The following is a 113,153-nucleotide window of genomic DNA, read 5'->3' on the forward strand; positions in this document are numbered from 1 at the left end:
CCAACTTCATGGGATTCGTCAAACTCGCAGCCATCGCCATCTGGCTCAAATAGCTAAATCGTCACTACCGCCTAGAGTGGTAACGACATGCGATGAAACAAAGAGTTTAAGCGTCTGGAGCGAATCTGAAAAATCGCGATACGCTTGAGCAGACTTTGCGGGGCCGCCTGCTCCGGCCCCGCAAAGTCTTCCGGCTGGTACAGGAAACCGGCCGGGGGGTCTTAAGCCGGATCTGATCCGGGAAAGATTGAACAAGAGTTATGGGCATCAAAATTGAGGAATTCAACTGTTATGGAAAGCGTCAAACGCGCTTTGACTGTTTGATTTTTCCGATAACCTTAATTGGAAATCATGTTATGTATTCCATAGCTTATTCAAATCTACTAAATTTGTGTACGAGACGGTATCGTGATCAGATCACAGTCGGATCACTGCTGCATGATTTTTCAACCAGATCCTGTTTCATTGCCGCCGGGATCACTTGGATGTGTCCCGTGCATCTCGCATGAATGCGACACAATTCTGCATGATCGTCTCTCCACCATGAAGCTGACACCTGCCTGAAATGTGCTTCTGTTTCAATATCGCCGCGGTCGGCGTTCAAATGCCGGGTTTCGAAAGCTGAAGTAGCTGATCGGCATCCGGCTCGCCCAGAACGATCTCACCCATCTTTTCATCAACGATACGCATCGAAGCGATCTTGCCCTGCGGCGTGAACAGGATGCGCAGGTGGCTCTGCGGACAGAGCTTCACCAGGCAGGCGCCAAAGAGTTCAAAAGGTTTTTCGGCAATCGTAACGGCTGTGGACGCACCAGACACATAGAGCGGGTTCGTGATCATATTGCGCACCCAGGGCGGGAGCCGCTGGGTCTTGCGCAGCAGTTGCTGAAGGCTTTCCCGATGGGCTTGAGAAGCAGCAACGACCTCGTGCAAGAAACGGCCTGACTTTGCCTCTTCGGCTGCCGAGGGCTGCGAGACGGCAAGGACCAGCAGACAAAAGACAATACCGAAGCGCTTCATCAAACAGCCTCCCGAAGACGCTCCGCCGTCTGCAAATCGACCGAAACGAGTTGCGAAACGCCCTGCTCCGCCATGGTGACGCCGAAAAGCCGGTTCATGCGCGCCATGGTGATGGGGTTATGGGTAATGATGACGAAGCGCGTTTGCGTCGATGCGGCCATTTCGTCCATCAGGTTGCAATAGCGCTCGACATTGTGGTCATCGAGCGGTGCATCCACCTCGTCCAGCACGCAAATGGGCGCCGGATTGGTGAGGAAGACCGCGAAGATCAGCGCCATAGCGGTCAGCGCCTGCTCGCCGCCCGACAGAAGCGTCATTGTCTGCGGCTTCTTGCCCGGCGGACGGGCCAGGATTTCGAGGCCCGCCTCCAGCGGATCGTCGCTTTCGATGAGCTGAAGTTCCGCAGTACCGCCGTTGAAAAGATGCGTGAAAAGGCGCTGGAACTGGCCGTTGACCACATCGAAAGCGGCAATCAGTCGTTCGCGTCCCTCGCGGTTCAGGCTCTGAATGGCAGATCGCAGCTTGCGGATGGCATCGATGATGTCGTCACGCTCCTTGACGAGCGCGGAAAGCTTGTCCGAGAGTTCCCGTTGCTCCTCCTCAGCCCGAAGATTGACGGCACCAAGCCGTTCACGCTCCATCTTCAGGCGGTCCACCTCGCGTTCCACGGCGCTCATGTCCGGCAGGGTGGAACCCGGCTGGACGCCTGCAAGACGGAATGCCTCATGCGGCTCCACGGACAGGGCCTGGCGAATTGCATTTTCCGCATCGTGACGGCGCTCTGCGGCGGATACCAGACGCTCCTCCGCGCGGCCGCGCTTTTCACGAACCTCGGCCAGGGCCGCAAGCGCGGTGGCAGCACGCTGGTCCGCCTCGCGCTGGCGGGTTTCGGCCTCGGCCAGAGCGTCTCCGGCGGCGCGACGCGCCTCTTCCGCCTTCTGCAACTCGTTTATAAGGGCGCGGCGCTTGTCCTCGAACTCCTCCGGCGCAAGATCCAGCTCGGCCATTTCCTCACGGGCTTCGTCCTCACGCTCCCGCAACGTCGCAACATGACCTTCGGCACTGGCGACGCGGCCCCGCCAGTTCGTGCGCTCGGCGGAAATGGCCGACAGACGGCGGCGACGCGCATCCGCATCGCGCGACAGACCCTCATAGCGCGCTCGCGCTTCCGCAAGCTCTGCCCGATGCTGCGCCACGGTCAACTGATGTTGCGCCAGCCGGAGGTCGAGATCGGCGAGATCCGGCGCATCCTGTCTTTCGGCACGGGCGGCCTCGTCCTGCGCGGCCAGTTCATCGATCTGTTCGCTCAGCTGGGCAAGGGCATTTTCGGCAACGGCACGGCGACGCATCAGGTCGCCCGCAGCACGCTCAGCCTGCGCAAGCGCTTCACGCGCTTCCGAAACACTGCGTTGAAGAAGCCGCAGGCGTTCGCGCGCCTCGCCAAGACGTGCCTCTTCTGTCTTGATGGCCTCGCCTGCCTGAAGGCTCAGGCTTTCCGCCTCCGACAGTTCGATACGCGCATCATCGATTTCGGTTTCCAGTTCGGAGAGCCGGTTTTTCTGCGCAAGCCGAAGAGCTGCAGCACTCGGTGCTTCCGAGCCAGTGACATGCCCATCCCAGCGATAAACGGCCCCTTGCTTCGTCACGAGGCGCTGGCCAGGCTTAAGGCTCGCCTGCAAATTCTTCGCATTCGACTGGTCTACGACGCCGATCTGGGCTAGACGGCGCGCCAGTTCCGGCGGCGCTGTCACGTGGCGGGCAATGGGTTCTACGCCCTCCGGCAGCGCCGGTCCCTCGACGGTGTTTGTCAGGCGCAGCCAGTGGGACGGGGCGGCCTCATCCAAGGCGCTATCGAGATCATCGCCGAGTGCCGCGCCCAGAGCGACCTCGAAGCCGCGATCGACGCGGATCATTTCCGCCACCGAAGTGAACGTACCGCTTGCCTCACCGGCGCTCAGCATGCGGCGGATGGTACGGGCTTCCGTTTCCAACCCATTCAGGTGCGCGCGCGCCTGCTCGACCGGCTGCCGGGCCTCCATTTCCCGCTGGCGGGCCTGAGACAGCGCCTCTTCGATCTCCTCGATCAAAGTTGCCGCCTCCTCCAGCGCATATTCCGCCGCCTCTACCGCTTCGCGGCGCTCTGCCGGGTCGCTGAGTTCGGATAGCTTGTCATCGAGTTGTTCAAGCTCGCCTGCCGCTTCACTGCGCTGGCGGTCGAGCCGAAGGCGACGATCGGCGATCTCGCGGATAACCCTTTCCAGCTGCGCAACTTGAGCGGCCACCTGCGCACGCTCGGCGGTGACTGCGGCGAATTCGCCTTCGCTTTCGGCCAGACGCGCGCTGGCATTCTCATAGGCAAGCCGAAGTTCTTCCGCCTCCTCGCCAGATTGCGCCAGAAGCTCGGTCAGTTCCTGCTCTTCCGCATCCAGACGGTCGATCACCGCGGCATTTTCCGCCATCAACTGCTCTTCGCGGCGAATATCCTCGGCAAGCTGCGCGAGGCGGCGCATGAGATCGTCCTTGCGGCGCAGAAGGCGACCCGCTTCTTCTTCCAACTGGCTGCGCGCGATCTGCAGACGTTGAAGCGCGGCACCGGCCTTGGCTTCCACCTCACGCAGTTCGGGCAGCTTCAGTGCGGCAATCGCCTGTTCCTTGGCGGCTTCCATCTGGCTCTGGGCGCGTTCCGCGACCACAGAGGTCGCGGCATTCAGCGCCTGCGTTGCCTCGTTTTCCGCATCGCGCGCCTGGACGAAGCGGATGTAGAGGAGCTTTGCCTCCCGCTCGCGGATATCGGCAGAGAGCATCTTGAAGCGACTGGCCTGCCGAGCCTGACGCTTGAGGCTTTCGATCTGGCTGCTGAACTGGGTTGTGACATCCTCCAGCCGCTCGAGATTCGTTTCCGCAGCACGCAGCCGAAGCTCCGCCTCATGGCGCCTGGAATGCAGACCGGAAATGCCGGCCGCTTCTTCCAGCAATTGCCGGCGCGCCTGCGGCTTTGCCTGAATGAGCTCGCCAATCCGGCCCTGCCCGACCATGGAGGGCGAGCGGGCGCCCGTGGAGGCATCGGCAAACAGAAGCTGCACGTCCTTGGCGCGGGCTTCCTTGCCGTTGATGCGGTAGACGGAGCCGTTCTCGCGTTCGATCCGCCGCGAGACCTGTATCTCATCGGCATCGTTGAAGGCGGCTGGCGCGGTACGATCGCTATTGTCGAGGTAGAGGCCGACTTCCGCGGAATTGCGCGCCGGGCGATTTCCCGATCCGGAAAAGATCACGTCATCCATGCCGGAGGCACGCATGTTCTTGTAGGAATTTTCACCCATTACCCAGCGGAGCGCTTCCACAAGGTTGGACTTTCCGCAGCCATTGGGGCCGACGACGCCGGTGAGGCCCGGTTCGATGATGAATTCGGTCGGCTCGACGAAGGATTTGAAGCCGACAAGGCGCAGTTTGGTGAACTTCATGCACCACCTGCGGACAAACAGACAAAAGCGGACACGGATGCGCGATCCGTGTCCGCTTTCAAAAATGCGTTCGGATCAGAGCAGGCTATCGATGAGCGCCGACATGGCTTCAACCGACATGTCTCCGGAGTAACGGTTGCCGTTGATCAGGAAGGTTGGCGTTGAATTCACGCCGAATTCTTCTGCACCGCGCTTCATGGTGGCGTTCACTTGATCGAGAAGCTTCTGGTTCGTCAAGCAGGCCTCGAAGCCTTCCTGTGAATAACCGGCCATCTTGGACATTTGCAGCAGGGCATTGCGAACATTGCCGTCTGCCGGGGCTGCCCAGGCGCGCTGCTGCTTGAACAGCATGGAAACCATGGCGTAATAGCTCTTGGCATCCGCCATTTCCTGTGGCTTGGCCGGGTTGCACCGGGCCAGCATGAAGGCCGCGGTCGCGACCGGATCAAACGGGAACTCGCGCAGGATGAAGCGCGCCTTGCCGGTATCGATATACTTCTGCTTGATCGGCTCGAAGGTGGTGGTGTGGAAATGCGCGCAGTGCGGGCAGGTCATCGACATGTATTCGACGATGGTGACCTTGGCCTTCTCATCGCCCAGCGCCATTTCCGGCAATGCGCCAGGCTGCAGCACCTTTGCCATGTCCACCTTGCCGGAGGATTCCGGCAGATCGACCGCAAATGCGGCGGACGCGCCCAGAAGCGGCACACCGATTGCGGTTGCGGCAGCGCCGCCCATAAGCTGGCGACGGGTGGTTTGCGGTAGGCTGAACGGCATCATGGCACCTATTGAAGATAAACAGACTTTGTTGCTTCACGTATCGCGCCCTTGCTGCAAGAACAAGGCGGCGCGCAGACGGAATGTTCTTTTCTCAACCAAACGTGACAGAGAAAAGATGAACCGAAGCTGAGTGTTAGATCTGCAGGCAAAACCCTATCGCCGTGTCGCCTTTTTTGGCTGCAGGACGGCGGTGCCAAGCCTCTCCACCGCCTTGCGCAATGCCTCGTTCTCGATCCCGTCCATCATTTCGTTCAGGCGTCGAGCAGCCTCGCCGCGCAATGGCTGCGGTTTGCGGCGGGAACGCGTGGCAACCGAGACCGGCTTCTGCACGATCCGGATCTGGCGGATGGCGGGAAATCCGAAAAAACCGTTGATGCGGTCGATGAGTTCGCCCTGCGCATGGCTGAGAAACAGCGCGCGCGCGCCTTCGCAGGCAATGGTCAGGACGCCGGCCTTGTGGCCGCCCTCACCTTCCGAGCCATCGCGGCGCGGCCAGGCGATCTTTTCCGGCCGCGTGCATTCGGCAAACTCCTCGCCGGCAATCTCGTCCCATGAGCCGAGAAGCGCGGTGGAAATACCGGCGCGGCGGGCCAGCACCGGGTCCATCAGTCCGTTGGCGATTTCTGCAATCTGCAGCGGGACGGGTTTGCGCGCCATGGCTCAGATGGCTCTTCGTGCAGCGGGCGTCAGCAGGTTCCAGCGACGGAACTGCACGATGAGGACCGCGAGGAACAGCATGGACGTTGCCAGGCACTGCTCGTGGTAGAAGGGATCATGCAACATGCCGAAAGCAAGCACGGTTCCGTAGAAATAGACGACGCAGCGCTTCAGGGGATAATGATCCGGCTGACGCCAGACCATCCAGAGGACACTTGCAAAGATCGCCAGAAGAAGCCCCAGACCCAGAAACCCGTTGGCCAGCAATTCCTGTAGCAGGAAATTATGCACATGCTTGCCGCCGACGATGTAGTGCAGATCCGGTCCGGCAACGCGCTCCAGATTGGCGAATGTATCTCTGAGGCCCACACCTGCGATGGGGTGCTCCTTGATCACGATTGTGGATGCCTTCCAGAGCGCCAGCCGGATGTTGCCGGAATCCATATTGTGTGCCTGGTCACCATCCACATAGTATTCATAGACGGTGGCAAAACGATCAATCAGCATGCTGTGCACGGGTGGCGCCATGAAGAGCGCGGCCAGGCCAAGCGCCGCCGCCGCATAGGCTCTGTTGCGCCAGCGAGGCCGCCATTTGAGAGAACAGATCGCAAATTCGACGAGAAATAACACAGGCAGGATGAGAACGACGGCGCGCGTTTGCGACAGGAAGACGGGAACGATGGCGATCAGCAGATAGAAGGGTCCGTTGGGCAGGTATCGCCAGGGTTTTTCCACCGGAATGGTGGCGACAATGCCCGCCAGCGCCACGAGCAGTGCCACGATGGCCGCGTTACCGCCGCCATCATAGCGATCCGCCTCCGTCTGGAAAGAAAGGCTTGCAAAGAGAGCTGCAGCCAGCGCGATCCAGGTTCCAACGCGCCCGCCCAGTACCAGCCAGCGCAGCGGCTGACGCACAAGACAGAGACCAGAGGCGATGAAGCTGAAGCCGAGCAGAAGCCCCATGAAACCGAGCTGGCGGTTTTGCCATTGCCACTCGCCGCGCACGCCCAGGAGCAGGACGACCCAGAAGATGTAAAGAAAGATGACACCAAGAGGGGAATCGAGATTGGCACGAATTCGCCGCCGATTGGACAGGGCAACATATATGCCTATCGCTCCGAACACAGCGCACATGGCAACCGCTGTCGGCAGATAGAGAGCCACGGAAAACATCGCAAAGGCTAGGATCCAGGGATCGATGCGACGGCGCGCCAGTAATATGCGTTTAAACGTCATTCGAGCCGATCGATCCTCATATCTGCTGTGCTCTTCGGCTTTGAACCGTTTTTACCCTATTGCCAACGCATCCATTAGAAAAGTGTCTGGAATGCGCGAAGAAGTGTCTCCTTAACACGAAAGACATGCGTTGGTAGCTTTGCCAGCCCTGTTAACTTCTGCTGCCTGTAGTCTGCGCGGCTGGCAATGAAGGTCTGCAAACGCAGGTCGCCAAACCCGAGGAGCGATTCTTCTGCCGTATAAACCGGCACCCGATGGTGCCATACCCGCTCCAGGGCCATATCGAATGGCAGTGATTGCACGCGCAACGGCTCCAGAAGTTTTCGCGCCGCTCCTCCGGTCAACAGATAGCAGGCGGCAGACCCTTGAGGTCCAAACCGGGACAGGCCGATACGATCACCCATTGGCGTGGTGAAAAGGTGGCGAAAGGCGAGTGTGCGATGATTGACGAGTTTCACGACACAGCCATCCTTGACCGTCGCTGCGACGGACTGAGCGCGCAGCATGAGGTCTTCGCTGAGAGCCACATCATCCTCGATGATCAGAGCAGCAGGCGCGCCGCTATCGACCAATTGCTGGAAAGCCTTGAGATGGCTTTTGTAGCAGCCATATTCCCCGGTCATCAGCGGGCGACCGTTGCGCTTCAGAAATAGATCGCGGTCGGCATCCACCCATTGGTCCGGCGGAACCTTGGCGCCATCAATGCCTGCCACACGCTCCAGCCTGATGCCGAGCTTTTCCGCCTGACCTTCGATCAATTGCCTGCGCTCGATCGCACGATCGATATTGATGAGGAGGACCGGTAAATCCATCTGCTCCGCCATTGGCTTCAAACTCGATGCACCTTATCTCTAAGGTCGAACAGGATGGATAGTCCCGCCGATATGCACTCCACAGCCGACACGTCTCTCTCCAACAAACTGCTTTCCTGGTATGATCGCCATCATCGCGAACTGCCCTGGCGCATCACCCCCCGCGAAAGCCTGGCAGGCAAGCGCGCAGACCCTTACCACATCTGGCTGTCGGAAGTGATGCTCCAACAGACAACCGTGCAGGCGGTCAAGCCTTATTTCCTGAAGTTCCTGGCAAAATGGCCAACTGTGGGTGATCTGGCCGCCGCCCCCAACGAGGATGTCATGGCTGCCTGGGCAGGCCTTGGCTATTACGCGCGGGCCAGAAACCTCAAGAAATGCGCGGAAACCGTCGCCAAAGAGCATGACGGCACGTTTCCGGATACCGAAGAGGGACTTCGTGGGCTTCCGGGAATTGGCGATTATACATCCGCTGCCGTTGCCGCCATTGCCTTCAACCGTCCGGCGGCCGTGATGGACGGCAATGTGGAACGCGTGATCTCCCGCCTCTACGCCATTTCCGATCCGCTGCCCGGCTCGAAGCCACTGATGAAGGCGAGAGTGAAAGAGCTTACGCCACTTGGCCGGCCGGGGGATTTCGCCCAGGCCATGATGGATCTCGGCGCCACGATCTGTACGCCAAAGCGTCCGGCCTGTGCGCTCTGTCCGTTCAATGCGGACTGTCTTGCCTTGAAGGCGCATGATCCGGAGCACTTTCCGGTGAAGGCCGCCAAGAAGGAAAAGCCGATCCGCCAGGGTGCCGCCTTCGTGGCCGTAACCTCCGATGGCGAAATCCTGCTGAGACGGCGCGTGGAAAGCGGCCTGCTCGGCGGCATGACCGAGGTTCCAACCACCGCGTGGACCGCACGGCTGGATGGTGGAACGACTGAGGAGCATGCGCCCTTCCCCGGCGAATGGCATCAGGCCGGTGTGGTGACCCACGTCTTCACCCATTTCGAACTGCGGCTGACCGTGTATCGGACGAAGACGCAAAAGCAGCCGGACGCAGACGGATGGTGGGAGAAGGCCGATAACCTTGAAGCGCAAGCGCTTCCCACGGTCATGAAGAAGGTCATCGCAACAGCCCTTCCGAACGCATTCAAATCGATCTAAATAGAAGGAACTGGTTCCAGCAGGAGGCATTCATGACCGCGCTCATCGAGCACATCGTTTTCGACATCGGCAAGGTGCTGATCCACTGGGATCCCACGATCCCCTACCAGAGGATCATTCCCGATGCGGACGAGCGGCGCTGGTTTTTCGGGAATGTCTGCACCCATGACTGGAACATGGAGCAGGACCGTGGGCGTGAATGGCCCGAGGCCGAGGCGGAGCTGATCGAGAAGTTTCCGGACCACGCGGACAATATCCGCGCCTTTCGTCAGAACTGGCATGAGATGGTGGTCCCCGCCTATCTCGACAGCGTGGCCGTCATGGAACGCCTGATCGAGCAGGGTCACGACGTGACGATGCTGACCAATTTCGCCGCCGACACCTTCCGCCACGCGCGCGAAATGTATCCGTTTCTCAACAAACCGCGGGGCGTGACCGTGTCGGGCGAAGTGCGGCTCATCAAGCCGGACATTGAAATCTACCAGCGACATACGCAGGAATTCGGGCTTGATCCGGCAAAGACGCTGTTCATTGACGATGCAGCGATCAATGTGGAGGGTGCGAAAAAGGCCGGATGGAAGGCGGTGCAATTTACCGGTATCGACACGCTCAGGGCCGATCTGCACCGGTACGGGTTTAGTGTCTGAGGGGCGTCAGCGCCGCAAAATCATCATCACGAGTAATTGCTAAAATAAACGCCCGGTCCTTGAGGGAAAAGGACCGGGCGTTTGGTTCCTTCCGCCGACTGGAGGTCAATCCCCGGGGGAAGGGCTCATCGACGAGGCGGTGGATCGGTCGTCGTCAATGAGTTCATTTGAACTAAAAACGACAATACGGCGAAATTGGTTCCCGAACTCTTTTCAAAAGGCAGGGGAGCCATGCCATTTTCTCAATCCAGACGCGCCATATTGCTGCGAATGACGGTGCGCAGGGCATCGATCGGCTTCAGCGCGCCTTCTTCCTCATAGTGCCAAAAGGTCCAGCCATTGCAGGTATCGAAGCCCTGCACCTTGGCGCCAAGACGATGAATGGAGCCCGCCTCCCCACCGGACACCAGAGTGCCATCGGCGCGGACGATGGCGCTGACTCGACGCTTGGCATCGGTGAGAACCTGACCCGGCTTGATGAGGCCGCTTTCCACCAGCGTGTTGAAGGCCACGCGCGGTTCGGCCTTCTTGCCGGTCATGACGGTCAGTTCCACCTTGCCCAGCGGCTCCACCTCGGCAATGCGGGCGGAGGCTGCATCGATGTAATCCTGCTCGCGCTCGATGCCGACGAAATTGCGGCCCAAGCGCTTGGCTACGGCACCGGTCGTTCCCGAACCGAAGAAGGGATCGAGAATGATATCGCCCGGCTTGGTGGAGGCGAGGATGACGCGGGCGAGCAGTGCTTCCGGCTTCTGGGTCGGATGGATCTTCTTGCCATCATCGCCCTTCAGGCGCTCACCACCGCTGCAGATGGGGAAGAGCCAGTCAGAGCGCATCTGCACATCGTCGTTCGAGGCCTTCAGCGCGTCATAGTTGAAGGTATAGGCCTTGGCCTTTGCATCGCGGCTGGCCCAGATCATGGTTTCATGCGCGTTCTGGAACCGGCGACCCTTGAAGTTCGGCATAGGGTTCGTCTTACGCCAGACGATATCGTTCAACAGCCAGAAGTTCAGGTCCTGCAGCATGGAGCCAACGCGAAAGATGTTGTGATACGAGCCGATGACCCAGATCGTGCCGTTCGGCTTTAGCACGCGACGGCAGGCGAGAAGCCAGGCGCGGGTGAAAGCGTCATAGGCTCCGAAGCTTTCGAACTGATCCCATTCGTCATCGACGGCATCGACCAGCGACTGGTCGGGACGATGCAACATGCCGCCAAGCTGCAGATTGTACGGTGGGTCGGCAAAAATTACATCGACCGAATGGTCCGGCAGAGCTTCGAGTGCGGCAACGCAATCGCCCTTGATGATGCTGTTGATCCAGGAATCGGGACGAACCTGCTGCTTCAGGTCCACAAGCGGAAGAACGGATGCCATCTGATACTCGCTAACGCTTACTCGGATACATTTACTGACTGTTATGGTTACCCAGTTTGGTTACCAAACACTGAAGAAGATCCGAAAATTGCGAGAAATGCGTCTGCCTGCGGACGTTACATGGTAAATGGCAGCGGCCAACTGGGCCTGACATTCGTCAAGCAAGCGTGATTGGCAGCTATGCGCTCAGCCGGATTGTTATCCTCAAGGGGCTCGTGTAGGAGGACGGCACCCCCGGAAATTTTGAGCAAAGACTAACATGAGTGGATTTGACCTTATCATCTTCGACTGCGACGGCGTTCTGGTCGATTCGGAAATCATCGCGGCACAGGTCGAGTCTCGCCTGCTGACGGAAGCGGGCTACCCAATCTCCGTCGAGGAAATGGGCGAACGCTTCGCGGGCATGACCTGGAAGAACATTCTTCTGGCCATCGAGAAGGAAGTCGACATTCCCCTCTCCGCCTCCCTGCTCGACAAATCGGAAAAGCTGCTCGACCAGCGGCTGGAGCGGGATGTGAAGGTGATCGAGGGCGTGAAGCTGGCGCTGTCGCGGATTTCGACGCAGGCCTGCATCTGCTCCAACTCCTCCAGCCACCGGCTGGATATGATGCTGACCAAGGTTGGCCTGAAGCCCTATTTCGCCCCGCATATCTTTTCCGCCAAGGATCTTGGGCCGGACAAGGTGAAGCCGCGCCCGGACATTTTCCTGCACGCGCTGGAGACGTTCAAGGTCTCCCCTTCCCGCGCCGTGGTAGTGGAAGATTCCGTGCACGGCATTCACGGCGCCGTCGCCGCTGGCTGCCGGGTGATCGGTTTTACCGGCGCATCGCATACCTATCCGAGCCATGCCGACCGGCTGACGGATGCCGGTGCTGAAACGGTTATCTCGCGCATGAGCGATTTACCGGCAACGATTGCGGCGCTGGGCGAATGGGTGGGTGCGGTGTGAGGCCTGTAATACTATAGTGGAGTGACATGAGAATCGAAAAGATTCTGCCTCGCAAACAAGAAGTTAGAGCGCCTATCTGATACCGTCAGAGCATTGTGCTCTAAAACACAAATGGCTGGGATCTGAAATGGACCCGGGTCTTCCGGGTCTGATTTACATCATTTCTTATCTTTATTTGTCGCACACTTTTTGCGTGCGTACTACCCGATCTCTGAATAGAGTCTGCTCTTGCGACGACATAGAGTATCCAGTGAAAACGGGATCACCTGCAGTGCTCTATCTCTTAGTTTTTTGCTCAGTCGGAACGTAAACCGCTGACGCACTTTGACTGGACGTGCTCTATATTGTCCAAAGTCAAAGAACAACCAGAAGACACATAGAAAAATCCGCAAAACTAGAGATATATAAATTTCGTCATGCCTCGTATGAAACATTGCATGTGAGCAACATATCCGAGAAAAACTCGCCTTTTCGTTTAACAATATTGAGTTTTACAAATTATCTATCATCATATTGCTTCAGGAATAAGCTCATCAAACCCATTGTCGGCCTGGCACCAAATGTCGACTCATGAACCCTACCTCTCCGACTACTCAATCCTTGCGTTACTAATGCTTTGGGCGCGTAGAGAGATACATTTTCTATAGTTTGGAACGCGGCTTGTTGAATTTAAAATTGATCGACCAAATTTACGAAGCGGCTTTCGTGAGCGAGACTTGGGAAACGGTTTGCTGCGAAATAAGCTTGGAGATCGAAGCGTACTCAGCTTCTCTTATCACGATCGATGGGCAGCAATCATTCAACTGGGTATCCAGTCCCAACATTCGGTCAGATATGGAGCGTTTTTCGTCGAGCCCCCTCCGCTTCCAAAATATCCGCCCAGCACGACATGAAGCGCTGTCCCCCTATTCGTTCATGCGCGACGTGGACCTGATGACTGAGGAAGAGATTGCGGTGGACCCCATCTACACGCAGTTTCTTCACCCTCTCGGCCTTGGATGGACGGTCGGAGACATGATCAAAGAGCCCTCAGGCCATACAATTATTTTTGACATCATCCGGGAACGAACAGCCGGTCCATTCGAACAAAAACATGTTGCACTATTAAACACGTTGCGTCCGCACCTCGCCCGCGCAGCAACAACCTCAAGTCGTATTCATTTTGAAAAGATAAATGCGGCGGTTCGAGCTTTGGAACTTGTCGACCTACCTGCAGCCATCATTACACACCAGGCAACTGTACTTGCGGCGAATAGCCTGATGGAGGATTTCTCCCCTCAGATAGTCGTTTCCGCTTACGACAGGTTGATTTTCGGCTCATCAACCACGAATGCAAAATTCCAGGAGGCAATCACGCGGCCAAACTCCAGTTCTTCAAGCTGTTCGCTTCCTCTGCCCCGCACTGAAGTCCTTCCTCCGGCAGTTGTCCATCTCGTGCCCATCCGTGGCAACGCGAAAGATATATTTACCAACGCGGCCTATTTCGTGATTGCCACCTCCGCGGACCGTTCAAAAGTCATCGATAGCGAAACGCTGCAAGGATTGTTCGATCTATCACCGGCTGAAGCACGTGTGGCCCGTTCACTGGCAATGGGCAATGATGTAGCGACCACCGCCCGCGAATTTGGCATCAGTATCGAAACGGCACGTTCGCACGTGAAGTCAGCGCTCAGCAAATGCGGAATGACGCGTCAGGTTGACCTCATAGCCAACATCATCACCCATCGCCCGCTGAGCCGCAACGACGAAAGTCAGGGCTGAGGAGCCGGTCGCAAATCATCAGCTTTTTAAGAAAGGAAGCACACAATGCAGGGGCAAGGAAGCGCTTTCAACGCAAGCAGGGGGCTACCGGCGTGCCCCGACCAATCGATTGTCGACTCCATCTACGAGGCGGCCTTCGTCCCTGAAATCTGGCCACAAATCCTCGACCATATGGCGGCCGCCGTCACCGGGCACGGTACCGCCTTGTTCAATCCCAATGAGAAGACACCACGCGCCATCTCATCTGCCTCGCTTGCCGAACTCGATACGAAGATGGTGACAGAAGGTTGGCTGCAGCGAAACACCCGTGCTGATCGGCTGCTAACCATCCAGCATCAAGGCTTCGTCGATGAGGCCAAATATGTTTCGCCTGCCGATTACCAGGCAGAACCAATTTTTACAGAAGTTTTGGATCCACTGGGATACGGCTTTGGTGCCTCGACATTCATAACCGGCCCGAGCGGCGACAAGATTATCTTTGCCGTAGAGAAGAAGAAATCGACAGGACCAATCACGGCCGAAGCAATCCGGTACCTGGATCAATTGCGCCCGCATTTGGCGAGAGCGACCCTTATGTCGAGCCGATTGGCTTTCGAGCGAATCAATACAGCCATGGCTGCTTTGCAACTGAGCGGCCTTCCGGCAGCGATGCTAAGCGCGTCCGGAACGGTGCTTGGCACCAATCCTCTTCTGGAAGCGCTGGAGCCACAACTCATGATAGCAGCGCATAATAGCATCCGATTCCAACATGTTGCCGCAAACGACATTTTGCTACAGGCGCTTCAGGCCTTCAAACTGCACGGAGGCCTGGCAGGCCGATCATTTCCGTTGCCACACTATGAAGAATGTTCTCCAGCAGTGGTCCATCTGGTGGCGATTGAAGGCCATGCACGCGACATTTTTAGTCAGGCAGCATTCCTCATGGTGGTCACGCCGATTGATCGCAGTAAGGTTCCCTCGGCCGAAACCATTCAGGGACTATTCGATCTGACGGCGGCAGAAGCAAAAGTCGCCCGTGAACTTGCGTCTGGCAGTAATGTGGCCAATGCGGCGCAGGATCTTTCCGTCAGTCAGGATACGGTACGCACCCACATCAAGGCGATCCTCGCCAAATCCGGAATGTCCAGGCAGACGGACTTTGTGGCCGCCATTGCCAGTATCCGTACGATTACCGGATGAGCCGGATTTCACATTTCGACACCTGTGTCTAATCTCTGAATAAGCAAACGAATACAAAGATATAATACGAGAACGACACTGACTGAGAATGCTGTATTTAATGATTTATTAACCATGATTCGTGAAAATGGTGAAAACGGAGAGATTCGCCTTGACACGAAATATGTTGTTTCTGACCCTCGCCTTTTCGTGTGGCCTTGCATCATGCACGACAGTGCAGAAGCCGGACGATGCTCCCGCGCCAAAAGCAGTCGTACAAGTCATTTATCCCTACAAGTACAAGGGAGAAAAGTGCTTTACCCGCTTTATCGAAGATGTTCCAGCTGACGAAGTCTGCGTAAAGAAAGATATCGTCTCCTATAATCCTGCACCGGTGGCTTATTACTCACACGCTGAAGATTTTCCCGACTACGTTCGAGCATTGTTTGCAGCAGCGAAGGTGGAACAGGTCTTGGCCGATCGCAAAGAAGGGCCGCCAATGCCAGAGAACATGAAAGCGGATACCTCTACACCGGCCGCAACAACGCAGCATACGCTCTGAACCAACCTTGCAACAGCTATCTTGCTTTAACGCCCATTGGTAAAGAGAATAAAGGGCTCATGCAACCGGTTACAGGTATACGGCATCAAGGCCTGTTAAAGCAGTCGGCACGCAAGACATACCTCGCCTTCTGCGTGCCGACAAATCTAACCGCAAGCACTCTGATGAGCACGAAGACGCGGCGGCGTTCCGGCTGGAGGTGCGGACCCCTGCATCACCCTTCGCTTTCAGCTTGACACTTGCGATTTACGCGGCGCGCAACCCGTGAAATCCATGCTTTGCGCAGCAAGCCCCCATTTCAAAGCATTTTTCTGCAGCGAAACGGAACCTTGGCTCCAACGCCACAGTGAGGTACCGGAACTCTCGGCCCCGGCACCCTTTTCACACAATCCTCTGAGGTAATCAGAGGCTCGCAGCCCTGACAATTCCAAACACCGAAATGCTCATTCCGGCTGGAACTGCTCGAGGGGGCAAACTCAGATCAGCACTTTATCTTGAACAGGGTCGTGTGCTGGGGCTCTTCTTCACGCGGTACTGCAATATAGACGTCGTCAAGTTTGCGCATCTCGACGCGCGACTTGCCTTCGAATTCGTCATCCTTCCACTCCCAACCGCCGGGACGCACGAGTTGGCCGCGCGTTTCGATGACGATCTTGGCCGGAACCTTCTGAACCCGGTAGCACTCGCGAGTGTCCTTGTATTCGTAACGCTCGATTTCGCGAGCGTTCACAGCGGATGCGCTGATGGCTGGAAGCGCGACAACTGCGGCAAGTACAACAGCAGACATAAGTTTCATTCTTTGATCCTTCCTTGACACATTACACAGACACCAGAAGACAAAATGATCTTTTTCCAAGTCATCATCTCTTTTGCCGGAGTCCAGTTTTACATTTAAACTATTACCATCGAGTTAAATTTCGTTCTACTGATTCTTTTTGACTCAATAAAAATCCGCATTAATATTAAATTAACCATTAACATATAAAATTTTACGGAAAGGAGAACAGTTATGCAAAATTTATTATTTTCCCTGCTGCTGATGCTGCCATTGGCCGGAAACATTGCAGCTGCCGACGACCAGTCAGTCCCCGCCGTGTTTGTTGAAGGCAAAGGTGATGAGGGCTTCTCGGTACTGCTGCTGAAGGAGTATGGCGAGGTAAGGCGGGAAATTGTGCAGCATCTCAGCTGCAAGGATTTCTCGTCGTATCCAGACCCGCTTCGAAAGGTGAAAGTGTTCACCTGCGACGAGCGTGAGTTCTTTTTTGACAAGGCCGCAAACACGTATGTGTTCCATGAACTCGTCGACAGAACATCGGTCTCATCCAGCATCGCGCCATAGCACGCGCGATGCACCTGCAATGACGCCCTCAACGTTGGAATGAGAAGCATGATGGTAGACACAATAGACTCCGAAATTGGAGCAATTGGCCTAACATGTGACAGAGTGAGACAAATCACCCATATTGGGTAGAAGCTACAAAAAAGTACTCGAGCGCCTGTCGAGCTAAGATCACTCGATGGGCATTAAGTTCTCAAGGCAAGGCGGTGCATTTGCCTACGCTGAAGCGGTTATCTCGCGCATGTGCGACCTGCCAGATGGGGTGGAGCGTTGTGAACTGACAAACAAAATGGGGCCGGATCGCGCGCGCATCCGAACCCCTTTTGCTGATACCGCGATATTTTACCGCCTCGGTTTTACCGCTTATTGCGGCCGCTCTTTTTGACCGTGGCATCATCGAAGCCGATGCGAACGCGGGTAAAGGTGGAAACGCCGCCCATCTGGTTGGGGATCGAGACATCCGCCTTGTCGAACAGGAACTGCGCGACACCTTCCGCAGGAACATCCACGGCAGTGCTCTGCGTCTGCGAGTAAATAACCTTGTCGCCTTCGCCAATGACTTCGACATTGATCGGCAGGGAAATTCGGCCAGGCTTGCCAGCAGGGCCGATGACCACGCGGCCTTGCGCCTGTACGCGGATGGTCAGCGTTGTGTCATTGGCGGTGCAGGCGCGCGTGGCCTCAGACAGCGAAGCGCGATAGATGAGCTTTGCCGGATCATCCTTGGCATTGCCCGCATACGCGTTCTTTATTGCCGATTGCTCCAGCATCACGACCTGCGGACAATAGGCCTGCACGACGGGCGTTACGGCCTGTGCGGCAGCAGGCTGCGCAGAAGAGCCGAGCGAAAGACCCGATACCGGTGAAGACGAATTGCAGCCTGCGAGGATTGCGAGAAGCGCGAGCGGTAGGAACTTGAGCGATTGCTTGCCAGACACGTGACTGCGACCCTTTTCTTCTGAACGGTCCCGAATAGGCGTCATGAATACGCATTCCGGGCTTTCACGTCAAATTTTGATGGTCTATACCAGCGCCCAACGGAAAAATCGATTGGCATTGCAGCTGAATTTTACCTGTCGCAGAAGAGTTTGATGCGAACCAGGCAAGGTGGCGGCAGTGAAAGCGGCGTTTCCCCACCATGCCGGTCTCTCCGGCGTCTCTTGGATTGTGCTCAGGAATACGGTCTTGCAATATATCTCTACACGTGGTGATGCGCCCGCTCTTGGTTTTCGCGATGCACTGCTGGCAGGTCTTGCCCGCGACGGCGGCCTTTATCTGCCGGAAACCTGGCCACAGCTTTCCAAAAAGGAAATCCGCCACCTGCGGGGCAAAAGCTATCAGGATGTAGCCTTCGCGGTTCTTTCGCATTTCACCGGCGATGAAATTCCAGCTGACGCCCTGAAATCCATGATCGACGAGGCCTATGCCACCTTCCGGCATCCGGCCATCGCGCCCCTCGTGCAGGTTGGCCCCAACGATTATGTGCTGGAACTCTTCCACGGCACCACGCTGGCCTTCAAGGACGTGGCCATGCAGCTGCTGGCCCGCCTGATGGATTATGTTCTGGCCGAACGAGGCGAGCGCGCGACAATCGTCGGTGCAACATCCGGCGATACGGGCGGTGCGGCCATCGACGCCTTTGCCGGACGCGAGCGCACGGACGTGTTCATTCTGTTCCCGCATGGCAAGGTTTCGCCGGTACAGCAGCGGCAGATGACGACCTCGGGACACGCCAATGTGCATGCGGTTGCCGTTCATGGCAATTTCGACGATTGCCAAGATCTGGTGAAGGCGATGTTCAACGACGTGGCTTTCCGCGAAAGCGTGAAGCTGTCGGGCGTCAACTCCATCAACTGGGCGCGCATCATGGCGCAGGTTGTCTATTACTTCACATCCGCCATTTCGCTCGGCGCGCCGGATCGGAAGGTCTCGTTTACGGTGCCAACCGGCAATTTCGGCGACATTTTCGCCGGTTATGTGGCCAAGCGCATGGGCCTGCCGATCGACCGGCTGGTGATCGCCACCAATGACAACGACATTCTGGCGCGTACGCTGAAGACCGGCCGCTACGAGATGAAGCCGGTGGTGGCAACCACCTCGCCCTCCATGGACATCCAGATCTCGTCGAACTTCGAGCGGCTTCTGTTTGAATCCTACGGTCGCGATTCGGCAGCGGTTCGTTCCGCCATGTCGGGCCTTCGTCAATCAGGAGCCTTCGAGATCCAGCCGGAGGCGCTCAAAGCCATCCGCCGCGAGTTCAAGGCCGGTCGGGCCACGCAGAAACAGGTGGCCGAGACCATTCGCGCTACCCTTGCAGAGACCGGCTACCTGCTTGATCCGCACACGGCGACGGGCATTTTCGTGGCCTCCAAGAACGCAAAGGGCACCAGCCCCATGGTGACACTTGCAACCGCGCACCCGGCCAAGTTCCAGGCAGCCGTAGAATCTGCTTGCGGAATTCATCCGGCGCTCCCATCATGGATGGGAGATCTGATGAGTAGGGAGGAGCACTTCGACCTGTTGGAACCCGAGCTGAAGGCGGTGGAAGCATTCATCAGCCAGCACGCGCGGGCCAAGGCTTGAACCATTGCTCTTGGGTAGACAGGTCAGAGTGCCGGAAAGACCAACGATGAATGTGGAAATCACCCGGCTTGCCTCCGGGTTGACCGTAGTGACGCAGAACATGCCGCATCTGGAAAGCGTGGCACTCGGCGTCTGGATCAAATCGGGCTCGCGCAATGAAACCGTGGACGAACACGGCATTGCGCATCTCCTGGAGCACATGGCGTTCAAGGGCACCGCACGGCGCAGCGCCCGTGACATTGCCGAGGAGATCGAGAATGTGGGCGGCGAACTCAACGCCGCCACGTCTACCGAAACCACCTCTTATTATGCACGCGTCCTGAAGGACCATGTGCCGCTGGCAATCGACATTCTGGCGGACATCCTGACGGAATCCTCTTTCGACGAGGAAGAGCTGGAGCGCGAAAAGCACGTCATCCTGCAGGAAATCGGCGCTGCCAACGATACGCCAGATGATGTGGTGTTCGACCGCTTCTCGGAGGTTGCCTATCGCGGGCAGACGATCGGTCGCCCGATCCTCGGCACGCCGGAGACGGTGAAAGGCTTCCAGCCGGACCAGATCCGCGCCTATCTTTCGCGCAACTATACCACCGACCGCATGTTTATCGTCGCCGCCGGCGCCGTGGACCACGAGACGCTGGTGAAGCAGGTGGAAGACCGCTTCTCCCTGTTGCCGACCACGCCTTCCGCTCCGCCGGTGTTCGAGCCTGCCCGCTATCTGGGTGGCGAAGTGCGCGAGATGCGTGACCTGATGGACACGCAATTGCTGCTCGGCTTTGAGGGCAAGGCCTACCACGCGCGCGACTTCTACTGCTCGCAAATCCTGGCAAACATTCTGGGCGGCGGCATGTCCTCACGTCTGTTCCAGGAGATCCGCGAACATCGGGGCCTCTGCTATTCGGTCTACGCCTTCCACTGGGGCTTCTCCGATACGGGCGTCTTCGGCGTTCATGCGGCAACCGGTGGCGAAGATCTGCCGGAACTGGTGCCGGTGATCCTGCAGGAGCTTCGCAAGTCCTCGGAATTCATCGACAACCAGGAAATTGATCGCGCCCGCGCCCAGATCCGCGCTCAGCTTCTGATGGGGCAGGAAAGCCCGGCTGCCCGCGCGGGGCAGATTGCCCGGCAGATGATCCTGCATGGCCGCATCATTCCGAACAATGAAATGATGGAGCGTCTTGCAGGGATCACGACTTCGCGATTGACGGATCTTGCCGGACGCCTGTTTTTCGATACAGTCCCCACATTGTCCGCCATCGGCCCGGTCGAGAAACTGGCGCCGCTATCGGACATCACGGCGGCACTTTCTTCGCCGCAGATCAAGTCTCAGATCGCAGCCGGTTGATGGCGGTGGCTTCTCCTGCGCCCGTTGCAAGGAAAACGGGCGCGGCGAGGCAGAATGGGGTGGTTATTGGTGTTTCGGTTTCTGTCGCGCCAGCCGGAGTCCCCAGAGCTCTACGGAGATCATATTCTCTTGCGCCTGCCGCGCTATCAGGACTACGCCGCCTGGTATGCACTGCGCTCAGAGAGCCGCGCCTTCCTGCAGCCCTGGGAGCCAAGCTGGCGGCATGACGAGTTGACGGAATCGGCGTTTCGGGCACGGGTCATCCGTAATTCACAGGAATTCTCGTCGGGGCTCGCGGTGCCACTCTTCATGTTCCGGCGGGAAGACAAGGCCCTCCTGGGCGGCATTACAATCGGTTACATCCGCAGAGGAGCGGCGCAAAGCTGCATGGTTGGGTACTGGATGGGTGAACGACATGCCGCCAAGGGTCATATGTTTGCCGCAGTCCAGCTGGTAGTACCCTACATCTTCTCCGGGCTTCAGTTGCACCGTATCGAGGCAGCCTGTATTCCGGAGAACTGGAAGAGCATACGGCTTCTGGAAAAAGCCGGTTTCGAACGGGAAGGCGTGTTGCGGAAATATCTGAAAATCAACGGCGAGTGGCGCGATCACATCCTCTATTCGCTGATCGAGGGCGATACGGCCGAGCGCGGGAAGCAGCTGACCCTATGAGATGCGATCGCCTCATAGCAGCGGCAGTGTCGCGCGTGCTCGGACTGGTTCTGGCGATCATCATCTCGCTGTCGTCCGTCACGCAATCCTTCGCCTTCGAGCCAGTCAAGATCTCGCGCGACGACCGCGCGCTGAACCTGACGGCAACCACGGATATCTATGCCAACCAGGGTGAAGCCTTCCAGGTATCGACCGCGCCCGGAAGCGACGGCATTCGTCGCCGTATCGAGGTTCAGGCCAGCACACCCAACCATCAGGGCGACTGGGCGGTCTTTGCTCTCGCCAATGTATCCGAGGAGCAGCTGGAGCGCGTGATCGTTGCGCCGCATTTCCGGCTGGTCAATTCCAAGGTCATCTGGCCGGATCTCGGCTCGCAGCGCATCGCCGCCATCACGCCATCGGAAGGTTTTGCGCTGGACCGGGTGCCGAGCGCGGATGCCGATGTCTTCCGCATCACGCTGAACCCTGGCTCCGTCGTCACTTTCGTCGCCGAGCTTGCGACCCCCTCCCTGCCGCAGATCTATCTGTGGGAGCCGGATGCCTACAAGGATACGATCAACTCCTTCACGCTCTATCGCGGCATCGTGCTGGGCATTGCGGGCCTGCTGGCCGTGTTCCTCACCATTCTCTTCGTGGTGAAGGGCACATCCATGCTGCCTGCTGCCGCAGCGCTCGCCTGGGCGGTTCTTGCCTATATCTGCGTGGACTTCGGGTTCCTGGAGAAGCTGATCAGCATCACCTCCAGCGACGTGCGAATATGGCGAGCCTGCGCGGAAGTGGCGCTCGCATCCTCGCTTGTCATCTTCCTCTTCACCTATCTTAACCTCAATCGCTGGCACGTGCATCTGGGACATGCCACCTTCGCCTGGGTGGTCGGCCTGGTGCTTCTCTATGGGGTTGCGATCTACGACCCCTCGATTGCGTCGGGTATTTCACGCATTTCGCTATTTCTCACAGCAACGGCCGGTATTCTTCTGATCGTCTATCTTGGCCTCAACCGCTACGACCGGGCCATCCTGCTGGTGCCGACATGGGCTCTGTTCATGGTCTGGCTTTTCGGCGGCTGGCTGACGGTATCCGGCCAGCTGGACAATGATATCATCCAGCCGGCGCTCGGCGGTGGCCTGGTTCTCATCGTCCTCCTGATCGGCTTCACGGTCATGCAACATGCCTTTGCGGGTGGCGCCTATCAACAGGGTCTGTTTTCCGATCTGGAACGGCAGTCGCTGGCTCTCATGGGCAGTGGTGATACGGTGTGGGACTGGGATGTGGCGCGCGACCGTCTGGTGACGACGCCGGATGTGGCCGTGCGCCTTGGCATGCAGCTTGGCAGCATGCACGGGCCGGTTCGCAACTGGATACCCCGCCTGCATCCGGATGATCGCGACCGGTTCAAGGCAACACTCGATGTTCTGCTGGAACAGCGCAAAGGGCGGCTTCACCACGAATTTCGCGTTCGCGCCGAGGACGGCCATTACCATTGGCTGCAGATCCGGGCACGGCCTGTGCTGGGCTCGAATGGCGAGATCATTCGATGCGTCGGCACCATCGTGGACGTGACGGAACCGAAGAATTCCGTCGAACGCCTGCTCTCCGATGCGCTGCACGACAATCTGACCGGCCTGCCGAACCGCCAGCTTTTCCTCGACCGGTTGCAATCGATCCTGTCCATTGCGTCGGGAAGCGACAGCGTCAGACCGACGGTGATGGCGATCGATATCGACCGCTACAAGCAGGTGAACGATGCACTGGGCATTGCAGCCGGTGACAATATTCTCATCGCGCTGACACGGCGGTTGCGTCGCCTGCTGAAGCCGCAGGATACGCTGGCGCGCATTTCCGGCGACCAGTTCGGCATCATTCTCGTATCGGAGCGCGACCCGGCGAAGGTGGCGGATTTCGCCGATGCCGTTGCCCAGGCCATCATGGTGCCGATCAATTTTGCCCAGCGTGAGGTTATTCTCACCGCCTCCGTCGGCCTGTCTTCCTGGGTGGACCAGCAGGAAAATGCCGTCAGCATGCTGGGCGATGCGGAGCTTGCCATGTACCGGGCCAAGCGCGGCGGCGGCAACAAGGTGGAACCCTTCCGACCCGCATTCCGTGGCAATGATACGCCAGACCGGCTGCAGGTGGAGACGGACCTGCGCCGCGCGCTGGAACGCCGCGAACTGTCCATGTCTTACCAGCCGATCATCCAGCTTTCGGATGGTGAGATTGTCGGTTTCGAGGCCCTCATGCGCTGGGAACACCCCAAGCGCGGCCTCATTCCTCCCAGCGAGTTCATTCCGATTGCGGAGACCTGCGATCTCATCCAGCCGCTCGGCATCTTCGCGCTTGAATGCGCGACCTCGGATCTCGGTGTCTGGGAAAAGGTGACAGGCGAACTGCCGATCTTCATGTCTGTAAATCTGTCGAGCGCCCATCTTCTGAATGCCGATCTCTACAACGAGATCCGCGCGCTTCTGAACCGAACGGGCTGCGATCCGCATCGGCTAAAGCTGGAGCTGACGGAATCCATGATGATGGATAATCCTGAGCAGGCCCGGCTGATCCTCGACAAGCTGAAGGATCTTGGCATCAGCCTCGCGTTGGACGATTTTGGAACGGGCTATTCCTCCCTCGGCTATCTGACCCAGTTCCCGTTCGACACGATCAAGATCGACAAATCACTGGTTCTCGATCATTCCGAGCGTGGCGAAGTGCTGCTGCGCTCCATCATCAACATGGTACGCTCCATGGATATGGCAGTCGTTGCGGAAGGTATCGGTACTGACGAGGATGCGGCGGAGCTGGCGCGTCTGGGATGCCCCTATGGTCAGAGCTATCTGTTCGGCGCCCCGATGCCCGCCGATGCGGTGCAAAGGTTGCTGCGTGAACGCTTCCCCCTCACCCGCCGGGCATGATGGCAAAGGTTCAGACGATCATCGTCGTCGGAAAAATCCTCTTCACAATCCTGCCTTGATTGAGGTGATATGAGGCCCGTGCGATGATCGCTCGCCTGCCTTTCTTATCACCTCCATCACAATGAGGCTGCCTATGGCCGAAACGGATGCTTCCATGACCTCCTACGACGAGGACATGCCGACTGCCGCCACCATGGAAACCGACCCCGATACGGGCGTGGTGACGATAAAGCGCAAGCTGATCCGCGATGCCGTCACCGGCCAGCAGCTGAAACGTCGCGATGCGGTCAACATCGAGAACATGCGCCCGGCTCTGGTGGATTTCATCCGGCAGGATCATCCGGACATTCCCAATCGCGGTTTCTTGAGCCGCAAGCTGATCGAAAAATATCGCAGCCGCTTCATCTCGGAACTGCTGCGGGAGGAGCGCGGTGAACTTTCCGTCCTGGAGAACGAGGTTATCGAAAGTCTCGAAAGTCACGATACGCTGGCTGAAAACATTGAGGACGACTATGAGGAAAAGCGCTCGCTGGGTGACCGCGTTGCCGATGGCGTGGCAAGTTTTGGCGGAAGCTGGACCTTCATCATCTCCTTCTGCGCCTTTCTGGCCGTCTGGATGATGATCAACCTCATTCTCGGTGCGAACGATGCCTTCGACGCCTATCCGTTCATTTTGCTCAATCTGGTGCTCTCCACCATCGCAGCACTTCAGGCGCCGGTGATCATGATGAGCCAGCGGCGGCAGGAGCAGAAGGACCGGTTGCGGGCGCTGAACGATTACAAGGTGAACCTGAAGGCCGAACTGGAAATTCGCCACCTGCATGAAAAGGTGGATCATCTCCTCAACCGGCAATGGGAACGCCTGACCGAGATCCAGCAGATCCAGATCGAGATGATGCGCGATCAGGCCAAGAAGACAGAGCGCGCGCTGAAGGCGGTAAAAAGTGCCAAGCCTATCCAGAAAAAGACAAAGGCTCCGGTCGCCATACCGGAGCCTTCAGATGGATCGCAATAGGGATCAGTGTTTTCCGTGTACCAGGCCGTGGATGAATTCCAGCTTGGCCACGACCGTGGGCGTCAGGATGAAGGGATAGAGATCCGGCACGCCCATGGAACGGTGAATGCTGTTAAGCGCCACGGAAAAGGGAATCCACACTTCGACCAGCTGTGCCGCATCGCGCGCCTTGTAGGGATTGAACGCAATCTCTGAGGCAAGATCCTCATGGCCGTGCGGTTCGATGGCAATGCCGAAGGACCGTGCCGTTTCCAGCGTATCCACGATGTGGAGATAATGCGCGAAGCTTTCGGCAAAATCCTCCCAGGGGTGCGTGCTGGCATAGGTGCTGATGAAGCTCTCCTGCCAGTTTGGCGGCGGGCCTTGTTCGTAGTTGCGGCGCAGGGCTTCGCTGTAGTCCTCGGTCTCATCGCCGAAGGCAAGACGGAAAGGCCCTATTCGGTCGCGATCGCGCACGAGTTTGTCCCAGATGTAATGGCCAGTCTCGTGGCGGAAGTGACCGAGCATGGTGCGATAGGGCTCGTTCATGGAAACACGAACCAGCTCACGCGTAGCATCATCGGCTTCCGCAGCACGAATTGCAATCAAGCCATCCTCATGACCTGTCATGGCCGGAACGACTGTGCCGTCCGGCTGCACTTCATCGACCAGAAAATCGAAGACCAGGCCGCCTTCCGGGTCTTCCTCACGGGTCGTGCGGGGAAGGTCCCACTTCAACATCGAATAGAACAAATGCCGTTGTGCCTGGCTGATCGTGCGCCATTGCCGCAAGCCCTCCTCGGTCGAGGCATCCGGCACCAGACGATTGTGGCGGCACGCGACGCAGAATGTTTCTGTACCCTCTGCGGGCATCGTCCAGTTGCAGATGTCATTCACTTCGTTCGTGCAGAGGCGCACCTTGTGGTCAGGCCGCGCAATCAGGCGCCAGACACCATCGCCCTCATCTTCCAAAGCATGCATGGCCATGCGCTCCGGCACGAATGCGAGCCGGTGGCCGCAGTTTACACAAACCCTGTTGTCGAAATGGATCGACTGACCGCAATGATCGCACTCGAAAAGGCGCATCTTTGTTTTTCCAATGAGGTGATGAGGTAGTCTCATAGTAAAAACCTGCTCCGAGGGGACGCGGAACAGGCTTTTACATATTTAATTCAGAAAAGTATCAGGCGCGGTCTACGACGTTCTTGACCGCATCCTTTGCTTCACCCTTGGCAACCTGGGTCTTGCCCTTGGCTTCCTGGGCAGCGCCCTTGGCTTCAAGCGAGCGGTTATCGGTCATGTCGCCGACAGCCTGCTTTGTCTTGCCAGCCATTTCGTTAGCCTTGCCGGAAATCTTGTCGCTCATGCTACCCATGGTGCTTTCTCCTTGATTGGCCTGATCTTTTTCTTCATCAGGCTTCGGTCGGATAACTTACCTTGGTCAAGTTTGTTCCGGATTATTTTAAAATCGTTGTTCTATACTTCAGGCGTGTCCGGCGTTGGGAGACAGAAGCTCGGGGCTGACACCCATCGTCGCAAGCGCCCGCTCATATTTGGCATCAAGAGAGCGGTCGAAGATGAGGCTGTCGGTCGCCGGGCAATTGAGCCAGACATTATTGCCGATCTCCGCTTCCAATTGACCTGGACCCCAGCCGGCATAGCCAAGCAGCATCGTCGCCTTCTGCGGGCCGCGGCCATCATAGATGGCGCGCACGATATCCAGCGTCGCGGTGAGCGAGATATCCTCGCTGACAGGAATGGTGCTTTCACTGACATAGTCATCGGAATGAAGCACGAAGCCCCGCCCGGATTCCACCGGACCGCCACTCAGCACCGGAAAGTCCCGTGTGGATGTGGGAAGCATGATTGCATCACTGGCTTCGATGATCTTGACATGCTGCAAAAGCTCCGTGAAGGACACCGCCTGCGCGCGGTTGATAATGAAGCCCATGGCACCCGCCGAGGAATGGGCGCAGATGTAGACCACCGTGCGGGTGAAATTTCCATCTGCCAGGCACGGCATGGCAATCAGGAACTGACCGTCCAGAAAGCCGCGCTCCCGCTTGTCCTTGATGTGCGAAATCATTGCCATGATGCCTCCAGTGTTCGGTTAAACCGGCCCTCGGGGCGGGCGGCGGATGTTTTATTAACACCCTCTCCACCAAGATGGGGCAGGCTGCGCTATCAATCAACCGAAAATGAAGAGCCTTGTGACGTTGTGACTGGCAAGGCATCAAGTGCTCGACTAAATCTCCGATCATGGCTTCAATACTGAAAACCGGTCTGCGGTTCCAAACTCTCTGTCTCGGCCTGCTTGCCACGCTCGCAAGCTTGCTTACGCCTGCCCATGCCGAGATGTCGGACTGGGCGGTGAACGATGGCGGGCGCATGCGCATTGTGGCCTTGCCACCGGAGCCCGACGGGACGGTGCGCGGCGCCTTGCAGATCGAACCGCGTCACGGCTGGATTACCTACTGGAAGCAACCGGGACAGGCGGGCATTCCACCCCAGCTTTCGCTGGCGCCGGACAGCGGCCTGACCCTGACCGACATGAAGTTTCCGGTGCCCAAGCAGTTCGTGGACGGCGACATCCGCGATCTTGGTTACGACCATCCCGTGACACTGCCGTTTACGGTCAAGATCACCGATGCGAGCCGTCCGGCGGTCTTCAAGGCTTCCGCGTTCATCGGTCTCTGCCGCAATATCTGCGTTCCGTTCCAGGCGGAGTTTCAGGTCAACCTGCTCTCCAAGAAACTTCCGCTCGAAGAAAACCTGATCCTTGATGAAGCCACACGCCATCTGCCGGAAGTACCCTCACCCGATTTTGCGGTGGCAGAATCAAAACTGGGTTCCGATCACAAGAAGCTCAAGCTTTCACTGAAGCTGCCCGAGGGATCGCCCCGCCCTGATATCGTGGTGGTGGGACCGGACGGCCACGTACTGCTCGATCAGGAACATGCCAAAACCTCCGGCGGCATCTATTCTGTGGATATGCCGCTTGGCAAACTGGCCAACAAGCCAATGCAAACCGGACAGGACTGGAGCCTTCTGGTGATTGCAGGCAACAGAGCCATGGAGACCCCGCTTGCCATCGAATAGGCGGGCTCTATAGTGCGGCGCATTCCTATCAACCGCACGAAGGACAAAAGCTATGACGATTGCTGAAGGCGATACCCTGCCGCAGGCCAAGTTCAAGGAAAAGACCGCTGACGGCCCGATCGAGGTCACGACAGACGAGTTGTTCAAGGGCAAGAAGGTCGTCCTTTTCGCGGTTCCGGGCGCCTTTACCCCCACCTGCTCGCTCAACCATCTGCCGGGCTATCTTGAAAATCGCGATGCGCTGCTGGAGCGTGGCGTGGATGAGATCGCGGTCGTTGCCGTCAACGATTTCTTCGTGATGGGTGCCTGGGCTGAAAAGACCGGCGGCACCGGCAAGATCCGCTTCCTGTCGGATTGGGATGCCAGCTTTACCAAGGCCATCGGCCTTGAGCTGGATGCATCCGGCGCCGGCCTCGGCATTCGTTCCAAGCGCTATTCCATGCTGGTGGAAGACGGCGTTGTGAAGTCGCTCAACATCGAGGAATCACCCGGTCAGGCAACCGTGTCTGGCGCTGCGGCGATGCTGGAACGCCTGTAATCTCACTATTCTGCGCTGAGGAGCGGCCTCCACCCGGAGGCCGCTTTTTTTATTGCGATCACGTCACCCATTTCGCCATGCACACCTTGCCCTTATTCTGCCATTTTTGTTATAACATAACCGTAATGTCATAACATTCATGAGGCGCGGATGCGCAACTCCCTGTTTTTCATCGATCTCCTCCAGCGCTCCGCGCTTGTTCGTCTACTCGGCGTCGGTGTCGTGCTGGCCCTCCTGTGGCTGGCAATCCACTGGGCGATTTCGCTGCCATGAGGACGCCCGCCGTTTCGCTTTCGAACCTTACGGTCACCTACGACCGGCATCCGGCGGTTCATCATGTGAACGGTCAGATTGCTGAAGGCAGCCTGACTGCCATTGCGGGGCCGAATGGAGCGGGCAAATCCACGCTTCTGAAGGCGATCATTGGCGAGTTACGGCCCGCCGAGGGACGGATTGAGCATGGTTTGCGTCGTACGGAAATCGGCTATCTGCCGCAGGCCGCAGAGATAAACCGTCGTTTTCCCATTTCTGTTCTGGATACGGTTCTGCTGGGTACCTGGAAGAATACCGGCGCCTTTGGCGGCGTGAGCGGCAAGGATCGAGCGGATGCGATGCACGCCTTGCAGGCCGTCGGTCTTCAGGGTTTTGAGCGCCGCTCCATTGGCTCGCTTTCAGCGGGGCAGTTTCAGCGCGTGCTGTTTGCCCGCCTGCTGGTGCAGGATGCAAAGGTCATTCTGCTGGATGAGCCGTTCACCGCCATTGATGCACGCACCACCCGCGATCTTCTGGAGATCGTGCGGAACTGGCATGGCGAGGGCCGCACAGTGGTGGCCGTGCTTCATGATTTCGAGCAGGTGCGGCAGCATTTTCCTGAAACGCTGCTGATTGCCCGTGAACTGATCGCCTGGGGGCCGACGATCGAGGTGATGTCTGTCGCCAATCTTTCCCGCGCACGTGCCATGGCCGAACGTTGGGATGAGAACGCCGCCGTCTGCGAGGACGCCGCATGACCGCCTATGACATCTTCATCGCGCCGATGATGGATTACGGCTTCATGCGCAGGGCCTTGGTGGCATGCCTGTGTCTGGCGCTGGGATCCGGCCCGATCGGCGTCTTCCTCATGATGCGCCGCATGAGCCTGATGGGCGATGCCTTAAGCCACGCCGTGCTGCCGGGAGCAGCCATCGGCTATCTCGTCGCCGGCTCCCTATCGCTGACGGCCATGGGGCTCGGCGGATTGATTGCCGGGCTTTCCGTCGCTGTTCTTGCGGGCATCGTCAGCCGTTTCACAAACCTCGCGGAAGATGCGAGCTTTGCCAGTTTCTACCTCACGTCACTGGCGCTGGGCGTGCTGATCGTTTCCTTGCGCGGCTCCAACATCGATCTTCTGCATGTGCTGTTCGGCACCATTCTCGCGATCGACGAAGAGGCTCTGATCCAGATCGGCCTGATCACCTCGCTGACACTGCTCGTGATCGCAGCGATCTATCGCCCGCTGGTCGCTGAATGCTTCGACCCCGGCTTTCTGAAAGCGGTCGGTGGGCGCGGCCCACTCTATCACTACATCTTCCTGTTGATGGTGGTGCTGAACCTCGTCGCCAGCTTCCAGGCGCTCGGCACGCTGATGGCGGTGGGCCTGATGATGTTGCCCGCCGCAACGGCCCAACTCTGGGCGCGCACCCTGTCCACCATGCTTCTCATCGCCTTCGGCTCGGCGCTGGTTTCAGGATATGTGGGCCTGATCGCCTCCTATCATCTGGAACTGGCATCCGGCCCGACCATCATCATGACGGCGGCCTGTCTTTACGGCTGCTCCATTCTCGTTGCGCCCTCCGGCATCATGCGGCGCTTCTTTCCCCTCCCTCACCTCAAAGGCTAACCCAGGAGCATTGTCCATGTCTTCCCGCCTGCTGTTTCTCTCCGCTGCCATACCCGCCATCATGGCCTTCACCGCACCTGTCTCCGCTGCCGAACTAAAGGCCGTTGCCAGTTTCACGGTTCTTGCCGACATCGTTCATCAGGTTGGCGGCGACAAGGTACAGGTTTCCACGCTTGTGGGTCCGGATGGCGACCCCCATGAATTCGAGCCGACACCTGCCAATGCCAAGGCGCTGAAGGCGGCGGATGTGGTGTTCGTCAGTGGCGAAGGGCTGGAAGGCTGGATGGACCGCCTGATTTCCGCATCGGGTTTCAAGGGCAAGCCGGTGGTCGCTTCGGAAGGCGTGAACACGCGCACCATGGACGAGGATGGCAAGACGGTGACCGATCCGCATGTCTGGAACAGCCCGGTCAATGTGAAAGTCTGGGTCGCCAATATCGAAAAGGCACTTTCCGCAGCCGATCCGGCAGATGCTGCAACCTTCAAGGCCAATGCGGAGGCCTACAGCAAGAAGCTGGACGAGTTGAACGCCTACGCCCATTCCAAGCTGGACAAGATCCCGCAGGAGCAGCGCAAGGTGCTGACCAGCCATGATGCGTTTGGCTATTTCGGACGTGAGTACAAGGTCAGTTTCCTGGCGCCGCTGGGTGTTTCCACCGAAACGGAAGCCTCTGCCGCTGACGTGGCCAAGCTGATCGAGCAGATCAAGGCCGAAAAGGTGAAGACCTACTTCTTCGAAAACTCCAACGATCCGCGGCTGGTCAAGCAGGTGGCCAAGGCGACGGGCGCAAAGCCCGGCGGCGAGCTCTATGTCGAGTCTCTTTCCAAGCCGAAGGGGCCCGCCTCCACCTATGAGAAGATGTTCCGCTTTAATGTGGACCAGATGGCCGCTGCCATGGAGAAGGCAAGCTGACCGTCACACAGATCCGGCGGAACCTGCCTCCCCCTCACTTGGCAGGTCACCGGTTGAATGAGGGGGCTTGCCCAGTTCCCTCATTCTCTTATTTTTTCAAGTCTCGAAATCGAAAACCATCAGTCCGGCGAGACCGCCATCGCAAGCCGCCACAAGGCGATCACCGACCGCAACATGCTCCGGATGAACCAGATAGGCGTCACGTGCATCGGCGTTTTCAAACGTGACAACAAAGCCATCACGAAAACCGCCGTTCAGGCCTTCCGGCGAGACGTTCGGTCCATGCTGGATCTCAAGGATGCCCGGGATGCGTTCTTTCAAGGCCGCAAGCGCCTCGAAAAGCGCCGCCTTTTCCTCTGTTGGCAACGAGGCTTTGAGACGCAGAAATACACAGTGCAGGATCATGCCGTCCCCTCCCATTTATGGCTTTCTTGCGTTGATCCAGGCCGGTTCATCGCTTCTTGAAAGGCTCCATGCCGAGCCTTGCCAGTTCGTCCGCCCGTTCGTTTTCCGGGTGACCGGCATGGCCCTTCACCCAGTGCCATTTCACCTTGTGCCGCTGGTTGGCGACATCGAGTTCCTGCCAAAGCTCACCATTCTTGACCGGCTTCTTGTCCGCCGTCTTCCAGCCGTTCTTCTTCCAGCCGAAGATCCACTTGGAAATACCGTCCATCACATATTTGCTATCGGTATGAAGATCGACCTCGCATGGGGTCTTCAGCGCATTCAGCGCGCTGATCGCCGCCAGCAATTCCATGCGGTTATTGGTGGTTTCCGGCTCACCGCCGTAGAGTTCCTTTTCATTCTCCCCGTAGCGGAGAATGGCACCCCACCCCCCCGGCCCCGGATTTCCCGAACAGGCCCCATCGGTAAAGATCTGCACCTGTTTCATGCTGCAGGCTCCAGCCCATATTCGGATGCAGCATCGATCTTCCTGTGAAAACGAGATTTTCGTAAATATTCGATCGGATCTTTCTTGACCACCAAAGCGCCCTCCGGTGTCGTCAGCCAGTCGTAAAGCCGCGTCAGGAAGAAGCGTAGCGCCGAGCCCCGGCACAGAATTGGCAGAGCCGCAATTTCTTCCTGGCTCAGCGGACGAACGGACTGATAACCGGCGAGAAGCGCGCTGCCTTTGGCGAAATTATAGGCTCCATCCGGCTGGAAGCACCAGGCATTGAGGCAAATAGAGACGTCATAGGCCAAAAGATCATTGCAGGCGAAATAGAAATCAATCAGTCCCGACAGCCGATCGGACAGGAAGAAGACATTGTCCTGAAACAGATCAGCATGGATCACGCCCTGCGGTAGATCCTGCGGCCAGTGGCTGACCAGATAGTCCAACTCACCGCCGATTTCCTGCTGGAGGCCTGGAAGAACCTCATCGGCGCGTGGGGCGGCCTTGGCCCAGAGGTCCCGCCAGCCATTCACCGAAAGCGCATTGCGACGGGGAACCGAAAAATCGGCTGCTGCCAGATGCATCTGCGCAAGTGCTACGCCGACAGCATGACAATGATGGGCTTCCGGCTTACGCAGCCACATGCCTTCTAGGAAGGAAATGAGCGCCGCCGGGCGACCCGACAGTTGACCACAAATTTTGCCATCATGACGCGGCAGCGGCAGCGGGCAATTCAGGCCCTTCTGAGCAAGATGCTGCATCAGCCCGAGAAAGAACGGCAGATCGCCTGCATCAACACGCTTTTCGTACAGCGTCAGGATCAGTGGATCCTTGGTGGTATGCAGCAAGAAGTTGGAGTTCTCGACGCCCTCTGCAATCCCCTTGTAGGAGGTCAGTTCGCCCACATCGTATTCGCTGAGGAAGTTGCGAAGGTCGTTTTCGGTAATGTCAGTATAGACAGCCAAGAGCTCTGGTCCTGCTTTCGATCATGTGTTGAACATCAGATACACAGCAGGATGGCCCAATGGCTAGTGCCGCGGGCGCGTCAGGCACAGGAATTCTATCGGGCCTACTTCGGCCTTGATGGGCGATAGCGGTTGATCAGCCATCCGACAACCAGGCCAAGGGCCGCACCCGCTGCCTTGATAAGAGCGTCATGCACTTCCGGATGACGTGTCGGCTGCAGATATTGAAGCAGTTCAATGGCAAAGGCGGAGGCAATGATGCAGGCCGTCGAAATCAGGAAATAGCGCGGATAGGCCACGACGAAAAGGGAAGAGAGTAACGTAAATGCCAGCGCACGGTCTACATTCACCGGCAGAAAATCATGCGGACGCAGACCGATCGGCGAAACAGTTGCAAAAATAATGAAGGCAAGGGTCGACCACGCCAATATCTTGAAGAGCTTTTCCAACATGGTTCCGTGCTGGCTGATGTTGTATGAGCGTTTAGTGACGGAAACCTGTGGCCAAGTAAAGGCGGAAGATGCGACAACGTTAATCGCAAGACTTGCGCCAGATCGCAGCTCACCCATTCACCCAGGCCATATCCTCGCGGGTCAGCTCGATATCGCGAAGCTCGCGGTTGACCAGGAAATGTTCGTTTTCTTCCGTTGTGATCGCCAATTCGACACTGGCATCGAAACGCTCCCGGAAGGCTTCGATAATTTCGTCGACAATGACTTCCGGAGCCGAGGCACCGGCGGAAATGCCGAGCGTGCCTATCGTGCCGATGCTATCCCAATCAATTTCGGAGGCCCGCTGAACCAGCAGGGACCGCGTGGCCCCTGCCCGCAGAGCAACTTCCACCAGCCGCTTCGAATTGGATGAATTCGGAGCACCGACCACGATGAAAAGATCGCAACCGGGTGCGGCCTGCTTCACGGCTTCCTGCCGGTTGGTGGTGGCATAGCAGATGCTGTCTGCGGAGGGTGCCGTCAGATTTGGAAAACGCTCCTGCAGTTTCGCGATAACGCCCGCCGTATCATCCACCGACAGCGTTGTCTGCGTCACATAGCCCAGATTATCCGGGTCCGATGGCTGGTAAAGTTCGGCATCCTCCACGGTCTCGATAAGTGACACTGTGCCTTCCGGCAGTTGCCCCATCGTGCCGATGACTTCAGGATGACCCGCATGGCCGATCAGTACGACGTGACGGCCAAGCCTCTGGTGGCGCATGGCCTGCTTGTGCACCTTAGACACCAGCGGACAGGTGGCATCCAGATAAAAGAGACTGCGCGATTGCGCATCTTCCGGCACGGATTTCGGCACGCCATGGGCGGAAAAGACCACGGGCTGATCCCGATGTTCCGCCGGGATCTCGTTCAGTTCCTCGACGAAAATCGCGCCCTTTGCCTCAAGCCCTTCGACCACATAGCGATTATGGACGATTTCATGGCGCACATAGACCGGGGCGCCATACCGCTTGAGGGCCAGAACCACGATCTGGATTGCCCGATCCACCCCGGCGCAGAAGCCGCGCGGGCCGCACAGGCGGATCGTTAGCGGGGGACGGGAAACCTGCATGTTCATCGATAAACCTAGCCAGCAACCAGCACAAAAATCAGGGCAATGGCCGCCGGAAGCGCCTGAATGACGAAGATCTTCCGGGAGGCCGTTGCCCCACCATATAGGCCAGCGACCAGCACACAGCCAATGAAAAATAGCTTGAGCTGATAGGCAACGCCAGCATCGGGATGGACAAGCGCCCAGATGAGCCCTGCGGCCAGGAAGCCGTTATAGAGACCCTGGTTAGCCGCCATGACCTTTGTTGCTTCTGCCCGCTCGGGCGTCAGGCCAAAGGCCTTTCGTCCCCTGGGCTTGGTCCAGAGAAACATTTCGAGCACAAGAATGTAGATGTGCTCAAGCGCAACCAGCGCAACCAGAATACTTGCAATAACAGACATTCAAAAATCCCCCTCTTAAAACAATGATATGCAACACCGCGATTGCCATTCACCGGCCAGTCGGCTCATCCTTTCAACGACGGAACACCATGGCAAGCGAGACCCCGACAAGCGCCGCGGCAAGGCCGTACCAGGTAACCGCATATTGCAGATGGTTGTTCGGCAACTCGAACTGCGTGACGCCCGCTTTCGGCCAGCCGCCCGGGGGCTGCACGGCATCATCCGCATCGACGAAGAAGGGCACCACGTTTACCGGATCAAGGTTCGTGGACCGCACCATGGCCGTCCAGTCCTTCCAGTAGAAGATGTTCTTCTGCAGATCGTTATCCGGCACAAGCGAGGATGGCTTCCCCTCCAATCGGTTGCGGAGGTAACCGGTCAATGCGACCGTCCCATTCACCTCTCCCGCCTGCCGCTTGTCCGCCTGCTTCAGATCATAGGGCACGAACCCCCGGTTGACGAAGAGCTCCCGCCCGTCGGCCAGTCGCAGCGGCGTGTAGACATAAAAGCCCGTGCGGCCAGCATCCGTGGCAAAGAAATGCCGCTCCTTGGTGTGATCGAAGACACCTTCGACACGCACGCGCAGATATTCCTGATCCCGCCCGGTTTTCAGCGCCGTCTCGGCGTCGACCAGTTCGACCGGCGCCGCCTGACGGCGGGCCTCCATTTGCGCCAGCAACTGCTCTTTCCAGTGAAGGCGCTGGACCTGCCAGGTGCCGAGCGACAACAGGATGGTGAGCGCGGCCAGAACCAGCGCGACCGAGACGAGCTTGCGAAAAGGCGACATGCGGTGCGGCGGCGAAGGGGACTGATCAGCCACGGTCTATGCTGCCTTCATGAGCACTGTGCTTGTATTGCAGGGCGATCAACAGGCCTTTCAGCAGCCTGAGCGACCCGAGGCAGATGACGATGGAGAACGGTGCCGTCACGATTAAATGCAGCCAGATGGACGGGTGAAAGGTGAATTCGAACCAAAGCGCAAAGCCGACCACCACGAATCCGACGAGCAGCATCACGAAAACCGCCGGACCATCGCCAGCATCCGCAAAAGAATAATCGAGGTCGCAATTGCCGCAGGCAGGCCGCACCTTCAACAGGCCATCGAACAGCTTGCCTTGACCACAGCGCGGGCAGGAACCGGACAAGCCAGCGCGGATAGCATCCTGCTGCGGGTAATGGGCTTCATCCTGCATGGTCGAATCTATCCGGTCCTAGTGTCCTTGCTGGTATCGACGTTACCCGCAGCCAAGGTATCTGTCCAAATGGAAAAGGGCGACCATGGCCGCCCTTCAGATTTTTAGTATCGTCGATCGCTCAATGAGCCAGCGGCGCGCCCCAACCACCCCAGATATAGATGGTGAAGAAGAGGAACAACCAGACCACGTCAACGAAATGCCAATACCAGGCAGCGGCTTCGAATCCGAAATGCTTCTGCGGCGTAAAGCCACCGTTGACGGCGCGCAGCAGGCAAACGATGAGGAAGATCGTGCCGATCAGGACGTGGAAGCCGTGGAAGCCCGTCGCCATGAAGAAGGTTGCGCCGTAGATCGAGTTCTTGAAGGCGAACGGAGCTTCAGCATATTCGTAGGCCTGCACGAAGGAGAACAGAACGCCTAGCACCACGGTCAGCAGCAAGCCGTTGATCAGGCCCTTGCGGTCATTGTGAAGCAGGGCATGGTGTGCCCAGGTAACGCAGGTGCCGGACAGAAGCAGGATGACCGTGTTGTAGAGCGGCAGATGCCAGGGGTCCAGCACTTCGATGCCCTTCGGAGGCCACTGGCCGCCGGTTGCGAGAACGCGGCTCGCCTGGATCGCTTCGTTGGCATAGAGGCTGGCATCGAAGAAGGCCCAGAACCACGCCACGAAGAACATGACTTCCGAGGCGATGAACATGATCATGCCATAGCGCAAATGCAGCGAAACAACACGCGTATGGTGGCCTTCGCGGCCTTCCTTGATCGTATCAGCCCACCAGCCGATCATCGTGTAGATGACGATGGCCAGACCGATGAAGAATAGCCACGGCGTGGCAAGGTTCAGGCCGAACATCTTGAATTCGCTACCATGCAGGTAGCGCATGAAGCCCACACCGCCGAAGGTGAGAACGAAAGCACCGATGGAGGCAAGCAACGGCCACGGGCTTGGATCAATGATGTGGTAATCGTGCTTTTTCTGATGTGCGTCTGCCATGTCGAAGTCCCCGGTCTTTCTCCTCAAGCCCCCGCGCCAGGCGGAGGAGCCCTCTCTTACAGTTTACGGCCCGTCTCGCCCGTCTTATCCTGCAAACCTGCAACCGGCTTGGCCCCCTGGCTTGGATAGAACGTGTAGGACAGCGTAATAGTTCTGATATTCTTGGTTTCTTCTGCCTTGGTGATCTCGGGATCAACGAAAAACACCACCGGCATTTCCAGCGTTTCGCCCGGCTTCAGGGTTGTTTCCGTGAAGCAGAAGCACTGGACCTTGTTGAAATAGGCACCTGCCTCCATAGGCGTGACATTGAACACAGCCGTCCCGGTTACCGGTGTCGGCGATTTGTTCGTTGCCTTGTAGGTGATATGCACCGTTTCGCCGATCTTCGGCTCAACGGAATTCTGGACGGGCTTGAACTCCCAGTTCAGCCCGGACGACGTATTCGCGTCGAAGGTAACCTTGACCGTCTGATCGAGAACAGTATCGGAAAACTGCTCGACCCGCTGGGTGGTGCCGTTATAGCCGGTCACCTGACAGAACAGGCGGTACAGGGGGACTGAGGCGTAGGCAGCGCCCACCATGCCGGCGACAAACACGACGCAGCCGACGAGGATCGAACTGTTGTTCACCCGGCGCTGCGCTGGCTTTGCGGCTTCAGTCATGTCGTATCCTCCTCCCTGCATTCGTCTCAGCCCATATGGCCGATCTTGATCAGCGTCACGATATAGAAGATGACTACGAGCGCACCGAGCACCACGCCCAGCGCGATGTTGCGACCACGCCGGGATTTCTGCTGCTTTTCATTGAGCTTGATCGTATCCATCAGAGCAATCCTCCCATGGGACCGAAGATCGCGGCTGCAAAATGCGAAGCCAGCAGACCGCAGAAGATGACGAAGAGATAGAGCACCGAATAGGCAAACATCCGCTTTGCCTGCACCATCTTTTCATCGCCATCCGGCATCTGCCACACAGAGATGGAACAGAAAACAAAGATGGCTCCAAGCACAGCGGCGAACACGCCATAGGCCCATCCGACCAGCCCGGTCAACGTCGGTGCGACGCCCACCAGAGCAGTCAGGACCGCATAGACGATCATCTGCAGCTTGGTGGACCGTTCGCCCGCAACATTCGGCATCATTGGGACGCCAACGGAGCCGTAATCGCGCATCTTGAACAGAGCGAGTGCCCAGAAGTGCGCGGGCGTCCAGAGGAAAATGATGAGGAACAGCAGGACGCTGTCGAGCGAAACGCCGCCGGTGACGCAGGCCCAGCCGATCATGGGCGGGAACGCACCGGATGCACCGCCGATGACGATGTTCTGCGGTGTCGAGCGCTTGAGCCACATCGTATAGACGACGGCATAGAAGAAAATGGTGAAGGCCAGCAGGCCTGCGGCGAACCAGTTGACCACAAGTCCAAGGATCGCGACCGAGAATGTGGACAGTGTCAGGCCAAAGGCGAGCGCTTCCTGCGGCAGGATGCGGCCATCGGGGATCGGACGGCGCGCCGTGCGGCTCATGACCGCATCGATATCGGCATCATACCACATGTTGAGAGCGCCAGATGCGCCCGCGCCAACGGCGATACACAGAATGGCAATGGCACCAATGAAGGGATTGATATGACCCGGAGCCAGCATAAGACCGGCAAAGGCCGTGAACACCACAAGCGACATCACGCGCGGCTTCAAGAGCTCGAAGAAATCGCGAGCGCCAGCTTCCGAAAGACGAACCTGATCGTCTCCTCCAAGGCCCGCGTGATGATCGACTGTGGTCATGTTCAAATCCTAACTCTACCGGAAGCGGCGCAGGGTTGCCGCGCCGCCTCTTGTTCATCGCGCTTACTTGATGCGCGGCAGTTCTTCCCACTGGTGGAACGGCGGCGGCGAAGACAGCTGCCATTCCAGCGTAGTTGCACCTTCGCCCCAAGGGTTGTCACCAGCGACACGCTTGCGGGCAAAGGCTTCCCAGATGCCGTAGAGGAACACCAGAACACCGACGAACGAGATATAGGAGCCGATGGACGATACGTAGTTCCAGCCAGCGAAAGCATCCGGATAGTCGATGTAGCGGCGCGGCATGCCCGCAAGACCCAGGAAGTGCTGCGGGAAGAACACGAGGTTCACGCCGACGAAAATGACCCAGAAATGCAGGTTGCCGATCGCTTCGGAATACATATAGCCGGTCATCTTCGGGAACCAGTAGTACCAGGCAGCGAAGATGGCGAAGACTGCGCCGAGCGACAGAACGTAGTGGAAGTGCGCGACCACGTAATAGGTGTCATGCAGAGAGCGGTCGAGACCGGCATTGGCCAGCTGAACGCCCGTGACACCACCGACCGTGAACAGGAAGATGAAGCCGATCGCCCAGATCATCGGTGTGCGGAAGGTCAGCGAACCGCCCCACATCGTTGCGATCCAGGAGAAGATCTTCACGCCCGTCGGAACGGCGATGACCATGGTTGCGAACACGAAGTAGCGCTGCGCATCGAGCGACAGGCCTACCGTGTACATGTGGTGCGCCCAGACGATGAAGCCGACGGCGCCGATGGCCACCATGGCATAGGCCATTCCGAGATAGCCGAAAACCGGCTTTCTGGAGAAGGTGGACACGATATGGCTGATGATGCCGAAGCCGGGCAGGATCAGGATGTAGACTTCCGGATGACCGAAGAACCAGAACAGGTGCTGGTAGAGGATCGGGTCACCGCCACCTTCCGGCGCGAAGAAGGTCGTGCCGAAATTGCGGTCCGTCAGAAGCATGGTGATGCCGCCCGCCAGAACCGGCAGGGAGAGAAGCAGCAGGAATGCCGTGACCAGAACGGACCAGGCAAACAGCGGCATCTTGTGCAGGGACATGCCCGGCGCACGCATGTTCAGGATCGTGGTGATGAAGTTGATGGCACCGAGGATCGACGAGGCACCCGAAACGTGGAGTGCGAAGATCGCAAGATCGACCGCCGGACCGGGCTGACCGGATGTCGCGAGCGGCGGATACATGGTCCAGCCACCGCCGACGCCGAACGCGCCTGCCGGACCTTCCACGAACATGGACAGGACGAGCAGCAGGAAGGCCGGAACGATGAGCCAGAAGGAGATGTTGTTTAGACGCGGAAACGCCATGTCCGGAGCGCCGATCATGATCGGGATCATCCAATTGGCAAAGCCGCCAATGAGAGCGGGCATAACCATGAAGAAGATCATGATGAGCGCATGTGCGGTGGTGAACACATTGTACATGTGCTTGCCGCCGTCGATGGCAGCATCACCCTGGAAACCGTAGACCATGGATGCCAGACCGTGGAAGATCTGGATGCCAGGCTCCTGCAACTCCATGCGCATGGCGACCGACATGAGGCCACCGACGATGCCTGCCATGATCGCGAAGATCAGGTAGAGCGTGCCGATATCCTTGTGGTTGGTCGAGAAGAACCAGCGGGTAAAAAAGCCCGGCTTGTGATCGTGATGGTGATCATCATGGGCATGGGCGCCGTGCGCGGCATGCTGATGATCATGTGCGGAATGTCCAGCCATTCTCCCCACTCCCTTACTTGATTTCCGCGGAGGCCAGCTTCACGCCGGTCTTGGCATCGGTTGCAGCCATGAGCGCCTTGTTGGCGCCCTGCAGATCGCTGCCAGCTTTGGCCATCCAGGCCTTGTACTGCTCGTCCGAGACAACGCGGATGGCGATCGGCATGAAGGCGTGGTCCTTGCCGCAAAGCTCGGAGCACTGGCCGTAATACAGGCCTTCCTTCTCGGCGCGGAACCAGGTTTCGTTCAGACGGCCCGGGACGGCATCGATCTTGACGCCGAAGGCTGGCATAGCGAAGGCGTGGATAACGTCCGTCGGAGCAGCCGTCACCAGCATGCGCACGGTCTTGTTGACCGGCAGAACCAGCTCGTTATCGACAGCCAGAAGGCGCGGATAGACCTTCGGATCAACCTTACCCATTGCGGCGCGATCGGTTTCCTTCAGCATGTAGCTGTCAAACCCGACCGGATTTTCAGATCCCTGGTACTCATAGGACCAAAGCCACTGCGTTGCCGTTGCCTTTACCGTCACGTCCGGATTTTCGGGAATGGTGAGCTGCGCGTTCAAAAGGTTGAACGATGGAATGGCAAGGAAAAGGAGAATGACGACCGGACCGAGCGTCCAGGCCACTTCGATTGCGGTATTGTGGCTCGTCTTGGATGGCACCGGATTGACGCTGGCGCGGAACTTCATCACGACCCAGACGAGAAGCGCCAGCACGAACAGGGTGATCGGCACGATGAACCAGAGGCTGTAGTGCGAAAACCACCGGATTTCATGCATGATCGGCGATGCTGCCTGCTGAAGATCAAGCTGCCACGGCACAGGTTGATCCGCCCCTGCCCCCGAGGCAAAGAGCAGACAGATCGTCGCAGCCAAGGCTGCATAGGCTCTGTTCATCGATTTCTCTCCCCTTGCGTTTGATCTAGATCAGACCACAACGCAAATTCCCTAGCTATAGACCTCCGGTTCAACCACAGAATCACGCCTGCCGCAATATCCGTAAAGGGGGTTGCGGGCGCTTGTTCGTGCGGCATTTTTGCCCAGAATCAATTTTAACCACAAAAGAGCCCGGAATTGCTGGCTTCCGGTTCGCTCCCCATTTTCGCCGCAGTCGCTTGAAATTACGAGAGGGCTTTTCATTCCCGCTCCCCGGCGACAAGAATAGCGCGACTGATTCGTTTGAGAGGTTTTCATGAAATTCCCGACCCTGCGCGCCGCCACAATGGCCGCACTGTTGCCCTTGGCGCTTGCGGCGCAGCTCGTGGCAGAGCCCGTCCAGGCCCAGACGTCATCGGGAGACAAGCAACCTCGTCCCACGCAGTCGCAGTCTCCAGCGCCCGCGCAACCGGCGCCAGCTTCCCCATCTGCCGGTTCCGCGCCGAGAACCTCCCCTCCTCAGACCGGCTCGCCCGCAGCACCCGGCACCGTGCGCGAGAGTCATGGGGCCTGGTCGATCCTGTGCGACAAGCCCGCAGGTTCTTCCGTCGAACAATGTGCGATGATGCAGAACGTCATCGCCGATGATCGCCCGGAAGTCGGCCTGTCCGTCGTCGTGCTGAAGACCGTGGACCGCAAGGCCCGCATCCTGCGCATCCTCGCGCCGCTTGGCGTTCTTCTGAAGGACGGCATGGATCTCTTCGTCGATGGCAACAATATCGGTCGCGCCTATTTCACGCGCTGCTTCTCTGAAGGGTGCTACGTGGAAGTGGAAATCGACGACGAGTTGATGAAGATCCTCAGGGCTGGCAAGAACGCAGTCTTCGCGCTTCGGGAATCAGTTGATCAAGATCGCGTCGGCATTCCGATCGAGTTGTCCGGCTTTGCCCAGGGCTACGACGCCCTGCCTTGAACCATACTCGTTCCACTGACTTTTTCTTGCGCGTTCGCGAGTGTGCTCCTACATCGAAGTCCAGGCCGACCGTCTGGATCGGCGAAGGAGTGATTCATGACCACCGACCTTATCAATCTGTTCGATTGCGATGAAACGCGTCTGCGCGCCATGCTTTCCGAAGCCTTGAGTGGCGCGGATGATGGCGAGCTTTTCATCGAGCATGCGCAGGCAGAAGCGCTGACCTTCGATAACGGGCGGCTTAAGGGCGGTTCCTTCAATACGGATCAGGGTTTCGGCCTTCGGGCCGTGGCAGGCGAAGCAGTGGGTTACGCCCATGCTGGCGAACTCTCGGCCTCGGCATTGACGCGTGCCGCCGATGCGGTGAAGGCAGTGACGCGCGGCTATGCAGGTACCTATTCCGCGGCACCGCAACGTACCAACAAAAAGCTTTACGGCGACGAAAACCCGATCGGCTCTCCCACCTTCGAAGAGAAGGTGAAGCTTCTGACAGAGATCGACGCTTATCTGCGCAACAAGGATCCGAAGGTCCGGCAGGTGACCGCCTCGGTTGCGGCAAGCTGGCAGGTCGTCAATATTCTGCGCGCCGATGGTCATCTGGTCACGGATGTTCGCCCGATGACGCGCGTCAACATTTCGGTGGTTGTCGGCGAAGGCGATCGCCAGGAAAGCGGATCGTCCGGCAAAGGCGGTCGCATCGGTCTCACGGATTTTCTGCTGAACGGCAACTGGCAGCAGGGCGCCGATGAGGCGCTGCGGCAGGCCTTGACCAATCTGGAAGCGATCGACGCACCGGCTGGCACCATGGATGTCGTCCTGAGTTCCGGCTGGCCGGGTGTGATGCTGCACGAAGCTGTCGGCCACGGTCTGGAAGGCGATTTCAATCGCAAGAAGACCTCCGCTTTTGCCGGGCTTCTGGGCCAGATGGTAGCCGCACCCGGCGTGACCGTCGTGGACGATGGGACGATCGACAACCGTCGCGGTTCGATCACCGTCGACGACGAAGGCACGCCATCGGCCTACAATGTGCTGATCGAAAAGGGCAAGCTCGTCGGCTATATGCAGGACCGGCAGAATGCCCGGCTGATGGGCATGAACCCCACTGGCAATGGCCGCCGCCAGGGCTACGCCTACCAGCCCATGCCGCGCATGACCAACACCTACATGCTGGGTGGAGACAAGACGCCGGAAGAAATCATCGCCTCCGTCAAGAAGGGCATTTATGCCGTTTCCTTTGGCGGCGGACAGGTGGACATCACTTCCGGCAAGTTCGTGTTCGATTGCACGGAAGCCTATCTCATCGAGAACGGCAAGGTTGGTCCCGCCATCAAGGGCGCGATGCTGATCGGCAACGGACCGGATGCCATGCAGCGCGTTTCCATGGTCGGAAACGACACCAAATTGGATACCGGTATCGGCAATTGCGGCAAGGCAGGTCAATGGGTGCCAGTCGGCGTGGGCCAGCCGCATCTGCGCATGGATCAGGTCACTGTCGGCGGCACCAAGGCGTGAGAGAGTGATGAGCGAAAGCGCGCTGGTACCTGAACTGGCGGTTTTCGACTGGTCCGTCAGCCGCGACTTCTACGTTGAACTCATTGGCTTTGATGTTCTCTACGAACGGCCGGAGGAAGGTTTCAGCTTTCTGACATTCGGGACGGCACAACTGATGATCGACCAGATCGGTTTTGGTCGGACTTTTGGAAATGAAGGCGCGCCGCTCGAACGGCCTCTGGGACGCGGCATGAACCTGCAGATCCGGGTCAGCGCAATTCAGCCCATCCTAAATCGTCTGGCCAAATCGGACTATTCGTTGTATCTGGCCCCGGAAGAAAAATGGTATCGCCGCAACGATCAAGAGCTTGGACAGAAGCAATTCATCGTTGCCGATCCCGATGGCTATCTGCTTCGCCTGTTCGAAGAATCAGGAACAAGGCCGATCTCGCTCTGAACCAGACACACGCGACCAGGCAAAGTTGATCTTATGCATCTACCCCTCCCCCGCCCTCCGAAAGCCGTCATCTTTGATATGGACGGCCTGCTGCTCGATACCGAAGTGCTGTATCGCCAGTCGATCATTTCGGCTGCGGCCCATCACGACCTGCCGATTGGTCCCTCGATCTACGAAGGCATGCTGGGGCGACCGTGGATCAGTATCGCCGATCTGCTGCGCGAGCATTACGGCACGGACTTCGATGCAGATGGCTTCCGTCAAGTCTGGCTTGCCCATTTCGACCTCCTGACGGAAACCGAACTGCGCCTGAAGGCAGGCGTGAGCGAGCTTCTGGATGTGCTTGACGCGCTTGAACTTCCGCGCGCGGTTTGTACCTCGTCGGCGCATTTCCAGGTCGAACATCATCTGGGGACGCTGGGTATTTTGGATCGCTTCCATCATGTCATCGCACAGGGCGATTATCCGCGTGGGAAGCCGCATCCCGAACCCTATCTGGCGGCTGCCGCGCGCATCGGGGTCGATCCTGCCGACTGCCTGGCGCTTGAGGATTCCTACAATGGCATCCGAAGCGCGGCCAGTGCCGGGATGATGGCTGTCATGGTGCCTGATCTTTTGCAGCCGACCGATGATATCCGTGCGATCTGCACGCAGGTAGCGGAAAGCCTTGTGCATTGCTGTGCGTTCTTCGATCAGCATCCAGCGCGCCAGACTGTCCGGACGGCTTAACGCTGACTTTCTTCATGCGGGCTTTTGTGGCTTGAAGCGCCATTTGCGCTCTATGGCTGCTGACAGATCAAGCCCGTGGCGGTGAACCAGCAGGTAAACATGGCCAAGCACATCTGCTGCTTCATCCGCCAGATCAAGCCGGATTTCTTCAGGCGTGCGCCCTTTTGCTCGTCCGCGTCCGGTTGCCCTGTTATAAGCCTGCGTGAGCTCTCCAACCTCCTCATGCAGTTTCAGCATGAACCAATCATCATCCCGATGAAGACCATTGGCCTCAGCATAGGCGGCGGAAGCACGCTCAAACCGGGCGGCTAAATCATCCAGCATGTCGTTCCTCTTCTGTTCAGAAGAACATGTTGGCAGCATTTCGATTCTGCAAGTTGATTTTCTTTGATTGACAAAGGTTTGGCACCGTCTCAAGGGTCAAAATTCAATCAGGTTTCTGGCGTGGCGCCGATCGGTGCGGCAAATGTCATCAGCCTGCCGGTTCTCGACAGCATCCTCCGGTAGAAACCCCGCAATTCGTTTCAGTTTCAGACGGTGATTTTTAGAAGTACTTAACGGTTGACGCGCTAGCGTATCCGCGACAAAGGCGAGAACCGGATCAACAATCAGATGAGCGTATTGTTACAGGCCATTTGGCGCCGTAGCCTCAAGCGCGCAATGATTGCCGGCGGCCTGGAGGCGGCTTACGTGCTGGCAAACCTCGGTGTCCTTCGCAATGCGCGTGGGCATGGCGCCATCTTTACGCTGCATCATGTGCGGCCTCATGCACCGCGCATCGTAGAACCCAATGCCCATCTGGAGGTCACACCGGAATTTCTGGATCAGGCGCTGGGCCGATTGAAGGCGGAAAGCTACGACTTCATCCCGCTTTCAGAGGTTCCGGCCCGCCTTGCAAACCCGAGTGAGAGGCCCTTCGCCTGTTTCACGCTGGATGATGGCTATTGCAACAATGCCGACCATGCCCTGCCCGTCTTCGAGCGCCATGGTGCGCCGTTCACGATCTTCATCAACGAGGGGTTCGCGGATCGGACCCATACGATCTGGTGGGAAACAGTTGCTGCGCTGATCAACCAACAAGACGTCATCCAATTCGATTTCGGCGATGGCATGGAGGAGATCAAGCTCTCCTGCCCCAAGAGCAAGCTAAACTTATTCGATCGTTTTGTGCGTTTCGTACAGCACGACTGCGAGGCTCAGGCGGTCAAGCGTCTGGATGACGCGGCGCGCACCTACGGGATCGAGCCTCTGGCGATCACGGAAGCCCTCACCATGGACCAGGCGCGGTTACGCGAACTGGCCCGGAACCCATTAGCCGCGCTTGGTGCGCATACGGTCAGCCACCGCGCCTTGATGCGGCTTTCGGCGGAGGATGCAGCCCATGAAATGCGGCGCTCAGCCGACTGGCTTGAAGAGGTGACCGGCACGAGGCCCACAAGCTTGGCCTATCCCTATGGCACGAAAGCCGCGGTTTCAGACCGCGATCAGCATCTTGCCTGGGAGCTTGGTTTTTCGGTCGCGGTCACGACACAGCCAGGCACGCTGAACCGTGCCAGTCTTGAGCGGCTGACGGGGCTGCCACGTATTTCGCTCAACGGCTTCTATCAGGAGCCTCGTTATGTCGCGGCTCTCGCCTCTGGTATTCCCTTCGCAATTTCGCGCGCTGCCTGACGATCTTCAGGGATACATTCGTACCTTTTCCCAGCCATCATCCGCACGCCTGAACTCTACGCGATCATGCAGCCGGAACTGGCGATCATGCCAGAATTCGATAGAGGTCGGCTCTATACGGAAGCCCGACCAGTAGGGTGGGCGCGGTATTTCGCCGATTGCGAACTTGGCCGTATATTCCGCGACGGCCTTCTCCAGCGCAAACCGGCCCTCCAGCGGCCGTGACTGCTTCGACGCCCAGGCACCGATGCGACTGCCACGTGCGCGAGAGGCATAATAGGCATCCGCTTCTTCATCGGAAACGACCGTTACCGGACCGCGGACGCGCACCTGACGGCGCAGCGATTTCCAGTGAAAGCACATCGCGGCCTTTTTCTGACCCAGAATTTCCTGTCCCTTCTGGCTCTCGAAATTCGTATAGAAAACGAAACCTCTTTCATCCAGACCTTTCAGGAGGACCATGCGAACGTTTGGCAAACCATCCTGATCAACAGTGGCCAGGGCCACTGCGTTCGGATCATTGATCTCCGAGGCCTCGGCATCCTTCAGCCATTTGGCAAACAGTTCAAAGGGCTCGCTTTCCTGGGTGAAGTCACCGCTTGTTAACCGTTCTTCCGACATATTGACTAAAATGCTCCCGATCTGATCGAATGCAGCCCTAGAATCTTTTCGTGATTGGACGCAAGGTGGCAGTGACGCACAAGACAATCAACCGCACCCCCGGCACTTCGTTGCGTTCGGCCCAGACTGCAATTCTTGTTGTTATGGCATGCGTTTTGGCAAGTTGCACTACAGGTGCCATGGATCTTTTCGGATCCACCCCAAAGGTGGATCGAAGCCTTTCTACGGCCACGGTCCCCACCCGGACCACCGAATCAGTATCGGATGAAAAAACGGTCCTGAACGCCGTTTCCTCTGCCGATCTGGCCAAGCTCGGCTCCTCGCCTCTGCCCTGGGCGAACACATCGACAGGAAGCGCCGGTGTCGTTTCGGAGATTCACGAGGTCAATCTCAACAGCCAGGTCTGCCGCCAGTTTCTGACCACCCGCCATTCCTTTGAAGGAATTGCGCGTATGCGCGGCAATGCGTGCCTTGTCGGCACGGAATGGACCATGACCTCGTTCGCTCCGCAGACGAACTGAGCTTTCGACCAATAGAGCCAGACGCTTACCTCGGGTTAAGCTTAATGCGGTTTTCACTTTTCGTTTAAAAGCATCTTTAGAAACTCAGCCTCTATCGTCGCCGTCAGAATCGCATATTGCCAGTTTCGGCAAAACGGAACCCAAGGGCAAAACGCGAGTTGAATAGACGAGCGCTCGTGCTGACGCACGGGCCTTTGCAGCGAACCGGTGGCGAAAGATGCGTGACCCTTATTCCCTTCTCGGCGTCAAGAGAGACGCAGGAGCCGACGAAATCAAGGCAGCATGGCGATCCAAAGCGAAATCGCTGCATCCCGACCATAACCAGGACGATCCCACGGCAGCCAAGCGATTCACGGAAGTCGGCCAGGCCTATGATCTTCTGAAGGATCCCGAGCGCAGACGCCGCTTCGACCAGAGCTTCGACACTCAACAGACGATCATGCAGCAGCGCGAAGCCGCACGGCAGGCGGAAGAACGTGCAAAGGCGGCTCGAGCACGCGCTGAAGCGGTGATGGAAGAGCTTGCCCGCGCCAATGCCCAACGGGCGCAGGCACAGGCCCAGCAACAAACGCAACAGCAGGCCGGCGCAGCATCCGAACCGGCCGAAGACATGGTCGAACGCATTTTCGGCAGCGGCGCCCAGCGCGCGGCAGCAGGCGGCGGCGGCTCCTATCGCGCCCAGCAGCAATCCACCGCGCAAGGCAGCCAGCATCCGGGTCAGCAGTCGGCAGGCCAGCAGTCATCTGGGCAAAAACCCAATGCGCAGCAGCAGGCCCAGGCTTCTTCCGGAACCAGGGCTGCTGACCCCGCACAGGAACAGACCAGCAAAGCCGAACCGGATGAGAAGCCCGAAGCACCGAAGCCTGCAACCCCTCTTCCGCTTCAGGCCATTGAACTGATTTCGACCCTGGTTCGCCGCATTCGCGGCGAAGTACCGCCACCGGAAAAGGCGCCCGATCTCACAGTGACGGCGACCGTCTCGCTTGAGGACCTGCTTGAACTGAAACCATCGCAGGTAACTCTGTCTGACGAGCGCGAGGTGCGGTTTGCTCTTGAACCCGGTATGAGCGACGGGCATGTATTGCGTCTCAAGGGTCAGGGGCTACGTCTTCCAAACATGCAACGCGGCGATCTGGTGATCACCCTTCAGGTCCGCAAGGACAGCCGGTTCCGTATTGAGGACTTTGACATCCATACGGTTTTACCCATCAAGCTTGAAGATGCCGTGCTCGGCGGAGAGGCGGATGTCGAGACCCCGGATGGCAAAGTTCCCGTATCCATTCCGGCCTGGACCGGATCTGACCAGACCGCAAGGCTGGAAGGATTTGGACTGCAGAAGGAAGACGGCAGCCGCGGTGATCTGGTGGTGGAGTTTCGCGTGCTTCTCTGGGAGAAGCCAGACGACAAGGTCATCGATCTGATGCGGCACATGCGCTACGGATTGTTTGTGTAACAGAGATATGAGGTTATCCACTGCGCTCCCTGTCACGAAAGATCTTCATGATCGCAAAGGCGGCGGTCAAGTTTGATGAACATGGCTAAATGCACGTCGTGTTACGGAAGCTTACAGGAGATGATCCGCCTTGTGCTTGAACGTGTGCGCAGCCTATGCCATAGGCAAACTCCAAATTAGCTTAGGGGATACCGTATGGCTCAGGCAACCGGCCTCATGGCAGGCAAACGTGGCGTTATCATGGGTGTTGCGAACAATCGTTCCATCGCCTGGGGTATCGCGAAGGCCATTCATGCGCAGGGCGGAGAAATCGCACTTACCTATCAGGGCGATGCATTGAAGAAGCGCGTCGAGCCTCTGGCTGACGAAATCGGGGCAATCCTCGTCGGTCACTGTGATGTCTCCGACGAATCGACGATCGATGCAGTTTTCGACCACATCGAAAAGGTCTGGGGCAAGATCGACTTCATCGTCCACGCAATCGGATTTTCTGACAAGGATGAACTGACCGGCCGTTATGTCGATACGACGCCGGAAAATTTCGCCAAGACGATGCAGATCTCCGTCTACTCGTTCACCTCTGTTGCCCGTCGCGCCGAAAAGCTGATGACAGATGGTGGCTCAATGTTGACGCTCACCTATTACGGCGCCGAAAAGGTCATGCCGAACTACAACGTCATGGGCGTTGCCAAGGCGGCACTTGAGGCGAGCGTGAAGTATCTGGCGGTCGACCTCGGACCGAAGAACATCCGCGTCAATGCCATTTCGGCAGGTCCGATCAAGACACTGGCGGCTTCGGGCATCGGCGATTTCCGCTATATCCTGAAGTGGAACGAATACAACGCGCCGCTGCGGCGGACCGTGACCATTGAGGAAGTGGGCGATGTAGGCCTCTACATGCTGTCCGACCTGTCGCGCTCGGTCACGGGTGAAGTTCACCATGCCGATAGCGGCTATCATGTCATTGGCATGAAGGCCGTCGACGCACCGGATATCTCGGTCGTCAAGGATTGAGCTGTCTTCCCCGGCAACCGACGGAGCACGTGCTTTGCTGATCTATATGATCCGCCATGGTCAGACCGACTGGAATGCCGAGGGACGACTGCAGGGCCAGAAGGATATTGGCCTGAACGACTACGGGCGGGCTCAGGCCCGCCTGAACGGGCGCACCCTGCGCGACCTTCTGGGTCCAGAGGCGCCGCATTTCGACTACGTGTCATCCCCGCTCGACCGCGCCCGCGAGACGATGCAGTTGGCACGAACGGAAATGGGCCTCGACCCCATGGCTTATCGCACCGATGAGCGGTTGGTGGAGCTTTCCTTCGGAGACTGGGAGGGCCATACGCTGGATGATATCCGTGCTGTGGCGCCGGATCGTCTCAAGGCACGCTCCCGCCAGAAGTGGTCTTTCATTCCACCAGGCATTGACGCTGAAAGCTATGAGATCCTGTCATGGCGCGTCGGTGCTTGGCTGCAAACCGTAACGCGGCCTACAGTCTGTGTTGCCCATGGCGGCGTGGTTCGCTCAATCCTGAAGCTTGTCGGGGGATGGGACGAGATGGAGGCCGCGAAATGCGACATTCCCCAGGACAAAGTGCTGATCATAGATCGCGACGCGAGCAAGGCTCAGTGGCACGCGCAATGAGCGGCAAGAGGAAAGGCCGTCAGGGCCTGACTTGTAGATCGTCGATCATCCGGTTTCCGTCGACCACTGTGTAAAATACCACCACCCTCACACCCGATTTCAACCCGTCGAAATTGAATTCTTCTGGCACTTTGTAAGTCTTGCCGTCATCGAGTGTGATGGAAAGCTTCTTGGTATCCACTGCTTTGATCGTGGCTTCCACATCCATGCTTTGAGCGGAACTAGCCAGGGGCGACAGGATGCTGGCGGTGGCGAGGAGAGCCGCAATCAGGAGACGCATGGAGGCACTGCTTTCATTACCGGATCGAATGTCTTGTTTCGACACATAATTTGCTAACAGATTGTGGCGAAATTCGCCCCCGATAATGACGATTTCAGGCTTCCTCCACAGATCGTAAAAATGCAGACCCGGTTTAGCAGGTGGCAGTATGATGCCTCACTCCAAAATAGTCCTCAAATTTGTGGTGAGGCGGTGATATTCTGACAGTTTAACACAGTTGAAAACAAGAAATCACAGGACAGTTAATGCTGGTCATCTAAAGCAGAAAATTAACTCGCACCCCTTAGCTTTGATCCCGATGGCTGTAAAACAGGATGACATGGCTGGTGCGGTTCCTCTCTTCACTCAATTTTTTCAAGCGGGAGAACCCTCAATTTCTGACGCAGCGGACGCCGATTGCCATGGCTTTTGTCATGGTTATCGGGATCATAGCGCTTGGCCTGATCATCGATATCGAGCGTACATCGCGACATCAGGCTGAGCTACGCGAATCGGCTGAACATTCTCTGGCTGACCTCGTGCAAAAAATCGACGAGCACTTGCGCAGGGATCTCATGATTGCCGATAACCTGGCAAATGTCTTACGATACAAATCGCGTTTTTCACCTGAACAACTGAATGAAGAAGCGCGATCCGCCCTCCAGATTAACCGGCACATTCGCGCAATCGCGGTTGCGCCGGATAACAAACTCAGTCACATCCTGACGCGCGACGGCATCATCGATCTGTCGAGTAGCCAGGCGCGCGCGGACCAGCAGAATCTGCACCTGAAAATCCTGGCTCGACAATTGAGCGGGCTTTCACCCTCGCAGGAGCCGATCCTCCTGCCGGATTCGGATCAGGGCATCTTCAACCTTGCAGTTCCCGTGTCGGGCGCAGACGACCAATCGTGGGGATCGCTGATTCTCCTGATCGACCGTAATGCATTTCTGGGGGACGTGGGTCTCGATGCCACATCCTCCAGTATTTCCCTGCAGCACGCCGCAAGCACTCACTTGCTCCATGTTTCCATCGAGCAAAGCGGACCGAATGGAACATCGCCCATCACGGGCAAACCGGATGCTGGAAACATCCTTTCGCTGTCGGGTCAAGTGGACCTGTTCGGAACAGGCCAGTGGCATATCCGGGCCATACCGCAGGCAGGCTGGAATGCTACTCCCGAAGATCTGGTTCGTTTTCGGATCTTTCTGACGTTAACAGGACTGGCAGTCATCATTCCGATCATCGTTGCTGCCTTCCTGCTTGGCGAGCGTAACCGCAATATCCAGATGCTAAAGGCGCGCGAGGCCAATCTTCTGGAACTTTCGAAGCGCTTCAACCTCGCCATGGAAACCTCGAATATCGGCATATGGGAAGTGAAGGCAGACAATCATCTGATCTGGGACGAACGGGCGGCGACCCTGCACGGAAAGCCAGCCGATGCGGAAGCGAACAGGCTTGAGGAATGGTTGAAGCTCATAGTGCCGGAGGATCTTGCGGCGGCAGAGGCCCATTTCTTCACAACGATCTGCTCTTCGGAACCCAGCACGAACATCTACCGCATCCGTACCGCGCAGGGCGAAATCCGTTATCTGCGATCGGCCGGCGCAAGCTATCGCAAGAGCGACCTGACGACCCACACGACGGGTATCGTCTGGGATGTGACATCCGACATGATGGTCAACAAGACACTCCTCGAGGCCAAGGCCGACAGCGACATCAAGAATGCCGAACTTGAACTGGCGCTCGATGAGCTTTCCAATCGCGAGCAGGAACTGGAAGAGCTGTCGACACGCCTCAGCCTCGCGCTCGCTTCCTATAACTGCGGCATCTGGGAATCCATACCGAACGGCGGCGCCGAGATCTGGGATGAGCGCATGTGCCAGCTCTACGGTATCGTGGCGCAAAGCCGCAGAGTGGAACATACGACCTGGATCAGCATGATCCACCCTGAAGACCAGTTCATGGCGCGTGCCCTTGTCAGGAATAGCCCAAACGATCTTTCCGCAAACCCTTTGACTGTGCGGGTTCCGCAACCCGACGGAAGCATTCGCTATGTGCGCTCGATCGGAAAGATGCATGCGCTACGTGACGGCTCCACCAAACTGGTCGGCATCGCTTTCGACGTCACCGGCGACATGCTGATGACCCAGCAGTTACAGGCTGCCAAGCGGGAAGCCGAAGCCAAGAATGTCGAACTGGAGCTGGCAAAACATCGTATCGAGCACAATGCCCTGCATGATCCGCTGACCGGTCTTGCCAATCGCCGAAAGCTCGATATCGAGCTTGATGCACTGACACAGCAAAGCCACGCCGAGCGCATGCAGGTCTCGATTCTGCATCTCGATCTCGACCGGTTCAAACAGATCAACGATACCCTGGGCCATGCGGCGGGAGATGCCATGCTGGTCTATGCGGCGCAGATTCTGACGCGCAACGTTAGGGAGAATGATCTTGTCGCGCGCATCGGAGGCGATGAATTCGTGATTTTGATCAAGGGCAGCTGCGATGCCGACGCCATGGCCGAGCTTTCGAACCGGATCATTGCGGGAATTCGTCAACCGCTTGATTTCGAGGGTTTTTCCTGCCGCTGCGGTGTTTCCATCGGCATTGCCCAAGCCAGCGGAACGCGGATCGATGGACGCAAGATGCTTGTCAATGCGGATATTGCGCTCTACCGGGCGAAGAATCTCGGCCGAAACCGCTACGAATTCTTTACGCAGAACCTGCAGTCCGAAATCATAACCCAAAAGCGGACCGCCGACGAGCTTTTGACTGCCATCGAAGAGCAGCAGTTCGTGACCTGGTACCAGCCGCAATTCTGTGCAAATACAATGAGGTTGACTGGCGTCGAAGCACTCGTGCGCTGGCGTCATCCCCATCGTGGCATTCTGGCGCCCGATTCTTTCCTTAGGATTGCCGAAGACCTGAACGTGGCCGCGACGCTGGACCAGATCGTTCTTGAAACCGTGCTGAAGGACCAGATGCGGTGGTCCGCCGCCGGGATCGACGTGCCGAAGGTCTCGGTCAATGTTTCTTCAAAGCGCCTGAAGGACGAAGGCCTCATTGAAACCCTGAAGACACTGCAGATCTCGCCCGGGCGCATCTCTTTCGAACTGATTGAATCGATCTTTCTCGATGAAAGCGAAGATAGCGTGACGGATAATCTTGATCGTATCAAAGCACTTGGAATCGATATCGAAATCGACGATTTCGGCACCGGCCATACCTCAATTGTCAGCTTGCTGAAGCTCAGACCAAAGCGGTTGAAGATCGACCGCCAACTCGTAATGCCTATCCTGGAGTCCCGTCAGGAACTGACCCTCGTTCGCGCAATCATTGATATCGCCAAATCGCTCGGGGTTGAGACCGTGGCTGAAGGGGTCGAGACCATGCAGCACGCCAAGGTGCTGAAGGAGATGGGTTGCGACTTACTACAGGGCTACGCATTCTCGCGCCCCCTTCCCTATGAAAACTTCAGTACCATGGCGATAGCAGGCTTTCGCCAGGCAAGCTGACCCTGACAGGTCCATGACGGGTAAACGGTTTGCCCGATAAAAGGGCTTTCCTCGGGCCGGTCTTTTCCACTATGACAAACCCGATTTCAAAGGGAGCGGCTCAATGCCGCCGAACGGTCGGGTCTCATGTCGCACAACACATTTGGTCATCTCTTCCGCGTTACAACCTGGGGCGAAAGCCATGGTCTCGCGCTTGGCTGTGTAGTGGACGGCTGCCCTCCCGGCATCAGCTTCACCCATGAAGACCTTCAGGTGTTCCTCGACAAGCGCAAACCTGGCCAATCTCGTTTCGTGACGCAACGCCGCGAGGACGATATCGTCAAGGTTCTGTCGGGCGTCATGCTCTCCGACGATGGCGTGACGATGACCACGACCGGCACGCCGATCTCGATGCTGATCGATAACACCGACCAGCGTTCCAAGGATTACGGCGACATCGCGCGCAGTTACCGTCCCGGCCATGCCGACTTTGCCTATGACCTGAAATATGGAATTCGCGACTATCGCGGTGGCGGACGTTCTTCGGCTCGCGAAACAGCGGCACGCGTGGCGGCCGGGGCGCTGGCCCGCAAGGTTATTCCCGGTGTGACCATTCGCGGTGTCCTGACCCAGATCGGCAAGCACAAGATCGACCGCAACAACTGGGATTGGGCGCAGGTCGACCAGAACCCCTTCTTCTGCCCGGATGCCGCCATGGTGCCGGTCTGGGAAGAGTATCTGGATGGCATTCGCAAATCCGGCTCGTCTATCGGCGCGGTGATTGAAGTCGTGGCGGAAAATGTGCCCGCCGGTCTCGGTGCGCCGATCTATTCCAAACTCGATCAGGATATTGCCTCGCTGCTGATGTCGATCAATGCGGTGAAGGGCGTCGAGATCGGTGAAGGCTTTGCCTCGGCGGAACTGAGCGGTGAAGAAAATGCCGACGAAATGCGCATGGGCAATGACGGCAAGCCGCTGTTTCTCTCCAACCATGCAGGCGGCATTCTGGGCGGCATTTCCACGGGTCAGCCCATCGTCGCCCGCTTCGCCGTGAAGCCCACCTCCTCGATCCTCACCGAGCGCCAGTCGATCGATGCGGACGGCAACAATGTGGATGTACGCACCAAGGGTCGTCATGACCCCTGCGTCGGCATCCGCGCTGCGCCGATTGGTGAAGCCATGGTCGCCTGCGCCATCGCCGATCACTATCTGCGCGACCGTGGCCAGGTGGGAAAGGTGCGGGAATAGGCTAAGGGCATGATCAGGGTAGGATCATGCCGCCATGGTAATCCAAGCGGTATGCTTGCGCACCATTGCAGAAGATACTCTCCACGCCGTTGAAGCTACGCAGATCGCCGTGGCTTTCATCGTAATATTCATAGCCTTCAAGGCTATTTCTGAAGCCTCCCAAAAAGCGCTTCTCGCGATACATTAACGTCAGGGAAGCTTTGATGACCCTGCCCGCGCGTTCGCCATCGATCAACTGCCCATCCAGAACCCGACCGTAATAATTCATAGCCCAGACCGGCCTGTCCTCGAACCAGACAACCTCCTGCCCCAGAAAGTCCGTGCCACCGTAGTAGCTGTCAAGATAGCGCCAGGAACCGCTGGAATATGAAACATCATGTGACGCGGCACGACTTGACGCTCCCGCTGCTCTGCCTCCTACATATGAGGCGGCCTTTGCTTCTACGATAAAGGCTTCGAGTTGCTGCATGCACATGTCCTCCCTATGAATAATTGTTCAGATAAGCTTCACTGTCCTCGTCCTCGCAGAAAGCCCCTTCAAGCACCCCCCGGGTTTGTATTCGTTGCCAGCCAGCCATCGGCATAGTTCACCCCTTCCACACCGGTGAAGCGCGCAAGCCGCAGAAGCTCTGCGTTCAGGCGCTCCAGCCGTCCGGTGGATGGCTTGATGCCCGGCTCCAGCCACAACCGCTTGATGCCAAGAACGCTTGTCTTGCGGTCGGCCTTCATATCGATGCGCCCAATCATCCGGTCGCCTTCCAGCAGCGGGAAAACGTAATAGCCATATTGCCGCTTGGGTTCGGGCACGAAAATCTCGATGCGATAGAAGAAACCAAACAGGCGTTCGGCACGGTTCCTGTCCCGCAGCAGTGGATCGAACGGTGACAGGACGCGGATCCGCTGCGGCGGCACAGGGGGTTCCAGAATTGCGGGCAGTTGCTCCTTCAGCGCAAAGGAAGGACGTGACGTGCCATCGACACAGGCAATGGAGACCGGCTGCAATTCCTCTCGGTGGCTATCCACCCAGGTTTTCGCCTCCTGCGGGGACACCAGCGCCCAGAAGGCAGCGATTTCTCCATGCGTTGCGAACCCAAGCCGGAAGAGCGCCGAGCGACAGGCCCAGTCCACGAATTCATCGTGGCTTACCTCCGGCTCATAGTGATGCGGCGGAATGACCCGCTCCGCCAGATCATAGACTTTCTGGAAGTTTTCCCGCCGCGCGATGGCGAGCTTGCCCGTATGCCATAGAAATTCGAGCGCGGTCTTCGATGGATGCCAGTTCCACCAGCCGCCGCCTTTGTGATCCTCGGCTTTCACATCGCGCGACATGGTGGCCCCCAGCGTGCGGATGCGCTGATAGGTTTCCTCGAAGGCGCGGTCGAACCCCTCCCCCTGCCACTTGGCCCAGTTTTCCATGATCTTTGCCTCGCGGCGGACAAAGCGATGCTTCCAATAGGGAAAGAAGGCGGACGGAATGACCGAGGCATCATGCGTCCAGTGTTCAAACAGGCTTCTCTCTTTCTCCAGCAGCCGGACGAGATCCTCCCTCCGATAGGTCTGGTTGCGGGAGAACAGGATCTGGTGATGGGCGCGCTCCACGGTCTGGACGCTATCGACCTGAACAAAGCCGAGATCCTCGATCAGCCGCTGCAGCCCTTGCAAACCAAGCGCGCGATTTGGCGCAGCGGCAAGGCCTTGCCGCTCCAGAAACATTCGCCGTGCACGCTCGTTTTCAATGAGAATCGTCATAATTCTCACGCTAGCGATTGTTCTTGTTTTGTTCAATGCGGCACGTCGATTTTTCCGTGTTCAGACAGGCATTCCCCTGATCGAAGCGGAGCGTTATAGAGACTGCGGAAACGGACAGAGGCCTTCACGGTTGCGCATTCAACTTGAAAACGCGGGTTTGAGCTTTGGAGAACGGGTGGCGCTTCATCCGCTTTCTCTCGAATTGACTGAACACCGGATCGGCGTGATTGGCCTGAACGGTTCCGGCAAGACCAGTTTTGCCCGGTTGATTGCCGGCCTTGCCAAATCCACAAGCGGCAAGATTCTCATCGATGGTCTGGATTGGGCCGAGGACAGTGATGCCTTGCGCGGGCGTATTGGCTTCATTTTCCAGAACCCGGGACACCAGATCATTCTTCCAGTGATCGAGGATGACGTGGCGCTTGGCCTGAAGAGCCGAGGCGTCAAGGGACCGGAGGTGAGCCGGCGCGTTGGCGCAGTGCTCCAGCGGTTCGGGATCGAGGATCTTGCAAGGCGGCGTCCGCATGAACTATCCGGCGGCCAGTTGCAACTGGCGGCACTGGCGGCGGTGACGGTGACGGAGCCGGATCTGCTGCTCTTCGACGAGCCGACCAATCAACTGGACCTCCGCAATCGGGCCATCGTCAAGGACACGATTGCCGACTTGGCCGAGCAGGCCATCGTGGTGAGCCATGATCTGGACCTGGTCGCAGGCTTCGAGCGAGTGCTGGTGTTTCACGAAGGCCGGATCGTTTTCGATGGCTGGGGTCACGAAGCGATCCGTTTCTATTGCGAGCTGGCCGGATGCTGAACAGCCTCCACATCGAGGGGGAAGGCTGGCTTCACCGGATGGGAACCGGCTGGAAGCTTTTCGCGCTGCTGGTGATCAGCCTCGTGCTCACGCTGATCAGCAACCTGCCGCTGCTTGCAGCCGCGCTCGTAGCATCGCTCATGGTTTCGCGCAGTATCGGCATGACGGAGAGGATGCTCTGGGAAAGAACGAAGCCGGTGCTCCTGACCATTGCCTTTCTTGCGCTTGTCAACATGTTGCTCTTGTCACCGCGGGAAGGTCTGGTCATTCTCCTACGCCTGCCTGCCATCCTGTTTTTTGCCAGTGCCGTGACGGCAAGCACATCCCTCTCTGCGTTCATCGATACACTGACGCGGGCCGCCATGCCGCTGGAAAGGCTTGGCCTCATCAGGGCGGCGGATCTGGGTCTGGCGCTTGGCCTTGTCCTGCGCTTTGTTCCTGAGATTCATGCGCGCTACGGGGCCTTGAAGGATGCGCACAAGGCACGAGGTATTCCGGTGAAGCTGCATCGCCTGCTGGGTCCGCTGATCATTTCAACCCTCAAGGATGCGGATAGCATTGCCGACGCGATTGACGCACGCGGCATTCGAGGCCAGAAAAGCCGCCATTGATCTTTTTTAAAAGAGGCGCTCAGCCTCGACAGGAGTTTTCATGTCCACCAGAGATCTCGTGCTTGCGGCGCTGTTTACCGCCATCATCGTTGTTCTGGGCCTGATTCCGCCAGTTCCGCTGGCGTTTCTGCCGGTGCCGATCACCGCGCAATCCATGGGTGTCATGCTGGCAGGCTGCATCATCGGCGCCAGGCGCGGCGCGCTGGCCTATGTTCTGCTCGTCGTGCTGGTGGCGGTCGGCCTGCCGGTCCTGTCCGGCGGTCGCGGCGGCCTTGCCGTCCTCATGGGACCGACAGCAGGCTACATCTTCGGCTGGATTGTCGGCACCTTCGTCACTGGCCTTCTCGCCCAGCGGCTCGTCAGCGAGAGCCAGCCCGCGCTGCGCCAGATGGCGGGTTTCCTGATTGCGGGCGTCGTGGGCGGCATTGTCGTCGTCTATGCCATCGGCATGCCCTGGCTGAGCTTCATTACCGGCACGCCTTTCGACAAGGTCGTCACCGGCTCGGTCGTTTTCCTGCCCGGCGACATCCTGAAGGCTGTGATCGCATCGCTCGCTGCACGCGCCGTCATGGTAGGCTATCCGCTGCTTCCACAGCGCGCCTGATCAATCCAGGAAGCGATACAGCCAGTCACGCAGGTCTTCGGGGAGCGGTGCCGGGGCGCCGCTTTGCCGGTCGCAGGCGCTCCAGATGATTTCGGCTTCCGCCACCTGTTCCGCACCCCGGTGCATGAGAATGGAAAAGCCGGCGGAGCGCCCTCCGATCTTGCTGACCCGCACGGTGGTTTCGATCCGATCGCCAAAGCGCACGGCTCGCAGAAGATTGCAGCTGACCTTCGAGACATAGAAGGCCGGATCAGTGTCCAGCGGTTCACGCTGGTCCCAGAAGCGCGCGAGCGCCTCTTCCGCGTGAACGATATAGGCCGCGCTGAACATTTCGCCGCGCATGCCGACATCTCGAAACGGCACCTCGAACACATGCCGGTTGTTGATCTGTTTCGCCGTCATTCTGCCCCTCAACCGGTCTCCCGGCTTTCCACCCGTTGAAGATATTAAAGAGGACAGACGCGCCCCTCACAAGCAGGAAGCGGTGGGTGGCGGGTACGCACGTCTTGAAATCTCATCACATATAAGCCATTTCGGTGACGCCCGCCTTTTTGGTTGAAGCGGCAGGAGGCCGAGTGCATGACGACCCGCCTGTACGAAAACAAGATTTTCCTCGAACACAATACGCCTGAAGGCCATCCTGAACGCGCCGACCGGCTGCGTTCGCTGGCGCTGGCGCTGGAGCACCCGAACTTCGAGCGTCTGGAGCGTGTGCAGGCACCCCAGGCCAACGAGGATGCCGTTCTGCTGGCGCATCCGGAAGAGCACCTGTTTTCCGTGATGCGAGAAATTCCCGAAGAGGAAAACCGCATCCGCCAGATCGAAGCGGATACGCATGTCAGCCAGAAGAGCCTGCAGGCGGCGCTGACCGGCATTGGCGGGGCCATTGCCGCCGTGGATGATGTGTTCAACGGCAAGGCTGACAATGTGTTCGTGGCCTCCCGCCCGCCCGGCCATCATGCCGAAAAGTCGAAGGCCATGGGCTTTTGCCTGTTCAACAATGTGGCGATTGCCGCCCGCCATGCGCAGAAGACCTATGGTGTCGAGCGCGTCGCCATTGTCGACTGGGATGTGCATCACGGCAATGGAACGCAGGATATTTTCTGGGACGATTCGAACGTGCTGTTCTGTTCCACGCACCAGATGCCGCTCTACCCGTGGAGCGGCGAGCTTGGCGAAACGGGTGCGCACAACAACATTATCAACGCACCGCTGGAGCCGCATGCGGCGGGCGATCATTTCCGCGAGTCATTCTCCACCCGCGTTCTGCCCGCTCTTCACAACTTTCGGCCGGATTTCCTGCTGATCTCGGCGGGCTTCGACGCGCATCACCGCGATCCGCTGGCGCAGATCAATCTGGTTGGCGATGATTTCGACTGGGCGACCGGGCGTTTGATGGAAATTGCCGGACGCTATGCGGGCAACCGCCTCGTGAGCCTTCTCGAAGGGGGCTATGATCTTGAAGCGCTGGCGGAATCCGCCGGACTTCACATTTGCAGACTGATGAAGGGTTGATGATGAGCGACAGTGCAGCAAACCAGGATGTGGGCAGCCTGAGCTTCGAAAAGGCGGTGGCCGAGCTGGAAGGTATCGTGACACGGCTCGAACGAGGCGATGTGGCGCTGGACGAATCCATCGCCATCTACGAGCGGGGCGAAGCGCTCAAGAAACATTGCGAAACGCTTCTCAATGCAGCGGAAAACCGTATCGAGAAAATTCGTCTCGACCGGGCAGGCAAGCCGCAGGGTGTGGAGCCGCTTGACGGGGAATAATCGCAGACCGGTTGGGAACCTGAACGGGGCTCCCGCCGTTTCTGGGCCATGGCAAGAGATACCGGACCCCGCGCCCGCAAGGGCATGATCAGCTTCGTTGTTACCATTTTCGTCGTGGCCCTCATATTGGCCGCGATATACATGATCGGCTTCACGCCTGGCGAGACGAACTGATCGGCGTCACCGCACTTGCGTGACACGATGATCGATGGCGTTCAGGGATCGATCAACATGCCCTTCGAACACCAGTGCCTGTTCGTCCTGCACCAGCGATATGGCGGGCTGACCGTTCAGCCTCACATGCAGCGATTGCGACAACCCTTCCTCGATACCGCCCGTCAGGAGGTCGTAGAAGCGGTTGCCCGGTCCGGTGATCGCAACCGGCATGTCGCCTGCAAGGCTCAGCACGCGTGAGAGCCCCTGCCCCAGCGCAAGACCCGCCTGACGAAAGGCATATTGCGCCATGCGATTGCCCTGACGCGCCGACTGGGCAATCTTTTCCATTTCCACAAGCGGAACGAACTTGGCGGGTATAGTGTTCGGCGGCACCTGGAACGCCAAGCGCAGGATGCCGTAGAAGCCGGCCGATGCCTCGATACAGCCATAGGCGCCGCAGCGACAGAGCCGGTTATCGGGAGCATTCAGCATATGTCCGAAATTCGGGGCGGTCGTCATGATTTCGCCTGCCTCCATGCGCGCAATGCCGAGGCCGATGCTGTGGCCAAGCGACAGGGCAACAAGCCCGTTTGGCGGCATTTCCGATCTTGATGATTGGCGCCGTGCCAGAGCCTGAACCACGAGCAGCGTTTCATTGCTGAGCGACAGATGACAATTGGGATAGGCATCGGCCAGCACCGAAAAATCCACCTCTTCGCGTCCGAGAACCGGCGACCAGACAAGCCTGCCAACCTCCGGCTCCACGATGCCCTTGCTGCTCAAGGAGAGCTGGCTGAAAGCCTCCGGCGGGAGCTTGGAACGCCCCAGAAGCCTGACGAGCGATGCGGCGATATCCTGCAGAAGCGGACCGGCCTTCGCAACGTTGACATCCCGGACCGTGCTGAACCGGTCAATCAGTTTGCCGCGGTAATCAGAAAGCGCGTAGTGCAGCGCATCTGAAGAGATCTGCACCGAAACCGCATAGGCAAACCCGGCAGCCCGCTCGAACAAGACGCGCGGCCGCCCTCGCCCGCTGGGCGCGCTCTGCTCCTGCCGCTCGATGGCGCCCGCCTTTTCCAGATCGACCGTAACCGCCGTGACCGTGGCAGAGGCAAGGCCTGTCAGTTCCGATAGCTCCGTATGGGAAAGCGCGCCCTTTAGCCGCAGCACACCCAGCACGGCCAGCATGTTCTGGCGGCGCAGAAGCTCGGTGCCGGGCTTTGCCGTAGAAAAGCGTAGTCCCTGAACCTCGTCTCCGGTCGGCGAAGATTTCACCCACATGATTTCACAACTACCACCACTCGAAAGGGCTGTTGACACCCTGGCAATCATCTGACAGATATTTTCTCGACTGTCGAGAAAAACAATTTCCAGCATGGGAGCGGAGGTTGTCGACGGTATTTGGGCGGGGAGAAACGGGCTGTGAGGTCCGGCCAATTCCGCATATTCACTCGGGAGGTTTTAATGAAATCAGTTCTGAAGCTGATGGCCGCTGCTGCTGTCATCACCGCTGTTCACGCACCGGCTTTTGCCAAAGATCTCGTCGTTGGCGTATCCTGGTCCAACTTCCAAGAAGAGCGTTGGAAGACCGACGAAGCGGCCATCAAGAAGGCGCTCGAAGCCGCTGGTGCGAAGTATATTTCTGCTGACGCCCAGACATCTGCCGCCAAGCAGCTGACCGACATTGAAAGCCTGATCTCGCAGGGCGCCAACGCCCTCATCGTTCTGGCGCAGGATTCGTCCGCTATCGGCCCGGCCATTGAAAAGGCAACCAACGAAGGCATTCCGGTCATCGGCTACGACCGCCTGATCGAAAACCCGAAGACCTACTACATCACCTTCGACAACAAGGAAGTCGGTCGCCTTCAGGCCAAGGAAGTCTTCAAGGTCAAGCCGCAGGGCAACTACGTGTTCATCAAGGGCGGCTCCACCGACCCGAACGCTGATTTCGTCTTCTCTGGTCAGCAGGAAGTGCTGAAGGAAGCCATGGCTTCCGGCAAGGTGAAGAATGTCGGCGAAGCCTATACGGATGGCTGGAAGCCGGAAATTGCCCAGAAGAACATGGAGCAGTTCCTGACCAAGAACAACAACAAGGTCGATGCAGTCGTTTCCTCGAACGACGGTATGGCCGGTGGCGTTGTGGCCGCTCTCGAAGCGCAAGGTCTTGCCGGTTCCGTTCCGGTCTCCGGTCAGGATGGCGACAAGGCTGCTCTGAACCGTATCGCGCTTGGCACCCAGACCGTTTCTGTCTGGAAGGACAGCCGCGAACTAGGCAAGAAGGCTGGCGAAGTGGCCGTGGCACTTGCCAAGGGCACCAAGATGGAAGCGCTTCCGGGCACGCAGAAGTTCAAGGGCGGCGCCAAGGGCGTTGAAATGAACTCCGTATTCCTGACGCCGATCGCCATTACCAAGGACAACCTGAACATCGTTCTCGATGCTGGCTGGATCTCCAAGAAGGAGCTTTGCCAGGGTGTGAAGGCTGGTTCCGTCAAGGTCTGCAGCTAAGCTCGGACTTTAGAAGTCGATCATCGGCAACAAAAGTTCCGCAAGGGACGTCGCAGCACACCTGCGGCGTCCTTCGCTCGCGGAGGCTTGCCGACAAGAAGAGGGAGTTCAAGGCTTATGACGGATCAAACCATTCCGGTCGCCATCAAACCCGCCAGTGGCGCTCGTGCGGCACCCGGCAACCCGCTCAAGCGCTTCTTCCAGGCCACGGAAATCGACACGCGCCTTCTCGGCATGGTCGTTGCCATGCTGTTGATCTGGCTTGGTTTCCACGTTCTGTCGGACGGCCTGTTCCTGACATCGCGCAACCTCTGGAACCTCTCGGTCCAGGCGGCCTCCGTTTCCGTCATGGCAACGGGCATGGTGCTGGTGATCGTGACGCGCAATATCGACCTCTCCGTCGGCTCGATCCTCGGTTTCGTCGGCATGATCATGGCCGTGACGCAGACAAAGTTCCTGCCCGCATGGCTTGGCTATGACCACCCCATGACATGGATCCTGGCGCTGAGCGTCGGCATCGTTCTGGGCGCCGCCATCGGCGCATTTCAGGGCGCAATCATCGCCTTTCTCAATGTTCCCTCCTTCATTGTTACGCTTGGCGGCCTGCTGGTCTGGCGCGGCGCGGCCTGGATGGTGACGAGCGGTGCGACCGTTGCACCCATGGACACCAAATTCCGCCTGATGGGCGGCGGTGCGGATGGCTCCATCGGAGCAACCGCCAGCTGGATTGTCGGCATCATCGCCTGCGTGTTCATCGTTTTGTCGATCCTGCATTCGCGCAAGCAGCGCAAGCGCTTCGGCTTTCCGTTGAAGCCGATCTGGGCCGAATTCTTCGTCGGCATTGCCAGCTGCGGCATCGTGCTCGGCGCAGTGAAGGTTCTCAACAGCTATTACATGCCGGTCAATCTGGCCCGCCGCTATGCGGAAGAGAACGGCATTGCCTGGCCGGAAAACGGTCTCGACATTCCGCTCGGCATCGCCATTCCGGTTCTGATTGCGCTCAGCATTGCCATCGGCATGAACTTCCTGACGAACCGCACGCGCTTTGGCCGCTACGTCTTCGCCATCGGTGGCAACCCGGAAGCAGCAGAACTGGCCGGCATCAAGACCCGCTGGGTGACCGTTCGCCTGTTTGCCCTGATGGGAGCGCTCTGCGCCATCGCAGCCGCCATTTCCACCGCCCGCCTCAACGCAGCCACCAATGCACAAGGCACGCTGGACGAGCTTTACACCATTGCCGCTGCCGTTATCGGCGGCACGTCGCTGGCCGGTGGCGTGGGCACCATTGCCGGTGCGGTTCTGGGCGCGCTGGTCATGCAATCGCTGAATTCCGGCATGGTTCTGCTTGGCATGGATGCGCCCTTGCAGAGCATCGTGATCGGCATGGTGCTGGTGCTGGCGGTCTGGCTTGACACCATCTATCGCGCAAGAGCCCGCTAGAAGGAGCAGGAAAAATGACGCAAGACAAAACACCTCTGGTGGAAATGCGCGACGTTTCCATCTCCTTCGGCGGCATTCACGCTGTCGATGGTGCCTCGGTGGATCTCTTCCCCGGCGAAGTCGTGGCTCTTCTCGGCCACAACGGTGCGGGCAAATCCACCCTCATCAAGATCCTCTCCGGTGCCTATCGGCGCGATTCCGGCGAGATCCTCATCAATGGCGAAGCGGCGGATATCAACAATCCGCGCGATGCCAAGAAATACGGTATCGAGACCATCTACCAGACGCTCGCCGTTGCCGATAACGTCGATGCCGCCGCCAACCTTTATCTCGGCCGCGAGCTTCGCACGCCCTGGGGAACGCTGGACGATGTGGCGATGGAAGCCAAGGCACGCGAGGTGATGGGCCGCCTGAACCCGAACTTCCAGCGCTTCAAGGAGCCGGTGAAGGCATTGTCCGGCGGTCAGCGCCAGTCTGTTGCCATTGCCCGCGCCATTCTGTTCGACGCCCGTATCCTCATCATGGACGAGCCGACAGCAGCGCTTGGACCGCAGGAAACGGCACAGGTTGGCGAACTGATCACCCAGTTGAAGCGCGAAGGCATCGGCATCTTCCTGATCAGCCACGACATTCATGACGTGTTCGATCTGGCGGACCGGGTGTTCGTGATGAAGAACGGCCGCGTGGTGGGCCATGCGCGCACGCAGGATGTGACCAAGGACGAAGTTCTTGGCATGATCATCCTGGGCAAGGTACCGCCCGGTGCCACCGCCGGTCCCGGCGCCATGCAGATGGCGTGAGGGTAGCATTCTTGAAATCGAGCGGCGGGCCCTGTGCTCGCCGTTTTTCGTTCACCCCTCCCGCAGCTTTGCTGCGACCTCCCCCTCAAGGGGAGGTGGGAGAATACGTCACCCAGCGAAATCTGGTCTCACCCAAAGCATTCCCGAACACAAAAGCTAAAGTAGGAACAAGTGCAGGCTACACACTCCCACCTCCCCTTGAGGGGGAGGTCGGCGCGGCGCGCCGGGTGGGGTGATGCACTTTTTCGCCGTGCAGCTCAGTCCTACTCTGCCTCACCTGCCCCGCAAAACACCGGCCAGCGTGTGGATGTGGGCGGCACCGATGCCGCAGCAGCCGCCAATGAAGCTGGCGCCCGCATCGGCCCAGTTGCAGGCAAAGCGGGAATAGGCATCGTCCGTCAGGTCCTTGCGGGTTTCGTGAAGGCCCTCGTTGGCGGCGCTGTCATCCGCATCGGCCTCGAAAGCATTGGCGTAGACGCCGATTTCGATCGAGACGCCTTTTTCCTTGAAGATGGCGGACGCCGTGCGCACCGCCGCTTCCATGACTTCCGGCTTGGCGCAGTTGAACATCAGCGCCTCAGCGCCAGAACCTGCCGCCCAGCGCGCTGCATCGGCCACCGTCTCGCCGGAGCGAAGTTTCGGTTCGCCGCCCTGCACCTGCGCCTCGTCATCGGCCAGCGTGAACGAGATCCAGAAGGGCTTGCCCGTATCTTTCACCGCGACACGCACCGCTTCGCCCTCGGCAATCAGGCTCAGCGTTTCGCCCAGCCAGACATCCACATAGGCGTCGAGGTTTTCCACCAGCACCGAGAGATAATCCTGCACGCGGGAAGGATCGAAATTTTCCGGCTCGTAGGAGCCGAAGATCGGTGGCAGACCGCCCGCGACCGTGACCGGACGGCCAGCCTTCTCCGCTGCCTGTCGCGCCAGTTCGCCAGAAAGGCGAATGAGCGCCGGACCTTCCTTGGAAAAACGCTCTTCGCCGATGTGGAACGGCACCAGCGCATAGGAATTGGTGGTGATGACATCGGCACCGGCGGCGATGAATTCCTCATGCACCTGCCGCACGATCTCGGGGCTATTGATCAGCGCCAGCGCCGACCATTCCGGCTGCTTGAGTTCAGCGCCAAGACGCAGGAGTTCCCGGCTCATGCCGCCATCGAGAATTTTAAGCGTCGTCATAGGGTTACCTCATGGAATACAAACTGAAGCTCAGCGCCGGATCGGCACCTGTGCTTCGACAAACTTGAAACTGCGGGCAATCACCGCCGTCAGCGAGACATAGAACAAGGTCACCACGATCAGCGGCTCATAGACCAGCAGCGTGTCCTGCCGCACCTTGTAGGCGACCGCATAGAGATCCATGACCGTGACGGTGAAGGCGAGCGGCGTTGATTTCAATTGCAGCACCACCTCGCCCGCAATGGTGGGGAGGGCGATGCGGATGGCGCGTGGCAACCAGATGCGGCGCACCAGCGTGAACGGGCTCATGCCCACCGCACGGCCCGCTTCCAGCTCGCCCTTGGGCACCGAGAGAAGCGCGCCCCGCAGGATAACCGCCTGATAAGCGGCAAAATTCAGCGTGAACGAGACCGCCGCGAAGAAGAAGCCTTCCCGCAGGATGGGCCAGAGAAAGCTTTGCCTGAGACCCGGCACCAGTGGCAGCAGCGAGCCGACACCGTAGTAGAGCAGCCAGAGCTGGATGAGCAGCGGTGTGCCACGCAGGAAGGTGCAATAGGCGCGTGACAGATTGCGGGATATCAGCCCGCCGGACACCTGCGCGAAGGCGAGACCGATGGCGAGCACGAAGCCCACGGATACGGAAATCGCGAGCAGCGACACGGTCTGTATCGCGCCGTCGATCAGAAGCGGCCAATATTTCGCAATCCAGTCGAACCGCATCTCGCCCTCCTCAGCTCAACTGTGGCTGGCCGCGCCGCACACGGCGTTCCAGTGCGGTGAAAACGAGGTTCGAGACGAGCGTGATCGCCAGATAGAGAAAGGCCGCCGCAAGGAAGAACAGGAAATATTGCTTGGTGTTCGCCCCCGCCAGCCTGGTTGCCAGCGCCAGTTCCTGATAGCCGACCACGGCGACCAGAGCGCTATCCTTGGTGATGGACATCCAGAGGTTTGCCATGCCGGGCAGCGCATTCGGCAACAATGCCGGAAGGGTGACGCGGCGAAAGGCAAGGAAGGGCGAGAAGCCGAAAGCTCTTGCGGCATCCATCTGGCCGGAGGGAATTGCCAGAACCGCGCCACGAAGCACTTCCGTCATATAGGCCCCTTGCACAAAGCCAAGGACAGATACGGCGGCGACAAATCCGTTGATTTCGATGGTGGGCAGAGAAACCGCCGTAAGCAGCCGGTTCAGCCCGTCTGTGCCGGCATAATAGAGACCGACGATGAGAATGAGTTCCGGCACCGCGCGAATGATGGCCGTGTAGGCATTCAGTCCAAACACCAATGCACGATTGCCGGAAAGCTTGCCCAATGCACCGGCAAGGCCAATAGCCAGACCGATGGCATAGGCGCAGGCCGAGATGGCGACGGTTGAAAGAGCGCCGGTCAGCAGCATGCCGCCCCATCCCGGAGGATAGGGGGAAAGCAGTTCCCAAACACTCATCTGGCTCGCCGCCATCAAGGATACCTTTTACTTTGCGCCGTAGACGTCGAAATCGAAGTATTTCTTCGTGATTTCGTCGTATTTTCCACTGGCGCGCACAGCGGCGATGGCCGCGTTGAGCTTGGCCTTCAGCTCCGTATCGCTCTTGCGCAGACCGCCGCCGACACCGATACCCAGAACGGCCGGATCATCAGCAACATTGCCCATGTCGGCGCAGCAATTCTTACCTGCCTCGCTCTTCAGGAAATCGCCCAGCACGATGGAATCGGCGAACACATAATCGATGCGGCCATTAGCAAGATCCTGCAGGGCTTCATCCAACGTCTGATAGGTCTTCTCATCTGCCTGCTTGGCGAAATACTTCTTGTAGTATTCCGTCTGACTTGTCGAAACCTGAATACCGATGGTTTTACCCTTCACGTCCTCGACAGTGGCACCCGGCTTCTGGTCCTTTGGACCGATCAGCTTGCTCGGCGTATTGTAGTATTTGTTGGTGAAGTCGATGATCTTCAGGCGCTCATCGGTGATCGACATTGACGCCCAGATCACATCCAGCTTCTTGGCTTGAAGCGCCGGAATCAAACCATCCCAGGAAGACTCCACGATCGTGCATTTTTCCTTGATCTCAGCGCAGACGGCATCCATCAGCTCGATTTCCCAACCCTGCCATTTGCCACTGGCATCCTTGGCGAAAAAGGGCGGATAGGCTTCATTCAAGATTCCAAAGCGCACCTCAGCCTGAGCGGCAAAGGCTGAGGCAATGAAAGCTGCGCCAGCGAGAAGGAGAGAGAAAGGCTTCATCAGGCAATCATCCTTGTTTTGCGTTGAGATGTCAGCGGGAAAAACCGTTGGTGAAACTGCGCGCCCGCTCTGTCAGCGGGGCATCGAAAACCTGTTGCGGCGGCCCCTGTTCGGCGATCTCGCCTTTGTCGAGGAAGACGACATGGCTGGACACATCACGGGCAAAGGCCATTTCATGAGTCACAAGAAGCATGGTGCGCCCCTCCTCTGCCAGATCGCGGATGACCTTCAGCACCTCGCCCACCAGTTCCGGATCAAGCGCGGAGGTCGGCTCGTCAAACAACATGACAGCCGGATCCATGCACAGAGCCCGCGCAATGGCAGCCCGCTGCTGCTGACCACCGGACAGGAAAGCCGGATAGGTATCCCGCTTGTCGGACAGTCCCACCTTGGCCAGCAGCGCCTCAGCCTTCTCGATGGCTTCGCGGCGTGACTTTCCCTGAACATGGATCGGGGCTTCGATGAGGTTTTCCAGAACCGTGCGATGAGCCCAGAGATTAAAGCTTTGAAACACCATGCCGAGCCCGGTGCGCAGCCGCTCCAGCTGGCGGCGGTCGACCGGCTCCAATCCTCCCTGGCGCGCGGGCTTCAGCTTCAGTTCCTCGCCTGCCACGATGATGCTGCCCTGGTCCGGCTTTTCCAGCAGGTTGATGCAGCGCAGAAGCGTGCTCTTGCCGGAACCGGAGGAGCCTATGATGGAGATGACGTCGCCCTTTTTCGCCGTCAGCGAAATCCCGCGCAGCACTTCGAGACCGCCAAAGGTCTTGTGCACATTCTCGATCTGCAAGGCTGCGGTTTGTTGCGGGTTCATTCAAAACTTCTGTTGCCTGATGAGTTTGCGCACAATAAAGCTTCATTGCGCGGTTTATTCTCGCTTCATCGTCTAATGACGCATAAAATCGTCACCATAAAGGAACAGACGCATATTTTCCCTGCAATTGAGGGAAAATTCGTCTCGAATGAGGTCAACGTGAGAAAGTTCTCGCAAGGAGAGGAGAGCTGGTATGGCTGAAGCGCTGGATACCTTTGATCGCGCAATTCTGGACCTCGTTCAGAAGGACTGCCAGCTGAAGGCGGAAACCATTGCCGACGAGGTTGGCTTATCAGCCTCGGCCGTGCAGCGCCGCCTAAAGCGGCTTCGCGACAATGGCGTCATCCAGGCGGAGGTGGCTGTCATCAATCGCAAGGCGACCAGCTTTCCGATGACCTTCATTGCGGGCATGGAAATCGAACGCGACAACTATGATGCGCTCGCCCGCTTTCGCCAATGGGCGGAAAAGCAGCCCAATGTGCAGCAGGTTTATTATGTGACCGGCCAGGTGGATCTGATCGCCATCATCACCGCGCGCGATGTGGAGCATTATGACGATATCAGCGCGCAATTGATGGCCGACAATCCGCAGATCAAGCGTATGACGACCAATGTCGTTCTGCGCGATGTGAAGACAGGCCTGTTTATTCCGGTGGAGGAGTGAGCAAAAGGCCCGGATCGCTCCGGGCCTTTTCGCTATCCGATATTACCAGTTCTTGCCCTTGGCATTGGCATTGGCATTGGCCTGCTTGGGCTTACCCTTCTTCGCGGCATAGGGCTTTGCCCCATCCTTGAAGGGAGTCTTGGCGGCGTAGGGCTTTGCGCCTTCCTTGCGGGCTGGCTTATCGCCGCGCGCGGGCCGATCCGAGAAAGGACGCTCGGAGAAGGAACGCTCGCCTGCCGGACGGTCTTCGTTGAAGCGCTTCTTTGGCTTGTCCTTGGTCCACTCGCCGCCACGCTCGCTGCGTGCTTCGCCACGAAACTCCTTGCGAGCGTCATCGCGACCTTCTGTCCGGGCGGGACGATCTTCATAGGAGCGCTTGGCAAACGGCTTGTCGTTGCTGCGGTTTTCAAACGGGCGGGAAAGATCCGGCACGCCATCCAGCTGCTTGACGCGAACGCCACGCTCCAGCGTCTTGTTCGGGCCGATGGCACCGAGGAAGTCATCCACCTGATCGGCGGCAATTTCCACGAAGGTTTCTTCCGGCTGCATCTTGATCGCGCCGATGCTGGCCTTGGTCAGGCTGCCATTGCGGCACAGCATGGGGATGAGCCAGCGCGGCTCTGCATTCTGCTTGCGACCAACCGACAGCGAGAACCAGACGGCGGGGCCAAACTCGCCGCGCGGCGTGCGCGGTGTCGACTCGAATTCCTGACGCTCGCGGCCACCTTCGCGAGGCTTGCGCGCATCCTTGCCCTGAACGGAGACCTCAATCAGATCCTCCGGAGCCGCATTGCGGGCGCGGTGAAGCGCCACCAGAGCCGTGGCCAGTCGCTCTGCGCCATATTGTTCAGCGAGCTTGGCGATCAGATCCTGCTCTTCCTCACGAGCCTCTTCCTGGAAGATTGCATCGTTGAGAAGGCGCTCCTGATCGCGGGCGATGACTTCATCGGCGCTTGGCGGACGAACCCAGTTCGGCGTTACATCGGCGCCGCCCAGCAGACGTTCTGCCTTGCGACGCTGGTTGACGGGCACGATGAGCGCGCTGATGCCCTTGTTGCCGGCGCGGCCCGTGCGGCCCGAACGGTGAAGCAGCGTTTCGGAATTGGTGGGCAGGTCGGCATGAATGACGACTTCGAGACCCGGCAGATCGATACCGCGGGCGGCCACATCGGTCGCGATGCAAACGCGCGCGCGGCCATCGCGCATGGCCTGCAGCGCATGAGTACGCTCGTTCTGTGTCAGTTCGCCCGAAAGCGCCACGACCGAGAAATTGCGGTTGCTAAGGCGCGCGGTCAGATGGTTCACATTGGCGCGCGTGGAGCAGAACACGATGGCGTTTCTGGCTTCGTAGAAGCGCAACACGTTGACGATGGCGTTCTCGCGGTCTGCGGGAGCAACGACGAGCGCACGATATTCAATGTCGGCGTGCTGCTTTTCTTCAGACGCGATCTGAATGCGCACGGCATTGTTCTGATACTGCTTGGCAAGCTTGGCGATGCCGGAGGGAACGGTTGCCGAGAACATCAGAGTGCGGCGTTCTTCAGGTGCAGATTCCAGAATGAATTCCAGATCTTCGCGGAAACCGAGGTCCAGCATCTCGTCGGCTTCGTCCAGAACGGCGACGCGGATGTTGGACATATCCAGCGCGTTGCGGCGAATATGGTCGCAGATGCGGCCAGGCGTGCCGACAACGATATGGGCGCCACGTTCCAGCGCGCGGCGTTCGTTGCGAATATCCATGCCGCCCACGCAGCTGGCAATCACCGCGCCTGCCGGCTCATACAGCCAGTCGAATTCGCGCTTTACCTGAAGGGCAAGCTCACGAGTCGGCGCAATGATCAGCGCCAGTGGTGCTTCTGCACGGCCAAAACGCTCACCGTCATCCAGCAGGTTCGGCGCGATTGCGATACCGAACGCAACCGTCTTGCCAGAACCGGTCTGGGCTGACACCAGAGCGTCGGAACCGGACAGGTTTGGATCGAGCATGGCTTCCTGAACAGGCGTCAGGGTTTCATAACCGCGTTTTGACAACGCCTTGGCAATCGCCGGAACGGCGTTCTTCAGATCGGACATCACTTCTCTTTCGGAATGGGGATGAGCGCATTGGCGCGCCGCTGCCCCTAGATCGAGATCCGTTCTGAGTGCAGCGCAACATTGGCCTCTCCCTACTCATTTGTTGAGCAAATGTCAAAGCCGCGAAAGCGAGATCTGCCAGAACCGTGTTGCATGGCTAATACCAACTGTCGATGATAGGGACCGATTGCGCCGGAGCGATCCTGGTTTGCGTAGATGACGTTCGAAGGCCAGAAGCACCCGGTCTTGTGGATGGACCGGATTTCCTCCACCGACTTTGTCGCAGTCCTCGCAGGGCAAAAACAAAGCAGGCTTTGATTTTTGCGCGGCGGGCAATCACTCGGTTTTAGAAATGGAGTCACGGGGGCGCATATACCCTGCGCTCCGCGAACAAAACATTTTATTTAAAATATTTCGCAAATTTCTAAAATATATACTGTCTTTTACAATTGACCGATCGAAAAATATTGACTCTCTGCGACATATATAATTAACTAATTTCATCTCGGCATTCACGCGACGTTTATCTGCAGTTTTCATCTTATGATGCGTAAAAGCTGTATTTTCGATAAGATATTTCGCGGTCAAAATAGCCACTAGGCAAGCAAAACCAAGTAATTTTAGTTTGGAGAATTATTTGCGATGATCAAAGGTGGTATCGGTTCAAGACCAGTCAACAGTATTCCCGAACGTTTCACATCGAGCGTAGAGCCACCCACCACTCCCTCGCGCCCCGACCGCTCGAAAAGTAAAGTTGGCCCTGGCACTCAGTCGGCGGCAAGGTCCAGCTCACCTGGAAATCCGGCCCCACCTGCAAAACCTATTTCCGCGAGAAGGCCGGCCTCCACCGAAAGGCCAGTCTTGCCTGGAGAAGCATCCCGCCCTTCAGTGCCCGAGCCCTCTGCAATGCCTTCTTTCGTGGCAAAGTCATCGTCTGCTGTAAGGCCAGGCGACTTAACTGGGGATGATCCCATTAAACCCATTCGTGACTTATCCAATGCATTCCAATTGTTGAATAAGCGACCGGTTGGAGACCAGACAGGCTTTCCTGCGGGTGTCGCGCCGCGCAACAGAATGTTAACTGAAAAGGAGCTTTCAGAGCGACCTCTCCAGACCTTCCTGGAAGACCCCAACTCTTTCGCCGCAAGCTACTTCATAAATACAATGCACAATTTCGTAATGCCTGGGCGAACAGTACCGCCGGCGCAGCCCGGCGTCACCGTGGACGGATCGGACAGCCAGGTCGGCTTTACCCTTACCCGCACCAGCGACCATACTGCCGACATGACCATCACGGGCAACCTTTCGGAACTGGGGCGACCGGGTACGCCATCGTCTGCGCATGCCTACTATCTGCCATTTACAAATGGCGGGGCGACAACAATTCGTGTTCCGAGGCATCCCAGCCCGTCAGACCCGCAGTTCGTCGTTACAGGTCCATTTACCGGCTGCTCGTTCTATGTCCGGGAGGATCCGACAGATCCGAACTCTCTAATGTTTACGCATGACCCGCGAAGAGGTGTTGGAACCACCACATCACCCACCGGCATTCCTGCAGGTGCTATCGGTATGAGTTTCGACAACAATTACGGTCGCGCGCACAATATGCCACCGTTTACGGTACCCTCTGCAAGCGCATTTGCCGCCTATGATCGCGCCAACGGTCGCTGGGTCATGCATGTGCAAAATGCGACAGTTCAAGTTCCGCCGCCCGGATCAAATCAGCGAACGACGATTCAAAGGCAACGCGTGCCAGGCCAGATTGAAGGGGCGTACATCCCGATTGATTTCAGGCCGTCAAGGCCCCCGGACATTGGCCCATCGAATTCAGTCACCGATGAAGGTTTTTCAAGCTGGGCTACATTTGCTGAAACCGGAGCGGGAACTGGTGCTGCACTTGGTGGGCTTGCTGGTCCATGGGGCGCCCTGGCTGGTGCAGTAGCTGGCGGCATTGTCGGGAGTTCAGCATGGCTCTTCCGCTGGACGCAGCATCATGACACCAGCCGCCCCTGACGCTATGGCCATACCCTAACCGATCGGGATCGGCCTGTCGGAGATTTAAATGCGGTGAAGACACTTGAACGAAGGGCTGGTGTCTTTGCCTTAAGATAGAAATCGTATAGAAGCGCGGCTGTTAGCACTTGAAAATGCCGCGCTTCTTTTCAATGTGAAAGGGTATGTAGGCTTTCGGGCGCAAAAGCAGAAAAGGCCCTTTCCTTGACTTCTACCCCGAATACGCCCCTTCTGGACCAGGTGAACTGGCCCGCCGATTTGCGCAGGATCGACGATCGCGAACTCCCGCAACTCGCCCGTGAAGTGCGTGACGAGATGATCGATGCGGTTTCCAAGACCGGCGGCCATCTGGGTGCGGGGCTGGGCGTGGTGGAACTCACCATCGCCATTCACAAGGTTTTCAATACGCCGGATGACCGGCTGATCTTCGATGTCGGCCACCAGTGCTACCCGCACAAGATCCTGACCGGACGCCGTGACCGCATTCGCACGCTGCGGCAGGAAGACGGCCTTTCCGGCTTTACCAAACGTGCGGAGAGTGAATACGACCCGTTTGGCGCGGCCCATTCCTCCACGTCCATTTCGGCAGGCCTTGGCATGGCGGTGGCGGCTGATCTTTCGGCCACGCCGCGCAACGTGATCGCCGTGATCGGTGATGGCGCGCTTTCCGCTGGCATGGCCTATGAGGCGCTGAACAATGCGGGCGCTCTGGATGCGCGGCTGATCGTCATTCTCAACGATAACGACATGTCGATTGCGCCGCCTACCGGGGCGATGAGCGCCTATCTGGCCCGCCTTGCCTCTGGCCGCACCTACATGGGCTTCCGCGAATTCGGCAAGAAGCTGACCGCCTATCTGGGCAAGAATGTCGACCGCGCCATTACCCGCGCCGTTGAGCACGCGCGCGGCTATGTGACCGGCGGCACGATGTTCGAGGAAATGGGCTTTTACCATATTGGCCCGATCGACGGACATTCCTTCGAACACCTGCTGCCCGTGTTGCGCAATGTGCGCGACAATGCCAAGGGTCCGGTTCTGATCCACGTCGTGACGCAGAAGGGCAAGGGATATCCACCAGCGGAAGCGGCTGCCGACAAATATCACGGCGTCAACAAGTTCGATGTGATTACCGGCACGCAGGCGAAGCCGAAACCAAACGCGCCTGCCTATACATCCGTGTTTGCCGAAGCGCTGGTGCAGGAAGCCAAGCTGGACGAGAAGATCGTCGGTATCACCGCGGCCATGCCATCGGGTACCGGCCTCGACAAGTTGCAGAACCTGTTTCCCGAGCGCACCTTCGATGTGGGCATTGCCGAACAACATGCGGTAACCTTTGCCGCCGGTCTCGCCGCCGAAGGCTACAAGCCCTTCTGCGCGCTCTATTCCACCTTCCTGCAACGCGGTTACGACCAGGTGGTGCACGATGTAGCGATCCAGGGTCTGCCCGTGCGTTTCCCCATCGACCGCGCAGGTTTCGTGGGTGCCGATGGCCCGACGCATGCGGGCTCTTTCGACACGGGCTTCCTCGCCTCCCTGCCCGGCTTTGTGGTGATGGCCGCCGCTGACGAGGCGGAGCTGAAACACATGGTGCGCACGGCCGCCGCCTATAATGACGGCCCGATTTCCTTCCGCTATCCGCGCGGCGAAGGCGTGGGCGTCGACATGCCGGAGCGGGGCGAAATTCTGGAAATCGGCAAGGGACGCGTGATGAAGCAGGGTACGAAGGTTGCGCTGCTTTCCTTCGGCACACGCCTTGCCGACTGTCTGCTGGCGGCGGAAGATCTCGATGCAGCGGGTCTTTCAACCACGGTTGTGGATGCGCGCTTTGCCAAGCCGCTGGATCATGACCTCATCCGCCAGCTTGCCCGCCACCACGAGATTGTAGTCACTGTCGAAGAAGGCGCCGTCGGCGGTTTCGGCTCCCAGGTCATGCACTTCCTCGCCAATGACGGCCTGCTCGATAGCGGGCTGAAAATCCGCTCGCTGGTGCTGCCTGATCTCTGGATGGATCAGGCCAAGCCGGAAACCATGTATGCCAAGGCAGGGCTCGACCGCGCCGGCATCGTGAAAACCGTGTTCGATGCACTGGGCCGTGGGGCGAAGGTAGGCGCTGCCGGGTGAGGTGTGCTGAAAGTAGATGATGTATTAGAATTCCATATCAAGATAGAAGTGGAACCCTGCCAAGGCGGGACAACCCCATTTGAAAGAATCATCCTCTTTCAGTGAGAGACTTCACAATCGCGTCCATTTCATAATGAGAGCGAAACACAACTACCGGAATTTCGGGTCCATACTGGTCAATCCTCTTGATAAAAAGAGGCGCGTAACGCTTTTCAAAGTTCCATATGTACGACAAGAACTCCCGATCAGGCAGAGGCTCTGGGCAACCATCTGCCATTTCAGGGCGAACTGATCCATAATATCGAAAAACACGCTTGAACAAGCCGAGAAGCGCAACGCGTCTTGGAACGCGCACCCAAAATATCAATTCTGTCCTCGGAAGTCTGAGATCAAATGAAGATGCTCCACTTCCATCCATAACCCAGCGTTCCCGCAAAGCCAGATGTTTAATTGTTTCCCGCTGCTCGGCTCGATCACGCTCAACCCAACCAGGAAGCCATCGGACATCTCGGTCAAGCGATTGAAATTCGAGGTTGAGGCAAGCGGCGATTTTAGCGGCAAATGTTGTTTTTCCGCCGCCTGAACATCCTATCACCAATACACGTGTTGATGTAGCGAGAATGTCCACGGCTTCGTCAGAAGACACGTAACGCGGCATTCAGATAACTTCCTCCCAGTCGGCAAACTGACCATCCCTCCCCTCACTGCTGCAACGGAGGGTTGGACACCAAAAACAAAATATCCAGATCCTTTTCCGGCCAGAAATCGGTCTTTTCCATTACGAAGGTGGTAGGGCCGGTTTTCTTGATGCCATCGGCGCAGATGCTGAGGTAATTGTCCGGCTTGCCCTTATCGATCGTGAGCTTGAACTTGCCGATCGAGCCGCCCCAGTTGGCGCCGGTTTTCAGCACGTAGGAAAGCCAGCTTTCCGTGTAGTAAGGTCCACCGGACTGTGACGCCTTGTCAAGCTTCATGGCTGTTTTCAGGAAGGCGTCGTCGATGCAGTAGCGATCCTTGTAGCTCGCATAGGTCTCGTTGGTTTTGCCTTCGCTCAGGAACGATATGGCAACCGTGCCACCGACGCTCGGCTTGTAGCGGTGGCTGACACGCACCGGTTTCTTCGCCGGAAATGTCGTCTTCCAGAAATAGACGGACTGCATCGTCCACAGTGGCGTATAAACCGTCTGCACGCCCTTCCCCGCATCATAGACATCCGGGAATAGCAGGCCCTTGCTTTGCCAGTCCTTCAGAACATCGGGGGCAAGAGTTTTCAGCGCCTCGAGCGTTTTTTCGCTGTAGGGCAGCAAGGGCACATTCCGGCTTTTCAGCAACTCGGTGTAATCAACCGATAGCGCGCTGACCCGCTGCTGGAGCTGCGGCGTGATTGCCTTGCCGTCCTGCGTCACAGAGAACCCAAGAAAGTTGTCTGCCTCGAAATCGGGGATCGCAACATTGGCGTTCGGCTGCGCCGTAATGTCGGGCATGGGGAAAGCGACGACGCTCTCCACGTCCTTGTCGCTATTGTTCTGGAACACATAATCGACGCGCACTTCGTCCATGGAGAGAAACAGGTTTTCCTCGACCATCGAAACATCGCTGCTGATGACATAAGTCAGACCGCCTGTGCGCAGTTCCGCCATCGTATCATTGGCGAGCGCGGGTGCGGCGAGACAAAGCGCCGCCATGGATGCAAAAAGCAGATGTTTCATGGTCATGTCCCCTTAGATTGCTAATGAACTTAGCGCGGCAATCATTTTACCGGAAGAGCCTCGCATGCGAAAAAGGGCCGCTTTCGCAGCCCCTTCCCGGTCTCTCATCCATGAGGGTTGATCAAAACTCTTCCCAGTTATCCTGAGACGGTTTGGCTTGCTGTGCGCCGCCGCCAAATGCCTTGGCCAGCGTATTATGAAGCGCATTGGCAGGAGAGGCTTTCGGGCGTGACGTCGTGGTGGCCGCAACAGGACCGCGACCGATGGCTGGACGTCCCGCAGATTTTACCGCCGCTTGCGATGCTGGCTGTGCAACAGGCGCGGGCTTGGCACTGGCGACAGGGGCGGCAGGGGCGCTCGCATTGAAGCTTGAGCGCGCAGGACCGGAACGCGGTGTTCCCAGCTTGAACTGTCGCAACAATTCGTCAAGAGAACTTGCCTCGCGGGCGAGCGAATGGCTGGCCGCTGTCTGCTCTTCCACCATGGCTGCGTTTTGCTGGGTATTTTGGTCCATGGCGGAAATCGCCTGGTTAATTTCCTGAAGACCGAGCGATTGCTCGCGCGTAGATGTAACGATAGCCTTGATGTTGTCGTTGATTTCCTGCACCTCGACCACGATGGCCTGCAGTGCCTCACCGGTTTCACCAACCAGGGCCACACCTGCATCCACCTGCTGGCTGGATGTGGTCAGAAGCGTCTTGATTTCACGGGCCGCGTTGGCGGAGCGCTGGGCCAGTTCGCGCACTTCCTGCGCAACGACCGCAAAGCCCTTTCCGGCTTCACCGGCGCGGGCGGCCTCGACACCGGCATTCAGTGCCAGAAGGTTGGTCTGGAAAGCAATATCATCAATGACGCTGATGATATTGTTGATTTCGCTGGACGATTTCGAAATGCCCTCCATCGCGGACACGGCACGGCGCACGACTTCGCCAGAACGTTCTGCTCCCACGCGCGCCCGCTCGATGCGCTGGCCGACATCTTCGGCGCGCTTGGCGGAATCCTTGACCGTCGTGGTCACTTCCTCGATGGCGGCAGCCGTCTGCTCAACGGAGGCCGCCTGACGCTCCGTGCGCTTGGCAAGATCATCCGTTGCAGCGCGGATTTCAGCAGCGCCGGCATTGATGGCAGAGGCGTTGTGACCAACGCTTTCCAGTGCGCCTTGCAGCTTGGCAAGCGCCTGGTTGAAGTCCACACGCAGGCGATCCAGATGATCGGCAAAGGGGTTGTTGAGGCGATGGGCAACATCGCCATCCGCCAGCTTGACCAGTCCTTCTGCCAGGGAATTCATGGCGAATTCGATTTCCGCCGTTTCGCGCGCCTTACGGGCGTCGTTGTCCTGACGCTCGCGATCCGAAGTCAGGCGGATACGGTCCGTTTCGGATGCAAGCCGAAGTTTTTCGACCGCTGCATCCTTGAACACGGCAACGGCCTTCGCCATCTGGCCCACTTCATCGCCGCGATCGAGAGCCGGCACATTGATCTCATGATTGCCATTGGCCAATTCCGTCATGGCATTCGTCATGCCAACGATTGGCGTAACGATGGCGCGTGACAGAAGCAAGATGAGCGTGGTTGCAATGATACCGGCGACACCGCCACCGACGATCAGCGTCCAGAGAACGGCTTCCTGAGCGGACTTCTGCTGCGCTATCATGCCGTTTTTGAAGGCTTGCGCTTCAGCACGGACCTTGGCCGCTGCCTTGCGAAAATCTGCCAGCTGCGCGGTGCTTTCGCCTGCCTTTGCTTCTGCAACGGTGGCTTTGGCCTGATAGGCCTTCACCTGCGGCTCAACCACTTCCTTGTTGAAGGCGTCTGCTGCGCTGCGCATCTGTTGCAATCCAGTAACGATGCCAGCTTGTCCAGCCGCGAGCTTTTGCACGGCATCCAGTGCCGCAACGCTTGCGGACCGCTGAGCGCTGATACTGGCCAGCATTTCGGCACTGCCAGAGATGAGATAGCCGCGCAGAGCCAGTGCCTGTTCAAGCTGAGCTTCTGACGCTGCAGCCACGAGCGTATCCGCCTCTTGGGCCACGACCAGAGCATCGGACGCCTGCGAGGATTTCAGGCCTTGCCAGTAAACAACGGCAGAAGCGCAGCCGCAGACAAACATCAGGGCAAGGAATGTAGAAATGATTTTCTTACTGATGGACAGGTCTCGGAATGACATCGGGTACCGCTTTCGAAAAGCACTGTGCGTGACCTTACAGAATCGCAGTTGCGTTAAAATTGCGTTGCTCTCCCCGCTCGAAACATCAATTGACCTCCAGAAACTGTCAGTTTCTACAGATACTTAAAAAGAGAAACTGAATAAGATAGCATTTGTTATCTTGGGCCGGATCCGCGAATATGTCTGATAGACGCGAAAAGCCTTGCGTTGAGCGTGCGCGAGCGGCATGGACACAGAATGACAGCAAAGCGCACACAGACAGCGGCCGAGAGGCTTGATCAACTTCTCGTTTCAAGAGGGCTTTTCGAAAGCCGTTCGCGCGCGCGCGATGCAATCGCCCGCGGCACAGTGCAGGTGAATGGCGTGACCGTAACCAAGCCTGGTCAGATGGTTTCGACCGAGGCCACGCTTGTGGTGGACGATCCGGCACAGGCTTATGTCTCGCGCGCGGCACTGAAGTTGATCGCGGCGCTCGATCATTTCGGTATCGATCCGTCAGGCATGCATTGTCTGGATATCGGCGCATCCACCGGCGGCTTTACTGAGGTGCTGCTGGAGCGGGGCGCATCCCATGTCGTTGCCGTCGATGTGGGTCATGACCAGATGAACGAACGCATCGCTTCTAATGCGCGCGTCACTAATCTCGAAGGCCTCAATGCGCGAAACCTGACACGAGACGATATCGGCGCGGATTACGTTCACCTTGTCGTGTCGGATGTCTCGTTCATATCGCTCAGGCTTGCCTTGCCGCCAGCATTGGAACTGGCGGAGCCGGGGGCGCTGTGTGTGCTGCTCGTCAAACCGCAATTCGAGGCAGGACGTGAAAATATCGGCAAAGGCGGCCTCTTGCGCGATCCGTCTTCCGCCCCCGCCATCGCGGAGAATCTCAAGGCATGGCTTGAACAGGACATGGGCTGGAAGGCTCTCGGTCTCATTCCCTCCCCCATTGCCGGTGGCGATGGCAATCACGAATATCTTCTGGCTGGCAAAAAGCCCGGCAATCCATCGGAAAAAACCGCATTATGAGCACCGAATCCTACACCATTACCTCCCTTACCTCCAAGGGTATGGGCTTGGCCCATGCGGCGGATGGTCCAGTCTATGTGCCCTTTGCGCTGCCGGGCGAAACCGTGGCGGTGGCGCGGGTGGGCAACGAGGGTACGGTCATTTCCTACGGCCCTCCCTCCCCCGATCGCATTCAGCCTGCCTGTCGCCATTTCGGGCCTGAAGGCAAGGGCGGCACCTGTGGCGGCTGTTCGCTACAGCATCAGGCGAAACCCGCCTACAATGCCTACAAGCGGGATCTGCTGATCAACGCGCTGAAATCAAAGGGCATCGACGCGCCGGTCGGCGACCTGATTGAAGCACAGCCGCACCAGCGCCGACGGCTGGTGTTTACCGTCAGGCGGCCGGAAAAGGCGCTTGTCATCGGCATCAATCAGGCTGAGACGCATCATGTCGTGCCAGTCGAGGAATGTCCCATCGCGTCGGACGGACTGATTTCGCGGCTGGACGCACTGCACACCATTGCGCGTGCAACAGGCCATGACATGTTCCGCATCACGGTGACGGAAACGCTGACCGGTCTCGATATTTCCATGGATGGGTTGCGTTCGGGCCTTGATGATCGCCAGCGGCGTGCCGTGACCGAAGCGGTCATCGGTCTTCAGGGCATCGCCCGCGTTTCTGCCAATGGCGAGATCGTGGTGGAACCGCACAAGCCCCAGCTGGACTTTGAAGGCGCCCACGTCATCCTTCCCCCCGGCGGCTTTACACAGGCAACGCGCGAGGCCGAGGAGGCAATGGCAAAGCTTGCGATTGAGCATATCGGCAAAGCCAAACGTGTGGCCGATCTCTTTGCCGGGATTGGTACCTTCGCGCTGAGAATTGGCCGCAAGACCAGCGTTCACGCGGTCGAATCCGAAGAGCGGGCGGTCAAGGCGCTGGACCAGGCCGCGCGTATGACGCAAGGGCTGAAGCCCGTTACGGTGGAGCGACGCGATCTTTTCCGCCGCCCCATGACCCCGCAGGAACTCAAGGTCTATGACGCGGTGATTTTCGACCCACCCCGCGCCGGCGCCGAAGCACAAAGCGCGGAGCTTGCCCGTTCAAAGGTCAAGCGGATCGTTGCGGTCAGCTGCAATCCGCTGACGCTTGCACGCGATCTCGCCATTCTCACGAAGGGCGGCTATCGCATCAAGTCGGTGATTCCGGTTGATCAGTTCCTGTGGTCACCGCATGTGGAAGCCGTGGCGCTTCTGGAAAAATAACATTCCGCAGAAGCGCCTTTGCAGGGATTGATCAGAACTCTTCCCAGTTCTCTCCGGACTTGACTGCGGCGTTGCCGTGGAAGGCATGGGCGATTTTTGCCGTCATCTTTTTGATAGGTGGCGGCGCGACACTGCGTGACGGCACTGCGGAAGAGATGGCTGGCGAACCAGTCCGACGGGCAATCGGCTCGCCGCCAATCTTGAACTGACTGAGGAGCGCGAACAATTGCTCAGCTTCTCGCGCCAGAGTGTGGGATGCCGCGGATGTCTGCTCAACCATCGCTGCGTTCTGCTGTGTGCCCTGGTCCATCGTGTTAACAGCCATATTGATTTCCTTCAGGCCTGTTGCCTGTTCGCGAGACGCCTCCACGATCGCCCCGACATTTCCATCGACCTGCACCACCTGGGTGACGATTTCCTGCAGGGCCTTGCCAGTGGTGCCAACCAGATTGACGCCATTTTTGACATAGTCGTTGGAGGTAGTAATGAGCGCCTTGATTTCCTTGGCTGCCGTTGCGGAACGCTGGGCGAGTTCACGCACTTCCTGCGCCACGACCGCAAAGCCCTTCCCGGCCTCACCTGCACGCGCGGCCTCGACGCCGGCGTTCAGGGCCAGAAGGTTTGTCTGGAAGGCGATCTCGTCGATCACGCCGATGATATTTCCGATCTCACCCGCCGATTGCTCGATCCTACCCATTGCTTCGACGGCCTGACTGACGATATTCCCGGAATTCTCTGCATGTTCCTTTGTCCGGCGCACCAGTTGACCGGCTTCCTGCGCGCGTTGGCTGGAATCCGCAACCGTTGTGGTGATCTCTTCCAGTGCCGCTGCCGTTTCCTCGACGGAAGCTGCCTGCTGTTCGGTACGCTTGGAAAGATCATTCGAGGCAGACTGGATTTCCTGCGAAGCGGCGCTAATGGCGCTGGCGTTCTGCGCAATGGTCTGGAGGGTAGCGCGCAGTTTCGATGAGGTCTCATTGAAATCGATACGCAGGGTTTCGAGGACCGGAACGAAGCGTGTCGCCAATTCCTGCGTCATGTCTCCGTCCGACATGGCTTTCAGGGCGCCCGCCAGTTGTTCGACATTCGAGACCCGCTCGCTGACATCCGTACCGAATGCGACGATCTTGAAGACCCTGCCACTCCTATCGGTGATCGAGCTATAGCAAGCCTGCATGTGGATACGTCTGCCGCCCTTGCCGACGAGCAGGAATTCATCGGACACATGATGTCCGCCAGACAGTCTGGACCAAAAGCTGCGGTAGTCTTCGCTGGCTGAATGCGCAGCTTCACAAAACATGGAGTGATGCTTGCCCTGGATTTCAGATAACTGATACCCAAGCGCATTCAGGAAATTCTCGTTGGCTGCCAGGATCTCGCCCGCCGGTGAAAATTCGATCACGGCCTGCGCCTGGCCCAAAGCATGCAGCTTGCCTTTGTCTTCCGACCGTAGAAGGCTCTGTTCGGTAATATCGGTTGCAAACTTGACGATCTTGTAAGGCTTTCCGCCGCGCATTACCGGATTATAGGAGGCTTCGATCCAGATCTCGCTCCCATCCTTGCGGAACCGCCTGTACTGACCACGGTCGAACCGACCTTGCGCAAGCCCCTGCCAAAGTTCCTGATAGGCTCTGGATGACGCTTCCTCAGGATGCACGAAAATGCGGTGGTGCTTGCCGATGATTTCGGACAATTCGTATCCAACAGTTCGACAGAAATTCTCGTTCGCACTGATGATCGTACCATCCGGCTTGAACTCGATGATGGCCTGTGATCTGTGCATCGCATCAAGCACTGCCTTTGCATCCGCGCTGCCAATTCCAAACATCTTTTCCCCCGAAAATCGCTCTTTATTGCCCGTATCCGGTCATGCAAAAGCAACGGAATACAAAGCATGATGACGCAATATTTCCGGCAAATAACTTTACGGTTAGTAAAATTTTCATCAAAATTTAAAGATACAGTATATTGCGGTATCACATCTTTATTATTTTATATTTTTCTGTAAATCAAATGAAATCATTGGTTTAAATTTACAATTTTCAAGATTTAAATAGAACGCGGTAATAGCCGGTCGCAGCAAATTTATCTAAATAATTAACGCATACTTCAGTTGGCGAGCTGGAGCGTTCCGTTGCCGGTGACGCCATCGCAACGGCAGCGTCCGCCAACGCGTCCTTCCGATGCACGACACACATTGGGATATTGCTGGCTGGAACTTTGCGGTTGCGGCACCACGCAGACGTAACGCTGCCTTGGTTTGTAGTCATTGCTGTTATCTGTACGCGTATTGACCCCGCCACCGCCGATCACCGTGCCGTGTTGCTGGGCGCCAACGGTGCTAACACCGACGAAGATGATGAGCGCTGCAGACACTAAATGTTTCATGACAATCTCCCGAAATAGCCGCTCGCGACCCTGGAACGTCCGGCGTTAACCGGAGATGAATAAACGCATATCGAAGACGGGAAGAGGCGCCGGAAGCCTCGGCGCCTCTTCAAGCGTTTCAATCGTCGTTAACAGCAGGTTATGCAGCGCGGCGCGAATAACCGGTTGACGCCTGGCGATCGTCGATACGGAATTGCGCAATGAGGCTGTTCAATGTCGCGGCCTCGCTGGCAAGTCCATGGCTTGCCGCCGTCTGCTCCTCGACCATGGCAGCGTTCTGCTGCGTTCCCTGATCCATGGTGTTGACAGCAGTGTTGATCTCCTGAAGGCCAGTAGACTGTTCACGCGAGGCGGTCACAATCGCGTGGATATGCGTATTGATCTCTTGCACCTCCCTGACGATGACGGCAAGCGCCTCGCCCGTCTGATTGACGAGATCGACGCCACCGCGCACCTGATCCCCGGACGTACTGATCAAGGCCTTGATTTCGCGTGCAGCCGTGGCCGAGCGCTGGGCCAGTTCGCGCACTTCCTGTGCGACGACCGCAAAGCCCTTGCCTGCCTCGCCTGCACGGGCAGCCTCGACACCGGCGTTCAGGGCCAACAGATTGGTCTGGAACGCGATTTCATCGATAACGCCGATGATGCTGGAAATTGCCTCGGACGACTTCTCGATGTTCTGCATGGCCTCGACGGCACGCTGCACAACTTCACCGGACTTTTCTGCACCGGAGCGAGCGCGCGTGACCAGATGACCGACTTCTTCTGCCCGGCGCGCACTATCCTTCACAGTGGTGGTGATTTCCTCAAGCGCCGCTGCCGTTTCCTCGACCGAAGCCGCCTGCTGCTCGGTACGCCGTGCGAGGTTATCTGCGGCGGAACGGATTTCAGCTGCACCGTTGTCAATGGCGCGCGCATTGCGGCCAACTGTTGCCATGGCATCGTTCAGGCGTTCAACGGCTTCGTTGAAATCATTGCGCAAGCGATCGAGATCGCCTGTAAAAGGAGTATTGATCCGACAGGTCAGATCGCCATTCGCGAGTTGACCGAGCGATGTGGCAAGCGAGTTGACGACGAAGGCGATCTGTTCCGCCTCACGGGCCTTCGCGACTTCACGCTGCAGCCGCTCTTCCTCGGTGAGGGAGCGGTTCTCTTCCGCTTCCTTTTCGAGACGAGACTGTTCCATCATGCTGTTTCGGAACACCGCGACAGCTGCCGCCATTCGGCCAATTTCATCCTGGCGCTCCGTACCCGGAATTTCGACAGACAAATTACCCGCTGCGAGTTTATCCATACTAGCCGTCATAGCCGTGACAGGACGGACCACCACGCGGGAGATGACATAACCCAGCATGCCTGTCATGAGCAGAACCGCCAGCAGAGTCGCGACGGCGCCGCCAAGTCGCGCGTCGACCAGCGATGCATAAACCACATCCTTGTCCAACACGAAGCCAAGCTGCCATTTCACGTTGGGCAAACCCTGCACTGCGATAAAGCTGACCAGAACCGGCTTGCCGTTAAGGTCTGCCTCGGCAAGCCTGGAGGTTCGCTCTTTCACGGAAGGCAGAATATCCGTCAGGGACTTGTTGATGAGATCCGCGTTCGGATGCAGCAGGATCTTGCCCGCATCATTCATCAGGAAGGCATGGCCCACACCATCGAAGTCCAGTGATTTGATCTGGTTAACCAGCGTCTTCAGCGGAAAGTCACTGCCGGCGATCGCAATGATCTTGCCATCCTTGCGGATGGGTGCTGCGGACGTGATGGTCAGTTCATGGTCGGAAGCCGACATGTAGGGCTCGGTCAGAATGGTCGCGTTGGCAGCTAAAGCTGCCTTGTACCAGGGGCGCTTGCGGGGATCGTAATCGGCAGGCACGGATTTCTGTGGCCAGTTGGTGAAGACGCCCTGCTCATTACCCACATAGGAGCTGTTGAAGCCCTTGAGGGCCTCGTTTTGCAACATGGAGCGGATCTCGTCCGGTGTGGAAAGCTTTTCCGCAGCGGATGCGATCATCTCCGTTAGGCGAATGTTGGCGTTGAGCCAGTTGGTCATACTCTCGCCTGCCAGCTTTCCGGCGACATCCACTTTCTGCTGGATGGCATCGTGCAGCAACCGGGACTGAACGCGATCGCCATAATAGGCAAAACTGCCCAAAGCGACGACAACAACGGAGGTGGCGGCTACAAGTATGCGCGTCATGAGTTTGGAATTTTTGAGCATCCCGGCGCCTTCTTCTGTTCTTTTTGCACGGCATCGGTTCACGCCCCTCGATCAGAAGGAACGCACCTGCTTACCAAATGTAAAATATCTCGTTCAGCGAGGAAGGCCCGATATCATGTCGGGGCCACTAACTGAGGCGTGCTCTCGACTACAAATATTCAGTAAAAGTTTTAAGAACATTTTAAGCCAGCAGACTTCCGGCGATACCGAGTGGACGAGTATCGCAACAACATTCACTTTATGAATGTGACAAATGTCAAAGCTGAAAAGAAGCCGATCTTGTAATACTTGAATTACAATTGGGCAAGTTGCGCTTGCCCAACCGCCTCCGCATCAGCGCTTCATGAAGGCTTCGAAGGCTGCCCGTGCTTCCTGACTCCGCAGTTGCGCCTCGAAATGCACCATTTCCGCATCAATGCGCGTCAGCACTTCTTCCGCATCGCCCCGAACGAGGTTGCGAGCAATCCGGACGGCATTGACAGGCTTTGCCGCGATCGAGGCCGCCAGCGCAAGCGTTTCCGCCTCCAGTTGCTGCGGCTCCACGACGTCCCAGATCAGGCCTGCCGCCTGAGCCTGTTCGGCCGAGAACGGTTTACCGACGGCCAGCATGGCGAATGCGCGCTGATGACCCATGATGCGGGGAACCAGCAGGCTGGATGCCGCTTCAGGCACCAGGGCCAGATCCGTGAAAGGCGTGCGGAACTGGCTGCGCGTGGAGGCGACGGTCAGGTCGCAATGCAGGTGCAGCGTGGTGCCGATGCCGATGGCAAGACCATCCACGCCCGAGACCAGTGGCTTGCCGAAGCTTGCCAGAACTTTAAGAAAATCGACGGCAGCCGGAGGCTCCTTCGTTCCCGACATGGCATAGGTAAGAAAATCACCCATGTCGTTACCGGCGGAAAAGCATCCCTCGGAGCCCAGGAAGACCACGGCACGGATGGATGAATCATGGCCCGCCTCATGGAGGGCCATGACCATCTTGCGATACATGTCCGACGTGATGGCGTTCTTCTTCTCGGGCCGGTTCAAACGTATGACGAAAACACCGGGAAAGGCTTCCGGCCGCTCGATCAGAATATGGTCGGTCATGATTGGTCCTCTTCCTCGAACGGATTAAGCAAGCACGGCGCGGGCTGCCTGAAGGCTGGCTGCGCCATTGATGACGCGATCCTTCAGTGCGGCGGTTTCCGCAATCAGGTTTTCTGCCGTGAACCTGCAAAGCGAAAGACGCTGTTCGCGACCATGATCCTCTTCCGCAAGAGCGCCCTTGGCGAGATAGATGCCTGTCAGCGCAAGCCCGAAGAGACGCTGGTAGGGCGTGGCTCCTGCAAGCGCCGAGGCCGAATCTCCCGCGGCGAGCCTTGCCAGCAGCCACTCCGTGGTTTCTTCGAGATCTGCGAGGCTGGACGAAAGACGAGCCGCCGTTTCGCCGAAAGCTTCGAGATTGGAAGCGCGCACCTGTTCTGCGATCTCCTTCAGTTCGGCAATGAAGCCGCGCACGTGGTCGCCATTGGACAGCGGCAGCTTGCGGGTTACCAGATCGGCGGCCTGAATGCCGTTCGTTCCCTCATAGATCGGCGCGATGCGGCTGTCGCGCCACAGGCGGGCGGCACCGGTTTCCTCGATAAAGCCCATGCCACCATGCACCTGAATGCCGAGTGACGCTACATCGACGCCCGCATCGGTCGCGAAGCTTTTTGCAATGGGCGTCAGAAGTGCCGCCCGTTCGGCCCAATGACGCGCCTCGTCTGCGTCGCCATGGTGGCTGAGGTCCGTTGCATGGGCGCAGGAATAGCAGATGGCACGAGAGCCTTGGGTCAGGGCCTTCATCGTCACCAGCATGCGCGCCACGTCAGGATGCTCGATGATCGGGCTCATGCCCGAACCGGACCAGCCGGGCGCTTTGCCCTGCGTGCGGTCCTTGGCATATTGGACAGCCTTCTGGGTGGCGGCTTCGCAGATCGCGACCCCCTGCATTCCCACCGCCAGACGCGCATTGTTCATCATGGTGAACATGCAGGCGAGACCTTTGTTCTCCTCACCGATCAAATAGCCGATCGCACCCGGTTCGTTGCCGAACTTTCCGTCACCATAGATCATGGTACAGGTTGGCGAGCCATGAATGCCGAGCTTGTGCTCCAGGGAATGGCAGTGCAGATCGTTGCGTGCGCCGAGCGTGCCATCGGCATTGAGCAGAAACTTCGGCACGAGAAACAGCGAGATGCCGCGCGTGCCGGCCGGCGCATCCGGAAGACGGGCGAGAACCAGATGGATAATGTTCTCGGTCACATCATGTTCGCCCCAAGTGATATAGATCTTCTGGCCGAAAATCCTGTAGGTGCCATCGTCCCTGCGCTCGGCCCGACTTTTCATGACGCCGAGATCGGAACCGGCATGCGGCTCCGTCAGGTTCATCGTGGCCATCCATTCGCCGGACACCATTTTCGGAAGATACTGCGCCTTGAGAGCGTCCGATCCATGCGCAGACAAGGCGTCAACTGCACCCATGGTCAGCGTCGGCCCGAGCGTGAAGCCCATGGAGCCGCCGTTCCACATTTCCAGCGCCGCGACATTAAGCATATGCGGCAGGCCCTGGCCGCCAAAATCCGGGTCAGAGGTCAGGGAGTTCCAGCCACCGGCCGCCCAATCCTGGTACAGCTTGTCCCAGCCCGTAGGCACGATGACCTTGCCATCCACAAGGCGAGCACCTTCCTTGTCGCCCACCGGACCAAGAGGCGCCATTTCATCGGACGCGAAGCGGCCCGCTTCCAGCAGAATCGCATCGACGAGATCATCACTGAGATCGCCAAGCCTGCCGTCGGCAATTGCGCCTTTCAGGCCTGCAACATGGTTGAGTGTGAAGGCAATATCTTCGACCGGGGCCTTGTACATGGCGCGTCTCCTCGCAAAAATCCTCATGCCGCTGCGCGTGGCGCGGCGTCTCCTACCTGCTTTTTACGTAAACGTAAGATGACTTGTCAATCTCCCGTTCGCGGTGACCCTCGTGATCGCACTGGAGAGCGCTGTCACAAAACTGTTGCGAAGCTTCATTACGGCGGGTGGAGCAAGCATTCTTTATAGACGGCCAACCCCCTTGTTACGCCCAATCCAAGAGGTTCCGGGTGACGATTACTCTCTCAGGACCGAGCATTCCGGGCATGGTATGGGCCTATCAATGTCAGCGGGAAGAGCGCTCGTGCATGCGCCTTCCAGCAGATGCCACGCAAGATCAGATCACGCTGCCGCTCGACGGTTTCGTATGGCTGCATATGAGCCTTGCAGATCAGCGCGTTCCAGCATTTCTCGAGAGCCTTGGCACTGTCCCGCCGGATGTCGTTGCAGCTTTGACCACGCACGAAACGCATGCCTCCATCACGCTGGACGAGCAGAAGATCTACGGAACACTGGTGGATTTTCAGCGCGAGTTCGACAGCGAGACGCGGGATATAGGCTGGCTGCATTTCGCTGTCGTCGATCGGATGATCATCACGACGCGGCTGCAACCGCTGCGCTCCATCGACCGTGTGCGGGCAAGCCTTGAGAAGAATCCGGGACGTTGCCGTCAGCCCATCGACATCTTCGAGCTGATCGTCATCGAATTCCAGCGCACGCTGATTTCGCTCGTCATGGAACTGACGGAAGAACTGAACCAGATCGAGGATATCGTCTATGATGTGGATGCGCGGGACGAGCGCCGCAGACTGGCGCCGGTTCGCCGGACCATCGTACGCCTGCATCGACATCTTCGCACCATTCTCACCCTCATGCGCCGCGCCAGCGCCTCCGACGAGGACGAGATGCCGCCCGGCTTTGACGATACGGCCAGCCGTTTGATGGCGCGACTGGAATCGGTGGATTACGATGTCTATGCGCTACAGGAGCGCGCGCGCTTGCTGCACGAGGAAATCGACTCGAAGCTCTCCTCCGAGACGAACCGGCACCTTTACATCCTGTCGCTGATGACAGCCTTCCTGCTGCCACCCTCGCTTGTCACCGGCTTTTTCGGGATGAATACCTCAGACCTGCCGTTTGCCCATGGCGTTGGTGGCACCACGCTGGCCTTCGGCTTCATTGTGCTATCCGTGCTTTGCGCCTGGTGGATACTGCGGCGAGCAAGGATATTGTGAAGCAGAAAAGCCGCCCCTAGGGACGGCTTTGCAATCTTCACAATTCAATTGCTCAATAGAACGGAGAATAGCACTGCTGGCGCGGTCCGTGATTGGGCTGGAAGGTGTTGCTGTAGCTATCATACGACCGGTAGCGCGCCGCGCAATATTCGTAATGGCGCGGATTGATGCCGGAACGCGCCGGAGCGACATAGCGTGGAGCCGGAGCCACATAGCGCGGCTGAGCGGCAACCGCCCCACCGATCAGGGCACCTGCTGCAAAGGCTGCGAGCGGGAACCAGTAGCCATTGTGATAGCGGTAGCCATCCCGTCGCTCGCGATGGCCGCGATAGCCACCGTAATATCCGTCACGATGGCCGCCATAGTAATCGCGTTCGCGCCAGTACTGCACGGTCTGCACATCGCTTTTCACTTCCGGACGTGCGGTCAGGGGCATCGCTTCGGCGGGCAGGAATGAGGTCGCCAGAACCGCAGCAGACACTCCGAGAAGTGCGATTTTTTTCATCAAACTTGTCATATCCAGTCTCCAACCCGAAACGATCATCTGGAAGGTGTTGAACCCCTCACGATGGAGCTTGTCCGGGTTCAACTTGAGTGTAATCCGATTGGAGAAAGCTTACAAACCGGAAGCTGAACCGCTCATTAACAATTTCTTCAGATTTCCAGCAAAAGGCCCGGACTGTCGCGCAGTCCGGGCCTTTTTCAATTGTTGTCGTTGCAGATCAATAAGGCGAGTTGCAATAGCGGCGCTCGCCCGCGCTATTGGCCACATAAGTGTTATCGTAAGCACGGTAGGTCTTGTAGCGCTGCTGGCACCAGGCGTAGTGGCGGGAACTCAACGCGCCAGCCGGGGCCACCGCGCGGGGTGCCGTGGTCGCACCGCCAATAATCGCGCCGGCTGCAAAAGCTGCCAGCGGGAACCAGTAGCCATTATGGTAGCGATAGCCCGAGCGGCGTTCACGGTAACCGCGATAACCGTTGTAGTAGCCGCCGCGATATTCGTGGCGACGGTCCCAGCGTCGGTCATAACGGCGATCCCATCGGCGGTCAAACTGGACATTGACGACCGGTGCTTCCACCGATTGCTTTTGCTGTACCGGCGCGAACGGCATGGCCTGAGCCGGGGCAAGGCCGGTGACCGTTACAACGAGCGCCGTTGCCATGACCGCCAGCTTCCTGGTGAAAATACCCATTTTCGGTTTCCTCTGCTTTTTGGTTTGCCGTCCAACGCAGTCATTGAAGACAGGTTCCGCCAGCAGAGGCACGAAAGCGTGATCAGGCTTCCACTTCGACATCCGTTTTCGGACGCGAGCAGCAGGCGAGAATATAGCCCTCCTCGATCTCCTCATCGAGGATACCGCCGTTGTGTGCCATGTCGACCTCGCCAGAGAGAAGCATGACGCGGCAGGTGCCGCACAGACCGGATTCGCAGGCAGCCCCGATCCGCACACCACTGGCGCGGGCCGTTTGCAAGACCGTGAAGCCCGGTTCGCATTTGCCGTCTTTGCCGGACATCGAGAAGGAAACCTTGTGGGCCTTGACCTCTCCATCGGCGTTTGCAGCCACCACGGGCAGTTCCGCCGCAACAGGCTGGAAGGCTTCCTCGTGGTAGCGGCTCATATCAAAGCCTGCGCTCTTCAGGCTTTCCCGTACCGTTGCCATAAACGGCTCCGGTCCGCAGCAGAATACTGTGCGCTCGAGAAAATCGGGCGCCAGCAGCGAAAGCTTTGCCTTGTCGACGAAGCCCTTAAGGCCTGCCCAGAGCTGCGACCGACCGACCTGCTCCACGATGAAACCAAGCTGGAAGTGCGGCAGGTGGCGCGCGAGATACTCCAGTTCCCAGCGGCAGATGATATCATCCGGCGAGCGTGCGCAGTGGATGAAACTGACATCGGTATCCGGCGTACGATCGGCCATGTCGCGCGTCATCGACATCATGGGCGTGATGCCGGATCCGGCGGAGATGAATAGGTACTTCTCGCCCGGGTGCTTGACGTAGGAGAAATCCCCCAATGGCCCGATGGCACGCAGCTTCATGCCGGGCTTCAGATTGTCGAACATCCAGCGCGTGCCGATGGAGTTCTTCTGCGCCTTCACCGTGACCGAGACCGTATAGGGTCGCGAGGGGCTGGAAGAGAGCGTATAGGTGCGCAAAATCGGTTCCGGCCCCACCGGAAGTTCCAGCGTGACGAACTGGCCGGGCAGATAACGGAACCAATGGCCGGGATTTTCCGGCTTGAAAGTGAACGTCATCACGTCCGGCGCTTCCGGCGTCCAGGCGACAAGTTCCAGAAGATGCGTCCGGTCGGACCAGGGCCGCATCTCATCGACATGCTTGTAGGGATGAACTGGCGTCATGATGCTCAGGCCACGGCGGAAAGCTTGGCGCGGTCGCCCTGCAGGCGTTCCGTCATGAAGTTCGTGTACCACTCGACGAACTGCATGACACCACCTTCGTGATCGGGCGAATAAGGGCCTGGCTCATAGGCGGGCGAACGGATGCCGAAGGCGTTTTCTTCAACGATCGAGCGATCCTGATCATTGGTCATCTGCCAGACATGTGTCAGCTCGTGCAGGTCGTAATCCACGCCTTCCACGGCATCCTTGTGCACCAGCCATTTGGTGGTGACCTGCGTTTCTTCCGCAGACAGGGGTAGGACACGGAACGAAATCGCGTGGTCTACCAGCATGTGGTTCCAGGTCGTCGGATAGTGGAACAGCAGCATGGTGCCGATATGCGAGATCGTCACGTCATCGGAGAGCGGACGCTTCACGGCCCGCTTGCCGCTCATGGTGTAGCTTTCGGCATCCTCGATCAGCGGCATGCGCGCCACGCGGAACTGGCCGCTCTGATGCATGGTGAAGGCGCTGGGAAGGCCTGCCTGCTCGCAACGCTGCCAGTGTTCGGAGATGACCGGATCGTCGGCGGCACCCTGCACGCCGGTTGCGGACGGGGCTTCGGGATAGGTGCGGCACAGTTCCGGATGGTTGCCGGCACAGTGGTAGCATTCGCGGTTGTTTTCCCAGACGAGTTTCCAGTTGCCCTTCTCGACAATGGTGCTTTCGAAAGCCACCTTGCTTTCCCAAAGGCGGTGCGGTGCGATGTAAGGCTCGATGGTCTGGCGGACGGCTGAAAAATCCGGCGCTTCATCCGCAAGACAGATGAAGATGTAGCCGCCGACGCTTTCGCAGTGCACCTGTTTCATGCCGAACTGCGCCTTGTCGAAATCCTCGCCCATCTGACGGGCAAAGACCAGCGAGCCATCGAGGTCGTAGGTCCACTGGTGATAGGGGCACACGAGCTTGGCGGATGCACCCTTTTGTGCCGTGCAGACGCGATGGCCACGGTGGCGACAGGTGTTGTGGAAGGCACGAATGATCTTGTCGCGACCGCGCACGATAACCACCGGATAATCGCCGATCTGCGCCGTGAAATAGTTTCCGGCGCGCGGGATTTCGCAGTCATGACCCATGAAGAGCCAGTCGCGATACCAGATCATTTCCATGTCGAGGCGGAAGTAATCCTGATCGATGTAGAAAGGCTGTTCAAGGCTGAAGCCCTCACGGTGGCTCTTCAGCTGGCGCAGCACGGTTTCGCGAATATCCATCTTGCGTTCCTGTCGATCTGGATTGACCCCGAAATGTCGACCATAATTATAGCCGAGAGCAGGTCAGCCACGACAGAGGGCATTGCGACATGCAGTTCCGCATTGACGACAGGAAAAACGACATGTCGCAATGAGCGCATTCGCTAAACTATCTCAAGTATCCAATGGTTTAAGTCATAGTCTCGTCGCTTCCAAGTGGGAATGGACGACGCAAACAGAACAGAGATCAAAATCAGCAATCACGCAAGCCAGCGTTAAGGATCGTGCAATAAACTTTTGGCTGTACCGGTTCGGAGAGCGTGGCGTGGAAGAGAAAAGGAAGTTCCGTTATTTTGATGCGGCGGCGCTCAAGCCTTTGTTGCCGCAGCCAAAGAAGGCTTCTCATTCGGAATTCCTGCGCACGGGCCGCATCTCCCGCGATAAGGGCGACTGGCTACCGGACGAACGCCGCTATCTGACCTATGAGGAGGTGGCGGAGCGCACGGAAAAGAAGCTGACAACCGCGGGCGAGACAACCCACGAGCGTCTCAACAATGTTCACAAACTGATCCGCTTTCCGAAGATCATATTCAGCAAGGCGCTGGATGAGCGTCCCCACCTTGGCTACTGCCACGTTACCACAGCCAAGACGCGCTTCGATCGCAACAGGCCCATCGTCTGGTCGTTCTACATCTGCAATTTTGTAGCCGACATCAGCGAGAACGAAGGCTTTTTCCAGCATATCCGTACCGACTACTCGCGCATGTATTTTGCCGTTGCCATGCAGCAGGCCGAAGACGGACGCATGCAGATCGACCGCAGCATTCGCGGCAATGGGCTGCTGTTCAAAACGAATGATCCGGCGGAGGCGCTGAAGAACGTGCTGGTGCTGGGTGCGCCGGACGAAACGGTCCGCGAGATCATCCGCAAGCTCTGAAAGAATTTGCAAGGCCGATGGATTTGGCGTTATTCACCAGATCATCATGGCTGCAACTATCATTTCCATTCGCTCCGAACATGAACGCGCGCTTGAGGAAGGCGTGGCACGGCTTGCCGAAGGGCTGCCGATTGCCTTGCCGACTGAGACCGTATACGGCCTGGCGGCGGATGCCACGAACCCCAAGGCCGTGACTGCGATCTACGAGACCAAGGGGCGTCCGCAGTTCAACCCGTTGATATGCCACATGGCAGATCTTGCCATGACCAAGGACCATGCCACGTTCGATTCGATTTCGGAAAAGCTTGCCCGTGCGTTCTGGCCGGGGCCGCTGACGCTGGTTCTGCCGCTTCGGGACACAAGTCCCATCCATCCACTGGCAACCGCCGGCCTCGATAGCGTTGGCGTGCGTGTGCCGAAAGGCTTTGCGGGCGAATTGATCGCCGCCTTCGGAAAACCGCTTGCAGCCCCCAGCGCCAATACATCAGGCAAGATCAGCCCCACCAGTGCGGAGCATGTGGCTGATGACCTAGGCGACAAACTGTCCCTCATTCTCGATGGTGGCGTTGCGCCGGTCGGGGTCGAATCCACCATCATCCGCGTCGAGGGCGAGCGCGTGCGACTGCTGCGCCCCGGCGGCATTGCGGCAGAGGAGATCGAGGCGCTGCTGGGTCATCCGGTTGAGCGCCAGGAGGGTCCGGCACCGACAATCGAGGCGCCCGGAATGCTGGCTTCGCACTACGCGCCAGGGGCGTTCGTGCGGCTCAATGCCGTGGATGCGCAGGCCGGTGAGGCGCTGATCCGCTTTGCGGGCCAGCCCGTAGCGGGAAGCGAGAAGGCGCATGCCGTGTTCGATCTCAGCCCTGAAGGGGATCTTGCAGAAGCGGCTGCCAATCTGTTCGGGCTGTTGAAACAGGCTGACGCGACAGGCGTTGATAAAATTGCGGTTGGCCCTGTTCCCGACCACGGGCTTGGCGAAGCGATCAACGACCGACTGATGCGGGCTGCTGCACCGAGAGACACGTAAAGGAACTTCCGATATGGACAGCCTCCCCTCTTCCGACCTGCTTTCCCGCTTTGCCGCAATCGTGGGCGACAGCAATGTCATCACGGATGAGAAGGAGATGGCGCCCCGCCTTTCCGAGAACCGTGGGCTCTATCACGGGCGGGCAGCCATGGTTGTCAAACCGGCTTCAACGCAGGAGGTCTCCCAGATCCTGGCTCTGGCGAGCGAAACCGGAACGCCGGTGGTGCCGCAGACGGGCAATACGGGACTGGTCGGCGGGCAGACACCCTCGGAAGACGGCAAATCCATCATCCTGTCTCTCGAGCGTATGAATCGCATCCGCGACATCGATCCGTTGGGAAACACCATGGTGGTCGATGGCGGGTGCATTCTCGCCGATATCCAGAAGGCTGCGGAGGATGTCGGGCGGCTGTTTCCGCTTTCGCTTGGCTCCGAAGGCTCATGCCGCATTGCTGGCAATCTCTCCACCAATGCGGGCGGAACCGCCGTTCTCGCCTATGGCAATACTCGCCAGCTTTGCCTCGGGCTCGAAGTCGTCCTGGCGACCGGCGAAATTTGGGACGGTCTGCGCCGCCTGAAGAAGGACAATACCGGCTACGACCTGCGCGATCTCTTCATCGGCGCGGAGGGAACGCTTGGCGTCATTACCGGTGCCGTTCTGAAGCTATTCCCCCGCCCGGCGGGCCATCAGGTGGCGTTTGCAGGCGTGCCCTCACCGCAGGCCGCACTTCAGCTTTTCGAAAAAGCGTCCAACCTGTGCGGCACGGCGCTCACAGGCTTCGAACTGATGCCTCGTATCGGAATAGACTTCACGACCCGCCATATTCCGGGCGTACGCGATCCACTCGCCTCCCCTCACCCGTGGTATGTCCTGATCGATATCTCCACCAATGATTCAGCCGCGACAGCGGAAACCATGGTGCACCAGGTTCTGGAACAGGGGCTTGAGGCGGGCCTTGTCGAGGATGCGGTCATTGCGGCTTCTGTTGCTCAGGCCAAGGCGATCTGGCACATGCGCGAAAGCATGTCGGATGCGCAGAAACCGGAAGGTGGCTCGATCAAGCACGACGTCTCCGTTCCGGTGGCGCGCATTCCGGAATTCATGGCACAAGCTGAGACGGCCGTACTGACCGCCATGCCGGGTGCGCGTATCTGCGCTTTCGGGCATCTGGGTGACGGCAATATTCACTACAACATCTCGCAGCCGGTCGGCGCCGACAAGGCCGCATTTCTTGCCCGCTGGCGCGAGATCAACGCAATCGTCCATGCCATCGTTCTGGAAAAGGGCGGCTCGATCTCCGCCGAGCACGGCATCGGTCAGTTGAAGCGGGACGAGCTGGCGAGCATTCGTCCAGCCATCGAGATAGACCTCATGCGCCGCATCAAACGGGCATTCGACCCCGCCGGGATCATGAACCCCGGCAAGGTGATCAACGTCTGAACCGGATTATCGCTGCGAGAGCGAGTACAAGAGGTCGGCGCTGATGCCGGACGCTGCGCCGCTGCCGTTCAGGATGGAGAGAGCTGACGAGCTGGCACTGGAGTTCTGCTGGTCGTAGAGCGCCGTGAACTTGCTGATCATCTTGGCGACCTTCTCGTTATCCTTGAGGTCGGAGAGGTTCATATACTTCTCGACAAGGGCCGCCTGCTTGTCGACATCCATGTTGCTGAAGCTGTCTGGCAGAGAATAGGACACTCGGAAGAATTCGAGCAGCGCCGTATCGCCCAGGATATCATAAGCAGAGGTGATCTTCGGCGACATGCGCTCGAAGTAGAGTGCCAGGCGAACGCCTGGATTGGCCTCACCCTGCTGCTCCTCCAGCGTCTGGCGGTTATACTTGTTCTCGATCTCTATGACCTTGCCCTGGGACTGAACGCCGGTGTTCACAGTGCGCGAGATGTTTCCATCCTTGTCGAAATTGAACGAGCCCAGCATTTCTGCCCAGACACCATTCTTCTGCTGGTTTACGAAGCTCTTGGGATCAGAAAGATCCGACTTGAAGACCTGTTTGAGGAAATCATTGGTCACGCTCTTCGGATCGACACCGTAGGAGGTCAAAAGCACGTTCACGAGACGGCTATCGGCCAGAAACTCGGAGGCGTTCTCGATCTTGACCATCTGCTTCGAATAATAGCTGACTTCTTCCTTGGCTTTGGACTGCGCCGCGGTCAGCTCCGCGCCTTTCAACAGACGCGTCTGCTGAATGGTATAGGCTGAACCGATGGACGTGATCGTGGCGCTTGTCTGCGCAATGACAGGCGATGTCGTATTACCGTCCTTGCCAAAATTGAACGCCTTGGCGAGTTTGACATAACGGTCGTCGCCGAGCGTATAGACGAAGCTTTTGCTATCGTTGAGATCGCTCGTCAGCACCTGCTTGAGCGTGTAGGCTGAGACATCGGCGGGATCGAGGCCAACCGCCTTCAGTGCAAACTCGTAGGCATTGGGCTTTGCCATGAAGTCGTCGACGGATTTGATGCCCGTCATCGCCGTTTTGTACAGGAGCGCTGCCTGCTCATCGGCTTCGTCCTGCGTGTCGTCATACCGGCTGAAGTAGTAGCTGGAGGTAATCTCCTGCTGCTTGGCCGTCTGGGCGCTTCCGGCAGCGACCGTTCCATCCGATGCGAAATTGAAGGCCTTTGCCAATTCCAGAAGTCCCGGCTTTTTTTCGGCCAGCTTGTAGACCATGCTGTTCTTGTCGTTCAGATCGCTTTTCAGCGAGGTCTCGATATCCGACCAAAGTACGCCGTCCAGATTGAACGCCTTGCTGATGTATGCATAGAGGCGGCTGTCCGCCGATAAATCCGCGACTTTCGTGACGTTGCCGATCTTGGACTTGAAATAGGCATCCTCATTTGTCGCGGTCGTGGTGGATACACGGGTCTGATTGCTGAGGTAGAGTTCATACGTCGCCTTGGACTGGTCCGTCGTCTGCGCGCCTCCCGCCGGGACGGTTCCATCCGCATTAAACTGAAAGGCATCCGCCAACTTGTAATACTGGTCGATTGTGCTCAGCGTCTTGTCGTTCGCAAAGATCTTGTTGCGAAGCGCAATGCGTTTATCCGGATCCGTTTCCGCATCGACCTGCACTTGGAGCGACGCATTCTCTGCCGTCAGGGCGTCCTTGCGAGGTTTGAGGTTCTGATTGATGTAGCTGTTCGCATCGCTGGTATCGCTTGTCAGGACGCCTTTCACGAAGTCGCGCGAATAATAGGTCTGGTCCAGACCGTAGGCGGTGAACATATAGGAGCGTAGCCGGTCGTCGCTTAGCAACTGATCGACACTGGTGATCGTGCCCATCATCGCGTTGAAATATCCTGCCTCGACGGAAACGGATTCCTCCTTGGCATCCATTGTCGCAGTATAGAGCCCGATGACATCATCCATCTGGTTGGAGGTCTGGGCAACTGCGGAACTTGTATCATTGAAATTGAAGGCGGCTGCGAACTGGCGATATCGACTGTCGCTGAGACGATTGGCAAAGCTCGTCTCGTCGCTGAGATCGCTTTCCAGAACCTTCTGCATGAAGGCCTTGGCATAGGTCATCTCGCCCAGACCGAACGCCTTCATCGCATAGTTATACAGCCGATCGTTCTTCATGAACTCATCGACAGTCTTCACCTTGGCAATGTTAGCTTCGTAGTAATCTGCCTCTCGCGATACCTCGGGCTGTTTGGCCACGCGATTGAGACTCGTATAGAGATCGCGGTTGACAAGATCGTAGCTGAGAAAGGTCGATACCATTGCCGGGGCCTCTTACCCTCATGCGACGTTTGAGACGCCACATTACATACGGAAACTTAAGGAATTGCTCTCGCAGTGTGTCACGTTTCCCTTGCCTGGACCTGTCGTATTTGAGCGTTTCGTATCAGGCTTGCAACGGGATTGCTGGATTCATTCAAATGAAAGCTTGAGAAGTTTACATTCGCTAACCATCTGAGGACGCTATAATTTCTTAACCGCGATTTTTAAGTCGTTCTGCAAGTACCCCGCCTATGTTGAGCCCACCAGAGGACAAAAGTCCCGGGAGATGACCGAAACGGCTCTCAGGTAAAACAAGGGTAGCATTCGAGATGACAAATACGGTTCTGAAACCTACATGGGCAGGTGCAACGCTGCGGCTCGACCCGGCGCGCTTTCCCCAGCAGATCACGTACGGGCTGCATGATGCCGCCGGCGATGTCACCATTACCATCGACGAACGCGGCGCAGTCCTGCGCAAGATCCTCCCCGAGAGCGGCCTGCCGCTTTCCTTTGCTCTTCCCGCTCGCGCCTTCAAAGGGGTCGCGGCTCGGGCTATCGATCACGGCAATGGCGACGTCACCGTGACGCTGGAACTCCACCACGAAGATGCGGATCTCTGCATCCCGCTGCTGGTGGCTCACGACCTCTGCGATATCGCAGCCGACTGGCGCAGCTGGTCGGAAGCATTCCGCATACCCATGCTGATGGTTGAGGCAGACGGCATTGCCCGCCCGCTGGAAAACCACCTCGGAAACATTCGGACTGGTGAAAGCAAGCAGCGCCGCCGCCATTCCTACTTCGCCGCACGGCGACCACGCTTCCTGGTTCGCCGCCAGACCGGCAGCCTGGGGGTCGCCATGCGCATCGAAGGCAAGGAAATCATCGCAAGACGCTGATTTTCAATAAATTCAGTATCGAAATCGCCCGGCGCCGACATTTCCTGTCAGCCGGGCGATTTCGTTGAGGCATTGTCACAAGGCATTGCCGTTATAATGCGCCAGAGCCGCCGCAAGGCCGACAAAGATAATGAAGCCAACCCGGTTGTTGAACTTGAAAAGCTTCAGGCATTGATCGGGATTATCGATGTCCAGCACCAGGATCTGCCAGGCCAGCATGACGGCGGCAACAAGCAAGCCTAGATAGGCGAACACGCCAGCGTGTGCCGTCATGAAGGCAGCAATGAAGAACAGCAAAGCCGCGCCATAAATGGCCGACAGCCAGATCTTGGTATGTTCCCCGAACAGGCGCGCCGTTGACCGGACGCCAACCAGCGCATCGTCTTCCTTGTCCTGATGGGCGTAGATCGTATCGTAGCCTATCGTCCAGAGAATGGCTGCGCAGTAAAGCCAGAGAACTGGCCAGCCAAGGCTGCCGTAAACGCCAGCCCAGCCCATCAAGGCACCCCAGGAAAACGCCAGACCTAAGAAAAATTGCGGCCAATCCGTAAACCTTTTCGCAAAGGGATAGATCGCAACGATTACCAGCGAGGCGAAACCCAGCCAGATCGTGAATGTATTGAATTGCAACAAAACGACGAGCCCGACAAGCGCCTGAAGTACCATGAAGACCTTGGCCTGCAGACGCGAGACCCGGCCGGATGGCAGCGGACGCGAACGGGTACGCACGACCTGCAGGTCTATTCTGTGGTCCACCAGATCATTATAGGTGCAGCCAGCACCCCGCATCGCGACTGCCCCGAAGAAGAAGAGAATAAGGTGCGCAAGCTTGAGTTCCAGCGAGAATCCTCCGTCCGGCGCGCCATCCGCATTGGCTGCCAATGCGGAGGACCAGAAGCATGGCCACATCAGCAACTGCCAGCCGATCGGCCGATCCCAACGCGCCAGCTGCGCATAGGGCCAAAGCCAGCGCGGCAGGGCGCGATAGACAAAATTATTGGAGGTTGCGTCGGCCACGCGGCCGCTATCGTCAATCGGCGTGCTCATGGCGAGATGTTCTAGATCATTTCTAGGCGAGTGTAATCACGGTATTCGGTCGCAGCCAGCTTTTCCGAACACGTCGTATTGAATACATATTCCACCAAGGTCGAACGACGGCCGCTTATCAGCGCTTTTTCATCGCTTCGGCCAGGGCGGCACCGAGACCGCCCAATTGGCTTCCCTCGCTTTTCGATGGCTTCGCCTGGGCATGGCGCATAGGATTGCCAGCGCCTGGACTGCGGTTTTCCCGCATGGAAGCCGGGGCTGCCTCGCCGCCATCCTTGCGCATGGTAAGCCCGATGCGCTTGCGCTTGGCATCCACTTCCACCACGCGCACTTTCACCACATCGCCTGCCTTCACAACCTCATGGGGATCCTTCACGAAGCGATCCGCCAGTTGCGAGACGTGGACGAGGCCATCCTGATGCACGCCGATATCGACGAAGGCGCCGAAAGCCGCGACATTGGTGACCGTGCCTTCCAGCAGCATTCCAACCTTCAGATCGCTGATCTCGTTGACGCCCTCGGCAAAGGTGGCCGTCTTGAAGCTTGGGCGCGGGTCGCGGCCCGGCTTTTCCAGCTCGGCGAGAATATCCTTCACGGTTGGAAGACCAAACTGATCATCCACGAACTGCTTGGGATCAAGCCGTTTCAGGGCGGCGCTGTCGCCCATCAGGTCGCGAAGGTCACGACCACAGGCAGCCACGATCTTCTTCGCCACGCCATAGGCTTCCGGGTGGACGGCGGAGGCATCGAGCGGCTCCTTGCCGTTGGGAATGCGCAAGAAACCGGCGCATTGTTCGAAGGTGCGGGCACCAAGACGCGCCACCTTCAAGAGTTCCTTGCGGCTTGCAAACGGTCCGTTCTGGTCGCGATGAACGACAATGGCATCGGCAATCGCGCGCGTAAGGCCCGCGACACGCGCCAGAAGCGGCGAGGATGCGGTATTGAGATCCACACCGACGGCATTCACGGCGTCTTCCACAACCGCATCCAGCGAGCGGGAGAGCTTACCCTGGTCCACATCGTGCTGGTACTGGCCGACACCGATGGATTTCGGCTCGATCTTGACGAGTTCCGCCAGCGGGTCCTGCAGGCGGCGCGCGATGGAGACAGCGCCACGTAGCGAGACGTCGAGATTGGGGAATTCCGTCGCCGCCAGTTCAGACGCGGAATAAACCGAAGCCCCGGCCTCAGACACAATGACCTTGGTGGGCTTTGGACCCGCCGGAAGTGCGGCTAGCATATCCGCCACCAGCTTTTCCGTCTCTCGGCTACCCGTGCCGTTGCCGATGGCGATTAGATCTACCTTGTGCTTGCGAATGAGGCTGGCAAGTTCGGCCTGCGTGCCACGCAGATCGTTCTTCGGCGGGAACGGGTAGACGGTCGTCGTTTCCACCAGCTTGCCGGTACCATCCACCACGGCCACTTTCACGCCAGTACGAATGCCCGGATCGAGCCCCATGGTGGCGCGGGAACCGGCGGGAGCAGCCAGCAGCAGATCCTTCAGATTGCGGGCAAAAACGCGGATGGCCTCTTCCTCCGAGCGCTCCCGCAGTTCGCGCATCAGATCGAGCGAAAGCGACATGGACAGCTTCACGCGCCAGGTCCAGCCCGCCACATCCATCAGCCAGCGGTCTGCCGGTCCCTTCTCGCCAATCTGGAAGGCACCGGCGATCATGCGGTGGGTCGGCTTGATCGGTGACGGATCATCCTGATCGACATCGATGGTCAGCGTCAGGAACTCCTCGTTCCAGCCGCGCAGCATTGCAAGCGCACGATGGCCGGGGGTCGTGGCCCAGCGTTCGGAATGATCGAAATAGTCGGAGAACTTTGCGCCGGCCTCCTGCTTGCCATCCACCACCTTGGCCCGCAGGGTGGCGTTGTCGCGCATATGCTGACGCAGACGGCCAAGTAAGTCTGCGTTTTCCGTAATGGTTTCGGCCACGATGTCGCGCGCGCCTTCGAGTGCTGCCTTCACATCGCCAACCTCGGGCGAGAAATAGGCTTCCGCCAGCTTCGAGGGATCGGCCGAGCGGTCTGCCCAGATGGCTTCCGCCAGAGGCCCGAGACCTTTTTCGCGGGCAATCTCTGCCTTTGTGCGACGCTTCGGCTTGTAGGGAAGATAGAGGTCTTCCAGCTCTGCCTTGGTTAAGGCGCGCGCCAGCTTTACCGCCAGTTCATCCGTCATCTTGCCCTGAGAGTTGATGCTCTCGACAATGGAGGTGCGGCGGGCTTCCAGCTCGCGTAGGTAAACCAGCCGTTCCGCGAGCGTGCGCAGCTGCGTATCATCCAGCCCGCCCGTGACTTCCTTACGATAGCGCGCGATGAAGGGAACCGTCGCGCCCTCGTCCAGCAGGCCAATCGCGGCCGCCGCCTGGTCCGGGCGGGCGTTGATTTCTGCGGCAATGGTCGCGGCGAGGAGCTTGTTATTGGCAGCCATGGGTCTTCCTGTTCTCAGATTTGTGGCGACCATAGCGACAGATCGTGGCAAGGCAACGCCAGCCTGATCACTTCCACAGCTTGAAGACCGTGATCCGGGGCCGAATGGCCTTGACCTTTGCCGCCCCTGCCCTTAACCGCCCAGCATCTCTTTTCAGCAGCGGAGCGCGGCAATGAAGGTTCTTCTGATCGGGTCTGGTGGTCGTGAGCATGCTCTTGCCTGGAAGCTTGCACAATCCCCCCTGTTGACCAAACTCTATGCCGCACCGGGAAATCCCGGCATCGCGGAAGAAGCAGAGCTGGTGTCGCTGAATGTGGAAGACCACGCAGCCGTCATAGCCTTCTGTCAGAAGCAGGCCATCGATTTCGTGGTAGTCGGCCCGGAGGCGCCGCTGGTGGCGGGTCTTGCCGATGATCTGCGCGCCGCCGGCTTCGTCGTCTTCGGCCCTTCAAAGGCCGCCGCCCAGCTGGAAGGCTCCAAGGGTTTCACCAAGGATATCTGCGCCCGCTACAATATTCCAACCGGCGCCTACCAGCGTTTTACCGCTGCGGAACCGGCGAAGGCCTATATTCGCAAACAGGGTGCGCCCATTGTCGTCAAGGCAGATGGTCTGGCCGCAGGCAAGGGCGTGACGGTTGCCATGACAATTGATGAGGCGCTTGCCGCCGTGGATGATTGCTTTGCCGGTGCCTTTGGCGCAGCGGGGGCCGAGGTTATCGTCGAAGCCTATCTGGATGGTGAAGAGGCCAGCTTCTTCTGCCTTTCCGATGGCAAGACGGCCCTGGCGCTGGCCACGGCGCAGGACCACAAGCGCGTGGGCGATGGTGACACCGGGCCGAACACCGGCGGCATGGGCGCCTATTCCCCTGCACCTGTCATGACACAGGACATGGTTCAGCGCACGATGAAGGAGATCATCGAGCCGACGATCCGCGGCATGGCGGAAAGCGGCTATCCGTTCACCGGCGTCTTCTTCGCTGGCCTGATGATCACGGCCAAGGGTCCGGAACTCATCGAATATAACGTGCGCTTCGGGGATCCCGAATGCCAGGTGTTGATGATGCGCCTGAAGAGCGACCTCTTACCAATCCTCTATGCCGCCTCCACGGGCACGCTGGATCAGGTGAGTGCTGAGTGGTGTGACGAACCGGCACTGACAGTCGTGATGGCATCCAAGGGTTATCCGGGCGCCTACGACAAAGCCACCCCGATTACCCATCTGCCGCAGGCACGCGACGGTGCGAAGGTGTTTCATGCCGGGACGGCGCTCAAAGAGGGGCACCTGGTCGCGACAGGCGGACGCGTTCTGAATTTGACAGCAACAGCAAGCACGGTGGCCGAAGCACAGGCAAAAGCCTATAAGCTGGTGGATGAGGTTCGCTGGGAGAACGGTTTTTGTCGTCGTGACATTGGCTGGCGTGCGCTCAATCGCGGATAATGCACGATAAGCCAATTGCACGTCTTTACGATGTGTTAACCGCGCCTCCTGACTGCTTGGAAAGATTCATCTGCTAATGCTCTGCCCTATTATCGGGAAGGGTATTCGCTATGATCAGCTCTGTTCTGGCACTGGTAGCATCTGTTGCAGCCATATCGGCGGATGCGTCCTCCATTTCCGTTCTTTCCGGGAAGCCGGTCCTGGCCACGCCAAGCGTCGTTCACATAGCCTGCGCGGCATGTGACGGAAAGGCATCCCGTCGTTCGAAATCCGCTTATGTGGTGCCTTCACTTGATGCGGGCCAAGAACGCGTGACGATCTCCCAGATCGGCGGGAAGCCGGCGGTTACCCGAACCGAAAACTTCATGGGCGGTTCACCCGTGCGGTTTGTCAGCTTGAACCCTATGTGGGTGGAGCGCGAGCAGCAGCTCATGCTGTCTCGTACCGTTTCCCCAACGAAAAGCGATGGCGTGGACCAGAGGGCGACAACGTCTGCCGTATCGGCGGATGCGGCCCCGAAGCCTGTTGGTGCAACGCCGGTCGAGCAGCCCGCCGCACCTGATTTCTCCAAATTCGAGCTTCGGCCCAGCCTTTGACCAAGTATTCACGATATTGAATACAAGGAAGCGCGAATTTAATGCTTTGCGACTGACCCTTTTTGCCGCGCTCGCAGCAGTCAACGCACACTCCTTATGCTTCCATTTCTCGCCTTCACTGAGTAGTGCGCCGGGAAGTTTCTATTATCTAAATTTTCAGGAAGCCGGTTTACTCTCTTTGTCCAGGAGCGCGTTGTAGTGCTCGTCGGGTGCAGGAAGCGCCTCTCTCAATGATCCTCGACACCTAGTCTTTATCACAGTGCTCGAGATCGAATAGGCGGTCGTCAGAATGAAAAACATGCGCATATCACTTCAGCTTTTCATGCTCGTTGGAGCCATGATGGCAGTCTTCGCGGCCATTACCTATTTCCAGCTCCAGTCATCCACAAAAGCCATTTACCGTGAGCGCTACGAAATGCTGCGCACGCAGGTGGAGACGGCCATTTCAGTACTCAAGGATTTCGACGACCGTGCCAAGAAGGGTGAGTTCAATCAGGAGGAAGCGCAAAAGCGCGCTTATGGCCTTCTGAACACAATGAAGTTCGACCCGGATGGCTATTTCTTTGCCTATGACTACGATGTCGTCATGATGTTTCATCCGAACCAGAAACTGGTCGGGACATCCGGCAAGGGCAAGGGAGATTCGACTGGCTTCCTGTATCGCGACGAACTGGTAAAGCTCGGTCGTGCCGGTGGCGGGTATGTGGAATTTCTCGGTCCGAAGCCCGGCAAGGACCCGAACGACTACAGCTATCCAAAGGCCTCCTACGGCAAGGCCTTCGAGCCCTGGAAAATTGTTGTCGTGACGGGCCTTTACACGGACGATCTTAAGGCAGAAGTCCGCGAGAACATCATCAAGACCGCCGGTGGTTCTCTTGCACTGTTCCTGGCCGCTCTCGCGGGCGCTTATGTCGTGATCCGCGGGATCACGCGCCCATTGAGCGCCATCCACGACACGCTCGGTGCTGTCGCCAATGAAAATACCTCCATGCCGGTTCCGCATACCGACATGAACAATGAAATCGGCAAGATGGCCCTTGCGACCGAGGCGCTTCAGCAGAAAGTGCGCGAGCGCCATGCCATGGCGGCACGCCAGCAGGAGCAGGAAGCGCAGATCGAGGAGCAACGCGTCCGGGCCGAGGAGGCGCAGCGCCGCGAGGCCACCGAACAGGCTCATGTGGTCTCAACCATAGGAAGCGCGCTCGAGCAATTGGCTAAGGGCGACCTGACCGTTCGTTGTGCCGATCTTGGCGGGAAATACGAAGGTCTTCGCCATAACTTCAACGATGCGCTTTCGCATCTCGAGCAGGCCATGTCTCGCGTCAGCCTGAAGGGTAACGATATCGGCGTGTCCAAGGAAGAAATCCGTCGTGCTTCTAGCGAGCTGGCGCAGAGGACAGAGCGTCAGGCCGCCAATCTCGAGGAAACGTCAGCAGCCTTGGACGAGTTGACCGTGGCCGTTCGCCAGACCGCCGATGGCGCCAAGGAAGCGGCTCAACGCGTGAAGACGATCAGCGGCGAAGCCCGCCAGAGCGACTCCATCGTCGAGCAGGCCATCACGGCCATGAGCGGCATCGAGCAGTCTTCTGCCGAAATCACCAAGATCATTGGCGTGATCGACGAAATTGCCTTCCAGACCAACCTGCTGGCCCTCAACGCAGGTGTTGAGGCAGCACGCGCAGGCGAAAGTGGCAAGGGTTTTGCGGTCGTTGCGCAGGAAGTTCGCGAACTCGCCCAGCGTTCCGCAGCAGCGGCCAAGGAGATCAAGGACCAGATTTCGCGGTCCGGCGGCCAGGTGGAGCACGGCGTTCAGCTGGTCTCGCAGGCCGGCGAAGCTCTGAAGCGGATTTCGGCGCAGATCGAGGCCGCGAACGACGTGGTATCCAAGATTGCGCACAGCGCGCAGGAGCAGGATACGACCTTGCGCTCCATCTCCTCTGCGCTCAACCAGCTGGATACGGCCACGCAGCAGAATGCTGCCATGGCTGAGGAGACGACCGCATCCGCCGAGGTTCTCGCCAACGATACCGGCGATCTTCTCGATCTCATCCGCGGCTTCCGCACGGCTGACGCACGCGGCAATGGCCTGCAGGACATGGCAAACCGCATGCGCCGCGCCGGCTGACAAGCTTTGATCCGAATGATGGCAGACGCCGGTCGCAAGGCCGGCGTTTTGCGTTTTAGAACAGGTTTGCAGCCAGATCTTCGATTTGAGCAGGCGCGTAGACGGCAATACCCTCGGAGCGCAGAAGCGCTGCCGTGACGCCATTGCCTGCGTGTTTCACGCCGTTAAAGTTCCCGTCATAGATTGCCAACGAGCCGCAGGATGGACTGCCGTCTATCAAGAGGGCGTGGAGACAGCCGTTGTCGCGGGCATGCTTGAGCGCGCGCCCTGCGCCGTCGATGAATGCGGCCGTGACATCGCCACCGGTCAGTTCCAGAACGCGGGCACGACCCGCCAGAACATCCTCGCCGTTCAGGCCGTCTTCGATTTCTGCAGGCGGGCGCGGCACACTCATGCCGCCCGCAAGTTCAGGACAGAAAGCAACAAGGCGCCCCTCCCTTTTCCACTGTTCGATGAGTGAATGGAGGAGCGGCTTGCCTTTGCCGTCATAACGGACCGGCTGGCCGAGGAGGCAGGCACTGATGAGGATCCTGCCTGCCGCCATTCTGGATCAACCGCTGATCTTGGAGAAGTCCGCAACCGTTCCTGTCGCCTCGCGAATGGCCTTCAACAGGGCGAGGCGGTTGGCGCGGATGGCTGGGTCTTCGTCATTGACGAGCACCGCTTCGAAGAAGGTATCGACGGGACCGCGCAGCCTGGACAGTGCTTCCATGGCAGAACGGAAGTCTTCCGACTTGACCGCCGCTGCCGCCTCGCTGGTTGCAGATGTGATAGCCGCATGGAGCGCCTGTTCAGCATCGAGCTTCAAGAGGTCTGGAGAGACTGCATCGGCAACGACGGTTCCCTTCTTCTCTTCCGCCGCCAGCAATTGCGTCGCACGCTTGGTGCCAGCCAGCAGGTTCTTGCCGTCTTCCGAGGTGATGAAGGCGGTGAGTGCTTCAGCGCGGCGAGCAACCAGCAGAAGATCATCGGCGTCCGGCGTCAGCACGGCATCGATGATATCGTGACGCGCACCCATGTCGCGCAGATAGACCTTCAGTCGGTCGTGGAAGAAGGAGAGAAGGTCATAAATTATCGCCTCAACAGGAAGAAACCTAGTAAATCTGTCCTTATTCATTATATCAAAAGAAGCGTCCATATCTATTTCGCCGGACAGCATAGATTTTTTGTTTATGTACCAGAAAGCATCCGTGTCTGCCGGATCCTTTGTCATTAAACTATGAGGATATAGACGAAAACTTCCGGTGTTTGTTCTGAAATACAGCGCGCTCGAAGAGGTGAACCGATCAAAATATGCTTGGTAGCTCTTAGAAAGAGCAAAATTGATACTAAGCCGCACCTTACGCTCCAGCATGATGCGCACGACGCCGAGAGCGGCGCGACGAAGGGCGTAAGGATCCTTGGAGCCGGTCGGCTTTTCATCGATGGCCCAGAAACCGACGAGCGTATCGAGCTTGTCTGCAAGCGCGACAGCAATTGCCACCTTGTCTTCCGGCACACGGTCCGACGGGCCCTGCGGCTTGTAATGGTCTTCGATGGCGGCGGCAACGGACGCATTTTCGCCCTGGAGAACAGCATATTTGCGGCCCATCAGGCCCTGAAGTTCAGGGAACTCGCCCACGGCTTCAGTGCGCAGATCAGCTTTTGCCAGAACAACGGCGCGATCCACCAGCTTTTCATCCGCACCGACAACGCCCGCAATCTGCTTTGCCAGCGCCCGGATGCGCTCCACGCGCTGCCCTTGCGTGCCGAGCTTGGCGTGGAAGGTGACGTTCAGCGCATCGAGCTTGGCCATGCGCTGGTCGAGCGGCTTGGAAAGATCGAGGCCGAATTTGTCCTTAGAAGCCTTCAGGGTTTCGAGATCCGGCAGGTTGCCCTGGTCTCGCGTCCAGAAATGCTTGGCATCTGACAAACGCGCGCGCACGACCTTGCCATTGCCGTGGATGATTTCCTTGCCGCCATCCTTCGCCTCGATATTCGAGATGAGGATGAAGTGGTTGGAGAGACCTTCGGTTGCACCCTGCGGACGAGTGACGAAACATTTCTGGTTTGTCTTGATCGTCAGGCGGATGATCTCCGCGGG

At 58.2% G+C, this 113,153-nt stretch carries 108 protein-coding genes (1 of these 108 running past the window's edge); 51 read left to right on the forward strand and 57 right to left on the reverse strand.

Annotation, left to right across the window (positions count from 1 at the left end; all coding sequences use genetic code 11):
• Positions 1–600 precede the first annotated feature (600 nt).
• The 6 genes from MUU53_RS09850 to MUU53_RS09875 all read right to left on the reverse strand — a co-directional run bounded on the left by MUU53_RS09850 (position 601) and on the right by MUU53_RS09875 (position 7,966).
• Positions 601–1,020 carry an Ivy family c-type lysozyme inhibitor gene (locus MUU53_RS09850; protein WP_247260752.1) on the reverse strand — a complete coding sequence of 140 codons (420 nt, stop codon included), beginning with the start codon at positions 1,018–1,020 and terminating at the stop codon, positions 601–603.
• Positions 1,020–4,481 carry a chromosome segregation protein SMC gene (smc, locus tag MUU53_RS09855; RefSeq protein WP_247260753.1) on the reverse strand — a complete coding sequence of 1,154 codons (3,462 nt, stop codon included), beginning with the start codon at positions 4,479–4,481 and terminating at the stop codon, positions 1,020–1,022. Before smc ends, MUU53_RS09850 begins: the two co-directional genes overlap by 1 nt.
• A 75-nt stretch (positions 4,482–4,556) precedes the next feature.
• Entirely contained in the window at positions 4,557–5,258 is a 702-nt protein-coding gene (locus MUU53_RS09860; RefSeq protein WP_062553244.1) for a DsbA family protein, read from the reverse strand.
• Between the two features lie 156 nt (positions 5,259–5,414).
• On the reverse strand, positions 5,415–5,918 hold the full coding sequence (locus MUU53_RS09865) for a DUF721 domain-containing protein (RefSeq protein WP_247260754.1): 504 nt from the start codon (positions 5,916–5,918) through the stop codon (positions 5,415–5,417).
• A gap of 3 nt (positions 5,919–5,921) precedes the next feature.
• The gene (locus tag MUU53_RS09870; protein WP_247260755.1) at positions 5,922–7,154 is read right to left on the reverse strand and encodes an O-antigen ligase family protein; all 1,233 of its coding nucleotides are present in this window, start codon (positions 7,152–7,154) and stop codon (positions 5,922–5,924) included.
• A gap of 74 nt (positions 7,155–7,228) precedes the next feature.
• Positions 7,229–7,966: a glycosyltransferase family 25 protein gene (locus tag MUU53_RS09875; protein ID WP_247260756.1), complete on the reverse strand. Its 738-nt coding sequence runs from the start codon at positions 7,964–7,966 to the stop codon at positions 7,229–7,231.
• 54 nt (positions 7,967–8,020) lie between these two features.
• Between MUU53_RS09875 and mutY the strand changes: the two genes are divergently transcribed.
• Together mutY and MUU53_RS09885 are read left to right on the forward strand one after the other, a co-directional pair.
• A complete protein-coding gene (mutY, locus tag MUU53_RS09880) occupies positions 8,021–9,118 on the forward strand; it encodes an A/G-specific adenine glycosylase (protein ID WP_247260757.1) in 1,098 nt (365 codons plus the stop codon).
• A 32-nt stretch (positions 9,119–9,150) separates the two neighbouring features.
• Positions 9,151–9,765: an HAD family hydrolase gene (locus MUU53_RS09885; RefSeq protein WP_247260758.1), complete on the forward strand. Its 615-nt coding sequence runs from the start codon at positions 9,151–9,153 to the stop codon at positions 9,763–9,765.
• Between the two features lie 242 nt (positions 9,766–10,007).
• Here MUU53_RS09885 and MUU53_RS09890 read toward each other — a convergent pair whose 3' ends face one another.
• The gene (locus MUU53_RS09890) at positions 10,008–11,138 is read right to left on the reverse strand and encodes a site-specific DNA-methyltransferase (protein WP_247260759.1); all 1,131 of its coding nucleotides are present in this window, start codon (positions 11,136–11,138) and stop codon (positions 10,008–10,010) included.
• Positions 11,139–11,397: 259 nt separating this feature from the next.
• Between MUU53_RS09890 and MUU53_RS09895 the strand changes: the two genes are divergently transcribed.
• The 4 genes from MUU53_RS09895 to MUU53_RS09910 all read left to right on the forward strand — a co-directional run bounded on the left by MUU53_RS09895 (position 11,398) and on the right by MUU53_RS09910 (position 15,568).
• A complete protein-coding gene (locus MUU53_RS09895; protein WP_247260760.1) occupies positions 11,398–12,087 on the forward strand; it encodes an HAD family hydrolase in 690 nt (229 codons plus the stop codon).
• A gap of 660 nt (positions 12,088–12,747) precedes the next feature.
• On the forward strand, positions 12,748–13,848 hold the full coding sequence (locus tag MUU53_RS09900) for a helix-turn-helix transcriptional regulator (protein WP_247260761.1): 1,101 nt from the start codon (positions 12,748–12,750) through the stop codon (positions 13,846–13,848).
• A gap of 45 nt (positions 13,849–13,893) precedes the next feature.
• On the forward strand, positions 13,894–15,027 hold the full coding sequence (locus MUU53_RS09905; RefSeq protein WP_247260762.1) for a helix-turn-helix transcriptional regulator: 1,134 nt from the start codon (positions 13,894–13,896) through the stop codon (positions 15,025–15,027).
• Positions 15,028–15,178: 151 nt separating this feature from the next.
• On the forward strand, positions 15,179–15,568 hold the full coding sequence (locus MUU53_RS09910) for a hypothetical protein (RefSeq protein WP_247260763.1): 390 nt from the start codon (positions 15,179–15,181) through the stop codon (positions 15,566–15,568).
• A gap of 481 nt (positions 15,569–16,049) precedes the next feature.
• Here MUU53_RS09910 and MUU53_RS09915 read toward each other — a convergent pair whose 3' ends face one another.
• On the reverse strand, positions 16,050–16,364 hold the full coding sequence (locus MUU53_RS09915; protein WP_247260764.1) for a hypothetical protein: 315 nt from the start codon (positions 16,362–16,364) through the stop codon (positions 16,050–16,052).
• A gap of 213 nt (positions 16,365–16,577) precedes the next feature.
• Here MUU53_RS09915 and MUU53_RS09920 point away from each other — a divergent pair, with 213 nt between their 5' ends.
• Positions 16,578–16,907, forward strand: coding sequence for a hypothetical protein (locus MUU53_RS09920; RefSeq protein ID WP_247260765.1), 330 nt, complete (start codon positions 16,578–16,580; stop codon positions 16,905–16,907).
• Positions 16,908–17,263: 356 nt separating this feature from the next.
• On the opposite strand, the gene MUU53_RS09925 is transcribed toward MUU53_RS09920, so the two are convergent.
• Entirely contained in the window at positions 17,264–17,890 is a 627-nt protein-coding gene (locus MUU53_RS09925; protein ID WP_247260766.1) for a PilZ domain-containing protein, read from the reverse strand.
• Positions 17,891–18,092: 202 nt separating this feature from the next.
• Between MUU53_RS09925 and thrC the strand changes: the two genes are divergently transcribed.
• From thrC to MUU53_RS09950, 5 genes are all read left to right on the forward strand, one after another.
• Positions 18,093–19,490, forward strand: a complete 1,398-nt coding sequence (gene thrC / locus MUU53_RS09930) for a threonine synthase (RefSeq protein WP_247260767.1) — start codon at positions 18,093–18,095, stop codon at positions 19,488–19,490.
• A gap of 46 nt (positions 19,491–19,536) precedes the next feature.
• Positions 19,537–20,835: a M16 family metallopeptidase gene (locus MUU53_RS09935; RefSeq protein ID WP_247260768.1), complete on the forward strand. Its 1,299-nt coding sequence runs from the start codon at positions 19,537–19,539 to the stop codon at positions 20,833–20,835.
• Positions 20,836–20,889: 54 nt separating this feature from the next.
• The gene (locus tag MUU53_RS09940) at positions 20,890–21,507 is read left to right on the forward strand and encodes a GNAT family N-acetyltransferase (RefSeq protein ID WP_165132476.1); all 618 of its coding nucleotides are present in this window, start codon (positions 20,890–20,892) and stop codon (positions 21,505–21,507) included.
• Entirely contained in the window at positions 21,504–24,410 is a 2,907-nt protein-coding gene (locus tag MUU53_RS09945) for an EAL domain-containing protein (protein WP_247260769.1), read from the forward strand. Before MUU53_RS09940 ends, MUU53_RS09945 begins: the two co-directional genes overlap by 4 nt.
• A 154-nt stretch (positions 24,411–24,564) precedes the next feature.
• Positions 24,565–25,425 (forward strand): DUF1003 domain-containing protein, encoded by an 861-nt coding sequence (locus MUU53_RS09950; RefSeq protein ID WP_377307201.1) that lies wholly within the window; start codon positions 24,565–24,567, stop codon positions 25,423–25,425.
• A 3-nt stretch (positions 25,426–25,428) separates the two neighbouring features.
• Here MUU53_RS09950 and MUU53_RS09955 read toward each other — a convergent pair whose 3' ends face one another.
• The 3 genes from MUU53_RS09955 to MUU53_RS09965 form a co-directional block, all read right to left on the reverse strand.
• Positions 25,429–26,490, reverse strand: a complete 1,062-nt coding sequence (locus tag MUU53_RS09955; RefSeq protein ID WP_247260770.1) for a zinc-binding metallopeptidase family protein — start codon at positions 26,488–26,490, stop codon at positions 25,429–25,431.
• Between the two features lie 97 nt (positions 26,491–26,587).
• Positions 26,588–26,779: a CsbD family protein gene (locus MUU53_RS09960; RefSeq protein ID WP_062553002.1), complete on the reverse strand. Its 192-nt coding sequence runs from the start codon at positions 26,777–26,779 to the stop codon at positions 26,588–26,590.
• Between the two features lie 108 nt (positions 26,780–26,887).
• The gene (locus MUU53_RS09965; RefSeq protein WP_165132488.1) at positions 26,888–27,496 is read right to left on the reverse strand and encodes a YqgE/AlgH family protein; all 609 of its coding nucleotides are present in this window, start codon (positions 27,494–27,496) and stop codon (positions 26,888–26,890) included.
• A gap of 167 nt (positions 27,497–27,663) precedes the next feature.
• Between MUU53_RS09965 and MUU53_RS09970 the strand changes: the two genes are divergently transcribed.
• From MUU53_RS09970 to MUU53_RS09990, 6 genes are all read left to right on the forward strand, one after another.
• Positions 27,664–28,503 carry a protein-disulfide reductase DsbD domain-containing protein gene (locus MUU53_RS09970; RefSeq protein ID WP_247260771.1) on the forward strand — a complete coding sequence of 280 codons (840 nt, stop codon included), beginning with the start codon at positions 27,664–27,666 and terminating at the stop codon, positions 28,501–28,503.
• 52 nt (positions 28,504–28,555) lie between these two features.
• Positions 28,556–29,041, forward strand: a complete 486-nt coding sequence (locus tag MUU53_RS09975) for a peroxiredoxin (protein ID WP_062553005.1) — start codon at positions 28,556–28,558, stop codon at positions 29,039–29,041.
• A gap of 150 nt (positions 29,042–29,191) precedes the next feature.
• Entirely contained in the window at positions 29,192–29,314 is a 123-nt protein-coding gene (locus MUU53_RS23210) for a hypothetical protein (RefSeq protein WP_281435073.1), read from the forward strand.
• Complete coding sequence (locus tag MUU53_RS09980) at positions 29,311–30,051, forward strand: metal ABC transporter ATP-binding protein (protein WP_247260772.1); 741 nt, start codon at positions 29,311–29,313, stop codon at positions 30,049–30,051. The genes MUU53_RS23210 and MUU53_RS09980 overlap by 4 nt, the downstream gene beginning before the upstream one ends.
• Positions 30,048–30,920, forward strand: coding sequence for a metal ABC transporter permease (locus MUU53_RS09985; RefSeq protein WP_247260773.1), 873 nt, complete (start codon positions 30,048–30,050; stop codon positions 30,918–30,920). Before MUU53_RS09980 ends, MUU53_RS09985 begins: the two co-directional genes overlap by 4 nt.
• Before the next feature lie 16 nt (positions 30,921–30,936).
• Positions 30,937–31,833, forward strand: a complete 897-nt coding sequence (locus tag MUU53_RS09990) for a metal ABC transporter substrate-binding protein (protein WP_062553008.1) — start codon at positions 30,937–30,939, stop codon at positions 31,831–31,833.
• Positions 31,834–31,929: 96 nt separating this feature from the next.
• Here the strand turns inward: MUU53_RS09990 and MUU53_RS09995 are convergent, their stop codons facing one another.
• The 14 genes from MUU53_RS09995 to coxB form a co-directional block, all read right to left on the reverse strand.
• A complete protein-coding gene (locus MUU53_RS09995) occupies positions 31,930–32,238 on the reverse strand; it encodes a Dabb family protein (protein ID WP_247260774.1) in 309 nt (102 codons plus the stop codon).
• Between the two features lie 46 nt (positions 32,239–32,284).
• Positions 32,285–32,725, reverse strand: coding sequence for a ribonuclease HI (gene rnhA / locus MUU53_RS10000; RefSeq protein ID WP_137135484.1), 441 nt, complete (start codon positions 32,723–32,725; stop codon positions 32,285–32,287).
• Positions 32,722–33,693 (reverse strand): homoserine kinase, encoded by a 972-nt coding sequence (locus MUU53_RS10005; protein ID WP_247260775.1) that lies wholly within the window; start codon positions 33,691–33,693, stop codon positions 32,722–32,724. The genes rnhA and MUU53_RS10005 overlap by 4 nt, the downstream gene beginning before the upstream one ends.
• 104 nt (positions 33,694–33,797) lie before the next feature.
• On the reverse strand, positions 33,798–34,262 hold the full coding sequence (locus MUU53_RS10010; RefSeq protein ID WP_281435075.1) for a VanZ family protein: 465 nt from the start codon (positions 34,260–34,262) through the stop codon (positions 33,798–33,800).
• Entirely contained in the window at positions 34,255–35,259 is a 1,005-nt protein-coding gene (ispH, locus tag MUU53_RS10015) for a 4-hydroxy-3-methylbut-2-enyl diphosphate reductase (RefSeq protein ID WP_247260776.1), read from the reverse strand. Before ispH ends, MUU53_RS10010 begins: the two co-directional genes overlap by 8 nt.
• A gap of 8 nt (positions 35,260–35,267) precedes the next feature.
• Positions 35,268–35,633, reverse strand: coding sequence for a DUF1304 domain-containing protein (locus MUU53_RS10020; RefSeq protein WP_247260777.1), 366 nt, complete (start codon positions 35,631–35,633; stop codon positions 35,268–35,270).
• Between the two features lie 73 nt (positions 35,634–35,706).
• On the reverse strand, positions 35,707–36,420 hold the full coding sequence (locus MUU53_RS10025) for an SURF1 family protein (protein WP_247260856.1): 714 nt from the start codon (positions 36,418–36,420) through the stop codon (positions 35,707–35,709).
• Between the two features lie 25 nt (positions 36,421–36,445).
• Positions 36,446–36,826: a DUF983 domain-containing protein gene (locus MUU53_RS10030; RefSeq protein ID WP_247260778.1), complete on the reverse strand. Its 381-nt coding sequence runs from the start codon at positions 36,824–36,826 to the stop codon at positions 36,446–36,448.
• 121 nt (positions 36,827–36,947) lie between these two features.
• Positions 36,948–37,823 carry a cytochrome c oxidase subunit 3 gene (locus MUU53_RS10035; RefSeq protein ID WP_247260779.1) on the reverse strand — a complete coding sequence of 292 codons (876 nt, stop codon included), beginning with the start codon at positions 37,821–37,823 and terminating at the stop codon, positions 36,948–36,950.
• A 56-nt stretch (positions 37,824–37,879) separates the two neighbouring features.
• On the reverse strand, positions 37,880–38,485 hold the full coding sequence (locus tag MUU53_RS10040; RefSeq protein WP_247260780.1) for a cytochrome c oxidase assembly protein: 606 nt from the start codon (positions 38,483–38,485) through the stop codon (positions 37,880–37,882).
• Positions 38,486–38,511: 26 nt separating this feature from the next.
• On the reverse strand, positions 38,512–38,646 hold the full coding sequence (locus tag MUU53_RS23215; protein WP_281435076.1) for a hypothetical protein: 135 nt from the start codon (positions 38,644–38,646) through the stop codon (positions 38,512–38,514).
• Positions 38,646–39,602 (reverse strand): heme o synthase, encoded by a 957-nt coding sequence (locus tag MUU53_RS10045; RefSeq protein WP_247260781.1) that lies wholly within the window; start codon positions 39,600–39,602, stop codon positions 38,646–38,648. The genes MUU53_RS23215 and MUU53_RS10045 overlap by 1 nt, the downstream gene beginning before the upstream one ends.
• Before the next feature lie 63 nt (positions 39,603–39,665).
• Positions 39,666–41,357: a cytochrome c oxidase subunit I gene (gene ctaD, locus MUU53_RS10050; protein WP_247260782.1), complete on the reverse strand. Its 1,692-nt coding sequence runs from the start codon at positions 41,355–41,357 to the stop codon at positions 39,666–39,668.
• A 13-nt stretch (positions 41,358–41,370) separates the two neighbouring features.
• Positions 41,371–42,255: a cytochrome c oxidase subunit II gene (gene coxB, locus MUU53_RS10055; RefSeq protein WP_247260783.1), complete on the reverse strand. Its 885-nt coding sequence runs from the start codon at positions 42,253–42,255 to the stop codon at positions 41,371–41,373.
• Between the two features lie 295 nt (positions 42,256–42,550).
• Between coxB and MUU53_RS10060 the strand changes: the two genes are divergently transcribed.
• From MUU53_RS10060 to MUU53_RS10075, 4 genes are all read left to right on the forward strand, one after another.
• On the forward strand, positions 42,551–43,207 hold the full coding sequence (locus MUU53_RS10060; protein ID WP_247260784.1) for an invasion associated locus B family protein: 657 nt from the start codon (positions 42,551–42,553) through the stop codon (positions 43,205–43,207).
• 96 nt (positions 43,208–43,303) lie between these two features.
• The gene (gene tldD, locus MUU53_RS10065) at positions 43,304–44,719 is read left to right on the forward strand and encodes a metalloprotease TldD (RefSeq protein WP_247260785.1); all 1,416 of its coding nucleotides are present in this window, start codon (positions 43,304–43,306) and stop codon (positions 44,717–44,719) included.
• A gap of 7 nt (positions 44,720–44,726) precedes the next feature.
• Complete coding sequence (locus MUU53_RS10070; protein WP_247260786.1) at positions 44,727–45,155, forward strand: bleomycin resistance protein; 429 nt, start codon at positions 44,727–44,729, stop codon at positions 45,153–45,155.
• Between the two features lie 33 nt (positions 45,156–45,188).
• Positions 45,189–45,884, forward strand: a complete 696-nt coding sequence (locus MUU53_RS10075) for an HAD family hydrolase (RefSeq protein WP_247260787.1) — start codon at positions 45,189–45,191, stop codon at positions 45,882–45,884.
• 12 nt (positions 45,885–45,896) lie between these two features.
• On the opposite strand, the gene MUU53_RS10080 is transcribed toward MUU53_RS10075, so the two are convergent.
• Positions 45,897–46,208 carry a pyrophosphohydrolase domain-containing protein gene (locus tag MUU53_RS10080; protein WP_247260788.1) on the reverse strand — a complete coding sequence of 104 codons (312 nt, stop codon included), beginning with the start codon at positions 46,206–46,208 and terminating at the stop codon, positions 45,897–45,899.
• Between the two features lie 288 nt (positions 46,209–46,496).
• Here MUU53_RS10080 and MUU53_RS10085 point away from each other — a divergent pair, with 288 nt between their 5' ends.
• Entirely contained in the window at positions 46,497–47,555 is a 1,059-nt protein-coding gene (locus MUU53_RS10085; RefSeq protein ID WP_247260789.1) for a polysaccharide deacetylase family protein, read from the forward strand.
• 6 nt (positions 47,556–47,561) lie between these two features.
• Here the strand turns inward: MUU53_RS10085 and pdxH are convergent, their stop codons facing one another.
• Positions 47,562–48,176 carry a pyridoxamine 5'-phosphate oxidase gene (gene pdxH, locus MUU53_RS10090; protein ID WP_247260790.1) on the reverse strand — a complete coding sequence of 205 codons (615 nt, stop codon included), beginning with the start codon at positions 48,174–48,176 and terminating at the stop codon, positions 47,562–47,564.
• 65 nt (positions 48,177–48,241) lie between these two features.
• Here pdxH and MUU53_RS10095 point away from each other — a divergent pair, with 65 nt between their 5' ends.
• From MUU53_RS10095 to MUU53_RS10110, 4 genes are all read left to right on the forward strand, one after another.
• On the forward strand, positions 48,242–48,697 hold the full coding sequence (locus MUU53_RS10095) for an RT0821/Lpp0805 family surface protein (RefSeq protein ID WP_377307203.1): 456 nt from the start codon (positions 48,242–48,244) through the stop codon (positions 48,695–48,697).
• Positions 48,698–48,914: 217 nt separating this feature from the next.
• Positions 48,915–50,150, forward strand: coding sequence for a J domain-containing protein (locus MUU53_RS10100; protein ID WP_247260792.1), 1,236 nt, complete (start codon positions 48,915–48,917; stop codon positions 50,148–50,150).
• A 195-nt stretch (positions 50,151–50,345) separates the two neighbouring features.
• Entirely contained in the window at positions 50,346–51,164 is an 819-nt protein-coding gene (gene fabI, locus MUU53_RS10105; protein ID WP_247260793.1) for an enoyl-ACP reductase FabI, read from the forward strand.
• A gap of 34 nt (positions 51,165–51,198) precedes the next feature.
• Positions 51,199–51,795: a histidine phosphatase family protein gene (locus tag MUU53_RS10110; protein ID WP_247260794.1), complete on the forward strand. Its 597-nt coding sequence runs from the start codon at positions 51,199–51,201 to the stop codon at positions 51,793–51,795.
• A 19-nt stretch (positions 51,796–51,814) separates the two neighbouring features.
• Here MUU53_RS10110 and MUU53_RS10115 read toward each other — a convergent pair whose 3' ends face one another.
• Positions 51,815–52,075: a DUF1344 domain-containing protein gene (locus MUU53_RS10115; protein WP_247260795.1), complete on the reverse strand. Its 261-nt coding sequence runs from the start codon at positions 52,073–52,075 to the stop codon at positions 51,815–51,817.
• A 401-nt stretch (positions 52,076–52,476) separates the two neighbouring features.
• Here MUU53_RS10115 and MUU53_RS10120 point away from each other — a divergent pair, with 401 nt between their 5' ends.
• Complete coding sequence (locus MUU53_RS10120) at positions 52,477–55,572, forward strand: bifunctional diguanylate cyclase/phosphodiesterase (RefSeq protein WP_247260796.1); 3,096 nt, start codon at positions 52,477–52,479, stop codon at positions 55,570–55,572.
• Between the two features lie 126 nt (positions 55,573–55,698).
• Positions 55,699–56,799 carry a chorismate synthase gene (aroC, locus tag MUU53_RS10125; RefSeq protein WP_247260797.1) on the forward strand — a complete coding sequence of 367 codons (1,101 nt, stop codon included), beginning with the start codon at positions 55,699–55,701 and terminating at the stop codon, positions 56,797–56,799.
• A 13-nt stretch (positions 56,800–56,812) separates the two neighbouring features.
• Here the strand turns inward: aroC and MUU53_RS10130 are convergent, their stop codons facing one another.
• Both MUU53_RS10130 and MUU53_RS10135 read right to left on the reverse strand, forming a co-directional pair.
• Positions 56,813–57,268: a DUF5680 domain-containing protein gene (locus MUU53_RS10130; protein WP_247260798.1), complete on the reverse strand. Its 456-nt coding sequence runs from the start codon at positions 57,266–57,268 to the stop codon at positions 56,813–56,815.
• A gap of 68 nt (positions 57,269–57,336) precedes the next feature.
• Positions 57,337–58,548: a winged helix-turn-helix domain-containing protein gene (locus MUU53_RS10135; protein WP_247260799.1), complete on the reverse strand. Its 1,212-nt coding sequence runs from the start codon at positions 58,546–58,548 to the stop codon at positions 57,337–57,339.
• A gap of 130 nt (positions 58,549–58,678) precedes the next feature.
• Here MUU53_RS10135 and MUU53_RS10140 point away from each other — a divergent pair, with 130 nt between their 5' ends.
• Genes MUU53_RS10140 through MUU53_RS10150 form a run of 3 tightly spaced genes read left to right on the forward strand, consistent with a single transcriptional unit; the run spans position 58,679 to position 60,574 of the window.
• Positions 58,679–59,359 (forward strand): energy-coupling factor ABC transporter ATP-binding protein, encoded by a 681-nt coding sequence (locus tag MUU53_RS10140; RefSeq protein WP_247260800.1) that lies wholly within the window; start codon positions 58,679–58,681, stop codon positions 59,357–59,359.
• Positions 59,353–59,970, forward strand: coding sequence for an energy-coupling factor transporter transmembrane component T family protein (locus MUU53_RS10145; RefSeq protein ID WP_247260801.1), 618 nt, complete (start codon positions 59,353–59,355; stop codon positions 59,968–59,970). Before MUU53_RS10140 ends, MUU53_RS10145 begins: the two co-directional genes overlap by 7 nt.
• 40 nt (positions 59,971–60,010) lie before the next feature.
• A complete protein-coding gene (locus tag MUU53_RS10150) occupies positions 60,011–60,574 on the forward strand; it encodes a biotin transporter BioY (protein WP_165132533.1) in 564 nt (187 codons plus the stop codon).
• Here the strand turns inward: MUU53_RS10150 and MUU53_RS10155 are convergent, their stop codons facing one another.
• Entirely contained in the window at positions 60,575–60,976 is a 402-nt protein-coding gene (locus MUU53_RS10155; RefSeq protein WP_247260802.1) for an acyl-CoA thioesterase, read from the reverse strand.
• Positions 60,977–61,153: 177 nt separating this feature from the next.
• Between MUU53_RS10155 and MUU53_RS10160 the strand changes: the two genes are divergently transcribed.
• Genes MUU53_RS10160 through MUU53_RS23220 form a run of 3 tightly spaced genes read left to right on the forward strand, consistent with a single transcriptional unit; the run spans position 61,154 to position 62,520 of the window.
• Positions 61,154–62,089, forward strand: coding sequence for a histone deacetylase family protein (locus tag MUU53_RS10160; protein ID WP_247260803.1), 936 nt, complete (start codon positions 61,154–61,156; stop codon positions 62,087–62,089).
• Between the two features lie 2 nt (positions 62,090–62,091).
• The gene (locus MUU53_RS10165) at positions 62,092–62,346 is read left to right on the forward strand and encodes an exodeoxyribonuclease VII small subunit (protein WP_137135510.1); all 255 of its coding nucleotides are present in this window, start codon (positions 62,092–62,094) and stop codon (positions 62,344–62,346) included.
• 48 nt (positions 62,347–62,394) lie between these two features.
• Positions 62,395–62,520 carry a hypothetical protein gene (locus MUU53_RS23220; RefSeq protein ID WP_280139161.1) on the forward strand — a complete coding sequence of 42 codons (126 nt, stop codon included), beginning with the start codon at positions 62,395–62,397 and terminating at the stop codon, positions 62,518–62,520.
• A gap of 6 nt (positions 62,521–62,526) precedes the next feature.
• Here MUU53_RS23220 and MUU53_RS10170 read toward each other — a convergent pair whose 3' ends face one another.
• A complete protein-coding gene (locus MUU53_RS10170) occupies positions 62,527–63,783 on the reverse strand; it encodes an ROK family protein (RefSeq protein WP_377307202.1) in 1,257 nt (418 codons plus the stop codon).
• Positions 63,784–63,966: 183 nt separating this feature from the next.
• On the opposite strand from MUU53_RS10170, the gene xylF reads away from it, so the two are divergent.
• From xylF to MUU53_RS10185, 3 genes are all read left to right on the forward strand, one after another.
• A complete protein-coding gene (gene xylF, locus MUU53_RS10175; RefSeq protein ID WP_247260804.1) occupies positions 63,967–65,007 on the forward strand; it encodes a D-xylose ABC transporter substrate-binding protein in 1,041 nt (346 codons plus the stop codon).
• A gap of 117 nt (positions 65,008–65,124) precedes the next feature.
• On the forward strand, positions 65,125–66,447 hold the full coding sequence (locus MUU53_RS10180; protein WP_247260805.1) for a sugar ABC transporter permease: 1,323 nt from the start codon (positions 65,125–65,127) through the stop codon (positions 66,445–66,447).
• Between the two features lie 14 nt (positions 66,448–66,461).
• The gene (locus MUU53_RS10185; RefSeq protein WP_247260806.1) at positions 66,462–67,247 is read left to right on the forward strand and encodes an ATP-binding cassette domain-containing protein; all 786 of its coding nucleotides are present in this window, start codon (positions 66,462–66,464) and stop codon (positions 67,245–67,247) included.
• 273 nt (positions 67,248–67,520) lie between these two features.
• Here MUU53_RS10185 and MUU53_RS10190 read toward each other — a convergent pair whose 3' ends face one another.
• From MUU53_RS10190 to MUU53_RS10210, 5 genes are read right to left on the reverse strand one after another with little or no spacing between them, the layout of a single operon-like run.
• A complete protein-coding gene (locus MUU53_RS10190; protein WP_247260807.1) occupies positions 67,521–68,429 on the reverse strand; it encodes a homocysteine S-methyltransferase family protein in 909 nt (302 codons plus the stop codon).
• A 30-nt stretch (positions 68,430–68,459) separates the two neighbouring features.
• Complete coding sequence (locus MUU53_RS10195; RefSeq protein WP_247260808.1) at positions 68,460–69,149, reverse strand: ABC transporter permease; 690 nt, start codon at positions 69,147–69,149, stop codon at positions 68,460–68,462.
• A gap of 10 nt (positions 69,150–69,159) precedes the next feature.
• A complete protein-coding gene (locus MUU53_RS10200) occupies positions 69,160–69,885 on the reverse strand; it encodes an ABC transporter permease (protein WP_247260809.1) in 726 nt (241 codons plus the stop codon).
• A 12-nt stretch (positions 69,886–69,897) separates the two neighbouring features.
• Entirely contained in the window at positions 69,898–70,671 is a 774-nt protein-coding gene (locus MUU53_RS10205) for a transporter substrate-binding domain-containing protein (protein ID WP_247260810.1), read from the reverse strand.
• Between the two features lie 31 nt (positions 70,672–70,702).
• Positions 70,703–71,482, reverse strand: coding sequence for an ABC transporter ATP-binding protein (locus MUU53_RS10210; protein ID WP_247260811.1), 780 nt, complete (start codon positions 71,480–71,482; stop codon positions 70,703–70,705).
• 193 nt (positions 71,483–71,675) lie between these two features.
• Between MUU53_RS10210 and MUU53_RS10215 the strand changes: the two genes are divergently transcribed.
• Complete coding sequence (locus MUU53_RS10215; RefSeq protein ID WP_062553044.1) at positions 71,676–72,146, forward strand: Lrp/AsnC family transcriptional regulator; 471 nt, start codon at positions 71,676–71,678, stop codon at positions 72,144–72,146.
• A gap of 42 nt (positions 72,147–72,188) precedes the next feature.
• Here the strand turns inward: MUU53_RS10215 and MUU53_RS10220 are convergent, their stop codons facing one another.
• A complete protein-coding gene (locus MUU53_RS10220) occupies positions 72,189–74,219 on the reverse strand; it encodes a DEAD/DEAH box helicase (protein WP_247260812.1) in 2,031 nt (676 codons plus the stop codon).
• A gap of 767 nt (positions 74,220–74,986) precedes the next feature.
• Positions 74,987–75,193, reverse strand: a complete 207-nt coding sequence (locus MUU53_RS10225; protein ID WP_247260813.1) for a hypothetical protein — start codon at positions 75,191–75,193, stop codon at positions 74,987–74,989.
• Between the two features lie 205 nt (positions 75,194–75,398).
• On the opposite strand from MUU53_RS10225, the gene MUU53_RS10230 reads away from it, so the two are divergent.
• Entirely contained in the window at positions 75,399–76,232 is an 834-nt protein-coding gene (locus tag MUU53_RS10230; RefSeq protein WP_247260814.1) for a hypothetical protein, read from the forward strand.
• 204 nt (positions 76,233–76,436) lie between these two features.
• On the forward strand, positions 76,437–78,353 hold the full coding sequence (dxs, locus tag MUU53_RS10235; protein ID WP_247260815.1) for a 1-deoxy-D-xylulose-5-phosphate synthase: 1,917 nt from the start codon (positions 76,437–76,439) through the stop codon (positions 78,351–78,353).
• 88 nt (positions 78,354–78,441) lie between these two features.
• On the opposite strand, the gene MUU53_RS10240 is transcribed toward dxs, so the two are convergent.
• The 3 genes from MUU53_RS10240 to MUU53_RS10250 all read right to left on the reverse strand — a co-directional run bounded on the left by MUU53_RS10240 (position 78,442) and on the right by MUU53_RS10250 (position 82,229).
• The gene (locus tag MUU53_RS10240) at positions 78,442–79,011 is read right to left on the reverse strand and encodes a P-loop NTPase family protein (protein WP_247260816.1); all 570 of its coding nucleotides are present in this window, start codon (positions 79,009–79,011) and stop codon (positions 78,442–78,444) included.
• 43 nt (positions 79,012–79,054) lie between these two features.
• A complete protein-coding gene (locus MUU53_RS10245) occupies positions 79,055–80,062 on the reverse strand; it encodes a DUF4424 domain-containing protein (protein ID WP_247260817.1) in 1,008 nt (335 codons plus the stop codon).
• 121 nt (positions 80,063–80,183) lie between these two features.
• The gene (locus MUU53_RS10250) at positions 80,184–82,229 is read right to left on the reverse strand and encodes a methyl-accepting chemotaxis protein (protein ID WP_247260818.1); all 2,046 of its coding nucleotides are present in this window, start codon (positions 82,227–82,229) and stop codon (positions 80,184–80,186) included.
• A 237-nt stretch (positions 82,230–82,466) separates the two neighbouring features.
• Between MUU53_RS10250 and MUU53_RS10255 the strand changes: the two genes are divergently transcribed.
• Both MUU53_RS10255 and MUU53_RS10260 read left to right on the forward strand, forming a co-directional pair.
• Positions 82,467–83,255 (forward strand): TlyA family RNA methyltransferase, encoded by a 789-nt coding sequence (locus MUU53_RS10255; protein WP_247260819.1) that lies wholly within the window; start codon positions 82,467–82,469, stop codon positions 83,253–83,255.
• On the forward strand, positions 83,252–84,499 hold the full coding sequence (locus MUU53_RS10260; protein WP_247260820.1) for a class I SAM-dependent RNA methyltransferase: 1,248 nt from the start codon (positions 83,252–83,254) through the stop codon (positions 84,497–84,499). The genes MUU53_RS10255 and MUU53_RS10260 overlap by 4 nt, the downstream gene beginning before the upstream one ends.
• A gap of 31 nt (positions 84,500–84,530) precedes the next feature.
• Here the strand turns inward: MUU53_RS10260 and MUU53_RS10265 are convergent, their stop codons facing one another.
• The 5 genes from MUU53_RS10265 to MUU53_RS10285 form a co-directional block, all read right to left on the reverse strand.
• On the reverse strand, positions 84,531–86,327 hold the full coding sequence (locus tag MUU53_RS10265) for a methyl-accepting chemotaxis protein (RefSeq protein WP_247260821.1): 1,797 nt from the start codon (positions 86,325–86,327) through the stop codon (positions 84,531–84,533).
• Positions 86,328–86,608: 281 nt separating this feature from the next.
• Complete coding sequence (locus MUU53_RS10270; protein ID WP_247260822.1) at positions 86,609–86,887, reverse strand: hypothetical protein; 279 nt, start codon at positions 86,885–86,887, stop codon at positions 86,609–86,611.
• A gap of 139 nt (positions 86,888–87,026) precedes the next feature.
• A complete protein-coding gene (locus MUU53_RS10275; RefSeq protein WP_247260823.1) occupies positions 87,027–89,108 on the reverse strand; it encodes a methyl-accepting chemotaxis protein in 2,082 nt (693 codons plus the stop codon).
• Positions 89,109–89,441: 333 nt separating this feature from the next.
• The gene (locus MUU53_RS10280; RefSeq protein ID WP_062553055.1) at positions 89,442–90,197 is read right to left on the reverse strand and encodes a crotonase/enoyl-CoA hydratase family protein; all 756 of its coding nucleotides are present in this window, start codon (positions 90,195–90,197) and stop codon (positions 89,442–89,444) included.
• Between the two features lie 24 nt (positions 90,198–90,221).
• Positions 90,222–92,000 carry an acyl-CoA dehydrogenase family protein gene (locus MUU53_RS10285; protein ID WP_247260824.1) on the reverse strand — a complete coding sequence of 593 codons (1,779 nt, stop codon included), beginning with the start codon at positions 91,998–92,000 and terminating at the stop codon, positions 90,222–90,224.
• Positions 92,001–92,236: 236 nt separating this feature from the next.
• Here MUU53_RS10285 and MUU53_RS10290 point away from each other — a divergent pair, with 236 nt between their 5' ends.
• Positions 92,237–93,235 (forward strand): transporter, encoded by a 999-nt coding sequence (locus MUU53_RS10290; protein ID WP_377307204.1) that lies wholly within the window; start codon positions 92,237–92,239, stop codon positions 93,233–93,235.
• A 52-nt stretch (positions 93,236–93,287) separates the two neighbouring features.
• Here MUU53_RS10290 and MUU53_RS10295 read toward each other — a convergent pair whose 3' ends face one another.
• From MUU53_RS10295 to MUU53_RS10310, 4 genes are all read right to left on the reverse strand, one after another.
• Positions 93,288–93,752, reverse strand: coding sequence for a BA14K family protein (locus MUU53_RS10295; RefSeq protein WP_062553260.1), 465 nt, complete (start codon positions 93,750–93,752; stop codon positions 93,288–93,290).
• 205 nt (positions 93,753–93,957) lie between these two features.
• Positions 93,958–94,428 carry a BA14K family protein gene (locus tag MUU53_RS10300; RefSeq protein WP_247260825.1) on the reverse strand — a complete coding sequence of 157 codons (471 nt, stop codon included), beginning with the start codon at positions 94,426–94,428 and terminating at the stop codon, positions 93,958–93,960.
• Positions 94,429–94,510: 82 nt separating this feature from the next.
• A complete protein-coding gene (locus MUU53_RS10305) occupies positions 94,511–95,593 on the reverse strand; it encodes an FAD-binding oxidoreductase (protein WP_281435078.1) in 1,083 nt (360 codons plus the stop codon).
• A gap of 5 nt (positions 95,594–95,598) precedes the next feature.
• A complete protein-coding gene (locus tag MUU53_RS10310; RefSeq protein WP_247260826.1) occupies positions 95,599–96,843 on the reverse strand; it encodes an aromatic ring-hydroxylating oxygenase subunit alpha in 1,245 nt (414 codons plus the stop codon).
• A gap of 304 nt (positions 96,844–97,147) precedes the next feature.
• Between MUU53_RS10310 and MUU53_RS10315 the strand changes: the two genes are divergently transcribed.
• From MUU53_RS10315 to MUU53_RS10325, 3 genes are read left to right on the forward strand one after another with little or no spacing between them, the layout of a single operon-like run.
• On the forward strand, positions 97,148–97,759 hold the full coding sequence (locus MUU53_RS10315) for a DUF6656 family protein (RefSeq protein ID WP_247260827.1): 612 nt from the start codon (positions 97,148–97,150) through the stop codon (positions 97,757–97,759).
• Positions 97,760–97,805: 46 nt separating this feature from the next.
• The gene (locus MUU53_RS10320; protein ID WP_247260828.1) at positions 97,806–98,786 is read left to right on the forward strand and encodes an L-threonylcarbamoyladenylate synthase; all 981 of its coding nucleotides are present in this window, start codon (positions 97,806–97,808) and stop codon (positions 98,784–98,786) included.
• A gap of 13 nt (positions 98,787–98,799) precedes the next feature.
• The gene (locus MUU53_RS10325; protein ID WP_247260829.1) at positions 98,800–100,227 is read left to right on the forward strand and encodes an FAD-binding oxidoreductase; all 1,428 of its coding nucleotides are present in this window, start codon (positions 98,800–98,802) and stop codon (positions 100,225–100,227) included.
• A gap of 6 nt (positions 100,228–100,233) precedes the next feature.
• Here MUU53_RS10325 and MUU53_RS10330 read toward each other — a convergent pair whose 3' ends face one another.
• Complete coding sequence (locus tag MUU53_RS10330; protein WP_247260830.1) at positions 100,234–102,531, reverse strand: DUF1217 domain-containing protein; 2,298 nt, start codon at positions 102,529–102,531, stop codon at positions 100,234–100,236.
• Between the two features lie 329 nt (positions 102,532–102,860).
• Between MUU53_RS10330 and MUU53_RS10335 the strand changes: the two genes are divergently transcribed.
• Positions 102,861–103,427 carry a DUF6101 family protein gene (locus MUU53_RS10335; protein ID WP_247260831.1) on the forward strand — a complete coding sequence of 189 codons (567 nt, stop codon included), beginning with the start codon at positions 102,861–102,863 and terminating at the stop codon, positions 103,425–103,427.
• Positions 103,428–103,502: 75 nt separating this feature from the next.
• Here the strand turns inward: MUU53_RS10335 and ubiA are convergent, their stop codons facing one another.
• Positions 103,503–104,474: a 4-hydroxybenzoate octaprenyltransferase gene (gene ubiA / locus MUU53_RS10340; protein WP_247260832.1), complete on the reverse strand. Its 972-nt coding sequence runs from the start codon at positions 104,472–104,474 to the stop codon at positions 103,503–103,505.
• Positions 104,475–104,592: 118 nt separating this feature from the next.
• The gene (locus tag MUU53_RS10345) at positions 104,593–106,911 is read right to left on the reverse strand and encodes a Tex family protein (protein WP_247260833.1); all 2,319 of its coding nucleotides are present in this window, start codon (positions 106,909–106,911) and stop codon (positions 104,593–104,595) included.
• Positions 106,912–107,083: 172 nt separating this feature from the next.
• On the opposite strand from MUU53_RS10345, the gene purD reads away from it, so the two are divergent.
• The 3 genes from purD to MUU53_RS10360 all read left to right on the forward strand — a co-directional run bounded on the left by purD (position 107,084) and on the right by MUU53_RS10360 (position 111,070).
• On the forward strand, positions 107,084–108,349 hold the full coding sequence (purD, locus tag MUU53_RS10350; RefSeq protein WP_247260834.1) for a phosphoribosylamine--glycine ligase: 1,266 nt from the start codon (positions 107,084–107,086) through the stop codon (positions 108,347–108,349).
• Positions 108,350–108,459: 110 nt separating this feature from the next.
• Entirely contained in the window at positions 108,460–108,945 is a 486-nt protein-coding gene (locus MUU53_RS10355) for a plant virulence effector HPE1-like domain-containing protein (RefSeq protein WP_247260835.1), read from the forward strand.
• A 289-nt stretch (positions 108,946–109,234) separates the two neighbouring features.
• Positions 109,235–111,070 carry a methyl-accepting chemotaxis protein gene (locus MUU53_RS10360; protein WP_247260836.1) on the forward strand — a complete coding sequence of 612 codons (1,836 nt, stop codon included), beginning with the start codon at positions 109,235–109,237 and terminating at the stop codon, positions 111,068–111,070.
• 55 nt (positions 111,071–111,125) lie between these two features.
• Here the strand turns inward: MUU53_RS10360 and MUU53_RS10365 are convergent, their stop codons facing one another.
• Together MUU53_RS10365 and glyS are read right to left on the reverse strand one after the other, a co-directional pair.
• Positions 111,126–111,614, reverse strand: coding sequence for a 2-thiouracil desulfurase family protein (locus tag MUU53_RS10365; RefSeq protein ID WP_247260837.1), 489 nt, complete (start codon positions 111,612–111,614; stop codon positions 111,126–111,128).
• Positions 111,615–111,620: 6 nt separating this feature from the next.
• A protein-coding gene (gene glyS / locus MUU53_RS10370; RefSeq protein WP_247260838.1) for a glycine--tRNA ligase subunit beta crosses the window boundary here: on the reverse strand, positions 111,621–113,153 show its 3' portion. It continues 858 nt past the right edge of the window; 1,533 of the gene's 2,391 nt are visible here — the last part of the coding sequence; its start codon lies beyond the right edge, outside the window; the stop codon is at positions 111,621–111,623.

The sequence above is a fragment of the Affinirhizobium lemnae genome (genome assembly GCF_022968395.1).
GTDB classification, from domain to species: Bacteria; Pseudomonadota; Alphaproteobacteria; order Rhizobiales; family Rhizobiaceae; genus Neorhizobium; species Neorhizobium lemnae.

Coding starts and splice junctions, on each gene's coding strand:
- MUU53_RS09850 (WP_247260752.1), bottom strand. CDS start 1,020: ATGAAGCGCTTCGGTATTGTCTTTTGTCTGCTGGTCCTTGCCGTCTCG.
- smc (WP_247260753.1), bottom strand. CDS start 4,481: ATGAAGTTCACCAAACTGCGCCTTGTCGGCTTCAAATCCTTCGTCGAG.
- MUU53_RS09860 (WP_062553244.1), bottom strand. CDS start 5,258: ATGCCGTTCAGCCTACCGCAAACCACCCGTCGCCAGCTTATGGGCGGC.
- MUU53_RS09865 (WP_247260754.1), bottom strand. CDS start 5,918: ATGGCGCGCAAACCCGTCCCGCTGCAGATTGCAGAAATCGCCAACGGA.
- MUU53_RS09870 (WP_247260755.1), bottom strand. CDS start 7,154: ATGACGTTTAAACGCATATTACTGGCGCGCCGTCGCATCGATCCCTGG.
- MUU53_RS09875 (WP_247260756.1), bottom strand. CDS start 7,966: ATGGATTTACCGGTCCTCCTCATCAATATCGATCGTGCGATCGAGCGC.
- mutY (WP_247260757.1), top strand. CDS start 8,021: ATGGATAGTCCCGCCGATATGCACTCCACAGCCGACACGTCTCTCTCC.
- MUU53_RS09885 (WP_247260758.1), top strand. CDS start 9,151: ATGACCGCGCTCATCGAGCACATCGTTTTCGACATCGGCAAGGTGCTG.
- MUU53_RS09890 (WP_247260759.1), bottom strand. CDS start 11,138: ATGGCATCCGTTCTTCCGCTTGTGGACCTGAAGCAGCAGGTTCGTCCC.
- MUU53_RS09895 (WP_247260760.1), top strand. CDS start 11,398: ATGAGTGGATTTGACCTTATCATCTTCGACTGCGACGGCGTTCTGGTC.
- MUU53_RS09905 (WP_247260762.1), top strand. CDS start 13,894: ATGCAGGGGCAAGGAAGCGCTTTCAACGCAAGCAGGGGGCTACCGGCG.
- MUU53_RS09915 (WP_247260764.1), bottom strand. CDS start 16,364: ATGAAACTTATGTCTGCTGTTGTACTTGCCGCAGTTGTCGCGCTTCCA.
- MUU53_RS09920 (WP_247260765.1), top strand. CDS start 16,578: ATGCAAAATTTATTATTTTCCCTGCTGCTGATGCTGCCATTGGCCGGA.
- MUU53_RS09925 (WP_247260766.1), bottom strand. CDS start 17,890: ATGACGCCTATTCGGGACCGTTCAGAAGAAAAGGGTCGCAGTCACGTG.
- MUU53_RS09935 (WP_247260768.1), top strand. CDS start 19,537: ATGAATGTGGAAATCACCCGGCTTGCCTCCGGGTTGACCGTAGTGACG.
- MUU53_RS09940 (WP_165132476.1), top strand. CDS start 20,890: ATGGGGTGGTTATTGGTGTTTCGGTTTCTGTCGCGCCAGCCGGAGTCC.
- MUU53_RS09945 (WP_247260769.1), top strand. CDS start 21,504: ATGAGATGCGATCGCCTCATAGCAGCGGCAGTGTCGCGCGTGCTCGGA.
- MUU53_RS09950 (WP_377307201.1), top strand. CDS start 24,565: ATGACCTCCTACGACGAGGACATGCCGACTGCCGCCACCATGGAAACC.
- MUU53_RS09955 (WP_247260770.1), bottom strand. CDS start 26,490: ATGCGCCTTTTCGAGTGCGATCATTGCGGTCAGTCGATCCATTTCGAC.
- MUU53_RS09960 (WP_062553002.1), bottom strand. CDS start 26,779: ATGGGTAGCATGAGCGACAAGATTTCCGGCAAGGCTAACGAAATGGCT.
- MUU53_RS09965 (WP_165132488.1), bottom strand. CDS start 27,496: ATGGCAATGATTTCGCACATCAAGGACAAGCGGGAGCGCGGCTTTCTG.
- MUU53_RS09970 (WP_247260771.1), top strand. CDS start 27,664: ATGGCTTCAATACTGAAAACCGGTCTGCGGTTCCAAACTCTCTGTCTC.
- MUU53_RS09975 (WP_062553005.1), top strand. CDS start 28,556: ATGACGATTGCTGAAGGCGATACCCTGCCGCAGGCCAAGTTCAAGGAA.
- MUU53_RS23210 (WP_281435073.1), top strand. CDS start 29,192: ATGCGCAACTCCCTGTTTTTCATCGATCTCCTCCAGCGCTCCGCGCTT.
- MUU53_RS09980 (WP_247260772.1), top strand. CDS start 29,311: ATGAGGACGCCCGCCGTTTCGCTTTCGAACCTTACGGTCACCTACGAC.
- MUU53_RS09985 (WP_247260773.1), top strand. CDS start 30,048: ATGACCGCCTATGACATCTTCATCGCGCCGATGATGGATTACGGCTTC.
- MUU53_RS09990 (WP_062553008.1), top strand. CDS start 30,937: ATGTCTTCCCGCCTGCTGTTTCTCTCCGCTGCCATACCCGCCATCATG.
- MUU53_RS09995 (WP_247260774.1), bottom strand. CDS start 32,238: ATGATCCTGCACTGTGTATTTCTGCGTCTCAAAGCCTCGTTGCCAACA.
- rnhA (WP_137135484.1), bottom strand. CDS start 32,725: ATGAAACAGGTGCAGATCTTTACCGATGGGGCCTGTTCGGGAAATCCG.
- MUU53_RS10010 (WP_281435075.1), bottom strand. CDS start 34,262: ATGGGTGAGCTGCGATCTGGCGCAAGTCTTGCGATTAACGTTGTCGCA.
- ispH (WP_247260776.1), bottom strand. CDS start 35,259: ATGAACATGCAGGTTTCCCGTCCCCCGCTAACGATCCGCCTGTGCGGC.
- MUU53_RS10020 (WP_247260777.1), bottom strand. CDS start 35,633: ATGTCTGTTATTGCAAGTATTCTGGTTGCGCTGGTTGCGCTTGAGCAC.
- MUU53_RS10025 (WP_247260856.1), bottom strand. CDS start 36,420: ATGTCGCCTTTTCGCAAGCTCGTCTCGGTCGCGCTGGTTCTGGCCGCG.
- MUU53_RS10030 (WP_247260778.1), bottom strand. CDS start 36,826: ATGCAGGATGAAGCCCATTACCCGCAGCAGGATGCTATCCGCGCTGGC.
- MUU53_RS10035 (WP_247260779.1), bottom strand. CDS start 37,823: ATGGCAGACGCACATCAGAAAAAGCACGATTACCACATCATTGATCCA.
- MUU53_RS10040 (WP_247260780.1), bottom strand. CDS start 38,485: ATGACTGAAGCCGCAAAGCCAGCGCAGCGCCGGGTGAACAACAGTTCG.
- MUU53_RS23215 (WP_281435076.1), bottom strand. CDS start 38,646: ATGGATACGATCAAGCTCAATGAAAAGCAGCAGAAATCCCGGCGTGGT.
- MUU53_RS10045 (WP_247260781.1), bottom strand. CDS start 39,602: ATGACCACAGTCGATCATCACGCGGGCCTTGGAGGAGACGATCAGGTT.
- ctaD (WP_247260782.1), bottom strand. CDS start 41,357: ATGGCTGGACATTCCGCACATGATCATCAGCATGCCGCGCACGGCGCC.
- coxB (WP_247260783.1), bottom strand. CDS start 42,255: ATGAACAGAGCCTATGCAGCCTTGGCTGCGACGATCTGTCTGCTCTTT.
- MUU53_RS10060 (WP_247260784.1), top strand. CDS start 42,551: ATGAAATTCCCGACCCTGCGCGCCGCCACAATGGCCGCACTGTTGCCC.
- tldD (WP_247260785.1), top strand. CDS start 43,304: ATGACCACCGACCTTATCAATCTGTTCGATTGCGATGAAACGCGTCTG.
- MUU53_RS10070 (WP_247260786.1), top strand. CDS start 44,727: ATGAGCGAAAGCGCGCTGGTACCTGAACTGGCGGTTTTCGACTGGTCC.
- MUU53_RS10075 (WP_247260787.1), top strand. CDS start 45,189: ATGCATCTACCCCTCCCCCGCCCTCCGAAAGCCGTCATCTTTGATATG.
- MUU53_RS10080 (WP_247260788.1), bottom strand. CDS start 46,208: ATGCTGGATGATTTAGCCGCCCGGTTTGAGCGTGCTTCCGCCGCCTAT.
- MUU53_RS10085 (WP_247260789.1), top strand. CDS start 46,497: ATGAGCGTATTGTTACAGGCCATTTGGCGCCGTAGCCTCAAGCGCGCA.
- pdxH (WP_247260790.1), bottom strand. CDS start 48,176: ATGTCGGAAGAACGGTTAACAAGCGGTGACTTCACCCAGGAAAGCGAG.
- MUU53_RS10100 (WP_247260792.1), top strand. CDS start 48,915: ATGCGTGACCCTTATTCCCTTCTCGGCGTCAAGAGAGACGCAGGAGCC.
- fabI (WP_247260793.1), top strand. CDS start 50,346: ATGGCTCAGGCAACCGGCCTCATGGCAGGCAAACGTGGCGTTATCATG.
- MUU53_RS10115 (WP_247260795.1), bottom strand. CDS start 52,075: ATGCGTCTCCTGATTGCGGCTCTCCTCGCCACCGCCAGCATCCTGTCG.
- MUU53_RS10120 (WP_247260796.1), top strand. CDS start 52,477: ATGGCTTTTGTCATGGTTATCGGGATCATAGCGCTTGGCCTGATCATC.
- aroC (WP_247260797.1), top strand. CDS start 55,699: ATGTCGCACAACACATTTGGTCATCTCTTCCGCGTTACAACCTGGGGC.
- MUU53_RS10130 (WP_247260798.1), bottom strand. CDS start 57,268: ATGCAGCAACTCGAAGCCTTTATCGTAGAAGCAAAGGCCGCCTCATAT.
- MUU53_RS10135 (WP_247260799.1), bottom strand. CDS start 58,548: ATGACGATTCTCATTGAAAACGAGCGTGCACGGCGAATGTTTCTGGAG.
- MUU53_RS10145 (WP_247260801.1), top strand. CDS start 59,353: ATGCTGAACAGCCTCCACATCGAGGGGGAAGGCTGGCTTCACCGGATG.
- MUU53_RS10150 (WP_165132533.1), top strand. CDS start 60,011: ATGTCCACCAGAGATCTCGTGCTTGCGGCGCTGTTTACCGCCATCATC.
- MUU53_RS10155 (WP_247260802.1), bottom strand. CDS start 60,976: ATGACGGCGAAACAGATCAACAACCGGCATGTGTTCGAGGTGCCGTTT.
- MUU53_RS10160 (WP_247260803.1), top strand. CDS start 61,154: ATGACGACCCGCCTGTACGAAAACAAGATTTTCCTCGAACACAATACG.
- MUU53_RS10165 (WP_137135510.1), top strand. CDS start 62,092: ATGAGCGACAGTGCAGCAAACCAGGATGTGGGCAGCCTGAGCTTCGAA.
- MUU53_RS23220 (WP_280139161.1), top strand. CDS start 62,395: ATGGCAAGAGATACCGGACCCCGCGCCCGCAAGGGCATGATCAGCTTC.
- MUU53_RS10170 (WP_377307202.1), bottom strand. CDS start 63,783: ATGTGGGTGAAATCTTCGCCGACCGGAGACGAGGTTCAGGGACTACGC.
- xylF (WP_247260804.1), top strand. CDS start 63,967: ATGAAATCAGTTCTGAAGCTGATGGCCGCTGCTGCTGTCATCACCGCT.
- MUU53_RS10180 (WP_247260805.1), top strand. CDS start 65,125: ATGACGGATCAAACCATTCCGGTCGCCATCAAACCCGCCAGTGGCGCT.
- MUU53_RS10185 (WP_247260806.1), top strand. CDS start 66,462: ATGACGCAAGACAAAACACCTCTGGTGGAAATGCGCGACGTTTCCATC.
- MUU53_RS10190 (WP_247260807.1), bottom strand. CDS start 68,429: ATGACGACGCTTAAAATTCTCGATGGCGGCATGAGCCGGGAACTCCTG.
- MUU53_RS10195 (WP_247260808.1), bottom strand. CDS start 69,149: ATGCGGTTCGACTGGATTGCGAAATATTGGCCGCTTCTGATCGACGGC.
- MUU53_RS10200 (WP_247260809.1), bottom strand. CDS start 69,885: ATGGCGGCGAGCCAGATGAGTGTTTGGGAACTGCTTTCCCCCTATCCT.
- MUU53_RS10205 (WP_247260810.1), bottom strand. CDS start 70,671: ATGAAGCCTTTCTCTCTCCTTCTCGCTGGCGCAGCTTTCATTGCCTCA.
- MUU53_RS10210 (WP_247260811.1), bottom strand. CDS start 71,482: ATGAACCCGCAACAAACCGCAGCCTTGCAGATCGAGAATGTGCACAAG.
- MUU53_RS10215 (WP_062553044.1), top strand. CDS start 71,676: ATGGCTGAAGCGCTGGATACCTTTGATCGCGCAATTCTGGACCTCGTT.
- MUU53_RS10220 (WP_247260812.1), bottom strand. CDS start 74,219: ATGTCCGATCTGAAGAACGCCGTTCCGGCGATTGCCAAGGCGTTGTCA.
- MUU53_RS10225 (WP_247260813.1), bottom strand. CDS start 75,193: ATGGGATCATCCCCAGTTAAGTCGCCTGGCCTTACAGCAGACGATGAC.
- MUU53_RS10230 (WP_247260814.1), top strand. CDS start 75,399: ATGCCTGGGCGAACAGTACCGCCGGCGCAGCCCGGCGTCACCGTGGAC.
- MUU53_RS10240 (WP_247260816.1), bottom strand. CDS start 79,011: ATGCCGCGTTACGTGTCTTCTGACGAAGCCGTGGACATTCTCGCTACA.
- MUU53_RS10245 (WP_247260817.1), bottom strand. CDS start 80,062: ATGAAACATCTGCTTTTTGCATCCATGGCGGCGCTTTGTCTCGCCGCA.
- MUU53_RS10250 (WP_247260818.1), bottom strand. CDS start 82,229: ATGTCATTCCGAGACCTGTCCATCAGTAAGAAAATCATTTCTACATTC.
- MUU53_RS10255 (WP_247260819.1), top strand. CDS start 82,467: ATGACAGCAAAGCGCACACAGACAGCGGCCGAGAGGCTTGATCAACTT.
- MUU53_RS10260 (WP_247260820.1), top strand. CDS start 83,252: ATGAGCACCGAATCCTACACCATTACCTCCCTTACCTCCAAGGGTATG.
- MUU53_RS10265 (WP_247260821.1), bottom strand. CDS start 86,327: ATGTTTGGAATTGGCAGCGCGGATGCAAAGGCAGTGCTTGATGCGATG.
- MUU53_RS10270 (WP_247260822.1), bottom strand. CDS start 86,887: ATGAAACATTTAGTGTCTGCAGCGCTCATCATCTTCGTCGGTGTTAGC.
- MUU53_RS10275 (WP_247260823.1), bottom strand. CDS start 89,108: ATGCTCAAAAATTCCAAACTCATGACGCGCATACTTGTAGCCGCCACC.
- MUU53_RS10280 (WP_062553055.1), bottom strand. CDS start 90,197: ATGACCGACCATATTCTGATCGAGCGGCCGGAAGCCTTTCCCGGTGTT.
- MUU53_RS10285 (WP_247260824.1), bottom strand. CDS start 92,000: ATGTACAAGGCCCCGGTCGAAGATATTGCCTTCACACTCAACCATGTT.
- MUU53_RS10295 (WP_062553260.1), bottom strand. CDS start 93,752: ATGACAAGTTTGATGAAAAAAATCGCACTTCTCGGAGTGTCTGCTGCG.
- MUU53_RS10300 (WP_247260825.1), bottom strand. CDS start 94,428: ATGGGTATTTTCACCAGGAAGCTGGCGGTCATGGCAACGGCGCTCGTT.
- MUU53_RS10305 (WP_281435078.1), bottom strand. CDS start 95,593: ATGACGCCAGTTCATCCCTACAAGCATGTCGATGAGATGCGGCCCTGG.
- MUU53_RS10310 (WP_247260826.1), bottom strand. CDS start 96,843: ATGGATATTCGCGAAACCGTGCTGCGCCAGCTGAAGAGCCACCGTGAG.
- MUU53_RS10320 (WP_247260828.1), top strand. CDS start 97,806: ATGGCTGCAACTATCATTTCCATTCGCTCCGAACATGAACGCGCGCTT.
- MUU53_RS10325 (WP_247260829.1), top strand. CDS start 98,800: ATGGACAGCCTCCCCTCTTCCGACCTGCTTTCCCGCTTTGCCGCAATC.
- MUU53_RS10330 (WP_247260830.1), bottom strand. CDS start 102,531: ATGGTATCGACCTTTCTCAGCTACGATCTTGTCAACCGCGATCTCTAT.
- MUU53_RS10335 (WP_247260831.1), top strand. CDS start 102,861: ATGACAAATACGGTTCTGAAACCTACATGGGCAGGTGCAACGCTGCGG.
- ubiA (WP_247260832.1), bottom strand. CDS start 104,474: ATGAGCACGCCGATTGACGATAGCGGCCGCGTGGCCGACGCAACCTCC.
- MUU53_RS10345 (WP_247260833.1), bottom strand. CDS start 106,911: ATGGCTGCCAATAACAAGCTCCTCGCCGCGACCATTGCCGCAGAAATC.
- purD (WP_247260834.1), top strand. CDS start 107,084: ATGAAGGTTCTTCTGATCGGGTCTGGTGGTCGTGAGCATGCTCTTGCC.
- MUU53_RS10355 (WP_247260835.1), top strand. CDS start 108,460: ATGATCAGCTCTGTTCTGGCACTGGTAGCATCTGTTGCAGCCATATCG.
- MUU53_RS10360 (WP_247260836.1), top strand. CDS start 109,235: ATGAAAAACATGCGCATATCACTTCAGCTTTTCATGCTCGTTGGAGCC.
- MUU53_RS10365 (WP_247260837.1), bottom strand. CDS start 111,614: ATGGCGGCAGGCAGGATCCTCATCAGTGCCTGCCTCCTCGGCCAGCCG.